Annotated in this window: 116 protein-coding genes (2 of these 116 running past the window's edge); 82 read left to right on the forward strand and 34 right to left on the reverse strand. The window is 73.4% G+C overall.

Translation table 11 applies throughout. The features are described from left to right. The 4 genes from ACQEVB_RS26535 to ACQEVB_RS26550 all read left to right on the forward strand — a co-directional run. Nucleotides 1–1027: the 3' portion of an MDR family MFS transporter gene (locus tag ACQEVB_RS26535; protein WP_432976525.1), read on the forward strand. 503 nt of this gene lie to the left of the window's left edge; the window shows 1027 of its 1530 coding nt (coding positions 504–1530); its start codon lies beyond the left edge, outside the window; it ends in the stop codon at nt 1025–1027. Between the two features lie 223 nt (nt 1028–1250). Beyond that, complete coding sequence (locus ACQEVB_RS26540; protein WP_432976528.1) at nt 1251–2414, forward strand: acyl-CoA dehydrogenase family protein; 1164 nt, start codon at nt 1251–1253, stop codon at nt 2412–2414. A 5-nt stretch (nt 2415–2419) separates the two neighbouring features. Beyond that, the gene (locus ACQEVB_RS26545) at nt 2420–3430 is read left to right on the forward strand and encodes an acyl-CoA dehydrogenase family protein (RefSeq protein ID WP_432976531.1); all 1011 of its coding nucleotides are present in this window, start codon (nt 2420–2422) and stop codon (nt 3428–3430) included. A gap of 10 nt (nt 3431–3440) precedes the next feature. After that, nucleotides 3441–4841: a serine/threonine protein kinase gene (locus ACQEVB_RS26550; protein ID WP_432976534.1), complete on the forward strand. Its 1401-nt coding sequence runs from the start codon at nt 3441–3443 to the stop codon at nt 4839–4841. Here the strand turns inward: ACQEVB_RS26550 and ACQEVB_RS26555 are convergent. After that, nucleotides 4828–5298, reverse strand: a complete 471-nt coding sequence (locus ACQEVB_RS26555) for a pyridoxamine 5'-phosphate oxidase family protein (protein ID WP_432976537.1) — start codon at nt 5296–5298, stop codon at nt 4828–4830. The two genes, ACQEVB_RS26550 and ACQEVB_RS26555, sit on opposite strands and share 14 nt — an antisense overlap. Nucleotides 5299–5353: 55 nt before the next feature. On the opposite strand from ACQEVB_RS26555, the gene ACQEVB_RS26560 reads away from it, so the two are divergent. After that, on the forward strand, nt 5354–6025 hold the full coding sequence (locus tag ACQEVB_RS26560; RefSeq protein ID WP_432976540.1) for a DUF899 family protein: 672 nt from the start codon (nt 5354–5356) through the stop codon (nt 6023–6025). Between the two features lies 1 nt (nt 6026). Here ACQEVB_RS26560 and ACQEVB_RS26565 read toward each other — a convergent pair whose 3' ends face one another. Beyond that, nucleotides 6027–6467, reverse strand: a complete 441-nt coding sequence (locus ACQEVB_RS26565) for an SRPBCC family protein (protein WP_432976543.1) — start codon at nt 6465–6467, stop codon at nt 6027–6029. Nucleotides 6468–6483: 16 nt separating this feature from the next. Further along, nucleotides 6484–7641, reverse strand: coding sequence for a cobalamin-independent methionine synthase II family protein (locus tag ACQEVB_RS26570; protein WP_432976546.1), 1158 nt, complete (start codon nt 7639–7641; stop codon nt 6484–6486). A 240-nt stretch (nt 7642–7881) separates the two neighbouring features. Between ACQEVB_RS26570 and ACQEVB_RS26575 the strand changes: the two genes are divergently transcribed. Next, on the forward strand, nt 7882–8769 hold the full coding sequence (locus ACQEVB_RS26575; protein ID WP_432976549.1) for an SGNH/GDSL hydrolase family protein: 888 nt from the start codon (nt 7882–7884) through the stop codon (nt 8767–8769). Here ACQEVB_RS26575 and ACQEVB_RS26580 read toward each other — a convergent pair whose 3' ends face one another. Further along, a complete protein-coding gene (locus ACQEVB_RS26580; RefSeq protein ID WP_432976552.1) occupies nt 8770–9900 on the reverse strand; it encodes an FAD-dependent monooxygenase in 1131 nt (376 codons plus the stop codon). 65 nt (nt 9901–9965) lie between these two features. On the opposite strand from ACQEVB_RS26580, the gene ACQEVB_RS26585 reads away from it, so the two are divergent. Then, nucleotides 9966–10526 carry a TetR/AcrR family transcriptional regulator gene (locus tag ACQEVB_RS26585; protein WP_432976555.1) on the forward strand — a complete coding sequence of 187 codons (561 nt, stop codon included), beginning with the start codon at nt 9966–9968 and terminating at the stop codon, nt 10524–10526. A gap of 95 nt (nt 10527–10621) precedes the next feature. Here the strand turns inward: ACQEVB_RS26585 and ACQEVB_RS26590 are convergent, their stop codons facing one another. The 3 genes from ACQEVB_RS26590 to ACQEVB_RS26600 all read right to left on the reverse strand — a co-directional run bounded on the left by ACQEVB_RS26590 (nt 10622) and on the right by ACQEVB_RS26600 (nt 14118). Beyond that, nucleotides 10622–10825, reverse strand: coding sequence for a hypothetical protein (locus ACQEVB_RS26590; RefSeq protein WP_432976558.1), 204 nt, complete (start codon nt 10823–10825; stop codon nt 10622–10624). Nucleotides 10826–11023: 198 nt separating this feature from the next. Continuing rightward, on the reverse strand, nt 11024–12607 hold the full coding sequence (locus ACQEVB_RS26595; RefSeq protein WP_432976561.1) for a bifunctional 3'-5' exonuclease/DNA polymerase: 1584 nt from the start codon (nt 12605–12607) through the stop codon (nt 11024–11026). Further along, nucleotides 12604–14118, reverse strand: a complete 1515-nt coding sequence (locus ACQEVB_RS26600; protein WP_432976564.1) for an FAD-dependent oxidoreductase — start codon at nt 14116–14118, stop codon at nt 12604–12606. Before ACQEVB_RS26600 ends, ACQEVB_RS26595 begins: the two co-directional genes overlap by 4 nt. 63 nt (nt 14119–14181) lie before the next feature. Between ACQEVB_RS26600 and ACQEVB_RS26605 the strand changes: the two genes are divergently transcribed. Continuing rightward, a complete protein-coding gene (locus tag ACQEVB_RS26605) occupies nt 14182–15024 on the forward strand; it encodes an LLM class F420-dependent oxidoreductase (protein ID WP_432976567.1) in 843 nt (280 codons plus the stop codon). Nucleotides 15025–15028: 4 nt separating this feature from the next. Here the strand turns inward: ACQEVB_RS26605 and ACQEVB_RS26610 are convergent, their stop codons facing one another. Further along, entirely contained in the window at nt 15029–15583 is a 555-nt protein-coding gene (locus ACQEVB_RS26610; RefSeq protein WP_432976570.1) for a CGNR zinc finger domain-containing protein, read from the reverse strand. A gap of 97 nt (nt 15584–15680) precedes the next feature. On the opposite strand from ACQEVB_RS26610, the gene ACQEVB_RS26615 reads away from it, so the two are divergent. Continuing rightward, nucleotides 15681–16421 (forward strand): class I SAM-dependent methyltransferase, encoded by a 741-nt coding sequence (locus tag ACQEVB_RS26615; protein ID WP_432976573.1) that lies wholly within the window; start codon nt 15681–15683, stop codon nt 16419–16421. Here the strand turns inward: ACQEVB_RS26615 and ACQEVB_RS26620 are convergent. Continuing rightward, nucleotides 16418–17887, reverse strand: coding sequence for a DHA2 family efflux MFS transporter permease subunit (locus tag ACQEVB_RS26620; protein ID WP_432980591.1), 1470 nt, complete (start codon nt 17885–17887; stop codon nt 16418–16420). The two genes, ACQEVB_RS26615 and ACQEVB_RS26620, sit on opposite strands and share 4 nt — an antisense overlap. A 102-nt stretch (nt 17888–17989) precedes the next feature. Between ACQEVB_RS26620 and ACQEVB_RS26625 the strand changes: the two genes are divergently transcribed. From ACQEVB_RS26625 to ACQEVB_RS26640, 4 genes are all read left to right on the forward strand, one after another. Next, complete coding sequence (locus tag ACQEVB_RS26625; protein WP_432976576.1) at nt 17990–18715, forward strand: enoyl-CoA hydratase; 726 nt, start codon at nt 17990–17992, stop codon at nt 18713–18715. Between the two features lie 90 nt (nt 18716–18805). Beyond that, a complete protein-coding gene (locus ACQEVB_RS26630) occupies nt 18806–19288 on the forward strand; it encodes a L,D-transpeptidase (RefSeq protein ID WP_432976579.1) in 483 nt (160 codons plus the stop codon). Nucleotides 19289–19346: 58 nt separating this feature from the next. Further along, nucleotides 19347–19688, forward strand: coding sequence for a BlaI/MecI/CopY family transcriptional regulator (locus ACQEVB_RS26635; RefSeq protein ID WP_432976582.1), 342 nt, complete (start codon nt 19347–19349; stop codon nt 19686–19688). A gap of 143 nt (nt 19689–19831) precedes the next feature. Further along, nucleotides 19832–20737, forward strand: coding sequence for a M56 family metallopeptidase (locus ACQEVB_RS26640; RefSeq protein WP_432976584.1), 906 nt, complete (start codon nt 19832–19834; stop codon nt 20735–20737). A gap of 3 nt (nt 20738–20740) precedes the next feature. On the opposite strand, the gene ACQEVB_RS26645 is transcribed toward ACQEVB_RS26640, so the two are convergent. After that, on the reverse strand, nt 20741–21625 hold the full coding sequence (locus tag ACQEVB_RS26645) for a hypothetical protein (RefSeq protein ID WP_432976587.1): 885 nt from the start codon (nt 21623–21625) through the stop codon (nt 20741–20743). A gap of 136 nt (nt 21626–21761) precedes the next feature. On the opposite strand from ACQEVB_RS26645, the gene ACQEVB_RS26650 reads away from it, so the two are divergent. Both ACQEVB_RS26650 and ACQEVB_RS26655 read left to right on the forward strand, forming a co-directional pair. Next, nucleotides 21762–22634, forward strand: a complete 873-nt coding sequence (locus ACQEVB_RS26650) for a hypothetical protein (protein WP_432976590.1) — start codon at nt 21762–21764, stop codon at nt 22632–22634. Between the two features lie 18 nt (nt 22635–22652). Continuing rightward, nucleotides 22653–23483, forward strand: coding sequence for a hypothetical protein (locus ACQEVB_RS26655; protein ID WP_432976593.1), 831 nt, complete (start codon nt 22653–22655; stop codon nt 23481–23483). Here the strand turns inward: ACQEVB_RS26655 and ACQEVB_RS26660 are convergent, their stop codons facing one another. The 3 genes from ACQEVB_RS26660 to ACQEVB_RS26670 all read right to left on the reverse strand — a co-directional run bounded on the left by ACQEVB_RS26660 (nt 23484) and on the right by ACQEVB_RS26670 (nt 26904). Further along, nucleotides 23484–24518, reverse strand: coding sequence for a fatty acid desaturase family protein (locus tag ACQEVB_RS26660; protein WP_432976596.1), 1035 nt, complete (start codon nt 24516–24518; stop codon nt 23484–23486). A gap of 74 nt (nt 24519–24592) precedes the next feature. Then, nucleotides 24593–25906 carry an MFS transporter gene (locus ACQEVB_RS26665; protein WP_432976599.1) on the reverse strand — a complete coding sequence of 438 codons (1314 nt, stop codon included), beginning with the start codon at nt 25904–25906 and terminating at the stop codon, nt 24593–24595. A gap of 41 nt (nt 25907–25947) precedes the next feature. Further along, nucleotides 25948–26904 (reverse strand): zinc-binding dehydrogenase, encoded by a 957-nt coding sequence (locus ACQEVB_RS26670; RefSeq protein WP_432976602.1) that lies wholly within the window; start codon nt 26902–26904, stop codon nt 25948–25950. An 85-nt stretch (nt 26905–26989) separates the two neighbouring features. Between ACQEVB_RS26670 and ACQEVB_RS26675 the strand changes: the two genes are divergently transcribed. The 4 genes from ACQEVB_RS26675 (at nt 26990) to ACQEVB_RS26690 (ending at nt 33144) form a co-directional block, all read left to right on the forward strand. Further along, nucleotides 26990–28393: an ATP-binding protein gene (locus ACQEVB_RS26675; protein WP_432976605.1), complete on the forward strand. Its 1404-nt coding sequence runs from the start codon at nt 26990–26992 to the stop codon at nt 28391–28393. A gap of 22 nt (nt 28394–28415) precedes the next feature. After that, nucleotides 28416–28838 (forward strand): Rieske (2Fe-2S) protein, encoded by a 423-nt coding sequence (locus ACQEVB_RS26680; protein WP_432976608.1) that lies wholly within the window; start codon nt 28416–28418, stop codon nt 28836–28838. A 91-nt stretch (nt 28839–28929) separates the two neighbouring features. Further along, nucleotides 28930–31146 (forward strand): serine/threonine-protein kinase, encoded by a 2217-nt coding sequence (locus ACQEVB_RS26685; protein WP_432976611.1) that lies wholly within the window; start codon nt 28930–28932, stop codon nt 31144–31146. 51 nt (nt 31147–31197) lie between these two features. Next, nucleotides 31198–33144 carry a VWA domain-containing protein gene (locus tag ACQEVB_RS26690; RefSeq protein ID WP_432976614.1) on the forward strand — a complete coding sequence of 649 codons (1947 nt, stop codon included), beginning with the start codon at nt 31198–31200 and terminating at the stop codon, nt 33142–33144. 25 nt (nt 33145–33169) lie between these two features. On the opposite strand, the gene ACQEVB_RS26695 is transcribed toward ACQEVB_RS26690, so the two are convergent. The 5 genes from ACQEVB_RS26695 to ACQEVB_RS26715 form a co-directional block, all read right to left on the reverse strand. Beyond that, entirely contained in the window at nt 33170–33721 is a 552-nt protein-coding gene (locus ACQEVB_RS26695; protein WP_432976617.1) for a hypothetical protein, read from the reverse strand. An 87-nt stretch (nt 33722–33808) separates the two neighbouring features. Continuing rightward, a complete protein-coding gene (locus ACQEVB_RS26700) occupies nt 33809–34864 on the reverse strand; it encodes an aldo/keto reductase (RefSeq protein WP_432976620.1) in 1056 nt (351 codons plus the stop codon). Nucleotides 34865–34906: 42 nt separating this feature from the next. After that, on the reverse strand, nt 34907–36076 hold the full coding sequence (locus tag ACQEVB_RS26705) for an N-acetylglucosamine-6-phosphate deacetylase (RefSeq protein ID WP_432976623.1): 1170 nt from the start codon (nt 36074–36076) through the stop codon (nt 34907–34909). Beyond that, the gene (locus tag ACQEVB_RS26710) at nt 36073–37095 is read right to left on the reverse strand and encodes an SIS domain-containing protein (protein ID WP_432980594.1); all 1023 of its coding nucleotides are present in this window, start codon (nt 37093–37095) and stop codon (nt 36073–36075) included. The genes ACQEVB_RS26705 and ACQEVB_RS26710 overlap by 4 nt, the downstream gene beginning before the upstream one ends. Nucleotides 37096–37142: 47 nt before the next feature. Then, the gene (locus ACQEVB_RS26715) at nt 37143–38027 is read right to left on the reverse strand and encodes an N-acetylglucosamine kinase (protein WP_432976626.1); all 885 of its coding nucleotides are present in this window, start codon (nt 38025–38027) and stop codon (nt 37143–37145) included. Between the two features lie 80 nt (nt 38028–38107). Between ACQEVB_RS26715 and ACQEVB_RS26720 the strand changes: the two genes are divergently transcribed. Next, nucleotides 38108–38320 carry a hypothetical protein gene (locus tag ACQEVB_RS26720; protein ID WP_432976629.1) on the forward strand — a complete coding sequence of 71 codons (213 nt, stop codon included), beginning with the start codon at nt 38108–38110 and terminating at the stop codon, nt 38318–38320. Between the two features lie 2 nt (nt 38321–38322). Beyond that, on the forward strand, nt 38323–39561 hold the full coding sequence (mshC, locus tag ACQEVB_RS26725) for a cysteine--1-D-myo-inosityl 2-amino-2-deoxy-alpha-D-glucopyranoside ligase (protein WP_432976632.1): 1239 nt from the start codon (nt 38323–38325) through the stop codon (nt 39559–39561). A gap of 1 nt (nt 39562) precedes the next feature. Here the strand turns inward: mshC and ACQEVB_RS26730 are convergent, their stop codons facing one another. Next, a complete protein-coding gene (locus ACQEVB_RS26730; RefSeq protein WP_432976635.1) occupies nt 39563–39742 on the reverse strand; it encodes a hypothetical protein in 180 nt (59 codons plus the stop codon). Between the two features lie 34 nt (nt 39743–39776). On the opposite strand from ACQEVB_RS26730, the gene ACQEVB_RS26735 reads away from it, so the two are divergent. Both ACQEVB_RS26735 and ACQEVB_RS26740 read left to right on the forward strand, forming a co-directional pair. Beyond that, entirely contained in the window at nt 39777–40136 is a 360-nt protein-coding gene (locus ACQEVB_RS26735; protein WP_432976642.1) for a DUF2237 family protein, read from the forward strand. Between the two features lie 4 nt (nt 40137–40140). Beyond that, nucleotides 40141–40539: a hypothetical protein gene (locus ACQEVB_RS26740; protein ID WP_432976645.1), complete on the forward strand. Its 399-nt coding sequence runs from the start codon at nt 40141–40143 to the stop codon at nt 40537–40539. Between the two features lie 41 nt (nt 40540–40580). Here the strand turns inward: ACQEVB_RS26740 and ACQEVB_RS26745 are convergent, their stop codons facing one another. Both ACQEVB_RS26745 and ACQEVB_RS26750 read right to left on the reverse strand, forming a co-directional pair. Next, nucleotides 40581–41663, reverse strand: a complete 1083-nt coding sequence (locus tag ACQEVB_RS26745) for an MFS transporter (RefSeq protein ID WP_432976648.1) — start codon at nt 41661–41663, stop codon at nt 40581–40583. Between the two features lie 89 nt (nt 41664–41752). Continuing rightward, entirely contained in the window at nt 41753–42640 is an 888-nt protein-coding gene (locus ACQEVB_RS26750; protein WP_432976651.1) for a PAC2 family protein, read from the reverse strand. Nucleotides 42641–42840: 200 nt separating this feature from the next. Here ACQEVB_RS26750 and metH point away from each other — a divergent pair, with 200 nt between their 5' ends. The 5 genes from metH to hisG all read left to right on the forward strand — a co-directional run bounded on the left by metH (nt 42841) and on the right by hisG (nt 49456). Then, complete coding sequence (gene metH / locus ACQEVB_RS26755) at nt 42841–46455, forward strand: methionine synthase (protein WP_432976654.1); 3615 nt, start codon at nt 42841–42843, stop codon at nt 46453–46455. After that, the gene (locus ACQEVB_RS26760) at nt 46455–47165 is read left to right on the forward strand and encodes an HAD family hydrolase (protein WP_432976657.1); all 711 of its coding nucleotides are present in this window, start codon (nt 46455–46457) and stop codon (nt 47163–47165) included. Before metH ends, ACQEVB_RS26760 begins: the two co-directional genes overlap by 1 nt. Before the next feature lie 26 nt (nt 47166–47191). Further along, a complete protein-coding gene (locus tag ACQEVB_RS26765; RefSeq protein ID WP_432976660.1) occupies nt 47192–48007 on the forward strand; it encodes an SAM-dependent methyltransferase in 816 nt (271 codons plus the stop codon). Between the two features lie 240 nt (nt 48008–48247). Then, the gene (locus tag ACQEVB_RS26770; protein ID WP_432976663.1) at nt 48248–48511 is read left to right on the forward strand and encodes a phosphoribosyl-ATP diphosphatase; all 264 of its coding nucleotides are present in this window, start codon (nt 48248–48250) and stop codon (nt 48509–48511) included. Between the two features lie 48 nt (nt 48512–48559). Next, complete coding sequence (gene hisG / locus ACQEVB_RS26775; protein WP_432976666.1) at nt 48560–49456, forward strand: ATP phosphoribosyltransferase; 897 nt, start codon at nt 48560–48562, stop codon at nt 49454–49456. Nucleotides 49457–49473: 17 nt separating this feature from the next. Here hisG and ACQEVB_RS26780 read toward each other — a convergent pair whose 3' ends face one another. Together ACQEVB_RS26780 and ACQEVB_RS26785 are read right to left on the reverse strand one after the other, a co-directional pair. After that, nucleotides 49474–50262: a thioesterase family protein gene (locus ACQEVB_RS26780; protein WP_432976669.1), complete on the reverse strand. Its 789-nt coding sequence runs from the start codon at nt 50260–50262 to the stop codon at nt 49474–49476. Beyond that, the gene (locus tag ACQEVB_RS26785; RefSeq protein ID WP_432976672.1) at nt 50259–51143 is read right to left on the reverse strand and encodes a RecB family exonuclease; all 885 of its coding nucleotides are present in this window, start codon (nt 51141–51143) and stop codon (nt 50259–50261) included. The genes ACQEVB_RS26780 and ACQEVB_RS26785 overlap by 4 nt, the downstream gene beginning before the upstream one ends. Before the next feature lie 155 nt (nt 51144–51298). Here ACQEVB_RS26785 and ACQEVB_RS26790 point away from each other — a divergent pair, with 155 nt between their 5' ends. The 3 genes from ACQEVB_RS26790 to ACQEVB_RS26800 all read left to right on the forward strand — a co-directional run bounded on the left by ACQEVB_RS26790 (nt 51299) and on the right by ACQEVB_RS26800 (nt 54695). Further along, nucleotides 51299–52174, forward strand: a complete 876-nt coding sequence (locus ACQEVB_RS26790) for a tRNA (adenine-N1)-methyltransferase (protein WP_432976675.1) — start codon at nt 51299–51301, stop codon at nt 52172–52174. A 171-nt stretch (nt 52175–52345) separates the two neighbouring features. After that, the gene (arc, locus tag ACQEVB_RS26795) at nt 52346–54148 is read left to right on the forward strand and encodes a proteasome ATPase (RefSeq protein WP_432976678.1); all 1803 of its coding nucleotides are present in this window, start codon (nt 52346–52348) and stop codon (nt 54146–54148) included. A gap of 70 nt (nt 54149–54218) precedes the next feature. Then, nucleotides 54219–54695, forward strand: a complete 477-nt coding sequence (locus ACQEVB_RS26800) for a GNAT family N-acetyltransferase (RefSeq protein ID WP_432976681.1) — start codon at nt 54219–54221, stop codon at nt 54693–54695. A gap of 85 nt (nt 54696–54780) precedes the next feature. Here ACQEVB_RS26800 and ACQEVB_RS26805 read toward each other — a convergent pair whose 3' ends face one another. After that, nucleotides 54781–55377 carry a GNAT family N-acetyltransferase gene (locus ACQEVB_RS26805; protein ID WP_432976684.1) on the reverse strand — a complete coding sequence of 199 codons (597 nt, stop codon included), beginning with the start codon at nt 55375–55377 and terminating at the stop codon, nt 54781–54783. A 73-nt stretch (nt 55378–55450) separates the two neighbouring features. On the opposite strand from ACQEVB_RS26805, the gene ACQEVB_RS26810 reads away from it, so the two are divergent. Then, nucleotides 55451–55843, forward strand: a complete 393-nt coding sequence (locus ACQEVB_RS26810) for a VOC family protein (protein ID WP_432976687.1) — start codon at nt 55451–55453, stop codon at nt 55841–55843. Here the strand turns inward: ACQEVB_RS26810 and ACQEVB_RS26815 are convergent. Continuing rightward, nucleotides 55783–56502 (reverse strand): DUF6597 domain-containing transcriptional factor, encoded by a 720-nt coding sequence (locus ACQEVB_RS26815; protein WP_432976690.1) that lies wholly within the window; start codon nt 56500–56502, stop codon nt 55783–55785. The genes ACQEVB_RS26810 and ACQEVB_RS26815 overlap by 61 nt on opposite strands. Nucleotides 56503–56529: 27 nt before the next feature. Next, a complete protein-coding gene (locus ACQEVB_RS26820) occupies nt 56530–57075 on the reverse strand; it encodes a YceI family protein (RefSeq protein WP_432976693.1) in 546 nt (181 codons plus the stop codon). Between the two features lie 180 nt (nt 57076–57255). Between ACQEVB_RS26820 and lpdA the strand changes: the two genes are divergently transcribed. After that, nucleotides 57256–58671: a dihydrolipoyl dehydrogenase gene (gene lpdA / locus ACQEVB_RS26825; protein ID WP_432976696.1), complete on the forward strand. Its 1416-nt coding sequence runs from the start codon at nt 57256–57258 to the stop codon at nt 58669–58671. A gap of 598 nt (nt 58672–59269) precedes the next feature. Beyond that, nucleotides 59270–59593, forward strand: a complete 324-nt coding sequence (locus ACQEVB_RS26830; RefSeq protein ID WP_432976699.1) for a hypothetical protein — start codon at nt 59270–59272, stop codon at nt 59591–59593. Between the two features lie 30 nt (nt 59594–59623). On the opposite strand, the gene ACQEVB_RS26835 is transcribed toward ACQEVB_RS26830, so the two are convergent. After that, nucleotides 59624–60118, reverse strand: a complete 495-nt coding sequence (locus tag ACQEVB_RS26835) for an NUDIX domain-containing protein (RefSeq protein WP_432976702.1) — start codon at nt 60116–60118, stop codon at nt 59624–59626. 123 nt (nt 60119–60241) lie between these two features. Between ACQEVB_RS26835 and dop the strand changes: the two genes are divergently transcribed. From dop to ACQEVB_RS26860, 5 genes are all read left to right on the forward strand, one after another. Next, a complete protein-coding gene (gene dop / locus ACQEVB_RS26840) occupies nt 60242–61741 on the forward strand; it encodes a depupylase/deamidase Dop (RefSeq protein ID WP_432980597.1) in 1500 nt (499 codons plus the stop codon). Between the two features lie 120 nt (nt 61742–61861). Further along, nucleotides 61862–62059 carry a ubiquitin-like protein Pup gene (locus ACQEVB_RS26845; RefSeq protein ID WP_432976705.1) on the forward strand — a complete coding sequence of 66 codons (198 nt, stop codon included), beginning with the start codon at nt 61862–61864 and terminating at the stop codon, nt 62057–62059. Nucleotides 62060–62144: 85 nt separating this feature from the next. Then, nucleotides 62145–63011, forward strand: coding sequence for a proteasome subunit beta (prcB, locus tag ACQEVB_RS26850; protein ID WP_432976708.1), 867 nt, complete (start codon nt 62145–62147; stop codon nt 63009–63011). A gap of 3 nt (nt 63012–63014) precedes the next feature. Then, nucleotides 63015–63800, forward strand: coding sequence for a proteasome subunit alpha (gene prcA / locus ACQEVB_RS26855; RefSeq protein WP_432976711.1), 786 nt, complete (start codon nt 63015–63017; stop codon nt 63798–63800). A 54-nt stretch (nt 63801–63854) separates the two neighbouring features. Next, a complete protein-coding gene (locus ACQEVB_RS26860; protein ID WP_432976714.1) occupies nt 63855–64727 on the forward strand; it encodes an ion transporter in 873 nt (290 codons plus the stop codon). Here the strand turns inward: ACQEVB_RS26860 and ACQEVB_RS26865 are convergent. Beyond that, on the reverse strand, nt 64712–66220 hold the full coding sequence (locus ACQEVB_RS26865) for a bifunctional phosphatase PAP2/diacylglycerol kinase family protein (protein ID WP_432976717.1): 1509 nt from the start codon (nt 66218–66220) through the stop codon (nt 64712–64714). The two genes, ACQEVB_RS26860 and ACQEVB_RS26865, sit on opposite strands and share 16 nt — an antisense overlap. A gap of 132 nt (nt 66221–66352) precedes the next feature. Between ACQEVB_RS26865 and ACQEVB_RS26870 the strand changes: the two genes are divergently transcribed. From ACQEVB_RS26870 to ACQEVB_RS26880, 3 genes are all read left to right on the forward strand, one after another. Continuing rightward, nucleotides 66353–67180: a siderophore-interacting protein gene (locus ACQEVB_RS26870; RefSeq protein WP_432976720.1), complete on the forward strand. Its 828-nt coding sequence runs from the start codon at nt 66353–66355 to the stop codon at nt 67178–67180. Nucleotides 67181–67263: 83 nt separating this feature from the next. After that, entirely contained in the window at nt 67264–68625 is a 1362-nt protein-coding gene (gene pafA / locus ACQEVB_RS26875; protein WP_432976723.1) for a Pup--protein ligase, read from the forward strand. A 19-nt stretch (nt 68626–68644) separates the two neighbouring features. After that, nucleotides 68645–69010, forward strand: a complete 366-nt coding sequence (locus ACQEVB_RS26880) for a DUF1304 domain-containing protein (RefSeq protein ID WP_432976726.1) — start codon at nt 68645–68647, stop codon at nt 69008–69010. A 1-nt stretch (nt 69011) separates the two neighbouring features. Here the strand turns inward: ACQEVB_RS26880 and ACQEVB_RS26885 are convergent, their stop codons facing one another. Next, nucleotides 69012–69248 (reverse strand): hypothetical protein, encoded by a 237-nt coding sequence (locus ACQEVB_RS26885; RefSeq protein ID WP_432976729.1) that lies wholly within the window; start codon nt 69246–69248, stop codon nt 69012–69014. An 84-nt stretch (nt 69249–69332) separates the two neighbouring features. Between ACQEVB_RS26885 and ACQEVB_RS26890 the strand changes: the two genes are divergently transcribed. The 5 genes from ACQEVB_RS26890 to tatC all read left to right on the forward strand — a co-directional run bounded on the left by ACQEVB_RS26890 (nt 69333) and on the right by tatC (nt 72813). Beyond that, nucleotides 69333–70334: a helix-turn-helix transcriptional regulator gene (locus ACQEVB_RS26890; RefSeq protein ID WP_432976732.1), complete on the forward strand. Its 1002-nt coding sequence runs from the start codon at nt 69333–69335 to the stop codon at nt 70332–70334. After that, a complete protein-coding gene (locus tag ACQEVB_RS26895) occupies nt 70331–71308 on the forward strand; it encodes a helix-turn-helix transcriptional regulator (RefSeq protein WP_432976735.1) in 978 nt (325 codons plus the stop codon). The genes ACQEVB_RS26890 and ACQEVB_RS26895 overlap by 4 nt, the downstream gene beginning before the upstream one ends. Then, nucleotides 71308–71496 (forward strand): hypothetical protein, encoded by a 189-nt coding sequence (locus ACQEVB_RS26900; RefSeq protein WP_432976738.1) that lies wholly within the window; start codon nt 71308–71310, stop codon nt 71494–71496. Before ACQEVB_RS26895 ends, ACQEVB_RS26900 begins: the two co-directional genes overlap by 1 nt. Nucleotides 71497–71577: 81 nt before the next feature. Beyond that, nucleotides 71578–71844, forward strand: coding sequence for a Sec-independent protein translocase subunit TatA (gene tatA / locus ACQEVB_RS26905; protein ID WP_432976741.1), 267 nt, complete (start codon nt 71578–71580; stop codon nt 71842–71844). Nucleotides 71845–71910: 66 nt separating this feature from the next. After that, nucleotides 71911–72813, forward strand: a complete 903-nt coding sequence (gene tatC / locus ACQEVB_RS26910; protein WP_432980600.1) for a twin-arginine translocase subunit TatC — start codon at nt 71911–71913, stop codon at nt 72811–72813. A gap of 7 nt (nt 72814–72820) precedes the next feature. On the opposite strand, the gene ACQEVB_RS26915 is transcribed toward tatC, so the two are convergent. Next, entirely contained in the window at nt 72821–72967 is a 147-nt protein-coding gene (locus tag ACQEVB_RS26915; RefSeq protein ID WP_432976744.1) for a hypothetical protein, read from the reverse strand. Between the two features lie 197 nt (nt 72968–73164). Here ACQEVB_RS26915 and ACQEVB_RS26920 point away from each other — a divergent pair, with 197 nt between their 5' ends. From ACQEVB_RS26920 to nusB, 7 genes are all read left to right on the forward strand, one after another. Further along, entirely contained in the window at nt 73165–73674 is a 510-nt protein-coding gene (locus ACQEVB_RS26920) for an N-acetyltransferase family protein (protein ID WP_432976747.1), read from the forward strand. A 14-nt stretch (nt 73675–73688) separates the two neighbouring features. Next, entirely contained in the window at nt 73689–74339 is a 651-nt protein-coding gene (locus ACQEVB_RS26925; protein ID WP_432976750.1) for a shikimate kinase, read from the forward strand. Further along, nucleotides 74323–75414, forward strand: coding sequence for a 3-dehydroquinate synthase (gene aroB, locus ACQEVB_RS26930; RefSeq protein WP_432976753.1), 1092 nt, complete (start codon nt 74323–74325; stop codon nt 75412–75414). The genes ACQEVB_RS26925 and aroB overlap by 17 nt, the downstream gene beginning before the upstream one ends. Continuing rightward, nucleotides 75411–75845: a type II 3-dehydroquinate dehydratase gene (gene aroQ, locus ACQEVB_RS26935; RefSeq protein ID WP_432976756.1), complete on the forward strand. Its 435-nt coding sequence runs from the start codon at nt 75411–75413 to the stop codon at nt 75843–75845. The genes aroB and aroQ overlap by 4 nt, the downstream gene beginning before the upstream one ends. Beyond that, nucleotides 75842–76915, forward strand: a complete 1074-nt coding sequence (locus ACQEVB_RS26940; RefSeq protein ID WP_432976759.1) for a M24 family metallopeptidase — start codon at nt 75842–75844, stop codon at nt 76913–76915. The genes aroQ and ACQEVB_RS26940 overlap by 4 nt, the downstream gene beginning before the upstream one ends. A gap of 440 nt (nt 76916–77355) precedes the next feature. Then, on the forward strand, nt 77356–77919 hold the full coding sequence (gene efp / locus ACQEVB_RS26945) for an elongation factor P (protein ID WP_432976762.1): 564 nt from the start codon (nt 77356–77358) through the stop codon (nt 77917–77919). Between the two features lie 26 nt (nt 77920–77945). Further along, nucleotides 77946–78365, forward strand: coding sequence for a transcription antitermination factor NusB (gene nusB / locus ACQEVB_RS26950; RefSeq protein WP_432980603.1), 420 nt, complete (start codon nt 77946–77948; stop codon nt 78363–78365). 93 nt (nt 78366–78458) lie between these two features. Here nusB and bldD read toward each other — a convergent pair whose 3' ends face one another. Further along, nucleotides 78459–78941 (reverse strand): transcriptional regulator BldD, encoded by a 483-nt coding sequence (gene bldD / locus ACQEVB_RS26955; protein ID WP_432976765.1) that lies wholly within the window; start codon nt 78939–78941, stop codon nt 78459–78461. A 450-nt stretch (nt 78942–79391) separates the two neighbouring features. Between bldD and pyrR the strand changes: the two genes are divergently transcribed. The 10 genes from pyrR (at nt 79392) to coaBC (ending at nt 90280) form a co-directional block, all read left to right on the forward strand. Further along, on the forward strand, nt 79392–79997 hold the full coding sequence (gene pyrR / locus ACQEVB_RS26960; RefSeq protein WP_432976768.1) for a bifunctional pyr operon transcriptional regulator/uracil phosphoribosyltransferase PyrR: 606 nt from the start codon (nt 79392–79394) through the stop codon (nt 79995–79997). Then, the gene (locus ACQEVB_RS26965) at nt 79994–80938 is read left to right on the forward strand and encodes an aspartate carbamoyltransferase catalytic subunit (RefSeq protein ID WP_432976771.1); all 945 of its coding nucleotides are present in this window, start codon (nt 79994–79996) and stop codon (nt 80936–80938) included. The genes pyrR and ACQEVB_RS26965 overlap by 4 nt, the downstream gene beginning before the upstream one ends. Continuing rightward, a complete protein-coding gene (locus tag ACQEVB_RS26970) occupies nt 80935–82221 on the forward strand; it encodes a dihydroorotase (protein WP_432976774.1) in 1287 nt (428 codons plus the stop codon). The genes ACQEVB_RS26965 and ACQEVB_RS26970 overlap by 4 nt, the downstream gene beginning before the upstream one ends. Beyond that, nucleotides 82218–83327, forward strand: a complete 1110-nt coding sequence (gene carA, locus ACQEVB_RS26975) for a glutamine-hydrolyzing carbamoyl-phosphate synthase small subunit (RefSeq protein ID WP_432976777.1) — start codon at nt 82218–82220, stop codon at nt 83325–83327. Before ACQEVB_RS26970 ends, carA begins: the two co-directional genes overlap by 4 nt. Beyond that, a complete protein-coding gene (gene carB, locus ACQEVB_RS26980) occupies nt 83327–86626 on the forward strand; it encodes a carbamoyl-phosphate synthase large subunit (RefSeq protein WP_432976780.1) in 3300 nt (1099 codons plus the stop codon). The genes carA and carB overlap by 1 nt, the downstream gene beginning before the upstream one ends. Further along, the gene (gene pyrF, locus ACQEVB_RS26985; RefSeq protein ID WP_432976783.1) at nt 86623–87453 is read left to right on the forward strand and encodes an orotidine-5'-phosphate decarboxylase; all 831 of its coding nucleotides are present in this window, start codon (nt 86623–86625) and stop codon (nt 87451–87453) included. The genes carB and pyrF overlap by 4 nt, the downstream gene beginning before the upstream one ends. Nucleotides 87454–87782: 329 nt before the next feature. Beyond that, a complete protein-coding gene (mihF, locus tag ACQEVB_RS26990) occupies nt 87783–88097 on the forward strand; it encodes an integration host factor, actinobacterial type (protein ID WP_432976786.1) in 315 nt (104 codons plus the stop codon). A gap of 23 nt (nt 88098–88120) precedes the next feature. Beyond that, nucleotides 88121–88738, forward strand: coding sequence for a guanylate kinase (gmk, locus tag ACQEVB_RS26995; protein WP_432976789.1), 618 nt, complete (start codon nt 88121–88123; stop codon nt 88736–88738). Nucleotides 88739–88771: 33 nt separating this feature from the next. Next, nucleotides 88772–89053 (forward strand): DNA-directed RNA polymerase subunit omega, encoded by a 282-nt coding sequence (gene rpoZ / locus ACQEVB_RS27000; RefSeq protein ID WP_432976792.1) that lies wholly within the window; start codon nt 88772–88774, stop codon nt 89051–89053. A gap of 3 nt (nt 89054–89056) precedes the next feature. Next, a complete protein-coding gene (coaBC, locus tag ACQEVB_RS27005) occupies nt 89057–90280 on the forward strand; it encodes a bifunctional phosphopantothenoylcysteine decarboxylase/phosphopantothenate--cysteine ligase CoaBC (RefSeq protein WP_432976795.1) in 1224 nt (407 codons plus the stop codon). Between the two features lie 10 nt (nt 90281–90290). Here the strand turns inward: coaBC and ACQEVB_RS27010 are convergent, their stop codons facing one another. Beyond that, the gene (locus ACQEVB_RS27010; protein ID WP_432976798.1) at nt 90291–90893 is read right to left on the reverse strand and encodes a hypothetical protein; all 603 of its coding nucleotides are present in this window, start codon (nt 90891–90893) and stop codon (nt 90291–90293) included. A 278-nt stretch (nt 90894–91171) separates the two neighbouring features. Here ACQEVB_RS27010 and metK point away from each other — a divergent pair, with 278 nt between their 5' ends. From metK to ACQEVB_RS27035, 5 genes are read left to right on the forward strand one after another with little or no spacing between them, the layout of a single operon-like run. Beyond that, on the forward strand, nt 91172–92374 hold the full coding sequence (gene metK, locus ACQEVB_RS27015; protein WP_432976801.1) for a methionine adenosyltransferase: 1203 nt from the start codon (nt 91172–91174) through the stop codon (nt 92372–92374). Between the two features lie 43 nt (nt 92375–92417). Continuing rightward, the gene (locus tag ACQEVB_RS27020) at nt 92418–94451 is read left to right on the forward strand and encodes a primosomal protein N' (RefSeq protein ID WP_432976804.1); all 2034 of its coding nucleotides are present in this window, start codon (nt 92418–92420) and stop codon (nt 94449–94451) included. A gap of 28 nt (nt 94452–94479) precedes the next feature. Further along, nucleotides 94480–95025, forward strand: coding sequence for a peptide deformylase (gene def, locus ACQEVB_RS27025; RefSeq protein WP_432976807.1), 546 nt, complete (start codon nt 94480–94482; stop codon nt 95023–95025). Next, nucleotides 95025–95948 carry a methionyl-tRNA formyltransferase gene (gene fmt / locus ACQEVB_RS27030; protein ID WP_432976810.1) on the forward strand — a complete coding sequence of 308 codons (924 nt, stop codon included), beginning with the start codon at nt 95025–95027 and terminating at the stop codon, nt 95946–95948. The genes def and fmt overlap by 1 nt, the downstream gene beginning before the upstream one ends. Then, the gene (locus ACQEVB_RS27035; RefSeq protein ID WP_432976813.1) at nt 95945–97390 is read left to right on the forward strand and encodes an RsmB/NOP family class I SAM-dependent RNA methyltransferase; all 1446 of its coding nucleotides are present in this window, start codon (nt 95945–95947) and stop codon (nt 97388–97390) included. Before fmt ends, ACQEVB_RS27035 begins: the two co-directional genes overlap by 4 nt. A 94-nt stretch (nt 97391–97484) precedes the next feature. Here ACQEVB_RS27035 and ACQEVB_RS27040 read toward each other — a convergent pair whose 3' ends face one another. After that, complete coding sequence (locus ACQEVB_RS27040; RefSeq protein ID WP_432976816.1) at nt 97485–97886, reverse strand: hypothetical protein; 402 nt, start codon at nt 97884–97886, stop codon at nt 97485–97487. A gap of 106 nt (nt 97887–97992) precedes the next feature. Here ACQEVB_RS27040 and rpe point away from each other — a divergent pair, with 106 nt between their 5' ends. The 9 genes from rpe to ACQEVB_RS27085 all read left to right on the forward strand — a co-directional run bounded on the left by rpe (nt 97993) and on the right by ACQEVB_RS27085 (nt 104865). Next, nucleotides 97993–98676: a ribulose-phosphate 3-epimerase gene (gene rpe, locus ACQEVB_RS27045; RefSeq protein WP_432980606.1), complete on the forward strand. Its 684-nt coding sequence runs from the start codon at nt 97993–97995 to the stop codon at nt 98674–98676. Next, nucleotides 98676–99290 (forward strand): riboflavin synthase, encoded by a 615-nt coding sequence (locus ACQEVB_RS27050; RefSeq protein WP_432976819.1) that lies wholly within the window; start codon nt 98676–98678, stop codon nt 99288–99290. Before rpe ends, ACQEVB_RS27050 begins: the two co-directional genes overlap by 1 nt. Beyond that, on the forward strand, nt 99287–100585 hold the full coding sequence (locus ACQEVB_RS27055) for a bifunctional 3,4-dihydroxy-2-butanone-4-phosphate synthase/GTP cyclohydrolase II (RefSeq protein ID WP_432976822.1): 1299 nt from the start codon (nt 99287–99289) through the stop codon (nt 100583–100585). The genes ACQEVB_RS27050 and ACQEVB_RS27055 overlap by 4 nt, the downstream gene beginning before the upstream one ends. Continuing rightward, on the forward strand, nt 100582–101061 hold the full coding sequence (gene ribH / locus ACQEVB_RS27060; RefSeq protein ID WP_432976825.1) for a 6,7-dimethyl-8-ribityllumazine synthase: 480 nt from the start codon (nt 100582–100584) through the stop codon (nt 101059–101061). Before ACQEVB_RS27055 ends, ribH begins: the two co-directional genes overlap by 4 nt. Then, complete coding sequence (locus tag ACQEVB_RS27065) at nt 101058–101522, forward strand: PH domain-containing protein (protein ID WP_432976828.1); 465 nt, start codon at nt 101058–101060, stop codon at nt 101520–101522. Before ribH ends, ACQEVB_RS27065 begins: the two co-directional genes overlap by 4 nt. Continuing rightward, nucleotides 101519–102400: a crotonase/enoyl-CoA hydratase family protein gene (locus ACQEVB_RS27070; RefSeq protein ID WP_432976831.1), complete on the forward strand. Its 882-nt coding sequence runs from the start codon at nt 101519–101521 to the stop codon at nt 102398–102400. Before ACQEVB_RS27065 ends, ACQEVB_RS27070 begins: the two co-directional genes overlap by 4 nt. Continuing rightward, nucleotides 102397–103407 (forward strand): dihydroorotate dehydrogenase, encoded by a 1011-nt coding sequence (locus ACQEVB_RS27075; protein WP_432976834.1) that lies wholly within the window; start codon nt 102397–102399, stop codon nt 103405–103407. Before ACQEVB_RS27070 ends, ACQEVB_RS27075 begins: the two co-directional genes overlap by 4 nt. A 94-nt stretch (nt 103408–103501) precedes the next feature. Beyond that, entirely contained in the window at nt 103502–103837 is a 336-nt protein-coding gene (locus tag ACQEVB_RS27080) for a hypothetical protein (RefSeq protein WP_432976837.1), read from the forward strand. Next, complete coding sequence (locus ACQEVB_RS27085; RefSeq protein WP_432976840.1) at nt 103834–104865, forward strand: DUF6183 family protein; 1032 nt, start codon at nt 103834–103836, stop codon at nt 104863–104865. The genes ACQEVB_RS27080 and ACQEVB_RS27085 overlap by 4 nt, the downstream gene beginning before the upstream one ends. 278 nt (nt 104866–105143) lie before the next feature. Here the strand turns inward: ACQEVB_RS27085 and ACQEVB_RS27090 are convergent, their stop codons facing one another. Then, complete coding sequence (locus ACQEVB_RS27090; RefSeq protein WP_432976843.1) at nt 105144–105854, reverse strand: DUF2786 domain-containing protein; 711 nt, start codon at nt 105852–105854, stop codon at nt 105144–105146. Nucleotides 105855–106063: 209 nt separating this feature from the next. Between ACQEVB_RS27090 and uvrC the strand changes: the two genes are divergently transcribed. The 4 genes in view from uvrC to whiA are tightly spaced (at most 48 nt apart) and all read left to right on the forward strand, a layout consistent with a single transcriptional unit that may run on beyond the window. Beyond that, nucleotides 106064–108103 (forward strand): excinuclease ABC subunit UvrC, encoded by a 2040-nt coding sequence (uvrC, locus tag ACQEVB_RS27095; RefSeq protein ID WP_432976846.1) that lies wholly within the window; start codon nt 106064–106066, stop codon nt 108101–108103. Next, on the forward strand, nt 108100–108996 hold the full coding sequence (gene rapZ / locus ACQEVB_RS27100; RefSeq protein WP_432976849.1) for an RNase adapter RapZ: 897 nt from the start codon (nt 108100–108102) through the stop codon (nt 108994–108996). The genes uvrC and rapZ overlap by 4 nt, the downstream gene beginning before the upstream one ends. After that, the gene (locus tag ACQEVB_RS27105) at nt 108993–110015 is read left to right on the forward strand and encodes a gluconeogenesis factor YvcK family protein (protein ID WP_432976852.1); all 1023 of its coding nucleotides are present in this window, start codon (nt 108993–108995) and stop codon (nt 110013–110015) included. The genes rapZ and ACQEVB_RS27105 overlap by 4 nt, the downstream gene beginning before the upstream one ends. Nucleotides 110016–110063: 48 nt before the next feature. Beyond that, a protein-coding gene (gene whiA, locus ACQEVB_RS27110; protein ID WP_432976855.1) for a DNA-binding protein WhiA crosses the window boundary here: on the forward strand, nt 110064–110255 show its beginning. The gene runs 792 nt beyond the window's last position; the window shows 192 of its 984 coding nt (coding positions 1–192); its start codon is at nt 110064–110066; its stop codon lies beyond the right edge, outside the window.

The raw sequence follows: 110255 nt of genomic DNA on the forward strand, positions 1-110255 counted from the left end.
CGCCGTGATGGGCAACATCGGCACCGTCATCTCGGTGGCGCCGGCGATCGGTCCGGCCCTCTCCGGGCTGGTGCTGAACTACTTCGGCTGGCGAGCCATCTTCCTGCTGGTGCTGCCGATCGCGCTCGCCGCGCTCGTCTTCGGCATCAAGCAGATGATCGACGTGGGGGAGCCCGAGTACGTGCGGGTCGACCCGATCTCGGTGGTGCTCTCCGCGCTCGGCTTCGGCAGCCTCGTCTACGGGCTGAGCTCCTTCGGCCACGTCGGCGACGCGGGTGGCGTGCCGGGCTGGGTTCCGATCGTCGGCGGCCTGGTCGTGCTCGTCGCCTTCGTGGGGCGGCAGTTCCAGCTGCAGCGCACCGACTCGGCGCTGCTCGACCTGCGCACGTTCCGCTCTGGCGGCTTCACCGTCACGTCGGTGCTGATGATGCTGATGATGACCACGCTGTTCGGCGCGATCATCCTGCTGCCGATCTACATGCAGACGGTGATGGGCCTCAGCACCCAGACGTCCGGCCTGTTGCTGCTGCCGGGCGGTCTGATCATGGGTCTGCTGGGCCCGTTCGTCGGCCGGCTCTACGACCGCTTCGGTGCCCGCCCGCTGCTGGTGCCCGGCATGATCGCCACGAGCCTGTCGCTGTGGTCCACCACGCTGTTCACGTCGCAGACGGGCGTCGCGCTCCTGTTGACGTTCCACATCCTGCTGTCGATCGGTCTGGCGTTCGTGTTCACGCCGCTCTTCACCTCCGGCCTGGGCTCGGTGGAGCCGCGCTTCTACTCGTACGGCAGCGCGATCTTCGGCACCACGCAGCAGCTCGCCGGCGCGGCGGGCGTGGCACTGCTGGTCAGCATCATGAGCGCGCGGTCGGCCACCGTCGCGGCGACCGGTGCTCCGGTCGTGGAGGCCACCGTGGCCGGCATCCACAGCGCGTTCCTGGTGGCGGCCATCCTGTCGCTGGTCGGGATCGTCGGCGCCTTCTTCGTCACGACGCCGGCGCAGCCGGAGGGTGCGCCCGCAGGTCACTGAGCCGGCGTCACGCGAGCTCGTCACTCTCCGCAGCCACCCTCGCTCCGGTGCCTCCGTCGAGAACGAACTTGCGGTGATCAACAGGCCCTGTTGATCACCGCAAGTTCGTTCTCGACGAGGTCCGGGGGCGGGGGCTGTCACCGGGTGTGGGCGACTCGACGGGGCCGGTGAGCTCGGCCTCGTCGATCACGGTGTGCTGCACGACGTGGTGCAGGATGAGCGGGTGAGCCTGCCAGCGCTGGTACCGCCGCCGACCGAGCTACCGCCCCGCGCAGCGGATCTGCGCGCGTCTGTCCGGGAGTTCCTCGCCCAGGAGCTCGCGAGCGGCGCCTGGACCCCGCGCGCGGACGTGTGGCTCTCCGGCTGGGACGAGCGGTTCTCCAAGGAGCTGGCCCGCCGCGGATGGCTGGGCATGACGATCCCGACCGAGTACGGCGGGCACGGCGCGTCCCCGCTGGACCGGTACGTCGTCACCGAGGAGCTGCTCGCCGCCGGTGCGCCGGTGGCCGCGCACTGGGTGGCCGACCGGCAGATCGGCCCGTCGCTGATGCGGTTCGGCACGGAGGAGCAGCGGCAGAAGTTCCTGCCCGGCATCGCCGCGGGCGAGATCTACTTCGGCATCGGGATGAGCGAGCCGGACTCCGGCTCCGACCTCGCGAGCGTGCGCTCGCGCGCGGAACGCGTCGACGGCGGCTGGGAGCTGACCGGCACCAAGGTGTGGACGTCGGGCGGGCACAAGGCCCACGCGTTCTTCGCGCTCGTGCGCACCTCGCCGCGCGACGAGCAGAACCGGCACGCCGGGCTGTCGCAGCTGATCGTCGACCTGCGCGCCCCGGGCGTGACGGTGCGCCCGATCCCGCTGCTCACCGGCGCGCACCACTTCAACGAGGTCGTGTTCGACAAGGCGTTCGTGCCCGACTCGATGGTGCTCGGGGAGATCGGCAACGGCTGGCAGCAGGTCACCAGCGAGCTGGCGTTCGAGCGCAGCGGCCCGGAGCGGTTCCTGTCCACCTACCCGCTGCTGGCCGCGCTGGTGGGGGAGCTGCAGGGGGCGAGCGTCGACGCCGGCACGCGGCGGGCGGTGGGCTCGCTGGTCGCGCGCCTGTGGACGCTGCGCGGGATGTCGCTCGCGATCGCGGGCGCGCTGGAGTCCGGGCACGCGCCGGAGCTCGCCGCCGCCGTCGTGAAGGACCTGGGTACGCGCTACGAGAACGAGGTGATCGACGCGGCACGGCTGCTGGTGTCGATCCCGCCGGATCCGGGAGCCGAGGGCGGGTTCGCCCGCCTGCTCGCCGACTCCGTGCTGCACGCGCCGGGCTTCACCCTGCGCGGAGGGACCAACGAGGTGCTGCGCGGCATCGTGGCGCGGGGACTGGGGCTTCGATGACGACGATGAACGACGACCTGCTCGACCTGGCGACCTCGGTCTTCGCCGCCGCGGACGCTGACGGCGTCGGGTTCGACGCCACGCTGTGGGACACCCTGACCGAGACCGGACTGGCGCGGCTGACGCTGCCCGAGGAGGTCGGCGGCAGCGGGGCCGGCTTCGCCGAGTCGGCGGTCGTGCTCGCCGCGGCGGGTGAGCACGCCGCGCGCGTCCCGCTTGTGGAGACCGACCTGCTCGCCGGCTGGCTGCTCGCGTCGGCGGAGATCCCACTGCCGGACGGCCCGCTCACCGTCGCCACCGGCGACCTCGACATCGCCCGCACCGAACGGAGGGCCGCGGGGGTCCTGCGCCGGGTGCCATGGGCCCGCGCGGCCGCCGGCATCGTCATGCTCGCCGGCGACTCGGTGGTGCTGTTCGACCCGGCCGGCCTGGAGATCGCCGACGGCGCCAACGTCGCCGAGGAGCCGCGCGACACGGTCACCGTCGACGCCGCGGTCACCGCGGCCGGCGTCGGCGACCGCGCGGGCGCCGAGCTGCGACTGCGGGCCGCGTTCGGCCGGGCGGCGCTGCTGTCCGGGGCGGCGAGCGGCGCGCTCGCCGCGGCCGTCCAGTACGCGGGGGAGCGGGTGCAGTTCGGCCGGCCCATCGGCCGGTTCCAGGCCGTGCAGCAGCAGCTCGCGCTGGCCGCCGCCGAGGTGGCTGCGGCCCGGTCGGCCGTCGCGGTGGCCGCCCGCACCGTCGACGCCGACGGCTTCGGCGCCGCTTCCGCCACGCTCGCGGTGGCCGCCGCGAAGTCGCGGGCGAGCGAGGCCGCGGGCGTGGTCGCGCGCATCGCGCACCAGGTGCACGGCGCCATCGGCTTCACCCGCGAGCACCGGCTGCGCCACACCACCACGCGGCTGTGGGCCTGGCGGGACGAGGACGGCTCCGAGGCCGAGTGGAACGAGCTGATCGGCGGTCTCGCCATCGGTTCGGGTTCTGCCGAACTCTGGTCGTTGGTCGCCGGAACGCCGTAGCCTCCCGCCGGTGGGGGCAGCCGGGGGCGAGCGGGTCGGGCGCTTCCGGGTGGTGTCCCGCCTCGGCCTCGACGTCCTGCTCGGTGAGGACGAGAACGGCCGGCAGGTCGTCGTGCGCCTGCTGCCCGGCGTCGGGCCGGAGCGGTTCCGCCAGGACGTGCGGCGCGCCGCGGCGGCGCCGCCGTGGTTCGCGGCGCCCGTCCTCGACGCGGACCCGGACGCCGACCCGCCGTGGATCGCGACCGCGCACGTGCCCGGTCCGACGCTCGCCCGGTACGTCACCGAGCACGGGCCGCTGGGCGACGAGGGCGTGTTCGCGCTCGCGACCCGCATGCTGGACGGGCTGGTCGCCCTGCATCGCGCCGGCGTGGTCCACCACCACCTCGACCCGGGGACGGTCGTGCTGGCCGACGACGGCCCGCGCGTCACCGACACCGGCCTGACCGGGCTGCCGGCGACCCCCGGCTACCGCGCGCCGGAGGCCGACGGGCCCGGCGCGGGCGCGCCCGTCGACATGTACGCGCTCGGCGCGCTGCTGGTGCATGCCGCGACCGGCCGCGCCCCGGTCGTCGACCCGACGGGCGAGCCGGACCTCACCGCGCTGACCGGACGGGTCCGCGACGGTGTGCTGGGCTGCCTGCAGGCGGACCCGACGCTCCGTCCCACGGCGGCGCAGCTGCGCGAGTACCTGCTGGCCGGGCTGGAGGAGGAGACGCCGCCACAGGAGCCGGAGATCGTGCCGGGGATCGGTCAGGACATCGCGACCGAGATCGCGGCCCACCGGGCCGCTGCGGGCCTACCCGGTCCGCCGTCGACCCCGGGCTGGGAGCGGACCCGTCCGGCGCGGCGGGTGCCGGTGGTGGCGGGGATCGCGCTGGTCGCAGCGCTGATCGCCGGCGCGTTCCTGGTGGTGCTGGGGCTCCGCGACAACGCGCGGCCCGCCGGCCCCGGGCCGGCGGTGGCGGCCGTGCCGACGTTCACGCCACCGCACTCGCGGACGACCGCCCCGGGGACGAGCGCGCCGCCCGCCGACCCGGCCGCTGACGCCGTGGTCGTCGACGCGGGCGCCGACCCGCGGTTCACCGCGACGCAGGCCCGGTTCGTCTCGCCGTCGCGCAACATCACCTGCACCCTGACCGACGGGCGGGCGCGCTGCGACGTCGTCCAGCGGGAGTGGACGGAACCGCCGCCGGCCGGCTGCGCCACGGACGCGACCGGGGCGCAGCTCACCGGCACCGGCGCCGTACTGGCCTGCGGTCCGGCGCCGGCGGCCACGGGTGCTGTTCTGGAGTACGGCACCGGCGTCCGGCTCGGCGACCTGGTCTGCGCGAGCCAGGAGACCGGGATGGCGTGCCGGTCGGCGTCCGGTCACGGGTTCCGCGTCTCCCGGGGGAGCGTCAGCCTCTATTGAGGGCGGCCAGCTTGCGGAAGTCCCAGCTCGTGATCTTCTCCGGGGTCAGGCGGAGCCACGCGTGCCGTCCGTCGCGGACGATGTGGCCGCCCGTGTAGCGGTCGGCGAACGCCTGCTCGGGCCCGTCCAGCTCGGGGCAGGGTTCGCCGGTCCGCGGCACCTCCCCGACCACCTCGACGCGCCCGCGCAGCTCCACGCCCCGCAGCTGCGAGTAGTCGGCGCCGCCGGCGTCGACGACGACGGCGATGCGCGGGTCGCGTTCGAGGTCGGTCCAGCGCTGGCTCCGGGACAGCGATGTGAGCCACAGCGCGCCGCCGTGCCACAGGTACCAGAGCGGGGTGGCGTGCGGGCCGTTCCCGCCGATGGTGGCGACGCGGCACACCTTCTCCTCGTCGAGGAAGGCGTCGACCTCCTCCGACGTCATGGCGATGGACCGGGACCTGCGCTGCTCCTTCATGATCGGACCGTAGCCCGACCGATGCGTTTCGGCGCGCGGCGTGGTCTACACCGGTATGAGGATCCCTGCGAACGCACTGCCCCCGGTCGTCGACGAGGAGAAGTGGGCGGCCGAGCTCGCCGCGCTGCGCGACGAGGAGAAGGCGCTGACGAAGGCGCGTGACGCGCTGGCCGCGAAGCGGCGCCGCCTGCCGATGGTCGAGTTCCCGCGGGCCGCGGAGTACCGCTTCACCAGCGACGGGCCGGACGCGAACCTGCTCGACCTGTTCGAGGGTCGCAGCCAGCTGGTGGTCTACCACATGATGTACGTGGCGGACGGCTGGTGCGTCGGATGCAGCATGTTCGCCGACTCGGTCGGCGCCGTCGAACCGCTGAACGCGCGCGACACCACGCTCGCGTTCGTGTCGGAGACGCCGTGGGAGCGCCTGGGGCCGCGGCGCACCGAGATGGGGTGGCGCGTCCCGTTCTACTCGTGCTGGGGCACCACGTTCCCGCAGGACACCGGCACGACCGTGGACGAAGGCTTCGGCCTCTCGGTGTTCCTGCGCGACGGGGACCGGGTCTACCGCACCTACTTCACGCGGGGTCGGGCCACGGACGCGCTCGGCAACCACTGGCAGTTCCTCGATCTCACCCCGCTGGGCCGGCAGGAGACCTGGGAGGACAGCCCGGAGGGTCGTCCCCAGACCGAGCCGTACCAGTGGTGGCGCTTCCGACAGGACTACTGAGCTACTGCTCGAGGATCCGCTTCAGCGCGGCGAGGTCCTGCGCGTTGGCGCGACGCATCGCGGCCGCCATCACCGGTGCGCCGATGCGCGCGAACCCGCTGGGCGTCCCGCGGTTGCGCAGGGTCATCCGGGTCGCGGCGGCGCCCTCGTCGTCCCAGGTGTAGGTCGTCTCCATGGGGAAGGGGCCTTCCGCCGTGCTCATGACGAGCCGCCGGCCGGGGTCGAGCTCCCGGATCTCGTACGTGTAGGCGAGTCGCCGTCCGAGGAAGTGGGCGACGAACGCGATCCGGGAACCCACTCGGGCGGGCGGCTCGGTCCGCCACTCGACGGCGACGATGTTGCGGTACCACCGCGTGACGTTGTCGGGGTCGCTCGCGAACGCGGCCACCTCGTCGCGCGGGCGGGCGATCACGATGCTGGTCAGCACGTCGACGCCGGTCATCCGAGCAGGATGGCACTCAGCGCCACAGCCGGGCACTCGCCGGCCGCGCTCCTTCGGCCAGCGCGCGGAACTTCTCCCACACGACGCTCGGGTGCACCTCGGGCTTGAACGAGGCGCGGGAGGAGAACCCGCAGTCGGCGCCGGCGATGACGTTCTCGCGCCCGACGAGCCCGGCGTACAGCTCGATCGTGTCGGCGATCAGGTCGGGGTGCTCGACGTAGTTGGTGGCGTGCCCGATCAGGCCGGGGATGAGCACCGTGCCGTCGGGCAGTGGCAGGTCGCGCCAGATCTTCCACTCGTGCTGGTGGCGCGGGTTCGCCACCTCGAACGAGTACGCGCCGGCGTTGATCCGCAGCATCAGCGGCGCGATCTCGGCGAGGTCGAGGTCGTGGATGCGCGGGCCGTGGTTGAGCCCGTAGCAGGTGTGCAGCCGGATCTTCTCGCGCGGGATGCCGCGCAGGGCGTGGTTGAGGATCTCGATGTGCTGCTCGGCGTCGGCGCGGCGCTGCTCGGGTGTCGTCGCCGGGTTCTCCGACAGGTACTCGATCAGCCACGGGTCGTCGATCTGCAGCAGGAACCCGGCGTCGACGATGCCGAGGTACTCCTCGCGCAGCGCCTCGGCGACGGCGGAGAGGTACTCGCCCTCGCTCGGGTAGAAGGCGTTGCGGCCGAACCCGGACGGGCTGGTGGAGGGCAGGAACGCCTCCGTCACGTCGTGGCCGGCCAGCGCGGACCGCAGGTTCGCGATGTCGGTGCGCAGCTGGTCGTGCCCGACGTAGGACACCGGGCCGGTGCACACCATGGTCGTCATCGGGCTGACCTGCTCGGTGTACTTGCCCAGGTAGTCGGCGTAGTAGCCGGGGAACGCGTCGATCTCCACCTGCCACGACGGCGGCATCAGCTTCTCGCCGGCGCTCGCGTCGAAGCCGGCCAGCCGGTCCTTCACGTAGGTCAGGAAGCTGACCTTGCTCATCTCGCCATCGGTGACGACGTCGAGGCCGGCGGCGACCTGCGCGTCGACGACCTCGGCCACCGCGTCGGTGACCAGCTTGGGGAACCCGTCGACGTCGTAGGGCCGGCCGTGCTCCTTCTCCCGCATCTGTTCGAGCAGGGGACGTGGCCGGGCGAGGCTGCCGACGTGCGTGGTGAGGATCCGGTCGGTGCTGCGCTGCATGTCCCGGGGACGGTAGGGAGCGTGCGGGCGGGTGCGCCAGTGCAGCGTTCCCGGGACGCGAACGGCTCGCGGTGGCCGTCGACGGTCCTGCGGTGGCGCCCTACGATGTCGCCACGGGCACGTTCGTGCTGGTCGAGCTGGACGTCGGCCGCGATGATCGAGAAGTACGGGGAGCGGTGGCAGCTGTGGACCATCTGTACCCTCGGGTAACCCCCGTTCGGGTGCGTCGTTGAGCCCGACGTGACCCGCCTGCGCCGTCCGGTTGCCGCTTCCTTCACCGTCGCCGTGGCCGCGCTCGCGGGCCTCGTGCTGTCCACCGCGCCCGCCGGTGCGGCCGAGACCGGGCGGTACGTCGCGCTCGGCGACTCGTACGCGTCCGCCCCGCTCGTCCCGGTGCAGACCGGGCAGCCGGCCGGGTGCCTGCGCTCGACGCACAACTACCCGTCGCTGGTCGCCAAGGGACTCGGCATCACCGACGTCCGCGACGTCACCTGCGGCGGCGCCACCACGAAGGACATGACGTCGGCGCAGCCGGTGACCGGCGGCTCGAACCCGCCGCAGCTCGATGCCGTGACCGTTGACGCCGCGCTGGTCAGCGTCACGATCGGCGGCAACGACATCGGGTTCGGTGAGATCATCCAGCAGTGCGCGACCCGTTCGCCGCTGAAGCCCACCGGTAGCGCCTGCAAGGACTTCTACACCTCGGGCGGCACCGACCAGCTGGCGCAGCGGATCGAGCAGACCGCCCCGAAGATCCGCGCCGTCCTCTCCGGCATCGCCGACCGCGCCCCCGATGCCAAGGTCGTCGTGGTCGGCTACCCGGCGATCCTGCCCGACAGCGGGCCCGGCTGCTTCCCCGTCGTGCCGTTCAGTCCGGGTGACGTGGCGTACCTGCGCAGCACGGAGAAGGCGCTGAACGCGATGATCGCCGACGAGGCGGGCTCGGCCGGCGCGGTCTTCGTCGACACCTACACGCCGTCGATCGGCCACGACGTGTGCCAGGTGCCCGGCACCAAGTGGATCGAGGGGCTCGTGCCGACCGCGCCCGCGGCGCCGGTGCACCCGAACTCGCTGGGCACCGCCGGCCAGGCGGCCGCCGTGCTCGACACCCTGGGCGTCCGGGCCTGATCAGGCGCCGGCGAGCACCGTCGCCGGCGGCTGGAACTTCAGCTGCCGGGCCATCGCGCTGGTCGCGGCCGCCTGCGGGACGAGCCGGAGCAGGAGATCGCGTGCCCGTGCCCGCGGGCCGTGCAGGCCCAGCACCCGGTGCGCCTGCTGCGCCGCGGCCAGGATCTCGGTGACCCGCGGTACGCGCAGGGCGCTGTAGTGCTCGAGCGCGGCCTCGGCGTCGGTCGCGCCGGTCAGCACCGTCTGCAGTACGGCGGCGTCCTCGAACGCCTGGCCGCCGCCCTGCCCGATGTCCGGGGTCATCGCGTGCGCGGCGTCGCCCAGGAGCGCGATCCGTCCCTGGTGGAACGCCGTCAGCGGCCGGGCCAGCTGCGCGGTCTCCGTCACGTGGACGACGTCCGCCGGTGTGCTGGTGATCAGTTCGGCGATCATGGGGTGCCAGTCGGCGCGCCGCTCCGCCAGCCAGCGCAGGCGCTCCGCCGGATCGGTGGGCGCAGGGCCGATGACGGGCTCGCGCCACGTCGCGTACCAGTAGACCCGGCCGTCGGCCATGTTCAGCGCGCCGGACCGCTCGCCGGTGCGGTGGTCGAGGAACTCCCCGAAGACCGCGCCCGCCGGCGTGTGCTCGGCGATCGCCCGCGCGGCGATCTCCCCTGATCCGACGAGCCCGGGGTGGTCCGGGAACAGCAGCTCGCGGGCGGCGCTCCTGGTGCCGTCCGCAGCGATGACGACGTCGCCGGCGATCGTCGTGACGTCGTCGACGGGCGCGTCGGTGAGGATCGTCCCGTCGGGCAGCGCGGTGGCGAGCAGCCGGTGCAGCCAAGGGCGCGGCACGACCGCGAACGGTGCGCCCGTGCGGGCCAGCAACGCGGCCTGGTCGGTGGCGACGAGCGGGCGGCCGTGCCGGTCGCGCAGGCCGGTGCGGCCGGCGGGGGCGGCGCGGTCCCGCACGGCGTCGCCGAGCCCGAGCCGGTCGAGCGCCAGTACCGCGTTGGGCAGCAGGCCGATGCCGGCGCCCTTCTCGCGCAGCTCGGGCGCGCGCTCGAACACGGTGACGGCGTGCCCGGCGCGGTGGGCGGCGACGGCGGCGGCGAGGCCACCGAGCCCGGCGCCGACGATCGTGACATCCATGGCGACTCCTCTACAGGCGTAGAGGAAGGTTAGCATGAATCTCTACGGATGTAGAGGAGGGCTCGGTGGTAGATCGCCGCACGGAGATCCTCGACGCGGCCCTGTCCGTGCTCGCCGCGGACGGGATGCGCGGGCTCACCCACCGCGCCGTCGACGCCGCCGCGGGGATCGCCCCGGGCAGCACGTCGTACTACTTCCGCACGCGCGCGGCGCTGGTCGCCGGGTGCGTGGACCGGCTGGTGCAGGTCGACCGGGAGCTGGCCGGCCCGCAGGTGGTGGCTGGCGACCTCACCGGGTTCCTCGACCTCCTCGTCGCCGTCGGGGAGGTGATGGCGAGCCGGGAGCGCATGCGCACGCTCGCGCGCTACGAGCTGAGCGTCGCGGCGATGCACGACGACGGCCTGCGCGCGCTGCTGGGGGAGGGGAGCACGGCGGTGGCACGGCTGGCCGCGAGCGTGCTGGCCGAGCTGGGCGCGACCGACGCGGAGCGCTCGGCGCGGGACGTGCTGGCTGCGTTCGACGGCGTGCTGTTCTCGTCGATGGTGCGGGGAGAGGCGCGGGTCGGGGCGCAGCTGCGTGCGGTGGTCGGCCCGGTGCTCGCGGCCCAGCCCGGCCTGGGCGGCTGAGCCCCGCACTTCGCAGAGGCGAGGTGGTCCTCGCAGGAGGTCGAACCTCTGCGAGGACGTCTCAACGTCTGCGAGGTCGGATCCTGGTTGGGGTGCTACGACGCGATCGCGGAGCCGGTGGTCGGTGCCGGGGCGTCGACCGGTTCGGCGATCAGCCGGAGCATGAGGCGGTCCTTGGCGCGGGCGGCCGAGTCGGCGTCGAGCCCGGCGGGGCGCAGTCGGGTGAGCGCGGTGACGATCGCGCGCTCGCGGTCGGTGTACGCGGCGGTCGAGCTGTCCGGCGGGTCGGTACCGGTCATGGTGCCACTCCTTCCGCGACCGATTTCCTCGTGCTCACAGTGGAGCGCTATTACGCACAGCATCGCATCAATAACCGAGAGTTGCCACTCGATCGTGTGACAACCACGGCGCGCCCCGGCGGTCCTGGGAAATGACACGCATGCAATTCGTGACCGTTCCGAGACCCGTGACCCGACCGGGTCACGCGGCCCGCCGGGTCACCGCTCGTCGTAGCCGTCGACCACGCGCGGGGTGAGGGGGAAGTGCACGGGTGTGTCGCCGAAGAGCCGCCGGCCCGCGACCGCGGCCGCCGCGCGCACCGCCGCGACGACCGCGTCGGCCTCCTCCTCGGGCACGTGCAGCAGCACCTCGTCGTGCTGGAAGAACACGAGCTGCGCCGGGCTCCCCGCCGCCCGCAGCGCCGCACGCAGCTCCGCCAGCAGCACCAATGCCCACTCCGCCGCCGTGCCCTGGACGACGAAGTTGCGGGTGAAGCGGCCGCGGGCCCTGGCAGCGGCCGGGGTGGCCAGCGCCCCCGCCGGCGGGCACGTGCGGCCCAGGTGCGAGCGGACCAGGCGCCCGGCCTCCCCGTCGCGGGCTGCCCCGTCGACGAAGGCCATCGCAGCCGGGAACCGCAGCCGCAGCCGGGCCACCAGCTCGCCCGCCTCCCCGGAGGTGCCGCCGTACATCGCGGAGAGCAGGGCGAGCTTCGCCTTGCCCCGGTCACCGCCGAACTCCCGGGCGGCCAGCGTCGTGTACAGGTCGTCGACGCCCGGGGCGAGCCCGTGCTCCCCGGAGAGCGCGGCCAGGATGCGCGGCTCGAGCTGGGCCGCGTCGGCGACGACGAGCTTCCACCCCGGATCGGCGCGCACCGCCGCCCGCACCGCCTTCGGGATCTGCAGGGCACCGCCGCCGCGGGTCGCCCAGCGGCCCGTCACCACGCCGCCGACCACGTACTCCGGGTGGAACCGGCCGTCGCGCACCCAGGTGCGCAGCCACGACCAGCCGTGCGCGGCGTGCAACCGCGCCAGCTCCTTGTACGCCAGCAGCGGGCCGACCGCCGGATGGTCGATCCGGCGCAGCTCCCACGACCGCGTGCTGCCCAGTTCGTGGCCGGCCCGCCCGAACGCACGCAGCAGCTCGGCCGGCGAGTCCGGGTTCACCGGCCGCCCGAACGCCGCGCTCACCTCGTCGGCCAGCGCGGCGAGCTTCGGCGGGCGCCCGCCGTGCGCCGGGCGCGGCCCGAGCAGGTCGGTCAGCAGTGCGTCGTGCACGTCGGCGCGCCACGGCAGACCCGCAGCATGCATCTCCCCGGCCACCAGCGCGCCGGCCGACTCCGCCGCGGCGAGGAGCCGCATGCCCGCCGGCGCGGCCGCGAGCGCGCGCTGCTGGGCGGCGTGCACCGCGACGATGTCGGCCAGCTCGTCGCTCGGCCCGGTGTCGAACAGGCCCTCTGCATCGTCCTCCGCGAGCGGCGGCGGATCGGGCTCGGGCTCGCGGCCGGCCAGTCGCGCGGACGCTGCGGCCAGCCCGTGCGGCGCCCCTGACTGCCCGTCCGCGGCCACGAGCAGGCCTTCCACGAGCTCGACGTCGTGGTTGCGGGCCACCGACACGCCCGCGGCGAGCAGCCGCCGGTAGCTGTGCTGGCGGGCGAGCACCCAGCGCGGGGCGTGGCGGCGCTCCAGCTCGGCGACCTCGTCGAACGTCGCGGTCTCCGCCGGGCCGGCGGGCGCACCGGCCTCGGTGAGGCGCCGCAGCCGCACCGGCCCGTCGCGGCTGCCCGGATCCAGGGCGATCCTCACGACCGCCACCGGTACGGCGGCAACCGCCACAGCAGGCCGCGCTGCGGTCCGCCCCGCAGCTCCTCGGGACCGGCGCCGACCTCGGCCAGCACGTCGTTCGCCGCCAGCACGCCGGTGGCGGCCGCCCGTTCCATCAGGCCCGTCAGGAACGGGGTGGCGACGTGGTCGCCAGCCAGCCGGACGCCGCGGGCTCCGCCCGTGACCTGCAGCCGTGCGCCGGCGGTGCCGGGCGGGAACGCCGGTGCGGTGGCGCCGAACTGCTCGTGGACGGCGAGGACGCGCCCGGCCGCCGTCTCCGGCCACAGCGCGGCCAGCTCGGCGCGCATGCGGGCGGTGGCGGTGGACGCGTCGGGCGCCGACGTGGCGTAGGAGTGCAGCTCCAGCACGCAGCCGCCGGTGCGTGCGGCCCACTCGACGCTCGGGCGCTCCAGCCGGGAGTAGACGGCGACGGAGTCGAGCGTGGCCTCCCGGCTGACCGCCGAGAACGCCGCCCGGTCCGGGGCGACGTCGCGGTCGAGCCACAGCCTGCTCACGGCGAACGGGGCAGCGACCTGCAGCGCGGCGGCCCGGCGGGCCAGCACCGAGCCGGCGAGACCGGGGGAGGCTGCGACGAGGGCGCGCAGCGCTCCCGGGTCGAGCGCGAGCACGAGGTGCCGGGTGCGCAGCGGCTCGCCGGCGACGTGCACGTTCCAGCGGTGCCCGTCGGCGGGGGAGACCTCGGTGACGGGCGCGCCGGTCATGACCCGCGCACCGTGCTGCTCCAGGTGGGCGGCCAGCGGGGTCCAGATCGCGGTGGCGTGGTCGGTGACGGGCACGTCGAAGCCGATGCCGTGCGGGTTCGCGACGAAGTAGTAGTGGAACATCGCGATCAGCTCGGCCGCCGACAGCGTGGCGGGATCGGCGAAGAACGACCGGGCGAACGCCTCGAACAGCATGCCGACGGCGCGGTCGGAGAGGCGCAGCGCGGCGAGGAACTCCGCCGCCGTGACGTGGTCGAACGTCGCGGTCGTGCGCTCCCGCTCGTACGCGAGCAGCTCCGTGGCCAGCCGCTGGCGGGAGCCCAGCAGGTCGCGGAGGCCGAGGCTGGGGGAGCGGGCGAACAGGGCGAGCAGGTTCCACGGTGCGCGGGCCGGCAGCCCGTCGAGGTCCTCCGCCGGCCACTGCCGGGAGATCACCGGGTAGCTGCCCGCCGGGGCCAGGAACCCCAGCTCCGGATCGGCGCGGCGCAGGATCGCCCGCCAGACGTGGTAGTGCCGGAAGAAGGCGTGGAAGCCGTGCTCGACGACCTGGGTGCTGCCGTCGGGCAGGCGGTGCGGCCAGGCGCCGAGCCGGCCGCCGAGCGTCGGGGCGGCCTCCAGCAGGGTGACGGCCACCCCGCGCTCCGCCAGCACCACGGCGGCGCTCACCCCGGCGATGCCGCCGCCGACGACGACCGCCTCCGTGCCCTGCGGCGCCTGCCGGGAAACCCTCGGATCAGCGGCGACGAGGACGGTGCCGGCCGCGGATCGCACGGGTGTGACCCTACGGGCGGGCACCGACGGGAATGGTTCGGGCTGCTCCGCGTTGGGACGATCATGGCATCCACACCCGTACTGGGCCGCTACGGAATCTGGCAGAGCGCCGCCGATCTCACGCCCGAGGTCGCGCAGGAGATCGAGCGCGCGGGCTTCGGCACCGTGTGGATCGGCTCGTCGCCGCCGGCCGACCTCGACCTCCCCGAGCGGCTGATCGCCGCCACCGACCGGCTGACCGTCGCGACCGGCATCGTGAACATGTGGGCGACCGATGCCGCCGAGGTCGCGAAGTCCTACCAGCGCATCGAGGAGCGCCACCCGGGCCGGTTCCTGCTCGGTGTCGGCATCGGGCACCCGGAGGCCACCGCGGCCTACCGCGACCCGTACCGCACGATCGTGGAGTACCTCGACGTGCTCGACGCCGCCGGCGTGCCCCAGGAGCACCTGGCGCTGGCCGCGCTCGGGCCGAAGGTGCTGAAGCTCGCGGCCGAGCGGACGGGCGTCGTGCACCCCTACCTCGTCACCCCGGAGTACACGCGCGAGGCCCGAGCCCTGCTCGGCCCCGACGCCGTGCTCGCCCCCGAGCAGAAGGTCGTGCTGGAGACCGACGTCGAGCAGGCCCGCGCGCTGGCCCGCGGCCGCGTCGCCAACCCGTACCTGCACCTGCGCAACTACATCGCCAACCTCAAGCGCCTCGGCTGGAGCGACGCCGACCTCGCCCCCGACGGCAGCGACGCGCTGATCGACGCCCTCGTCGCGCACGGCGACGCCGAGACCGCCGTCCGCGGCCTCACCGCGCACCTCGACGCCGGCGCGGACCACGTGTGCGCGCAGGTCGTGGTGCCGCAGGGTGCGGACCTGGTCCCGCCGATCCGCGCCCTGGGTGCGGCCCTGCCGAGATGAGTCGCTAGACGGCGGCCTTCCGGGCACGGAAGGCCGCCGTCTTCACACGGTTCTGGCAGGTGGTGGAGCAGAACCGGCGGGTGCCGTTGCGGGAGGTGTCGACGTAGGCCCGGTCGCAGTCGGGCGCCGTGCAGATGCCCAACCGCTCGATGGACGGGTTGCCGATCATCACGGCCAGCCCGGTCGCCATCGGCGCGACCCAGCTGATCGGCGGCGGGGCGTCGGCGGCGTGGAAGTGCAGGTGCCAGGGCTCGCCGTCGTGCCGGGCGAGGGTGGGTCGGGCCTCGGTCTCGATCAGCAGGTCGTTGACCCGGCGCGCGGCGTCGTCGACGCGGCCCGCGTCGACGTCCTCGATCACGGCGCGCAGCTTCGTCGCGAGGTCGGCGATGCGGGCGGCGTCGGCGTCGTCGACGAGCTCGCCGTCGCCGTCGAACCGCATGCCGACGGTGAGCGCCTCGGTGACCGCGGCGGTGAGCTCCTTGCCGGCCAGCGCCACGACCGGCCGGCCGCCGCGGCGGCCCGGGGTGACCCCGTTGATCAGGGCGATCGCCGAGTTCACGACACCGTCGATGTGACTGTCGAATTCCACTTGACCAGTTACCCGTCTGCTCGTATCGTAACTGCCGTTGCAGTGTACGACAGTTACGGAGGCGATCGTGACCACGAGCGTGACACAGCACTGGCTCGACCGGTGGGACGCCCAGCAGGAGCGCTACGTGCCCGATCGCGAGGAGCGGTTCCGCGTCGTCGCCGACGTCGTGGCGTGGGCGAACCAGGAGAATCCGCACCCCAAGGTCGTCGACCTCGGCTGCGGCCCCGGCTCGCTGTCCACCCGCCTGGCCGCGGCGCTCCCCGCCGCCCGGATCGTCGGCGTCGACGCCGACCCCGTCCTGCTCGCGCTCGCCGCGGAGGCCGGCGTGACGGCCGTGCGCACCGACCTCGCCGACCCGCGCTGGCCGGCCGACGTCCCCCTCGAAGGGCCGTGGGACGCGGCGGTCTCGTCCACCGCGCTGCACTGGCTGGAGGTCGGTGACCTCGCCGTGCTCTACCGCACGCTCGCCGAGCGGCTGCGCCCCGGTGGCGTGTTCGTCGACGCCGACCACCGCTCGATCACGCCGCCCGCGCTGCGCGGCCTCGGCACGTTCGTGCGGAACGCGCGCGCCACCCGCGCGGGCGTGGTCGACAACGAGGACTGGACGAGCTGGTGGGACGCCGTGCTCGCCGACCCCGACCTGTCCGCGCAGGTCGACGCCCGTTCCGAGGTGTCGATCTGCCACGACGGCAACACCGGGCTCACGGTCGACGACCATCTCGGGATGCTGCGGGACGCCGGCTTCTCGGCCGCCTCGACGGTGTGGCAGTTCGGCGACGACTTCGTGGTGGTCGCGGTCCGCTAAGCGGCGGACCGTCCGGCGTTGCGCGGAAGCGTCTGGGGCCCGTTGACCCCGCAGTGCAGGCACTCCTCGATGCGGATCCGCTCCGTCGGGGCAGGCTCGCGGCGCCGTCCCGGGACGGTCACGAGCGCGACGAGGGACGCGAGCCCGAGCAGCGCCGCGCAGATGACGACGGCCATGCGGAACCCCGCGTCGAACGCGGCGGCGTCGGCGTAGTCGGTGCCGGTGATCCCGGCGAGACCGGGGATCACCGCGACGGCCAGCAGGCCCGCCGCCCGTGCCACCGCGTTGTTGACGCCCGACGCCGAACCGGCGTAGCGGTCCGGGGCGGCGTCGAGGACGGTCGCGGTGAGCGGTGCGACGGTGGCGGCGAGGCCGAGCCCGAACACCACGACGGCGGGCAGCACGTCGCCCAGCCACGTGGTGTCCCGGTCGATGCGCAGGAAGAGCAGCAGCCCCGCCGCGCTGACCAGCGGCCCGACCACCAGCTGCAGGCGCGGGCCGATGCGGCCGGCGAGCGCCCCGGAACGAGCCGAGAGCAGCAGCATGATCACGGTGACCGGCAGCATCGTCGTGCCGGCGGCGAGCGGGCTGAACCCGGCGACGGTCTGCAGCTCCAGCACCAGCAGGAAGAACACCACGCCGAGCGCGCCGTAGATCAGCAACGTGGCCAGGTTGATCGCGGTGAACACGCGGTCGGTGAACAGCACCGGCGGCACCAGCGGATGCGGCGAGCGCCGCTCGACCAGCACGAACGCGACGAGCGCGAGCACGCCCAGCACCAGCGCGGCGACGAGGTCCGCGGCCGGGCCGCGCTCGCCGAGGCCGGTGAGGCCGTAGGTGGTGGCGCCGAGCCCGAGCGTGGCCAGGACGGTGCCGGAGACGTCGAGCCCGGACGCGGCCTCGGTGTCGCGGCTCTCCGGCACGTGCCGCAGCGCCACCACGACGATGAGTGCGGCGAGCGGCACGTTGATCAGGAACACGGCCCGCCACGACCACTCCACCAACCAGCCGCCGAGGAACGGGCCGATCGCGCCGGCGATCCCGCCGAGCCCGGACCAGGCCCCGATCGCGGCCGCCCGGTCGGTGCCGTGGAACGACGCGGAGATCAGCGCGAGGCTGCCGGGCGTGAGCAGCGCGCCGCCCACCCCCTGCAGCGCCCGCGCCGCGATGAGCGTGCCGACGTCGGGGGCGAGCCCGCAGAGCGCCGACGCGGCGGCGAACCAGATCACCCCGATGAGGAACACCCGGCGACGGCCGAGGTGGTCGCCCAGCGACCCCCCGAGCAGGATCAGCGCGGCCAGCGTGAGCGCGTACGCGTTCACCGTCCACTGCAGTCCGGTGAACCCGGCGCCCAGCTCGCTCCCGATGCGGTCGAGCGCCACGTTCACGACCGTGCTGTCGATCATCACGATGCCGGAGCCGAGCACGGTGGTGGCGAGCACCCACCGTCCGGCCGGGGTGCCCATCCGCAGTGCCGTCGCGTCCGTCACGTGCGGAGCGTAGCGACCGGCCGCGCAGGGATTTCCGTGCCAGACTGCGGCCCCCGTGCAGGAGAGGAGCGCAGTGACGTGATCACCGTGTCGGTGGCCGAGGGGGTCGGGCTGATCGAGCTCGACCGCCAGGAACGGCGCAACGCACTCGACGTCGAGCACTGCCTGGGCCTCGCGGACGCCGTGCCCGCGGTGATCGCCGACGGGGCGCGGGCGATCGTCGTGACGGGTGCCGGGACCAGCTTCTGCTCCGGCGCGGACTTCGCCGAGGTCTACACCGACGGGTTCCGCACCGCGCTCTACCGCGCACTGCGGACCGTCTCAGCGGCGCCGGTGCCGGTCGTCGCCGCCGTGAACGGGCCGGCGATCGGGGCCGGCACCCAGCTCGCGATCGCGGCCGACCTGCGGGTGGGGGCGCCGTCGGCGATCTTCGGGGTGCCCACGGCACGGATCGGGCTGGCCGTGGACCCGTGGACGATCCGCCGGCTCGACCAGCTGGCCGGCGGGGCCACGGCCCGGTCGTTGCTGCTGGCCTGCGACCAGGTGCCGGTGGAGCTGGCGCACGCGCGCGGGCTGGTGGACCGGCTCGGCGACCGGGCGGCCGCGCTGGCGCTCGCGGCCGACCTGACGACGATGGCCCCGCTGACGCTGCGCTACAACAAGCTGGTCCTCGAACGGGTGGATCTTGCCGTCGGCGACCCCGAGCTGGAATCGGCGTTCGAGGGTTGCTGGGCCAGCGCGGACCTGCGGGAAGGGCAGCAGGCGCGCGCGGAGAAGCGCGCGCCGGTCTTCACCGGCCGCTGACGGACGGTAGATCGTGGTGATCACCTGATCGATGAACACGCAGCGTGCGTAGCCTGTTGCAGGTCGTGATCTGCCCTCAGGAGGCGCAACGTGCGTGCGGGTGTCCGCGCCGGCTTGGCCGGCGCCTTGGCGGTGGTGGCCACCGTCGCTGTGGTCGGCATCGGTTCCGCCGAGGAACGGGCCCCGTACGTGCCGCCGTCGGCCGCGACGGGCGTGCAGGTCGAGGGCACCCCGTGCACGGCGTCCGCGCGGGCGTGCGTCGACATCTCCAACGGGCGGGCGTGGCTCCTCGACAAGGGGAAGATCGTGCGCGGCCCGGTCGGGATCATGAGCGGCGACGACGAGGACCCGACCCCGCTCGGCACGTTCGCGGTGCAGTGGAAGGCTGAGCACTACATGAGCCGCGAGTACAGCCGGGAGATGCCGTACTCGGTCTTCTTCGCCGAGGGCGGGATCGCCTTCCACGAGGGCAACAAGGAGAACCCGTCGGCCGGCTGCGTGAAGCTGGTGCGCGAGGACGCGAAGGCGTGGTTCGACTTCCTCAAGGTCGGCGACCAGGTCCAGGTGCGCTGATCCGAGATACATCGAACTGAGGGTGCCCTAACCCTTCTACGCAATGTAGAATGGGTGCGTGGCGAGCCTGGGTGAGTTGGAACGTGCGGTCATGGAGACCCTGTGGTCGGCATCGGAGCCACTCACCGCCCGCGACGTCCAGGACGCCCTCGACGGGCGGGACCTCGCCACGACCACCGTCCTCACCGTGCTCGGCCGGTTGGAGCGCAAGGGCCTCGTCTCGCGGGAGCGGGCCGGCCGCGCGCACCGCTACCGCGCCGTCTCCAGCCGTGAGGACCACGTCGCCGAGCTGATGCGCGACGCGCTCGACGCCGCACCCGACCGGGGTGCCGCGCTGGCCCGCTTCCTCGGCAACATGCCCGACGAGGAGCGTGCCGCCCTGCGCGACCTGCTCGGCTGAGCTGTCGGGTCGCGCCGGCGGCGTCGCGCGCTCGCGGTGCTCGTCCGGTGGCGCCTGGGACCGGCCCGGTCGCAGGCCCGGCCGCGGGCGGATGGCACCCTGATGGCGACGGTGAGGTCGCGAATTCGGGGAGGTGGGGGCGCGTGGAGGTGACCGCGCTCGTCCTGCTCGTGCTCGGGGTCCTGCTCGCCGAGCCGGTGAGCCGCGGCCTCGCGGCCGCCCATTGGCCGTCCCGCGACCCGGTCGGTGGCCTGCTGCTGTGGCAGGCCGTCGGGCTCGCCGGCGGCCTGTCGTTGCTGGGGTCGGGCATCGTCTTCGGCCTGGCGCCGTTCGGTTCGTCGCTGCCGGCCGCCGTCACCGGGGTCGCCGGCGCGATCCGCACGGGGACCTGGCCGCCGGGATTCGACCTCCTGCACGGTGCGGCGCTGGTCGTCGCGCTGCTGATCGGGCTGCGACTGGTCGGCGTGCTCGGCACGGTGACCGTCCGCACGCTGCGGGCCAGGGCCCGCCACCGCGACCTCCTCGACCTGCTCGGCACCCCGTGGCCCGCCGCGCCGCACGCGCGCGTCCTCGACCACCCCCTGCCCGTCGCGTACTGCCTGCCGGGGCTGCGCTCGCGGCTGGTGGTGTCGGCCGGGGTGCTCGACACCCTCGATCCCGCCCAGGTCCGGGCCGTCCTCGCGCACGAGAACGCGCACCTCAAGGAGCGGCACGACCTGGTGGTGCTGCCGTTCGTGGCGTGGGGGGCGACGGCGCCGTTCGTGCGCGGGATGGTGTGCGCCCAGGTCGCCGTGGCCGCGCTCGTCGAGATGCGGGCCGACGACGTCGCGGCGAACCGGGCGGCCCCGGCCGAGCTGACCGCGGCGCTCGGGTCGATGGGGCACGCCACCCCGGCCGCGGCGCTCAGCTCGTTCACCACCGCGCTGGACCGGCGGCTCGCCCGCATCGCCGATCCGCCCGCGCCGCTCCCGGCGGCGGTGCAGCTGGGTGTCCGGCTGGCGGCGGTCGCGCTCGTCGCCGTGCCGACGGCGCTGCTGCTGGTGCCGTAGTCGTCAGGCGTTCGCGCGCAGCACACGCAGCGCGGCGACGGTGAGGTAGCCGCGCCACTCCAGCTCGGCGGCCGGCGAGTAGGTCCGCCACTCCACGGGCCACCCGCCGTCGGGTTGCTGGAGTCCGGCGAGCCGGTCGAGATCGGCGGCGACGGCGTCGGCCGTGAACAGGTCACGCACCGGTCGGCCGGGGACGGGCGCGATGTCGAGCGTGCGCAACGACTCACCCTCGACGCCGCCGACGACGGGCAGGATCCCGTCGGCCGGGACGAGGTGCGCGAGCGCACCCATGAGTTCGGGCGCGCTCGCGTCCGTCTCGTGCACCGCGTCGAGGAAGCGCAGCGTGAAGGCGAGCTCGATGGCGTGCGTGTCGGGGCCGACCTCCGCCGCGGCGGCGAGGCAGAACCGGGTCGCGGCAGCCAGCCACGGGTGCGCGGCCACCGCGGGATCGTGCCGGGCCACCTGATGCGCGTTCGCCGCCGTGATCGCCGTGATCTGCAGCGACGGGCCCGGAACGGGATCGGCCCAGAACGGCGCGCAGCCCGCCGCGTCGGTCAGGGGGAGGGCGAACGGCAACCCGCCCTCCGGCCCGGAGACGGACGACAGCCAGTCGGACAGCGCCACGGCGTCGGAGACCGGCTCTCCGGCCGCCGCCAGCTCGGCGAAGACCTCGAACGCGTGCAGCGCCCGGCCCGGCTGGCTGGTGGCCGAGCGCAGGTCCGGCTCCATCCCCCACCCGTAGCCGCCGTCGGGATTGCGGTAGGCCGCCAGTGCCTCCGCGACACCCGCGGTTTCGCCGTGCAGGAGCAGCGTCAGCCGGCGTCGGTCGAGCAGGCGGCCGTGCGTGGCGAGGAAGTCGGTGGCAGCGGCGAGATCGATGACAGCCATGCCCGTACCTTCGCGGACCGGCCGCCCCGGCGTCGTGAACGGATCGGTCAGCGCCGCTGCGGAGACTTCGACGATCGTCGTTCCGTGATCACTTCTCGGACCGATGGGCCCTACCGTGCCGGACGGGGGGACGGGGATGGATGTCGAGGTTCGGCCGCAGCGGCCGATCGTGCCGATGGGGCCGCTGGATCTGAGCCAGACCATCGGCGGAGCGTTCCGGCTGTTCACGATCACGCCGTCGGTGACCGTCGGTCTCCCCGCGACCGCGGCAGTGGTCGGGTCCGCGGAGCTCGTCGCGCTGATGTTCCTGTCGGATGGGCTCGGCTGGCCGGGCCCGTTCTGGCCGTGGGGTCTGGTGGTGCTGCTCGCCGCCGGCCTGGTGTGGAGCGCACTGATGTCCGTTTCCGCGGCGACGTCGTTCGTGGTGCTCGACCACGCCGTGCGGGGGCAGCGGCTCAGCGGGCGTGCTGCGCTCGCCGCGGGGCTGCGGCGTGCGCTGGGTCTGCTCGGGGTGTACCTGGCCGTGCTGCTCGTGGTGGTGCTGATCGTGGCGATCGGCACCTCCCCGTTCCTGCTGCTCGTGGCCTTCGGTCCGAACGGGGGTGCGGGCGCCTTCTTCGGCTTCGCGCTGGCGCTGGTGTCGATGGCTGTCTACGGGTACGCCGTCCGCGTCCTGGTCTCGCTGATCACGGCCGGGCCGGCGTACGTCGTGGAGCGGCTCGGCATCGGTGCCGCGCTCGCCGCCGCACGAGAGCATTCGGACGGCAACTGGTGGCGCACCTACGCGACCCTCCTGGTCTCGTACCTCCTCGCGCAGGCCGCCGCCTTCGCCTTCTTCCTCGTCGTCGGCCTGGGGATCCTGCTGCTGCAGAAGATCTCGATCCCCGCAGCGTCCGTGGTCACGGGATCGTTGATCGTCGTGATGGCGACAGCCCAGGCAGCGTTGTTGACCGCGGTCACCGGCCTGCTCTACTACGACCAGCGGGCACGCAATCGGCTGCGCATCTGACACGGATCGGGGGACGGCATGGAGTCCGACCCCGACGCACGACCGCCGCTGGTGCCCGCAGGCCCGCTGACGGCGGGCCAGATCCTCGGCGGCGCCGTCCGGCTGCTCGGGATCGCGCCTCTGGCGACCGTCGGGCTGCCGGTACTGGCGGCCATGGTCGAGTTCGTGCTGCTCCAGGTGGTCGCGCTGCCGTACGGGCGGGTCACCGGCATCCCGGCCGCCGATCTCGCTGCGGTGGCAGCGCTGCTCTGGGTGGTGCTCGGCAGCGCCCCGGCGGCGGTCGCGTTCGTCGTGCTCGACCACGCCGTGCGCGGCCGGCGGATCGGCCCGGCCGCGGCGCTGGCCACGGGGCTGCGGCGAGCCCCCGGCCTGCTGGCGGTCTACGTCCTGAACCTGCTCGTGGTGGCACTGGTCGCCGCTGTCGGCCTGATCCCGGTCGCCGTGCTGCAGGCCATCGGGACGAACTCGTTCTACCGGCTGGTCGCGGGGCCGGTGCTGGTGCTGTCCATCTGCGCGATGGGCATCTACGCGTGGGTCGTCCACGTCTCGCTGATCGTCGCGGGTCCGGCGCACGTCGTGCAGGGATTCGGCGTCCTGGGAGCGCTCGCGGAGTCGCGCCGGCTCGCGCCGGGCAACTGGTGGCGGACCTTCGGCACGCTCCTGGCAGCCGGGGCCGTCGTCGCGGTCCTCGCGAGCCCGGCCGCTCTCCCGCTGGTCGTGGTCGGCGTCCCGCGCGTCGCGGCCGGGCTGTGGGCTGCCCTGGTGGCCGGGGTGGTCACCCCGTTCATCGCGGGCGTGATCGGCCTGATCCACGTCGACCAGCGCGTCCCGTGGCGGTCGTTCCGCTGATCACAGCTCGGCCCGCAGCGGCTCGCCCACCTCGTGGAGGTGATCGAGGATCTCCCGCCACGACCGCACCAGCCCGGTCTCGTGGTACGAGACGCCCAGCTCGGCGCAGTAGCCGCGCACGATGGGCCGGGCCGCGCGCAGGTTCGCGGTCGGCATGCTCGGGAACAGGTGGTGCTCGATCTGGTGGTTGAGCCCGCCCATGAGGACGTGCAACGGCCGGTCGGTGAGCGCGCTGCCGCGCACGTTGCGCGAGGTCAGCACCTGCTTGCGCAGGAAGTCGAGCCGGCGTTCCGGCATCTCCATGCCCTTGTGGTTCGGCGCGAAGATCGAACCCAGGTAGACGCCGAACAGGGCCTGGTGCACCACCAGGAACCCGACGGCGAGCAGCGGCGGCAGCAGCGTGAACAGCAGCGCGAGGTAACCGACGACGTGCACAGCCAGCAGCACGGCCTCGAGTCGCCGCGCCGGGATGCGCGGGTTGTTCAGCAGGCCCTTGACGCTCGTCACCCGCAGGTCGACGCCGGCGAGGGTGAGCAGCGGGAAGAACAGGGCGCGCTGGTGGCGCTGCACGAAGCGGAACGGGCCACGGCTCGCGCGGGCCTGCTCCGAGCTGAAGGCGAGCGCGCCCGGCGCGACGTCGGGGTCGAGGCCGTCGTGGTTGGGGTTGGCGTGGTGGCGGGTGTGCTTGTCCTGCCACGCGCCGTAGGACATGCCGATGCCGAGGTTGCCCATCGTCCGCCCGACGACGGCCGAGGCGCGGCGGCCGCGGAACACCTGCCGGTGCGCGACGTCGTGCGCGAGCAGCGCGACCTGCCCGCTGCCGGCCGCGGCGGCCACGGCGACCAGCAGCTGCCACGGCGAGTCGCCCAGCGTCAGGAACGTGAGCCAGGTGGCCAGGAGCCCGACGCCGACGGCGGCGAACCGGAACGCGTAGTAGCCGGGGCGGCGGCGCAGCAGGCCGGCGGCGCTGATCCGCCGGGACAGTTCGGCGTAGTCGCTGCCGGTGCGGGGCCGGTCGAGCGTCGAGATCGTCATGATCGGATCGTCGCCGCGACGGAAGCCCGCGGTGAGCCGGTCGACCCCCGGGCGGGGGTGGGGCGCGCCCTACGTCACGCGGCGGCGGGCTGCCGGCGCCCGGCCAGCAGCAGGACGGCCAGCCCCGCGACCGGCAGTGCCATCAGCACGAAGAACACCGTGAAGAGGCCGGCCACCTCGGCGAGGCCGCCCACCAGCGCGGCGCCGACGCTCGCGCCCACGAGGAACACCAGCGTCGCGACGCCGATGGCCACTCCGCGGTCGGCCGCGGCCACCGCCTCGTCGACGGCGGACATCATGGCGGGCTGTCCGAACCCGAACGCCACCGTCACCAGCGCAACGCCCAGCGCGAGGAGGGCGGGCGCGTCGGCGAGGTCGCCCGCGGCGGCCACGAGCAGGGCCAGCACCGCGATCGGGCACGCGACCGCCATGGCCCGCTGCGCGCCGAGCCGGGCCAGCGCCCGCCGGGAGAACAACGGGGTCACGAGCCCGACGGCCGCGGCCGGGAGCATCAGCAGCCCGGTGGCGAGCGGCGTCCAGCCCCAACCCGCGGCCACGATCGGCACCCCGACGAGCAGGGCGAACCAGCTCGCCGGGATGGCGGCGGTCGCGAACGAGCTGCGCAGCACCACCGGGTTCGTCACGACGGTGCGCGGCAGGAACCCGGTCGGTCGCCGCCGCACCCACGCGACGACGGCCGGTGCGCCCGCGGCGAGCAGCACCGCGCCGACGATCGCCGTGACCGGTCCCGACGACGGCGACTGGAGCAGCAGCACGAGCCCCGACGCCGCCACCGCGACGAGTACGGCGCCGGTGCGGTCGATGTGCTGCCGCGAACCGCCGGACGGGGCGACCCGGACCAGGTACGGCACGATCAGCAGCCCCAGCGCGGGCAGTGCGAGCGCGAGCCGCCACCCGCCGAGGTCCTCCAGTGCCCCGCCCATCAACGGGCCCAGCGCGCTGAACGTGGCCGACACCCCGGCGAGGCGGCCGAGCGCGGCACCGCGCTGCGGGCCCTCCCACATCGCCGAGACGAGCGCCGTGGCCAGCACCGGGATGCTCGCCCCGCCGAAGCCCTGCAGGACCCGTGCCACGATCAGCAGCGCGAACGTGGGCGCGAGCGCGGACGCGATCGCGCCGACCACCATGGCGAGCACGCCGGAGACGAGCGGCGCCCGCAGCCCGTACGCGTCGGCGAGGCGCCCGTGCAGCGGGGTGGCGACGGCGAGCACGACGGCGTACGCGCTGATCGTCCAGGCGGCGGTGCTCGCGCTGATGCCGAGCTCGCCCGCCAGCTGGGGCAGGGTCACCGTGGCCGCGGACGTGCCGGTCGCGGCGAGCCCGAAGAGGATTCCGAGGAGGGCGGCGGTCCGCCCGGGAGAGCGCACGTAGGTAGTCAACCGTTGGGGATGCTCATGATGTTCCCGGATCAGGGGATGAGCACGACCTTCCCGGTGGTCCGCCGCTCCTCCAGGGCGCGGTGCGCCGCGGCGGCCTCGATCAGCGGGAAGGCCGTGACGTGCGGGACGAGCCGACCGGCGGCAGCCTCGGCGAGGGCGCGGGACTCCAGGCCACGCAGCACGGCACCGGTCGGACGTTCCGCCAGGCCAGGCGGGAACGTGACGTCGGGACGGACCGCGCGAGCCGTCGCGAACCAGTCGCGGTCGCCGGAGGAGAAGCCGAACACGACGGCCCGGCCGCCGGGCCGCAGCTGCTCCAGGACGGCACGGCCGATCTCGCCGCCGACACCGTCGAGGACGACGGTGGCGTCCTTCCCGACCACCCGCAGGTGCTCCGGCCAGGCCGGATCGCGGTAGTCGACGGGCACGGCGCCCAGCGCGGTCACCCGAGCGGTCTTCTCCGGTCCGCCGGCCAGCCCGACGACGCGCGCGCCGGCGCGGCGGGCGGCCTGCACGAGGAGGGCGCCGAGCCCGCCGGCTGCCGAGGTCACGAGGACGGTGTCGGCCGCGGTGATCGTCGCCTGGTCGAGCAGCAGCAGCGCCGTCCGGCCCGTCCCGATCATCGCGACGGCCGCCGCCGGCTCCAGCCCGGCCGGTCGCTCATGGAGCGAGCCGGCCTCCACCAGCACCTGCTCGGCATAGCCGCCTCCGGCCATGCCGAGGTGGACGACGACATCACGGCCCAGCCAGACCTCGGCACCGGGGCCGGCCGCGTCCACCGTCCCGGCGACCTCGCGGCCGGGCACCGTGGGCAGCTCCGACGGCGGGAACGGCGGATCCCCGCGACGGAACGCGGTGTCGATGAGGTGCACGCCCGCTGCTGCCACGGAGACGCGGACCTGACCGGGACCCGGCTCGGGCGCGGGCCGCTCCCGCGGCGACAGGACCTCGGGCCCGCCGAACTCCTCCTGCACGATGGCCAGCATGCCGGCGACGGTAGGAGGTGAACCCGGGTCGAGATCAAGATCCGAGTCGCGCCGGGTGGAGGTCCGCGGGCGTAGCGTTGTCGTCGTGCCCCTCGAAGGACCCCGTACGAACCTCCCCACCACCCTCGGCGCGCTCCGCGCCACCGGTCACGAACTGCGCGGCGTCAAGGACGAGATCCGCGCGAACCTGCTCGCCGCCCTGCGCGCGGGACGCGATCCCTGGCCCGGCATCGTCGGCTTCGACGCCACCGTGCTGCCGCAGCTGGAACGCGCCCTCATCGCCGGCCACGACGTCGTCCTGCTCGGTGAGCGTGGCCAGGGCAAGACCCGCCTGCTCCGGAGCATCGTCGGCCTGCTCGACGAGTGGACGCCCGTCATCGACGGCTCCGAGCTCGGCGAGCACCCGTACGCCCCGATCACCCCGCAGTCGCGCCGGCGCGCCGCCGAGCTGGGCGACGACCTCCCCGTCGCGTGGCGCCACCGCGACGAGCGCTACGCCGAGAAGCTCGCCACCCCCGACACCGCCGTCGCCGACCTCATCGGCGACGTCGACCCCGTCAAGGTGGCCGAGGGACGCTCCCTGGGCGACCCCGAGACCATCCACTACGGCCTTGTGCCGCGCGCGCACCGCGGCATCGTCGCCATCAACGAACTGCCCGACCTGGCCGAACGCATCCAGGTCGCGCTGCTCAACGTGATGGAGGAGCGCGACATCCAAGTCCGCGGCTACACGCTGCGGCTGCCCCTCGACGTGCTGCTCGTCGCGTCGGCGAACCCGGAGGACTACACCAACCGCGGGCGGATCATCACCCCGCTGAAGGACCGCTTCGGCGCCGAGGTGCGCACCCACTACCCGCTGGCGCTGAGCGACGAGATCGCGCTGGTCGAGCAGGAGGCGGAGCTGGTCGCGGACGTGCCGCGGCACCTGCTGGAGGTGGTCGCCCGGTTCACCCGCTCGCTGCGCGAGTCCAGCGCCGTCGACCAGGGCTCCGGGGTGTCGGCGCGCTTCGCCGTCGCGGCCGCCGAGACCGTCGCGGCCGCTGCGCTGCGCCGCGCCGCGATCACCGGTGAGGACCGGCCGTACGCGCGGCCCGTCGACCTCGAGGCGGTGCCGGCGGTGCTGCGCGGCAAGCTGGAGTTCGCGTCCGGCGAGGAGGGGCGCGAGCACGAGCACCTCACCCACCTGCTGCGCAGCGCCACCGCGGCGACCGCGCGGCGACACCTGCGGGGCATCGACCTCACCCCGCTCGCCCAGGCCGTCGCCGCCTCGCCGGTGCGGACGGGGGAGCGGGTGCCCGCGATCGAGGTGGTCGCCGCCCTGCCCGTCACCGACGAGCTGACGGAGATCGCGACGAAGCTCGGCGCGGCGGGCACCGAGGACCCCGGTCCGATGGCGAGCGCCGCCGAGCTCGCGCTGGAGCTGCTGTACCTGACGCGGCGGCTGTCGAAGGACGCCGACGACGACGGGAGCTCGGTGAGCTACGGCTGACGTGAGCGGGCGAGGGAGAGCCATGCAGGCGGACGGCATCGGGGCGGTGAGCAGGCGCGCAGTCGTCGGGACGGGCGGGGTGCTGGCCGCCGCGACCCTCGCGGGCTGCGCGGCGCCGCCGGCCCCCCCGACCGTCGCCCCCACAGCGGTCGGCTCCGCCGGCACCCGCCTGGGCCCGGCCGCCGACGTGCCGGTCGGCGGCGGGCACGTGTTCACCGATCTCGAGGTCGTCGTGACCCAGCCCAGCGCGGGCGAGTTCCGCGGGTTCTCCGCGGAGTGCACCCACACCGGCTGCATCGTCGGCTCCGTCACCGACGGCCTGATCGTCTGCCCCTGCCACGGCAGCCGATACCGCCTCGACGGCACCGTCGCCGACGGGCCCGCGCCGCGGCCGCTGAGGCCGCGCGCGGTGCGCCAGGTGGACGGCAACCTGGAACTCGCATAGCACAATCTCCCGCCGAGTGTAACGGGGATCACGTTCCTCCCGAGTGGGTTCTGTGTCCGGGTGCGGACGGGCGGACCGGGGAGTGGGCGTCATGCGCGAATTCGGCCAGTACCGGATCGATTCGTTGATGGGTGCCGGTGGCATGGGCACCGTCTACCGCGCGTTCGACACCCGCCGCGACCGGGAGGTGGCCCTCAAGCTGCTGCCCGACGTCGTGAGCGACGACGAGGAGTACCAGCGCCGGTTCCGTCGCGAGTCGTACGCGGTCGCGCGGCTGCGCGATCCGCACGTCATCCCGATCCACGACTACGGCGAGATCGACGGCAAGCTGTTCATCGACATGCGCCTGGTCGACGGGTGCAACCTCGGCGAGCTGCTGGCCAAGACGGGCGCCCTGCCGCCCGCGCGCGCGGTCGACCTCATCTCCCAGGTGGCCCAGGCGCTCGACGCCGCCCACGCCGGCGGGCTGGTGCACCGCGACGTGAAGCCGTCGAACATCCTGGTCACGGCCAAGGACTTCGTCTACGTGGTCGACTTCGGGATCGCCTACGCCGTCGGGCACACCCGGTCGCGGCTCACCATGACCGGAGCCACGCTGGGCACCATCGCGTACATGGCGCCGGAGCGGTTCGAGAACCGTCCCGTCGAGATCAGCACGGACGTGTACTCGCTCGCCTGCGTCCTGTTCGAGTGCCTGACCGGTACCCGGCCGTTCGCCCGCGAGGACCTGCCGTCGCTGATGTTCGCGCACCTCAACCTGGAACCGCCGGCCGCCAGCTCGATCGCCCCCAACGTGCCCACCGCACTGGACGAGGTGATCCGGAAGGGCATGGCGAAGGCGCCCGCGGACCGCTACGCGAGTGCAGGCGAGCTCGCCGCTGCGGCTGCGGACGCGCTGGTCCCCGCTGCGCCCGTCCTCGCGACGATGCCGGCCGCGACCGAGCCCGCCATCGCCAACGGCGTCGGAACCCTCACGGTGCCGCCGGTGCTGGCCGAGGCGACCGAGCAGCACCCGGACGTCGAGGCCACCGAGCACCTCACCCATCCGACCGTCGCCGCGCGTCCGTGGGCGTCCGCGCCGCCCGTCCAGCACGGGCCGTCGAGAACGGAGCCACCGCCGACCGAGCCACCCACCGAGCCGCCCACCGAGGCACCGACCGTCGCGCACGGCGACGCGGCGGGCCGCCGGCCACGGTCGTGGCGCCGGCCGGTCGCGATCCTGCTCTCGGTGCTCCTCACGGCGGCGCTCGGTGCCACGGTCGCGATCGTCGCGATCCGGTTCCTGGCACCGACCGAGGAGTCCCCGCTCGCCGGCGCGCCGGGGGTCGTCCCGTTCGAGGGCAAGGCGGTGAACCCGGGCACGGCGAAGCTCCCGATCGGCAACGCGGTGGCCCAGCCGACGGTCAACACCACCGTCCCGGTCGGCTCCACCCCCGGGTACATGGAGATCGCGCCCAACGGGAAGTACGCCCTGATCGCGAGCCGCGCCGCCGGCGTCCTGACCGTCTTCGACACCACCCGCAACACCGTCACCGGGACGGTCCCGGTCCCGCAGGGCACCGGCGGCCCGCAGTTCGTCTCGTTCTCCCCGGACGGCTCCCGCGCCTACGCCAGCATCTTCACCCAGGACCGCTCGGTGAACGTCGTCGGCGTGCTGGACACGGCGGCGATGACGTGGGTGACGACCGTGCCGGTCGGCGTGCGACCGTTCGCCCTGGAGGTGACCCCGGACGGCAAGCGGGTCTACGTGCCCAACCACGACTCCGGTTCCATCACCGTGATCGACACCGCGTCGAACACCGTCGTGAACACGATCAAGGTGGAACCGAACCCGCACTGGGTGGCCATCAGCAGGGACGGCACCCGGCTCTACGCCGCGAACCACGAGGCGGGCCTGGTGACCACGATCGAGCTGCCCAGCGAGCGCGTGCTCTCCACGACGAAGGTCGGGACGAGCCCGCACAGCATCGTCGCCCACCCCAGCCAGTTCGCTGTGATCAACGTCAACTACGACAGCAACACGGTGACGGTGATCGACACGACGTCCGGCGCCGTCATCGCGACCGTCCCCACCGGCAACCACCCGCAGGACATCACGCTGTCGGCCGACGGCAAGTACGCCTACCTCGCCGACGTCGACGACAACGCGATCCAGGTCTTCGACACCAGGACGTACGAGATCAAGGGCTCCGTGCCGGTCGGGCAGAGCCCGACCAGCATCGCGGTGTCGCGGGACGGCCGGAAGGGCTACGTCACCAACCTCGCGGACGGCACGGTGACCGTGCTCAACCTGGCGAGCACCGCGTAGCACGCGCACCCCCTGCTCCCGGAGGTACCGTGGATCAGGAGGTACCAACGCATGACACGACCGACCCCGGGCCACCGCTACGGCCCGTACGTCGACGGCCCTGATCCCCTCGCTCCTCCGGTCGACCTGCGCGCTGCGCTCGACGAGATCGGCCGCGACGTCATGGAGGGCTCGTCGCCGCGCACGGCCCTGCAGGAGCTGATGCGCCGCGGCATGGAAGGCCGCCAGGGCCTCGACGAGCTCACCCGCCGCGTGTGGGAGCAGCGCCGCAGGCTGCAGCGCGAGAACCGCCTCGACGGCACGTTGGAGGAGGTCCGCGAACTGCTGCGGCAGGCCCTCGAAGCAGAGCGCGACACCCTCGCCCGCGACGACGGCGACGACGCCCGGTTCCGGGAGATGCAGCTCGACGCGCTGCCGTCCGACACCGGTGGCGCGGTGCGCGAGCTGAACGAGTACGACTTCCGCTCCCCGCAGGCACAGGACGCCTACGACAGGATCCGCGACCTGCTCGGCCGGGAGCTGCTCGACCAGCGGTTCCAGGGCATGAAGCAGGCGATGGAGGGCGCGACGCCCGAGGACATCGAGCGCATCCGCGAGATGCTCGACGACCTCAACCAGCTGCTGGCGAACCACGCGGCCGGACAGGACACCGCCGAGCAGTTCGCGGAGTTCATGCAGCAGCACGGCGAGTTCTTCCCGGAGAACCCGCAGAACACCGAGGAGCTCATCGACCTGCTGGCCGCCCGCGCGGCGGCGGCGCAGCGCATGCTGAACTCGCTGTCCGCGGAGCAGCGGGCCGAGCTGATGGAGCTGGCGCAGCAGGCGTTCGGTGATCCCCGGCTCGCGCAGTCACTGGCCCAGCTCGACGCCCAGCTGCAGGGGCTGCGCCCCGGCGAGGACTGGGACGGGGAGGGCCGCTTCCGCGGCGAGAACCCGATGGGCATGGGCGAGGCCGCCCGCGCCATGGAGCAGCTCGGACAGCTCGACGCGCTGGCCGAGCAGCTGTCGCAGAGCTACCCCGGCGCGACGCTGGAGGACATCGACCTCGACGCCGTCGCCCGCCACCTGGGCGACGAGGGCCGGGTGGAGGTGCAGGCCCTCACCGAGCTGCAGCGCGAGCTGGAGCGGCAGGGCCTGTTCGAGCGGGCGCCCGACGGGTCGCTGCAGCTGTCGCCGAAGGCGCTGCGCCGGCTCGGCGAGTCGGTGCTGCGCGACGTCGTCGACCGCATCGGCGGGCGCCGCGGCGAGCGCGAGAACCGCCGCTCCGGGGCAGCCGGGGAGGCGACCGGGGCGACCCGGCCGTGGGCGTTCGGCGACACCGAGGCGTGGAACGTGCCGCGCACCCTGCTCAACGCGCAGCTACGACGGGCCGGCGGCGACTCCCGCAACCTCGACGTCACCGACGTCGAGATCGTCGAGACCGAGACCCGGCACCGGGCCGCGGTGGCGCTGTGCGTCGACACGTCGTGGTCGATGGTGCAGGACGGCCGCTGGGTGCCGATGAAGCGGACGGCGCTCGCGCTGCACCAGCTCATCTCGACCCGGTTCCGCGGCGACGACCTCAAGCTCGTCACGTTCGGGCGGCACGCGAAGTCCGTCGAGCTGGGGGAGCTGGTCGGGCTGGAAGGGGTGTGGGAGCAGGGCACGAACCTGCACCACGCGCTGCTGCTGGCGGGGCAGCACCTGCGGCGCAACCCGGACGCGCAGCCCGTCGTGCTCGTCGTGACGGACGGGGAGCCCACCGCCCACCTCGAACGCGACGGGCACGCCGTGTTCGACTGGCCGATGAGCCAGGAGACCCTGCACGCCACCGTGGCCGAGCTGGACCGGCTCACCGGGCTGAAGGCGTCGTTCACGTTCTTCGTGCTCGGCGACGACCCCCGCCTGGCCGAGTTCATGGACGGCATCGCCCGCCGCTGCGGCGGCCGGGTGGTCGCCCCGACGCTGGACGGGCTGGGCGCGGAGGTGGTGGCGGACTACCTCCGCACCCGCCGCTGACGACGTCACACAGCGCGTGGCCGCCTCACACAGGTTCGGCGATGTGTGAGGCGGCCGTGCGCTGTGTGAGGTCGCCGGACGGCGGGGCACTCCGGCGGATGCGGCCCCACGGCTTCACCACCGACAGGATCGTCGCGGCCAGCAGCGCGGTGGGTGCCACGACGGCCGGGTACACCAGGTCGGCGACGGTCTCCGGCACCGGCACGGTTCCCGCGGCCAGCGCCGTCCCGTACGCCGCGACGTCGGGCAGCATCGGGGCCAGGACGAAGCACACCATCAGAACGAGCACGAGAGTGATCCCGAGCTTCGCCGCGACCCACCAGTGCGTGACCAGCCCCCAGCGCGTCCCCACGCCCAGCACCAGGCCGGTGACGAGCGCGGCGAGGCTCGCGACGACCAGCGGCCAGCCGAGGAACGTGCCGAGCGCCTGGTAGGCGAGCGCGACGGTGCCGCGGTCGCCGGCGTAGATGCCGGTGAACACGAGGATCGTCTTGGCCGCGTCGAGCCCGATCCACGCGGCACTCGACACCACGTGCGCGACGACGGCGGCCTTGCGGGCCCTGGGCTGCAGCTTCATGGGAAGGATCCTGCGGCCGCCGCCGTAGTCGCACATCCGCCCGGGGTCGACACCGCGCATACGCCCTCGGCGGTAGCCCCGAGGTCGTCAGGCCGCCGCGCGCGAGCCCGCCGGCCGTCGCCGCAGCGCCGGGTCGACCAGCGGCTGCGGCTGCCATGCCCCGTCGGCGCGGTAGGCGTCGGTGCCGGGCGGGACGATCGCGTCGATGCGGTCCAGGACGTCGTCGTCGAGCTCCAGCTCGGCGCCGGACAGCAGGCCGTCGAGCTGCTCCATCGTGCGCGGCCCGATGATCACCGACGTCACGGCCGGGTGCGCGGCCGCGAAGGCGACGGCGAGCTGCGGCAGCGTGACGCCGAGCTCGTCGGCGATCTTCGCGAGCTGCTCGACGAGCTCCAGCTTCGCCGCGTTCTCGGGAAGCGCCGGATCGAACCGGAACGGGGTGATGGCGGCTCGCCCGCTGGTCATGTCGATCTCGCGGCCCTTGCGGATCTTGCCGGACAGGTAGCCGGAGGCGAGCGGGCTCCATGTCAGCACGCCCATGCCCAGCTGCTGGCACACCGGCAGCAGCTCGCGCTCGATGCCGCGCGCGAGCAGCGAGTACGGCGGCTGCTCGGAGCGGAACCGCATGAGCCCGCGGTCGAGGGCCACGTGGTGGGCCGCCACCACCTGCGACGGCGGGAACGACGAGCAGCCGAACGCGCGGATCTTGCCCTGCTGCACGAGGTCGGTGAGCGCCGACAGGGTCTCCTCGACGTCGGTGCGGTGGTCGGGCCGGTGCACCTGGTAGAGGTCGATCCAGTCGGTGCCGAGCCGGCGCAGGCTCGCCTCCACGGCCTGGACGATCCAACGGCGTGAGTTGCCGCCGCGGTTCGGGCCCTCCTGGCCGTGCGGCGCGAAGTGGAACTTGGTGGCCAGCACGACGTCGTCACGACGACCGGCGAGCGCCTTCCCGGTGATCACCTCGGACTCGCCGATCGAGTACATGTCGGCCGTGTCGACGAAGCTGACGCCGCGGTCGAGCGCGGCGTGCACGATCTTCACGCAGTCGTCGTGGTCGGCGTTGCCGACGAAACCGAACATCATCGTGCCGAGGCAGTGGACGCTGACCTCGAACCCGGTACCCCCCAGGACGCGGTATCTCATGGGCGCGGACGCTAGGGTTTCGAGCGCGCTCGAACGCAAGCCTCAGCCCGCGAGCGGGACCGCGTCCACGACCCGACCCGCCCGATGCACCTCGCGCACCCGCAGCTCGGCGTCAAGCACGACGAGGTCGGCCCGCGCACCCGGTTCCAGCGCGCCGACCTCGCCGGCGAGGCCCAGCGCGCGTGCGGGTGTGGTGGCCGTCATCGCGACCGCCCGCAGCAACGCGTCGGCCCGCGGCACCTCGGCGTGCGCCACGATCAGGGCGAACAGGTCGGCGGTGGTGGCCGTGCTGCCGGCGATGGGGCCGGGGCCGTCCGCGCCGGCGACACGTGCCACCCGGTCCGCGACGGTCACCCGCAGCGCGCCGAGGTGGTAGTCGCCGTCCGGCATGCCGGCGGCCGCCATCGCGTCGGTGACGGCGGCGACGCGATCCGCGCCGGCGGCGGCCAGCACGTGCGTCCACAGCGCCGGGTGGACGTGCAGCCCGTCCGTGACGAGCTCCACCACGACACGCGGGTCCTCCATCAGCGCGATCGCCGGCCCGGGCTCGCGGTGGTGCACCGGCGCCATCGCGTTGAACAGGTGGGTGCCCACCCGCGCGCCGGCGGCGATCGCCTTGCGGGTCAGCGCGTAGCTGGCGTCCGTGTGCCCGACGGCGGCGACGACGCCCGCTTCGGCGATCTGCCGGATCGCGGCCAGCCCGCCGGCCCGTTCGGGGGCGAGGGTGACCATCCGCACGACGCCCGAGGCGAGCAGTGGGGCCAGCTCGGCCGGGTCCGGGTCCCGCAGCTGCGCCGGGTCGTGCGCGCCGCACCGGGCCGCAGCCAGCCACGGACCCTCCAGGTGCACCCCGGCCAGCTCACCGTCGGCGACGAGCTCGGCGAGCGCCGCGACGTCGCGCCGCAGCTCCGCCGGACCCGCTGCCACCAGGCTCGCGACCGTCGTCGTGGTGCCGTGCGCGCGGTGGAACCGGACGGCGCGCAGCGCCTCGGCCGTATCCCCGCCGGTGAACGCGGCCCCCGCCCCGCCGTGGACGTGCTGGTCGACGAACCCCGGTACGAGCACGGCGTCGGCGCCGAGGTCGCGACGTTCGTCGGCAGCCGGCGGCGCGTCGTGGCCGACGGCCGTGATGCGGTCGCCGTCGACGGCGACCCAGCCGGGTGCCGCGGTCCCGGCCGCCACCACGGTGCCGGCGGTGAGGAGCGTGGTCACAGGGTTTCCGTGATCTTCCGCAGGCCGCGCGGCGCGTCCGGGTCGCCTCCTCGGTCGACGGCGACGTGCCGCGCGAGCTGCTGCAACGGCAGGATCTCCAGGATCGGCGACAGCCGCTCCGGCACCCCGGGCGGCAGCGCGATGCCGGTCGCCGCGGCGGCCACCGCGTCGGCTCGCCCGAACGCGCAGACGTCGGCGTCCAGCTCACGCAGGCGCGCCAGCGTCGCCCCCATCGCGTCCCCGCCGATCCCTTCCGCCACCACTGCCAGCACCGGCACCTGCGGCTCGACCAGCGCCAGCGGGCCGTGCAGCAGGTCGGCGCCGGAGAACGCCTGCGCGGAGACGTAGGCCGTCTCCATCAGCTTCAGTGCGGCTTCCCGCGCGGTCGCGTAGGAGTAGCCGCGGCCGGTCGTGAGCAGCCGCTGCGCGAACCGGTAGCGGACGGCGAGCGCGGCGATCTCCGCGTCCCGGGCGACGAGGGCCGCGCCGAGATCGGGCAGCGACGCGACGGAGCCGTCGGGATTGCCCCGCACCGCCATCAGCAGCTCGTGCAGCGCCAGCAGCTGCGCCGTGTACGACTTGGTGGCGGCCACCGCCCGTTCGGCGCCGGCCAGGACGTCGACGTGGTGGTGCGCGGCGGCGGCCAGCGCCGACGCGGCGTTGTTGGTGACGGCGACGGTGAGCGCGCCACCCGCGCGCCCGACCTCGAGGCAGCGGACGAGGTCCGGGGACCCGCCGGACTGGCTGACCCCGATCATGAGCACGTCGCGCAGGTCGGGCTGCGCGCCGTACGCCGTCATCGTCGACGGGGAGACGAGGCCGGCGGGCAGCCGCAGCTCGATCTCGACCAGGTACTTCGCGTAGAGCGCCGCGTGGTCGCTCGTCCCGCGGGCCACCAGCAGCACCATGCGCGGCTGCTGCGCGCGGATCGCCGCGACGGCGGCGGCGAGACCCGCGTCGGCGCCGTCGGCCAGGAACCGCCGCCAGACGTCGGGCTGCTCGGCGATCTCGGCGGCCATGAGCACGCCGGCCCGCCGCTCCCCGGTCGGTGTGTCGATCTGGGCCGTCACGATGCCACCCCCGCGGCGAGTTGTTCGGCCAGCCGCACCGCGCCGTGCACGGGTGCCGCTGTGAGGACGTCGACGGCGACGCCGGGCAGGCGGCGACGCACGGCGGCGACCAGCGCCGGTCGGTGCGTCGCGAACCCGCCGGCCACGACGACCGGGCCGGTGATGCCGAGCCGGTCGAGCACCTGCCCGGCGAGCGTGGCCAGCGCGGCGGCGGCGTCATCCATGATCCGGGCGGCCGCGGCGTCACCGCGGTCCGCGAGCTCCGCCACCACCCCGGCGCGGCGCGCCCAGTACCGCTTGTCCGCAGTGCGGTAGACGTGGTCGACGAGCAGCTCGCGCCCGGCGATGCCGCAGTCGGTGACCAGCGCCGCGGTCAGCGTGTCGACCGGCTCGCCGCGGTCCATGGCGTGCAGCGCGTGCCGGACGGCGTCCAGCGCGACCTGGTAGCCGCTGCCCTCGTCGCCGAGCAGGTGGCCCCAGCCGCCCGCCCGGGCGTGCCGCCCGTCCGGGCCGGCACCCCACGCGACCGATCCCGTCCCGCTGATCAGGGCCACGCCGGTGACCCGGTCGGCGGCGGCGAGGATGAGGCGGGCGTCGTGGACGACCTCGACCCGCGCCCCGGGCACGTGCGCGGCGATGAGGTCGCGCACGATCCCCTCGGTGACGGGGGAGTCGGCGCCGGCCGCGCCGGCGCACACCGCCTCGACCTCGTCGACACCGACGGCCGCGAGCACCTCGCCCAGCCGGAGCCCGGCCGTCTCCGGGCCGACGGCCGCGATGTTGGCGCTGGCTCCGTCGGCCTCGGCCACGACGACGCCGTCGACGCTGCGCACGGCGCGGGTGGTGGACCCGCCCACGTCGAGCCCGATCACCGCGGCCATCGCACCTCCGGGCTAGATGTTTGGTCTAATTCGAGTTGCAGTGTACGCATCCGTCAAGCCGCTCGGGGCACACTGTGCCCATGGTCGCCGACCACCCCGTCACCTGCGCGCAGTGCCCCGCCGAGCGCCGTCCGGACGACCCGGCCGCGCTCGCCTGGGCCTGCACGCGCGACGGGGCCGGGCCGGCGCAGACGACCACCTGGCTCTGCCCGGACTGCGCCCGCCACCACGTCCGCGACATCGAGGCGCGACTGGACCGGGAATGGTGGGAGCAGCCACGACGTAAGTTGTGAGCATGCAGACCTGGGCAGCCGCCGATCTCCCCGCACTGGCCGGCGAAGGGCCGCCGTTGCGGCTCTACGACCGCGCGACCGACCGCATCCGGCCCACGGCGCCCGGCGCCACGGCCACGATGTACGTCTGCGGCATCACGCCCTACGACGCCACCCACCTCGGCCACGCCGCGACCTACCTGGCGTTCGACCTGGTCAACCGGGTGTGGCGGGATCTCGGCCACGACGTCCACTACGTGCAGAACGTCACCGACATCGACGACCCGCTGCTCGAGCGCGCGGCCCGCGACCAGGACGACTGGGTCGTGCTCGGCATGCGCGAGACCGCGCTGTTCCGGGAGGACATGGTCGCGCTGCGGGTGCTGCCTCCGCGGCACTACATCGGCGCCGTCGAGGCCATGGGGGAGATCGCCGAGCTCGTCGGCAAGCTGCTGGCCGGCGGTTCGGCCTACCGCGTCGACGACCCCGATTACCCCGACGTCTACTTCGACATCACCGCCACCGGGCAGTTCGGCTACGAGTCCAACTACGACGAGGCGACGATGCTGCGGCTCGCCGCCGAGCGCGGGGGAGACCCGGAGCGCCCGGGCAAGCGTCACCCGCTCGACCCGCTGCTGTGGCGCATGGCCCGCGAGGGCGAGCCGTCGTGGGAGTCGGAGCTGGGCACCGGCCGCCCCGGCTGGCACGTGGAGTGCGCGGCGATCGCCCTGAACCGCCTCGGCCAGCAGATCGACCTCAACGGGGGCGGCTCCGACCTGATCTTCCCCCACCACGAGTGCGGCGCCGCGCACGCCGAGGCGTTCACCGGCGTCGCGCCGTTCGCGCGGCACTACACGCACGCCGGCATGATCGGCCTCGACGGCGAGAAGATGTCGAAGTCGCGCGGCAACCTGGTGTTCGTCTCGCGGCTGCGCGCCGACGGCGTGGACCCCAACGCGATCCGCGCAGCGCTGCTGGCCGGGCACTACCGCAGCGACCGGGAGTGGACCCCGGCCCTGCTCGCCGAGGCCGAGCAGCGGCTCGCCCGCTGGCGGGAGGCCGTGGCGCTGGCCACCGGCCCCGCCGCCGACGACGTCGTGCAGCGGCTGCGCACGCACCTCGCCGACGATCTCGACACCCCGTCCGCGCTGGCGGCCGTCGACGCGTGGGCGGCGACGGCGCTGGAGCGGCGCGGCACCGACGCGACGGCGCCGGCGACGGTGCGCGCCGCGGTGGACGCTCTGCTCGGGATCGCGCTGTAGGTCAGTCGGGCGGCTCGGGGGCCGACGTGTCCTCGGTGACGTCCTCGTTCTCCGGCTCCAGGTCCACCTCCCGTTCGGGGTCCGGGGGCGGGATGTCGAGATCGAGGTCGGGAGAGCCGGGCGGGCGCGGCGGGTCCGGGTCGAGCGGGTGCCGCTGGTCGAGGTGATCCGGTTCGCTCATGCAGGCCCTGTACCCGTTCTGGTTGGCTTCTCCCATGGCGCGCAACGTGCTCGGCGGCGAGCTGCAGAGCTACTCGACCGATCCGCTGACCGGCTTCTACCGCACCGGCTGCTGCGACACCGGCGCCGAGGACGTCGGCGTGCACACGGTGTGCGCGCAGATGACCGCCGAGTTCCTCGCGTTCTCGGCCGAGCACGGCAACGACCTCTCCACGCCGCGCCCCGAGTTCGGGTTCGCCGGTCTGGAGCCGGGGGACCGGTGGTGCGTGTGCGCGGACCGCTGGGTGGAGGCGTTCGAGGCCGGGGCCGCGCCGCCCGTGGTGCTGGAGGCGACGCACGCGAGCATGCTCGACTGGGTGGACCTCGCCGACCTGCGCCGGCACGCGCAGCAGTGACCGCATGATCAGCGTCGAGCTGGCCGCCCGGTTGAAGGCGGCCGGCCTGGAGTGGGCGCCTGCGGCGGGCGACCGGTTCGTCGTCGCCGACCGCGACATGGACGCCGACGTCTTCGTGGTGTCGGAGCTGACCATCGAGGTGCACGAGTCGCCCACCGGCCCGTTGATCCGCTTCAACGGCACCACCGAGTGGGCGCTGGACTCCCTGGAGCTCGACGACGCGCTGTGGCTGCCGCACGAGGCGCAGCTGCGGGAGGCGCTCGGTCCGGCGTTCCGCGCCCTGGAGCCGGTGGGCGACGGGATGGCGGTGACGATCGACCGCGGCGTGGGGACGGAACGACACGTGGACACCGACGCGGAACGCGCCTACGCCCGCGCCCTGCTGGCGGTCCTGTCCGGCTGAGGAACGCGTCGAGAACGACGTTGCGGTGAATTCGAATCGATTCAGTTCGCCGTAACGTCGTTCTCGACGCGGGGGCCGGGCCGGGGGCCGCCGCGGGGCAGCGCCAGCGGGACGACCGCGGCGATGGCGGCGGCCGGGACGACGAACGCCAGCAGCGGCTCGGCGTGGTAGATCGGCGTGACGGCGACGGGGGCCAGCGAGCTGCCGCCGAACCGCACGGCCTGCACCACGGACATGGCGCCGCTCGCGTTCTCCCGGCCGGGGGCGAGCGCGAGCGCGTTCACGCCGACGAGCACGAGCTGGCTCGCCAGCCCGCCGAACGCCCAGATCGCCGCGACCGCCCACACCGCGGGGGCGAGCCCGGCTCCGAGCACGACGAGCGCTCCCAGGCCGGCCCCGATGAGCACGGTGCGGCGGGCGCCGATCCGGTCGACGGCGCCGCCGACCAGCCGCGCGGAGAGCAGCCCGGCGATGCCGAGCCCGGTCAGGACCAGCCCGCGCTGCCCGGCCGGCACGGCGAACACCTCCTCCAGGCGCAGCGCGACCAGGAACGCCAGTCCCGCCAGCAACCCCCAGCCGACTGCGGCGACCAGCCCGATGCGCAGCACGTCCGGTCGCAGCGCGGAGCCCAGCGCCGACCGCAAGGCGGTGCGCGGTGCCGGCGTGCCGGACGGGATGGCGATCGCGGCGAGCAGCGCCGCCACCACGGCCACCCCGACGAACGCCTGCCGCCAGTCGACCTCCGCGGCGAGCCCGCCCAGCAGCGGCGCGGAGGTCTGTCCGGCGGCCTGCAGCGACCCGAACCAGCCCAGCGCGCGCCCGAGCCGGCCGGGCGCGGCGAGGCCGGCCAGCGTGGTCAGCAGGAGCGGGGTGGTGAACGCGTTCGCCACGCCCTGCAGCGCGCGGGTCGCCAGGAACAGCTCGAACGTCGGCGCGACGACCGCCGCCACGGACGCCACGACGTAGAGCAGGTAGGCACCCACCACCGTGCGCCGCCGGCCCCACCGCTCGCCCAGCGTGCCCGAGACCAGCATCAACGCCGCGAACGGCAGCAGGTAGGCCGTGACCGACGCCGCCGCAGTGGCAGCGCTGACGCGAAAGGTCGCACCCAGCTCCGGCAGCATCGCGACGGTGACCCCGCCGCCGAACGGCCCGAGGAACGCGCCGGCGTAGATGCCCGCCCCGGCCAGCCGGGAGCGGAGCGGACCGGTGCTCAGCTGCCCGCGCCGCCCGTGCCGCGCCGGCGCAGGTAGCGCTCGAAGTCGGCGGCGATGGCGTCGCCGTCGGCCTCGGGCAGGACGTCGGCCTCGGCCTCGGCCTGCTCCTCGAGCTGGCGGACGTACTCGCGCACCTCGTCGTCGGCCTCGGCCATCTCCGAGACGGTGCGCTCCCACTCCTCGGCCTGCTCCGGCAGCGTGCCCAGCGGGACCTCGACGTCGAGCTGCTCCTCGAGCACCTGCAGCAGCGCGACCGCGGCCTTGGGCACCCGGGCCTGTGACACGTAGTGCGGCACCGACGCCCAGAACGACACCGCCGGCACACCCGCCTCGACGCACGCGTTCTGCAGCACCCCGACGATGCCGGTGGGGCCCTCGTAGCTCGACGGCTCCACGCGCAGCCGGCCGGCCGACGAACGGTCGAACGAGACCCCCGTGATGGCGGTGGGCCGGGTGTGCGGGATGTCGGTGAGCAGCGCCCCCAGCGTGATGACCTTCGTCACACCCAGCCGCTCGACCCAGCCGAGCAGCTCGCGGCAGAACGCCTTCCAGCGCAGGTTCGGCTCGATGCCGTTGACGAGGACGACGTGGCGACCGGTGCCCGGGATCTCGGCGACCGACAGCCGCGTGGTCTGCCACTCGATGCGCCGGGTGACCCCGCCGGAGAGCCGCACGTGCGGGCGGGTGACCTGGAAGTCGTAGTACTCCTCGGGGTCGATGCTGCCCAGCGCAGTGGCGTCCCAGGTCAGCTCCAGGTGCTCGACGGCGGTGCTCGCGGCCTCGCCGGCGTCGTTCCAGCCCTCGAAGGCGGCAACCAGCACCGGATCGACGAGACGGGGCAGCTCGCCCCCGGCTCCCGGGGTCTCCGGATCGCGGTCGGTCATCCGTCAAGCCTACGGCCGACGGGCCCGCATGCGCCGTCCGGTCGGTGCGTGTCCGGTGGCGGCGGCCCCGCGCGAAGGTCGCTACCATCGACGGCGCGGTCGAGAGGCGCTGCAACGGGTGCTCCGGTCACCCGCCACGCTCGATCGTGGTTCCACCCAGAACAAGGGCGCCTCCCACGACGACCGCGGGAGGCTCTGGCATGGGGGATGCAGGCAAGGATCTTCGCGAGCTGCTCGGACGGCGGATCGCGGTGCTTGACGGTGCCTGGGGCACCATGCTCCAGGGCGCCGGCCTCTCGCCGGCCGACTACCGCAACGCGGCTCTCGCGGACCACCCGCACGACGTCGCCGGCGACCCGGACCTGCTCAACATCACCCGCCCGGACCTGATCCTGGACGTGCACCGGCAGTACCTGAACGCCGGCGCCGACATCACCACGACCAACACGTTCACCGCGACGGGCATCGCGCAGGCCGACTACGGCCTGCAGCACCTCGTGGGCGACATGAACGTCCGCGCCGCCCAGCTGGCCCGCCAGGCCGCCGACGAGGTCGCCGCGCAGACCGGCGTCCAGCGGTTCGTCGCCGGTTCGGTCGGGCCGCTCAACGTCACGCTGTCGCTGTCGCCGAAGGTCGACGACCCGGCGTTCCGGCGGGTCACCTTCGACCAGGTCCGCGACACCTACGCCGAGCAGATCGCCGCGCTCGCGGAGGGCGGGGTCGACCTGCTGCTGTGCGAGACGATCTTCGACACGCTCAACGTCAAGGCGGCGGTGTCGGCGGCCCGCGAGGTGGCGCCGCACCTGCCGCTGTGGATCTCGGTGACGATCGTCGACCTGTCGGGGCGCACCCTGTCCGGGCAGACGGTCGAGGCGTTCTGGAACGCGGTCGAGCACGCCGACCCGCTGGTCGTGGGCGTCAACTGCTCGCTGGGCGCTGTTGAGATGCGTCCGCACGTCGCCGACCTCGCGCGGTTTGCCAGCACGTTCACCGCGAGCCACCCCAACGCCGGGCTGCCCAACGCCTTCGGCGGCTACGACGAGACCCCCGAGCAGACGGCGGCCCTGCTGCAGGAGTTCGCGGGTGACGGGCTGGTCAACATCGTCGGCGGCTGCTGCGGCACCACCCCCGCGCACATCGCGAAGATCGCCGAGGCCGTGCAGGGCATGGCGCCGCGCGCGGTGCCCCAGGAGCCCCGCGTTACCCGCTTCTCCGGGCTGGAGCCCTTCGCGATCGGCCCCGACACCGGCTTCGTCATGATCGGCGAGCGGACCAACGTCACCGGCTCGAAGCGGTTCCGCACGCTGATCGAGTCCGGCGACTTCCAGGCGGCGGCCGACGTCGCGCTAGAGCAGGTGCGCGGCGGCGCCAACATGCTCGACGTCAACATGGACGCCGACCTGCTCGACAGCGAGCGGGCGATGACCACGTTCCTCAACCTGATCGCGACCGAGCCCGAGATCGCCCGGATCCCGATCATGGTCGACAGCTCCAAGTGGAGCGTGCTCGAGGCCGGCCTGAAGTGCGTCCAGGGCAAGGGCGTGGTCAACTCCATCAGCCTCAAGGAGGGCGAGGAGGTCTTCCTGGAGCACGCCAGGAGGATCCGCGACTTCGGCGCGGGTGCGGTCGTCATGGCGTTCGACGAGACCGGGCAGGCCGACACCACCGACCGCAAGGTGGAGATCTGCGGCCGCGCCTACGACCTGCTCACCGGCATCGGGTTCCCCGCAGAGGACATCATCTTCGACCCGAACGTGCTCGCGATCGCCACCGGCATCGAGGAGCACAACGGCTACGGCAAGGCGTTCCTCGACGCGCTGCCGCGGATCAAGGAACGCTGCCCCGGCGTCCGGATCAGCGGCGGCATCTCGAACCTGTCGTTCTCCTTCCGCGGCAACGACGTCGTCCGCGAGGCCATCCACTCGGCGTTCCTGTTCCACGCCATCCCGCTCGGGCTCGACATGGGCATCGTCAACGCCGGCCAGCTCGCGGTGTACGAGGACATCCCGAAGGACCTGCTGGAGCTGGTCGAGGACGTCCTGTTCGACCGCCGCCCCGACGCCACCGACCGGCTCGTCACGCACGCCGGCACCGTCGCGGGCAAGGCGACCGAGCGCGTCGTCGACCTGACGTGGCGCGAGGGCAGCGTGGGGGAGCGGCTCTCGCACGCACTCGTGCACGGCATCGTCGACTTCATCGAGGACGACACCGAGGAGGCCCGCCAGCAGGCCGAGCGGCCCCTGGAGGTCATCGAGGGTCCGCTGATGGACGGCATGAAGGTCGTCGGCGACCTGTTCGGCTCCGGCCGGATGTTCCTGCCGCAGGTGGTGAAGAGCGCGCGCGTGATGAAGCGCGCGGTGGCCTACCTGGAGCCGTTCATGGAGGCGGAGAAGCAGGCCGGCATCGCGGCCGGTGACACCCCGCGCGGCAACGGCAAGGTCGTGCTGGCCACCGTCAAGGGCGACGTGCACGACATCGGCAAGAACATCGTCGGCGTGGTGCTGGGCTGCAACAACTACGAGGTCATCGACCTGGGCGTGATGGTGCCGGCCGGCAAGATCCTCGACACCGCCATCGCCGAGGGCGCCGACGTCGTCGGGCTGTCCGGGCTGATCACCCCGTCGCTGGACGAGATGGTGTCCGTCGCGGCGGAGATGCAGCGCCGCGGCATGGAGCTGCCCCTGCTCATCGGCGGTGCCACCACCTCCCGCCAGCACACGGCGGTGCGGATCGCGCCGGCCTACGACAGGACCACCGTCCACGTCCTCGACGCCTCCCGCGTCACCGGCGTGGTGTCGGCGCTGCTCGACCGCGACCGCGCCGGCACGCTGGACGAGGACAACCGCAAGGAGCAGCAGCGGCTGCGCGAGGAGCACGAGAAGCGCCACGCCGCCCCGATGCTGACGATCGAGCAGGCCCGCGCCAACGCCGAGCGGGTCCCGTTCGACGAGCTGCCGGTCCCGCCGTTCACGGGCGTGCAGGACGTCGAGCCGTCGATCAGCGAGCTGCGCGAGATGATCGACTGGACGTTCTTCTTCCTGGCCTGGGAGCTGAAGGGCAAGTACCCGAAGATCCTCGACAACCCCGTCGCCCAGGAGCTGTTCGACGACGCGCAGCAGATGCTGGACGAGATCGTCGCCGCCGGTTCGCTGCGGGCCCGCGGGGTCTACGGGTTCTGGCCTGCGCACAGCGAGGGCGACGACATCGTCGTCGAGGACCTGCGGTTCCCGATGCTGCGCCAGCAGACCGCGAAGCCCGACGGGCGGCCCAACCGCTGCCTCGCCGACTACGTCGCCCCGGACGGCGACCACCTCGGCGGGTTCGCCGTGTCGATCCAGGGCGCCGAGGAGCTGGCCGCCCGGTACGAGGCCGAGCACGACGACTACCGGTCGATCATGGTGAAGGCGCTCGCCGACCGGCTCGCCGAGGCGTTCGCCGAGTGGGTGCACCTGCGGGCCCGTCGCGAGTGGTTCGAGCCCGACGCCCGGCCGGAGCTCGCCGACCTGCACGCGGAGCGCTTCCGCGGCATCCGGCCCGCGTTCGGCTACCCGGCGAGCCCGGAGCACACCGAGAAGCGCGAGCTGTTCGAGCTGCTCGGCGCGGAGAAGGTGGGCGTAGGGCTGACGGAGTCGTTCGCCATGACCCCGGCCGCCGCGGTGAGCGGGCTGATCTTCGCCCACCCCGACTCCCGCTACTTCACCGTCGGGCGGATCGGTCGCGACCAGGTCGAGGACTACGCCCGCCGTCGCGGCACGTCGCTCGCCGAGATGGAGCGCTGGCTGCGACCCAACCTCGCCTACGAACCGGAGGCCTGATGCACGCGGCGCTCGACTCAGGGCCCGATCCAGGGCTCCCTGCGGCCGTCCTGTGGGACATGGACGGCACGCTCGTCGACTCGGAGAAGGTCTGGACGATCTCGTTGCACGACACAGCGCACCGGCTCGGCGGCGAGCTGTCGGCCGCAGCGCGCGAGGCGATGATCGGCTCCAACATGGCCCGCACGATGGACCTGCTCTACGCCGACCTGGGGCTCGACCCGGATCCCGCGCGGCAGGCGGAGACCGCCGGCTACCTGAGCGCGCGCACCGGTGAGCTGTTCGCGCAGGGCCTGGTCTGGCGACCCGGCGCGCGCGAGGCGCTCGAGGCCGTGCGGGCAGCCGGGTGGCCGATGGCGCTGGTGACCAACACCGAGCGCGTGCTCACCGAGTCGGCCCTCGACGTGATCGGGCGCGAGTTCTTCGACGCGACGGTCTGCGGCGACGAGGTGGCCCACGGCAAGCCGGAGCCGGACCCGTACGTCCGCGGCGCGGAACTGCTCGGGGTGTCGCCCGCGGACTGCCTGGCCGTCGAGGACTCGCCGACGGGCACGCTCGCCGCCGAGCGGGCCGGCGCGGCGGTGCTGGTGGTCCCCTGCGACACGACGGTCGACCCCGGGCCCGGCCGGGTGCTGCGGGAGACGCTCGCGGGTCTCACACCCGCGGACGTCCGGGCCGCGTTCGACATGGTCACCGCGGCTGTGCGCTGAGCCACTGCACCCCTACGATCACCCGCGTGGAGTACGACGAGCCCGACCTGGCGACGGAGCGGGCGCACAGTGCACGCGTCTACGACTACATGTTGGGTGGCAAGGACAACTACGCGGCCGATCGGGCGGCGGCCGAGGCGATCCTGCGGTTGTGGCCGGCGGTGCGGATCGCCGCCGTCGCCAACCGGTCGTTCATGCACCGGGCCGTCCGCTTCGTGGCCGAGCAGGGCGTCACGCAGTTCCTCGACATCGGCACCGGCATCCCGACCGAGCCGAACCTCCACCAGGTCGTGCAGTCGGTGAACCCGACCTGCCGCGTCGTGTACGTCGACAAGGACCCGCTCGTCCTCGCGCACGCGGCCGCGTTCATGCGGAGCGACCCCCGCGGCCGCACCGCCTACGTCCAGGCCGACCTGCGCGAACCGGCGGCGATCCTGAGCTCGCCCGATCTGCGCGACGTGCTGGACACGGATCGGCCGATCGGCCTGTCGATGATCGCGCTGCTGCACTTCGTCACCGACGACGACGAAGCCAGGGCGATCATCGCGAGCCTGACGGGTGCGCTGGCCCCCGGCAGTTTCCTGGTGCTCACCCACGGCACCGACGAGTTCGATCGGGAGCGCATGCAGGCACTCGCCGAGGTGTTCTCGGGCACGGGCTTCGACTACCGCTTCCGCGGCCTCGCGGACCTCACCGCCATGGTGGACGGCCTGGACGTCGTCGAGCCGGGCATCGTGCCGCTCCACACCTGGCGCCCCGACGGCCCGCGGGGCGAGGCCGCGGCCCGCGCCCTCGACCGGCGCGACGTCGCCGGCTACGGAGTGGTGGCCCGGAAGTCGTGAGTGGCCTGGTCGCACGGCGTGTCGTTGCCCACACCGATCCGTGCGGAGCCCGTCGGGACGTGCGACCGTTGGTCGGACGGCACGACCACTCCACGCGCGGGGTGAACGGCAGAAAGTCCTGGTCGCGCGAGCTCTGGTGCCACCCGGCGCACACCGGTGACCGGGTGCAGCACGAGCGGTGTGCCGTTTGGCCGTCCGGCACACCGCAGATGACACTGAGCCGGTGAGGAGGAACGCACAGTGAAGACGTTCGACGAGCTGTTCGCGGAGCTCACCGAGAAGGCGGCGCAGCGCCCGGCCGGCTCGGCCACCGTCGCAGCGCTCGACGCCGGCCTGCACGCACAGGGCAAGAAGGTGCTCGAGGAGGCCGGAGAGGTCTGGATCGCCGCCGAGCACGAGGACGACGCCGCGCTGGCCGAGGAGATCTCGCAGTTGCTGTACCGACTGCAGGTGCTCATGCTCGGCAGGGGCATCCGGCTCGAAGACGTGTACAAGTTCCTATAGGCCCGCTGACCGCACGTAATGCCAGGCACGACCGAGGAGAGAGCTCCGATGCTCCGCATCGCACTACCGAACAAGGGCACACTGGCCGAGCCGGCCGCGACAATGATGCGTGAGGCGGGCTACCGGCAGCGTTCGGACTCCCGCGATCTGAGCATGCTCGACGAGGAGAACGAGATCGAGTTCTTCTACCTGCGGCCGAAGGACATCGCCACCTACGTCGGATCCGGCGACCTGAACCTGGGCATCACGGGCGCCGACCTCATGGAGGAGTCCGGCAGCCAGGTGCGGCGGGTCATCGAGCTCGGCTTCGGGCAGTCGAAGTTCCGCTTCGCGGCCCCGCCGGACGCCAACAGCGGCCGGCCGTGGACGCTGCCCGAGCTCGAAGGGCGCAAGATCGCCACGTCCTACCCGCGGCTGGTGCGCGCGCACCTCGCGCGCAACCGGGTCCGGGCCGACATCATCAAGCTCGACGGCGCCGTCGAGATCTCGGTGCAGCTCGGGCTGGCCGACGCGGTCGCCGACGTCGTCTCCTCCGGGCGCACGCTCCGCCAGCACAACCTCGTCCCGTTCGGCGACCCGATCGCGGAGTCCGAGGCCACCCTGATCGAGCGCGAGCCGCGACCCGACCGGGAGGAGCTCCCCGCGGTCACGGCGGCGAAGCGGGTGTTCACCGCGCGCCTGCAGGGGGTCGTCTACGCCCGCCAGTACCTGATGGTCGACTACGACTGCCCGAAGGACGTGCTCGAGGACGCCAAGCGCATCACCCCCGGCATGCAGGCGCCCACGGTGGCGCCGCTGTCGGACGACGGCTGGTTCGGCGTGCGGTCCATGGTGCCCAAGCGCGTGGCCAACAAGGTGATGGACGACCTGGCCCGGCTCGGTGCACGCGCGATCCTGACCACGGAGATCCGCTCCTGCCGCGCGGTCGACGGCAGCGTCTTCTGAGCTGAGGCCCAGAGCGGTCAGCGCGGGCGCACCACCAGCGCCTGCGCGCCGTGGCCGACGGCCCCGGTCGTGTCGAACAGGGTGCTGACGGCGGTGCCCGCGCCGCTCGGCCCGATGTGGCTGCGGGCCTCGAGCCCCACCCACTCGCCGGTGTGCTCGCGGTGCAGGTGGATGCTCAGGTCGACGTTGGAGTAGAGCCACTCGCGCAGGTCGACCCGGCCGGAGATGCCGTTGCCGCAGTCGGCGACCGCGGCGACGCGCTGGGCGGCCGACGGCTCCTCGCCGTCCAGCAGCGGCAGCCGCTGCCGCGCCCACACCGCGCCGTCGCCCTGCTCGGCCCAGCCGCCCTTGACCCATCGCCACTCGACCGACTCCAGGAAGCCGGAGCGCCAGTGCGGCTCGAACTCGGCCTGCGCGGCGATCCCCTCGGGACCGGGCAGGAGCTGGACAGGCGGACCGGCGATCGGCGCCGACTCGGCGCGCACGGTGCGCCAGGCCCGCGCGCGCAGCACCGGCCGCCCGCCGGCGACCAGCTCGGCCGCGATCAGCTCCACGCCGCGTCCGCCGCGCTCGACCATGGCCCGCGCGGTGACCTCGCCGAGCGGCACCGGCCCCAGCACGTCGACGGCGAACCTGCTCAGCTGCAGCTCCGGGCGCGGCGCGCACCGCTCCACGGCGCGCATCACCAGCGCCGAGGGCGGCCCGGCGTGCTGGGCATCGGGCGACCACGGGCCGGTGGTGGCCGCGGTCGCGACGAACCGCTCGCCCTCCAGGCCGTCCAGGGGCAGGTAGTACGCGCCGGTCATGACGCCAGGATGACGGGCTCGTCGGCATCGGATGCGACCGGCCACCCCGGGTACGGCGGCGGGGTGCCGCCCCAGGCCGGGCACAGGGCTCGATGGTCGCAGAAGTCGCACATCCGGCTGCGGTTGGGCCGGAAGTCGCCGGTGCGGCCGGCCTCCCGGATCGCGGTCCACAGTGCGTCGAGGATGCGGGAGAAGCGGCGCAGCTCCGGTTCGTCGGGCCGGTAGGTGAGCGTCTCGCCGTCGGTCAGGTAGTACAGGCGCAGCTCGTCGGGCACGACACCGCGCTCCTGCAGCAGCGCCAGCGCGTAGAACTTCAGCTGGAACAGGGCCTTCAGCTCGCTGATCTGGCGAGGCGCGGTGCCGGTCTTGTAGTCGATCACGCGCAACCCGGCCGGTGCCTCGTCCAGCCGGTCGACGTAGCCGCGCAGCACCACGCCGGACTCCAGCTCCGTCTCCAGCAGCAGCTCCCTGGCCACCGGCTCGACCGACCGCGGATCCTCCAGCCGGAAGTACGTGTCGAGCAGCGGCGCGATCGAGGCGAGCCACTCGGCCAGCTCCGGGTCGTCGGAGCCGGTGAACAGCTCCCCGACCAGCTCGGGCAGCGTCTCGGTGAGCTCCCGCCACACCGGCTCCACCAGCGCGGCCGCGGCCGTGGGGGAGCGCTGCGGCGCCGGCAGGTCGAACAGGCGCTCCAGCACGGTGTGCACGAGGGTGCCGCGCACCTGCGCGCGGCCGGGACGCTCGGGCAGCTTGTCGATCGCGCGGAACCGGTAGAGCAGCGGGCACAGCTTGAAGTCGCCCGCGCGCGACGGCGAGAGGGCCGGCCGACGCGGCGGCTCCGCGTCGGGCGCGCTCGGCAGCAGGGGATCGCCGTCGGTCATGCGTCCAGGTTATGCCGCTGCCCCGACAAGATCGCGGCGCAGGATCTCGGCGCCGGATCTCCGCGCCCGATCTCCGCGCCCGATCTCGGCGCCCGATCTCCGCACCCGCACGGACCGGCCGCGAGCGCCGGCGGCACCGGCACTAGCGTGACCGCGTGCCCGACGCCGTTTCCGCAGTACCCCGATCCGTGTCCGCGCGCGCCCGCGGCGGCCCGTTCCGAGCCGGCGACCGGGTGCAGCTGACCGACCCCAAGGGCCGCCACTACACGGTCACGCTGGAGGCCGGCGCCGAGTACCACACGCACCGCGGCGGGCTGCGTCACGACGACCTCATCGGGCAGCCGGAAGGGAGCCTCGTGCACTCCCCGAGCGGCACCCCGTACCTCGCGCTGCGTCCGCGGCTGGCCGACTACGTGCTGTCGATGCCGCGCGGCGCCCAGGTGATCTACCCGAAGGACGCCGCCCAGATCCTGATGTGGGGCGACGTGTTCCCCGGCGCGCGGGTGCTGGAGGCCGGAGCCGGCTCGGGCGCGCTCACGTGCTCGCTGCTGCAGGCGGTCGGGCCGGAGGGGAGCGTGCTGTCCTACGAGATCCGTGACGACCACGCGCAACACGCCCGGCGCAACGTCGAGATTTTCTACGGCGAGGCACCACCCAACTGGACCTTGCGGGTCGCTGATCTTCATACTCACGACGGAGCGAGTGAACCGGTCGATCGGGTCGTTCTGGACATGCTTGCGCCGTGGGAGCACCTGTCGACCGTGGCCGGCGCGCTCATCCCGGGGGGCGTGCTGGTGGGCTACGTCGCGACCACCACGCAGCTCTCCCGGCTCGTCGAGGACCTGCGCGAGCAGCAGTGCTGGACCGAGCCGCAGGCATGGGAGTGCCTGGTCAGGCCGTGGCACGTGGTCGGGCTCGCCGTGCGTCCCGACCACCGGATGCAGGGTCACACGGCGTTCCTCGTGACGGCGCGGAGGCTCGCCGACGGTGTCGTCCCGCCCCGTCAGCAGCGCCGTCCGACGAGCCGCTGAGCCGTCCGCGCGAGGGAGCTGGTCCGGCCGCCGCGCGGCCCGTCACGCACCAAACACATCGGCTCCGAGTCAAGCTGCCGAGCGGTTGAGTGGTGGATCACCGGTTCGCCGCACGGAGGAACTCCCCGTTCGCAGGTACCGTATGGAAACGGAACACGGAGGGAGGATGCCGTGAACCCCTACGACGGTCCCGGCAGCGGCAACCCAGGTGAGCTCTCGCCCGCGGAGGCCGCGGCTCAGATCCGCTTCCTCGAGGAAGAAGTCGCGCTGCTGCGGCGCAAGCTCGCCGAGTCGCCGCGACACGTGCGCGTGCTGGAGCAGCGCCTCGCGGAGTCCGCGAGCCGGCTCGCGCAGCTGTCGGCCCGCAACGAGAAGCTCACCGAGACGCTGAAGGAGGCCCGCGGGCAGCTCGTCGCCCTCCGCGAGGAGGTCGATCGGCTGGCCCAGCCGCCGAGCGGCTACGGGGTCTTCCTGACCCGGTTCGAGGACGAGACGGTCGACGTCTTCACCTCGGGCCGGCGCATGCGCGTCGCCGTCTCGCCCGCGGTCGACGCCAGCACGCTGCAGAGCGGCCAGACCGTGCGGCTCAACGAGGCGCTCACCGTCGTCGAGGCGGGCGACTTCGAACGCGTCGGCGAGGTGTGCGCGCTGCGGGAGGTGCTCTCCGAGCCGACGGCGGACGGGCTGGCCGGTCGCGCGCTGGTCGTGGGCCACGCCGACGAGGAGCGCGTGGTGTGGCTCGCCGCGCCGCTGTTCGACACGGACGTCCCCGACTTCGTGCCGCTCAAGCCGGGCGACTCCCTGCTGATCGACTCCAAGGCCGGCTACGCCTACGAGCGGGTGCCGAAGGCGGAGGTCGAGGACCTCGTGCTGGAGGAGGTGCCCGACGTCGACTACTCCGACATCGGCGGCCTGTTCCGGCAGATCGAGCAGATCCGCGACGCCGTCGAGCTGCCGTTCCTGCACGCCGAGCTGTTCAAGGAGTACGAGCTGCGCCCGCCGAAGGGCGTGCTGCTCTACGGCCCGCCCGGCTGCGGCAAGACGCTCATCGCGAAGGCGGTGGCGAACTCGCTGGCCAAGAAGGTGGCCGCCGTTCGCGGCGACGACCCGAACGAGGGCCGCGCGTTCTTCCTCAACATCAAGGGCCCGGAGCTGCTCAACAAGTTCGTCGGCGAGACCGAGCGGCACATCCGGCTGATCTTCCAGCGGGCCCGGGAGAAGGCGTCCGCCGGCACCCCGGTGATCGTGTTCTTCGACGAGATGGACTCGATCTTCCGCACCCGCGGATCGGGCGTCTCCTCCGACGTCGAGACGACGATCGTGCCCCAGCTCCTCGCCGAGATCGACGGCGTCGAGGGCCTGGAGAACGTCATCGTGATCGGCGCGTCCAACCGCGAGGACATGATCGACCCCGCGATCCTGCGGCCGGGCCGGCTCGACGTGAAGATCAAGATCGAGCGGCCGGACGCCGAGGCGGCGCAGGACATCTTCTCGAAGTACATCACCGACACCCTGCCGATCCACGACGACGACCTGGCCGAGTTCGGCGGCAACCGCAAGGCCTGCATCGACGCCATGATCCAGCGCATCGTCGAGCGGATGTACGACGAGACGGAGGAGAACCGCTTCCTCGAGGTCACCTACGCCAACGGCGACAAGGAGACGCTCTACTTCAAGGACTTCAACTCGGGCGCGATGATCCAGAACATCGTCGACCGCTCGAAGAAGTCCGCGATCAAGTCGGTGCTGGAGACGGGCCAGCCGGGCCTGCGGGTGCAGCACCTGCTCTCCGCGATCGTCGACGAGTTCGCCGAGAACGAGGACCTGCCCAACACCACCAACCCCGACGACTGGGCGCGCATCTCCGGCAAGAAGGGCGAGCGGATCGTCTACATCCGCACGCTCGTCACCGGCAAGAACGCCGAGACCGGCCGGGCGATCGACACCGCGTCCAACACCGGCCAGTACCTGTAAGCAGCACGGTCCTCGACGGCGCGTCCGGTGCAGACCGCACCGGGCGCGCCGTCGTGTGCAAGGGGGACAGATGGAGATCGTGGTCGACGACCTGCGCGGACCGGACGTCGCGGCGTTCCTGCAGGCGCACCTCGACCAGATGCACGAGCTGAGCCCGCCGGAGAGCGTGCACGCCCTGGACCTGGCCGCCCTGCGCGCGCCGGAGGTCACGTTCTGGTCCGTCCGGGACGCGGGTGTGCTCGTCGGCTGCGGGGCGCTGAAGGACCTCGGCGAAGGGCACGGCGAGGTGAAGTCGATGCGCACCGACCCCACCCGCCGCGGCCAGGGCATCGCCGGCCGCCTGCTCGCCCACATCCTGGCCGAGGCCCGGGCTCGCAGGTACGTCCGGCTCTCGCTGGAGACGGGATCGGACGAGTTCTTCGCCCCGGCCCGCCGCCTTTACGAGCGGCACGGCTTCGTCCCCTGCGCCCCGTTCGCCGACTACGTCGACGACCCGCTGAGCGCCTACTTCACCCTGGACCTGACCCGGGAACCGGCGCCCGCCTGACCGCACGTCACACACCGTCGGGCCCGTTCACACACGGTCGAACGTGTGTGAACGGGCCCGACGGGGGGTGCGGTCGTGGGTGGGCTCAGGCGACCGCCGCGCCTGCGGTGCGTGCGCGCAGGCGCTCCCGCACCGCGGGCCACTCGTCGCGCAGGATCGAGAACACCACCGTGTCGCGGAAGGTGCCGTCCTCGCGGCGCATGTGCCGGCGCAGCACCCCCTCGCGGGTCGCGCCGAGCTTCGCGATCGCGGCGCAGGAGCGCGTGTTGAGCGCGTCGGTCTGGATCTTGACGCGGCCGAACCCGCAGTCGTCGAACGCATGCCCCAGCAGCAGGAGCTTGGTCTCCGGGTTGACCTCGGTGCCCCAGTGGTCGGGGTGGTAGAGCGTGGAGCCGATGTGGGTGCGCTCGTTGACCAGGTCGACGTCCATCAGTGACGAGGTGCCGACGACGACGCCGTCGACGCGCACGGCGTAGGGGATCTTGCCCGGCCGGAGACGAGCTGAGATCAGCTCACGCATCCCGGCGATGTCGGCGGGCGGGGCGTGCATCACGAACCCGTGCGCGTAGACGCGCGGATCGGCGAAGCAGGGCAGCAGCTCCGCGGCGTCGTCGAGGGTCAGCGGGTCGAGGCGGACGGTCGAGCCGACCAGAGGCCGGCCGTCGGGCGGCAGTACGGGCATGTGGCCGACGCTAGAGGCGCGGCTGTCCGATCTGTTCATGACCCGGAATGCACCGAGCTCCTAGCCTCGCCGCATGACGAACGGACGCTTCGACCACATCGGCATCATCGTCTCCGACATGGCCAAGTCCCTGGCCTTCTACCGGTTGCTCGGCCTGGACGTGCCGCCGGAGGCGGACCAGGAGGGGCACGTCGAGGTGCGCCTGCCCGGCGGCCTGCGCCTCGGGTTCGACACCGAGGCGGTGATCCGGTCGTTCCACGACGGGCCGATCCCGGCGGGTCCGGGCCGGGTGAACCTCGGCTTCGTCTGCCCGGACGCGGCGGCGGTCGACGATCTGCACGCACGGGTCGTGGCAGCGGGCTACCGCAGCGAGATCGCGCCGTTTGACGCCCCGTGGGGCCAGCGCTACGCGACGGTGGTGGACCCGGACGGGACGGGCGTGGACCTGTTCACCCCGCTGAGCTGAGCGGGCGTCGCGCCGGCCAGCTCCCGCACCTCGCGGGAGAGGTGCGGCTGGTCGGCGTAGCCCGCCACGGCGGCGACGTCGGCCGGGGCGCGACCGGCCTGCAGCAGGGCCAGCGCGCGGCGGAATCTCAGCACGCGCCGGAGCGTCGCCGGCCCGTAGCCGAAGGCCGTGAGGCAGTGTCGGTGCAGGGTGCGGGTGGTCCAGCCCAGTGCGTCGGCCAGGTCGCTCGCCGGACGTCCGGCGGCGGCCCCGCGCAGCACGCTCCGTCGCCACGGCTCGGCCGGGGTGCCCGGGAGCTGCGCGGCGAGCTCGACGAGCGCGGCGAGCGGGTCGGCGCCGGATTCGATGCGCGCGAGGGCGGCACGTGCCGGAGCGGGCTGCAGCTCGGCGAGCGGCACCCGGCGGTCGCGCAGCGCGGACCCTGGCACGCCCAACAACGCCGGAAGGGCGCCCGGCCGGAACCGCACTCCGGCCGCAGCGCCCGTCCGCCGGCGATCGTCCGGGGCGGTGTCGGGGCCCGCCACCAGGAGCCGATCGTTGCTCCACACGAGGTCCATGCAGCCGTCGGGGAGCACGGCGCCGGCCGGCGAGTCGAGCGTCCAGACGGCCTCGACGGCCTCGCTCAACGCCGCCGGTGGGCGCCGTTCCCGATAGGGCACGGACCCACGATAGGCCCGTCGGGGAGCTCAGTCCTTGCGGAGCACGGCCTCGATCTCGAGGGTGATCGCGACCTTCTCGCCGACGACCACGCCGCCGCCCTCGAGCGGCATCTTGATGTCGACGCCGAAGTCGTCGCGGTTGATGGTGGTGCTGGCCTCGAAGCCGGCGCGGGTGCCGCCCCAGGCGTCCGGCCCGAAGCCGGTGAACTCGAGGTCGAAGGTGACCGGACGGGTCACGCCCTTGATGGTCAGCTCGCCCTCGAGCGCGTCCTCGCGGACGGCGGTGGAGCGGAACGTCCAGGTCGGGTACTTCTCGACCTCGAAGAAGTCGGCCGAGCGGATGTGGTTGTCGCGCTGCTCGGTGCCCGTGGTGATCGACGCGGCGTCGACCGTGGCCGTGACCTTCGAGTCCTCGAGGTTCTCGCCGGTGACGATCTCGCCGGAGAACGAGGTGAAGTTCCCGCGCACCTTGCTGACCATCAGGTGACGGACGCTGAAGGCGACCGCGGAGTGGCTGGTGTCGATGTCCCACGTGCCGGCGACGTAGCCGGGGATGCGAGTCGCGGTGGTCATGCCGAACCCCTTAGAAGTATTTGAGCGCTCACTTGTTGAGCACGCTACTAGCGACAAAGTGAGAGCTCACATGATTCCCGTGCGTGACGAGCGTCACGTCCAGGGCCGTCGCCGGACCCGGTGATCGTCGGTGGCTGCCACCTCGTCGCGCCCCGCGCATCGCCCACTAGGGTGGCAGGCATGGCATCGCACTTCGACGTGGTCGTTCTCGGCGCGGGTCCCGGTGGGTACGTCGCGGCCATCCGTGCTGCCCAGCTCGGCGCGAGCGTCGCGGTGGTGGAGTCCCAGTACTGGGGCGGCGTCTGCCTGAACGTCGGCTGCATCCCGTCGAAGGCCCTGCTCCGCAACGCCGAGCTCGCGCACATCGTGCGCGACGAGGCCAAGACGTTCGGGATCAGCGGCGACGTCTCCTTCGACTTCGGTGCCGCCTTCGACCGCAGCCGCGTCGTCGCCGACGGGCGCGTCAAGGGCGTGCACTTCCTCATGAAGAAGAACAAGATCACCGAGTTCGACGGCCGCGGCTCGTTCACCGAGCCGGGCACGATCGAGGTCGCGCTCACCGCCGGCGGCACCGAGACGATCACCTACGACGACGTGATCATCGCGACGGGCACCACCACGAAGATGCTGCCCGGCGTCGAGCGCTCGGAGAAGGTCGTCACCTACGAGGAGCAGATCCTCACCCGCGACCTGCCCGGCAGCATCGTCATCGCCGGTGCGGGCGCGATCGGCGTCGAGTTCGCGTTCGTGCTCCACAACTTCGGCGTGCAGGTCACGATCGTCGAGTTCCTCGACCGCATGCTCCCGCTGGAGGACGTCGAGGTCTCCAAGGAGCTCGCCAAGCGCTACAAGAAGTACGGCATCGACGTGCTGACCTCGACGAAGGTCGAGTCCGTCGACGAGTCGGGCGACGGGGTCACCGTCACGGTCTCCCAGAACGGCCAGCAGAAGACGATCCACGCCGACAAGCTGCTCTCCGCCATCGGGTTCGCCCCGCGCGTCGAGGGATACGGGCTGGAGAAGCTGGGCGTCGAGCTCACCGAGCGCGGCGCCATCGCGATCGACGACCACATGCGCACCAACGTCGAGCACGTCTACGCGATCGGCGACGTCACGGCGAAGCTGATGCTCGCGCACGTGGCGGAGGCGCAGGGCGTCGTCGCGGCGGAGACGATCGCCGGCGCCGAGACGATGCCGCTCGGCGCCGAGGAGTACGTGATGATGCCGCGCGCCACGTTCTGCACCCCGCAGGTGGCGAGCTTCGGCTACACCGAGGCGCAGGCGCGCGAGCTGGCCGACGAGCGCGGCTGGAAGGTCAAGGTCGCCAAGTTCCCGTTCACCGCCAACGGCAAGGCCCAGGGCATCGGCGAGCCCGGCGGGTTCGTGAAGCTGATCAGCGACGAGACCTACGGCGAGCTGCTCGGCGGCCACCTCATCGGCCCCGAGGTCACCGAGCTCCTGCCCGAGCTCACCCTGGCGCAGAAGTGGGACCTGACGGCGCACGAGATGGCCCGCAACGTCCACGCCCACCCGACGCTGTCGGAGGGCCTGCAGGAAGCGATCCACGGCCTGGCCGGCCACATGATCAACCTGTAGCGGAACGTCTCCGTCAGTTTCTCGAATCGGCCCCGGATGATCTTTCTCCACCCTAGTGTCAATCGGGTTGAGCGGACACAAGGGCGAGCTGATGCGGTGGTGGCGGAGAGTTGCTCTCGTGACCATTGGAGTCTTCGCTGCACTGCCGGCGACGACCGGGGTTGGGCAAGCGTATGTCCCGGCCAGATACTGTGACGGCAAGGCCGAGTCGGCCATCACGGCCCTGTACAAGCGAGGCGCGGAGACCATCCCCCTCAGATGCGGCACGGCAACATACGGCTTGAAGCACCTCGTCGTGCGTGGGCGATGAACGTCTGGATTCGACGCGCAGATCGCCTACACCATCGCTCGCGGCCAGCCGAATCCTGATGATGGCGGAATGCGGTACTCGACGTTCACTGACACGTGCGAGGAGGTGTTCCGCGTCGTGGTGAATCAGGGCCAGATCGGGTCTGGCGGATTCAGTCCCCAGGGCGTGATCACTGCATACTGGATCGACAGGCCATCTACGGCTGGCTACAGACCACCAGGCGAGAGTTGGCAAGGAAAGTGCTTGAGCTTCACACCAGTTGCCGACAAGAGGGAGGTCTGAGACCACATGTCATGGACGCTGCTGGAGTTGCGTTCCGCGGCACGCCGTCGACGGGTGGCGGAGCCGCAGTCGTCCAGGCCTGAGATGATCGTCTCGGGATTGGAAGAGGATCAGGGTGGCGCCGGTCTGATCATCGACGTCGACGCTGTGTTCCCGGACCGAACGGTGCATCGTTGGAGGCTGGGCTTCCCGTCGATGCTCGCCGACCTCAGACCTCTCCCGTTGGTTGACGCTGCGCACATCTTGCGGGCGAACGTCGAGGAGTGGCGCGACACCCGCAACCAGTACCCGGACGGCATCCCCGGTATGACCGAGGAACGCCTGAGCTGAGGATCGCGTCGCGATCGCGACGTCGGTGCGTCACTGCTGCCGGGCCAGCCAGCGATCCGCGCCCAGCCGCCCGTCCGGTGCGAACGGGCGGGCGGGGTCGGACAGCAGCGCGCGCAGCTCGGCGACCGTGATCCAGGCGCCCCACGCCACCTCCTCCGGCTGCCACGTGACGGGCCCGTCCCAGAACGCCTCGTAGGCGAAGATGTGGTAACGCAGCCGCCCGTCGTCGTAGACGTAGCGCCCCAGCGGTGTGAGGGGCGCGCCGCGGACGCCGAGCTCCTCGGCCAGTTCACGGGCGGCGGCCGCGTCGGGTGTCTCGCCAGGGTCGACCACCCCGCCGGCCCAGCAGTCGAACGCGCCCGGGTGGACGAGCTTCGTGTCCGTCCGTCGGTGCAGGTAGAGGCGCTGCCGGTCGCTGCTGCGCAGCAGGACGCCGGTGGCGGCGTGCCACAGCCCGTCCCGGTAGACCAGCCGCCGGGGTGCGACGGCGCCCGTCGGGGCACCGTCCGCGTCGTAGAGTGCCACGGGTTCGTCACCGGCGTCGTGCACGGACCCATCTTGCGCCGGTTAGGCTCGCTGCATGTGTTCGTGTGAGGTCGGCCCGTGACGCAGCCGTCGACGCAGCCCCTGTCCGGTGCTCGGCGGATCATGGGCACGGAGATCGAGTACGGGATCTCGGTGCCCGGTGACCCGGCCGCCAACCCGGTCATCACCTCGACGCAGATCGTGCTGGCCTACGCCGCGGCCGCCGACATCCCGCGGTCGCGGCGCGCCCGCTGGGACTACGAGGTGGAGTCGCCGCTGCGCGACGCCCGCGGGTTCGACCTCTCGGCGCCCACCATGCACTCGCCCGGCGACTCGGAGCTCGACGACCTCGGCGCGGCCAACGTCATCCTCACCAACGGCGCCCGGCTCTACGTCGACCACGCGCACCCCGAGTTCTCCACGCCGGAGGTCACGACGCCGCGCGACGTGGTGATCTGGGACAAGGCGGGGGAGCGGACGATGGAGGAGGCCGCGATGCGCGCGGCCACCGTGCCGGGCACCCCGCGCATCCAGCTGTACAAGAACAACGTCGACGGCAAGGGCGCGAGCTACGGCGCCCACGAGAACTACCTGATGTCGCGGTTCACGCCGTTCCCCGCGATCGTGAGCGGGCTGACGCCGTTCTTCGTGACGCGGCAGGTCGTCTGCGGTGCCGGTCGGGTCGGCCGCGGCGCCACCGGCGACGAGGCGGGCTACCAGCTCTCGCAGCGCGCCGACTACATCGAGGTCGAGGTCGGCCTGGAGACCACGCTCAAGCGCGGCATCATCAACACCCGCGACGAGCCGCACGCCGACGCCGACAAGTACCGCCGCCTGCACGTCATCATCGGCGACGCCAACATGAGCGAGTACTCCACGCTGCTCAAGGTCGGCACCACCGCGCTGGTGCTCGACATGATCGAGAAGGGTGTGCGGTTCGACGAGCTGCGCCTGGCCGAGCCGGTCCGCTCGGTGCACCGGATCAGCCACGACCCGTCGCTGAAGCTCACCGTCGACCTCGTGGACGGGCGCAAGTTCACCGCCCTCGACGTGCAGCGGGCGTACTTCGAGAAGGCGCAGAAGCACGTCGAGAACACCCTGGGCGCCGACGTCGACGACGCCACCGCCGAGGTGCTGCAGATCTGGGGCGAGATCCTCGACGCGCTGGAGCGCGACCCGATGGAGACCGCGGACCGGCTCGACTGGACCGCCAAGCTGCGCCTGCTCGAGGGCTACCGCGAGCGCGACGGGCTGAGCTGGGACGCAGGCCGCCTCGCGCTGGTCGACCTCCAGTACACCGATGTGCGGATGGCGAAGGGCCTGTACAACCGGCTGGCCACCCGCGGCTCGATCAAGCGGCTGGTCAGCGAGGACGCGGTGATCGCGGCGATGCACACGCCGCCGGACGACACCCGCGCGTACTTCCGGGGTCGCTGCCTCGAGCGCTACCCGTCGGAGGTCGCCGCGGCGTCCTGGGACTCGGTCATCTTCGACCTCGGCCGCGAGTCGCTGGTGCGGATCCCCACGCTGGAGCCGCTGCGCGGCACCCGCCGCCACGTCGGCGAGTTGATCGACAACTCGCGCACCGCCGAGGAGCTCGTGACGGCCCTGACCAAGGGCTGAGCGGGAATCGGCGGCGCCGCGACGCGCCCTCGATCACGGGCGTGTTGTCGGTCTGCTGGGTTACTGTTTCCTTGGACGGTCACGGCGGTGACAGCCGGGGCCGCACGGAGGAGGTAGTACATGTCACAGGAGCAGACCAAGCGTCAGGGCGGCGGAGGCGGCGACGACGACAGCGGCTCCGAGAGCGGTGCCGCCGGCCAGGAGCGCCGCGAGAAGCTCGGGGAGGACGTCGACACCATCCTCGACGAGATCGACGACGTGCTGGAGGAGAACGCGGAGGACTTCGTCCGCGCCTACGTCCAGAAGGGCGGGGAGTAGGTTCTCCCCGCACGTACGGAACTGAACTGGGACGCGCACGCCGTGGGGCGTGCGCGCCTGCACGAAGGAGAGGCACGCCCTGACCATGGAGTCCCGGCCCCCGGTCACTGCCCCAGGTCTCGGCGCGTTCCTCGCGCCCGGGCCGCTGTCGTTCACCGAGTTCGTCGGCACGCATGCGCCGCACCTGCTGCCGACTCCCGCCGCCCAGGCCGCGGGCAGCGGCGCGGGGCTCGACGTCCCGCACGGCACCACGATCGTCGCGCTCACCTTCGCCGACGGGGTCGTGATCGCCGGTGACCGGCGCGCCACCTCGGGCAACGTGATCGCCCAGCGCGACATCGAGAAGGTGTTCATCACCGACTCGTACTCCGCGGTCGGCATCGCGGGCTCGGCCGGTCTCGCCCTGCAGATGGTGCGCCTCTACTCGGCCGACCTGGAGCACTACGAGAAGCTCGAGGGCGTGCCGCTGTCGTTCGACGGCAAGGCCAACAAGCTGGCGCAGTCCGTCGCGGCCAACCTCAGCGCGGCCCTGCAGGGGTTCGTGGTCGTGCCGCTGTTCGTCGGCTACGACCCGGAGGAGGGCGGCGGGCGGATCGTCAACTACGACGCCACCGGCGGCCGCTACGACGAGCACCTCGGCTACAACGCGGTCGGTTCCGGCTCGATCTTCGCGAAGTCGGCGCTGAAGAAGACCTACGACCCGGCGGCCGACCTGGCCGGTGCCGTGCGCACCGCCGTCGGTGCGCTCTACGACGCCGCCGACGACGACACGGCCACCGGCCTGCCCGACCTCACGCGCGGACTCTTCCCGATCGTCGTGAGCATCACGGGCGCGGAGGGCGCGGTGAAGCGCCCGAACGACGAGATCGAGGCAGTGGTGCGCGAGATCGTGGCGCAGCGCACGCAGAGCCCGAGCACCGGAAATGCTGCGACCCGGGATGGGGGTGCCTGAGCCATGACCATGCCGTTCTACTCCTCGGTCGACCAGCTGCTGCGCGACCGCTCGGAGCTGGCCCGCAAGGGCATCTCGCGGGGCCGCAGCGTCACGATCCTCACGTTCACCGGCGGCGTCCTCTTCGTTGCGGAGAACCGGTCCAAGGCGCTCAACAAGGTCTCCGAGATCTACGACCGCATCGGGTTCGCCGCGGTCGGGCGCTACAACGAGTTCGACTCGCTCCGCACCGCCGGCATCCGGGCGGCCGACTACCGCGGCTACGCCTACGACCGCCGCGACGTCACCGTGCGGATGCTCGCCAACATGTACGCCCAGTTCCTCGGCACGTCGTTCGTCGAGCAGCAGAAGCCGTACGAGGTGGAGCTGTGCGTGGCGGGCGTGGGGGAGACCGCCGACGGCGACCAGCTCTACCGCATCACCTACGACGGCTCGATCACCGACGAGCCGCAGTTCGTGGTGATGGGCGGCACCACCGAGCCGATCAGCGCGAAGCTGAAGGACACGTACTCCGCCGGTCTCGACCTGGAAGCCGCGCTGGGCACGGCCGTCACGGCGCTGGAGGCCGGCTCGGCACCGGGCAACGGCACGTCGTCCCCGCTGAGCGTGACGTCCCTGGAGGTCGCGGTGCTCGACCGGGCCCGGCCCGGCCGCACGTTCCGGCGGATCCAGGGCGCGGCGCTGCGGGACCTGTTGCCCGCGGCCAACCGGGCCGTCGACGCCGCGCCGAGCTCCGACGACGTCGGGGGCGACGAGAGCCCGGCGGGGGCGGGCGCCACCGAGAGCTGAGCCGGTACCGGTCCCTCGGCCCTGGCGGGCCAGCGGTGCTGCCATGATCCGCCGGTGACCAACGCAGCGTCGTCGCGTCCCGAGGGGCCCGAGCTGAACAGCGGGATCCTGCCGGGCAACGTCCGGGCGGACGACTGGATCTTCCTGACCCTCGCCGTCGCCTCGGCGGTGCTGCTGGGGGCGATGGTCCTGGACCCGCCGGCGCGCGAGATCGGCCTGCTGCTGTTCCGGGCCGACGTCGCGCTCGGCGTGGTGTTCGCGCTGGAGTTCCTGTGGCGGTGGCGCAAGCGCGGCTGGACGGCGAACTACCTGGGGCGCAACGTCTACGAGGTCCTCGCCGTGGCGCCGGTCGCGCACCCCGACTTCCAGTCGTGGCGGTTCGTGACCACCGTCGTGCTGATCGCGCGCCTGTCCCGCGTCGTGGACCGTGCACTCGGCGAACAGTTCTTCCTGCGCATGGTCGACCGGATGTCGGGCCCGATCGTCGCCGCGATCAAGAAGCCGGTGACGGTCGCCGTGCTCGACGAGGTCGTGAAGGTGCTCGAGACCGGCAACTACCCGGAGAACCTGGCCAAGTCGCTGACGGAGAACAAGCTCGAGCTGCAGACGATCATCACCGAGAAGATCCGGGAGAACCGGCGTCTGACCGGCCTGCGGCACGTCCCGTTCGCCACCGAGATCGTCGAAGCGGCGGTCGACACCTCGTTCGAGGTGGTGCTGGAGGTGCTGCAGGACCCGCGCGTCGACGCGTTCTTCGCCGCGGTCGTGCGGGACAACCGCGAGCAGATCCGGGCCGCCGTCGTGCTCGGGTTGGCCGACCGGGCGGAGGAGCAGCGATCAGCCGTCCGGTCGGAGCGCGCGGCCGCCCGCGAGTTCGACGAGCGGCACCCCGGGCACCGGCCGGGCGGCCCTCAGGCGCGCAGGTAGGGCCGGTCCCGTCCGGTCCAGCGGTCCTCGTCGCGCCGGTACACCGAGATCGGGTCGGGCGCGACGCGGAAGGTGTACCGCCCGGCCTCCTCGACGACCTCGCCGTCGGTGGCCAGCATGCCAGGGACCTCGAGCTCCACGTCGAACGTCGGGGCCTCGCGCTGCACGTAGACGCGGCTGTGGCCGAGCGCGCCCAGCGCGAGCCCGACGACCGCGCGGACGCGGGAGAACCGGATGTCGGCGCGGAGCCAGCGCGCGTCGAGCAGGCCGGTGTCCAGCGAGGGACGCCAGGCCGGGACGAACCCGCGCGGGAAGTACGGGTTGTTGCCGATGAACAGGAACCACACGGTGTGCCACACCCCGTCGATGCACACCCGGACGGGCTCGGAGCGGCGCAGCACGACGGCCAAGGCAGCGGCGAACGCCGGCCACTTGCCCATCCGCGGCTGCCACTTCTCCCGCAGCCGCACGAGGTCGGGGTAGGAGCCGAGGCTCGCCGTGTTGAGGAAGACCCGCGTGCGGACGACCTCGGTGGAGTCGCCCTTCGGCGGGTGCACGTCGACCAGGCCGAGGTCGACCGCGACGGCCTGGCCGGCGCCGCCAGCGTCGACGGCCTCCTGCAGGTCGTAGACGCCCACGTCGCGGGCGAAGTGGTTGAGCGTGCCGGCGGGGACCACCACCAGCGGCAGCCCGCGCCGGCCGGCCACGGCGGCCGCTGCGGCGACGGTGCCGTCGCCGCCGGCCACCCCGATCGCGGCGACGGTGTCGGAGTGCTCGTCGACGGCCTCGTCGAGCTGCTCGTCGAGGTCGCGGTGCGGCTCGGCGCGGACCACCACGGCGTCCGGGAGCGCTTCCTCGATCTCGGCGGCCGGATCGACGTTCTCGTCGCCGGAGCGCTGGTTGGAGATCAGGACCAGGCCCTTGCCCTTGGGCAGTTCCGGCACCGAGTCCAGCGGGCGGGCGCGCGCCTCGTCCGACGGCCGGACCGGCCACCAGCGCTGGGTGGCCAGCGCGATCCCGGTGCCGACGGCGGCACCGGCGGCGACGTCCGACGCCCAGTGGACGCCGACGTGGACGCGCGAGTAGGCGACGGCGGCCGCGACCGGCGCCAGCACGAGCCCGGTGCGCGGGCTCTCCAGCGCCACGGCGGTGGCGAAGGCCGCCGCCGATGCCGAGTGCCCGGACGGGAACGACGACGACGTCGGCGGGTTCGGGATCGTCTGGTAGGCCGGGAGCTCCGCAGCGGCCGGGCGGCGACGGGGGAGCAGCGGCTTCAGCACCGCGTTGGCGGTGAGGCTCGATCCAGCGATGGCGAGGACGCCGCGCATGGCCCCCTTGCGCAGGGCACCCCGGCGGCTGCCGAGCACGGCGGCGACGGCGAACCAGAGCAGACCGTGGTTGGCGGCCGTGGACAGGGCCTTCATCGCCCCGTCGAACGGGCTCGGCGGGATCGACGAGACGGCGCGGGAGATCGCCCGGTCGACCTCGTTCACGTGGGTCCTGACGTTGCCGGCAGCGCGCCGCGGCCTGGAGAACACAGCGCGACCCTACGGGAGGAGCGGGTCCGCTGCCGCTCCAGATCGCGGCGAGTTAGGGTTGCCTCGCCTATCAAGGAGGTGGCAGTGGTGGACGACCCGCTGGAGCTCGTGGTTGCCGAGGTGGCCACGGTGTCGCCGAGCCTGGTCCGCGTGGAGCTGACCGGGCCGGACATCGCCCGGTACACCCCGCTGGGGCTCTCCGACGAGGCCGCCGTGCTGCACCTGCCACTGCCCGACGGCGAGCCGGATCCGAGCGGGCGCTGGTACACGATCCGCGACGTCGTGGAGGGCCCAGCCGGGCGGCTCGCGGTGGAGCTCGTCACCCACGACGGCGGCGTCGGGGCCTCGTGGGCCCGCCGCGCGCGACCCGGGGACCGGGTGGTCGTCTCCACCCGCCGCGGCTGGTTCCGCCGCCCGGCCGACGCGACGTGGCAGATCCTCCTGGGCGACGTCGCCGCGTTGCCGGCGATCAGCCGGATCGTGGCCGAGACCCCGGCCGGGATGCGGACGGCGGCGGTCGTCGAGGTGCCGGACCCGGCGGACGCCCGGGAGCTGCCCGGAGCGGACACCACCTGGGTGCATCGCCCGGACCAGGCCTCGGGCAGCGGGCTGCCCGAGCTCGCCCGCGACCTGCTCGCCGACCTCCCCGACGGGCGGGGGTACGTCTACGTGGCCGGGGAGGCCGCCGCGACCCGCGCCGTGCGCCGGATGCTCCGCCACGAACTGGGGCTGCCCCCGTCGGCGTACGGGGTGATCGGCTACTGGCGGATCGACGCCGAGCGCTGGAACCGCCGCTACGAGCAGTCGGTGGACACGTACCAGCGGATCTGGGCCGCCGCGGAGTCCTCGGGCCGCGACGACGAGGAGGTCCTCGACATCTACGAGGCCCGCCTGGCGGAGGCCGGTCTGCTGTGACCGCGCCCGACTGTGACCCGACGCGCCGGAATCGCTGCGCCGAGACACGACCATCTGCGGCCTCGGCCGCATAGTCTGGGTGGATGCAGCGGCGGATCTACGGTGTGGAGACCGAGTTCGGGGTCACCTGCACCTTCCACGGCCAGCGCAGGCTCTCCCCCGACGAGGTGGCGCGGTACCTGTTCCGCCGGGTCGTCTCGTGGGGCCGGTCGTCCAACGTGTTCCTGCGCAACGGCGCGCGGCTCTACCTCGACGTCGGCAGCCACCCCGAGTACGCCACCGCCGAGTGCGACTCCCTCGCACAGCTCGTCGCGCACGACAAGGCGGGGGAGCGGATCCTCGAGGACCTGCTCGTCGACGCCGAGCGCCGGCTCGTCGACGAGGGCATCGGCGGCGACATCTACCTGTTCAAGAACAACACGGACTCGGCCGGCAACTCCTACGGCTGCCACGAGAACTACTGCGTGGCCCGGGCCGGTGAGTTCAGCCGCATCGCCGAGGTGCTGCTGCCGTTCCTCGTCACCCGGCAGCTGATCTGCGGCGCGGGCAAGGTGCTGCAGACCCCGCGCGGCGCGGTGTACTGCCTCTCGCAGCGCGCAGAGCACATCTGGGAAGGCGTCTCCAGCGCCACCACCCGCTCGCGTCCGATCATCAACACCCGCGACGAGCCGCACGCCGACGCCGAGCGCTACCGCCGCCTGCACGTCATCGTCGGCGACTCCAACATGTCCGAGGTCACCACCCTGCTCAAGGTGGGCTCGGCGACGCTGGTCCTGGAGATGATCGAGGCGGGCGTGCAGTTCCGCGACTTCACCCTCGACAACCCGATCCGGGCCATCCGCGAGATCAGCCACGACCTCACCGGCCGGCGCACCGTGCGGCTGGCCGGCGGGCGCGAGGCCAGCGCGCTGGACATCCAGCGCGAGTACCACGCCCGCGCCGTCGAGCACGTCGCGGCGCGGGGCAGCGCCGACCCGACCATCCAGCGCGTGGTCGACCTGTGGGGCCGCACCCTCGACGCCATCGAGCAGCAGAACCTGTCGCTGATCGACCGGGAGATCGACTGGGCCATCAAGCACCGCCTGCTCGAGCGCTACCAGCTGCGCAACGACCTCGACCTGGCCAGCCCGCGCATCGCCCAGCTGGACCTGGCCTACCACGACATCCGCCGCGGCCGCGGCCTGTTCGACCTGCTGCAGCGCAAGGGCATGGTCGACCGGGTCACCGACGACGGCGAGATCGAGGCCGCGAAGGACACCCCGCCGCAGACGACGCGGGCCAAGCTGCGCGGCGACTTCATCGCCGCGGCGCAGGCAGCCGGCCGCGACTTCACCGTCGACTGGGTGCACCTGAAGCTGAACGACCAGGCGCAGCGCACCGTGCTGTGCAAGGACCCGTTCCGCTCCGTCGACGAGCGGGTCGACCGCTTGATCGCCTCGCTCTGACCGCCTCTAAGCTGCGACGATGCTGATCGTCGCGTACCTGTTCATCGCCATCGTCGCGGTGATCCACGCCTACATCGTCGTGCTCGAGATGGTGCTCTGGCGGACCCCGCGGGCCCGGGCGGCGTTCGGCACGACCGTGGAGCAGGCCGAGCAGACCGCGACGATGGCGGGCAACCAGGGCCTCTACAACGGCTTCCTGGTGGCGGGGCTGGTCGTGGCGCTCGTCGCCGGGCCGACGAGCAGCGTCGGGTTCGCGTTCGCCGTGTACTCACTGGCGTGCGTCGTCGTCGCGGGGCTCTACGGCGCGGCCACCGTCAGCCCGCGGATCCTGCTCGTGCAGAGCGTCCCCGCTGCGCTGGGACTGGCTGCGGTGCTGCTCGCCTGACTCAGCTCTGCCCGAACATCCGCTCGCGGATCCTGGCCAGATCGTCCTGCACTCGCGCTGACGTCACGGTCTCGTCGTTGCGGCCGGGCTCGATGCCGAGGGCCTGCAGCAGTGCCGCGGCGGGCACTGCCGGGTCCCCGGCGTCACCGAGGACCGGGTGCAGGCCGTGTTCTGCGAGGTGGTGGAACACCAGGTTGACCACGGTCCACGGGTTGAACGTCTCCACCTGCTCGGCCATGGACCGACCATGGATCGCTCGCCGGACCGGGTCAACCCTGCGGGTGTCGCACTGTGAGACACCTGGCGGCTCTACGATGCTGCGGTGTCCTCCGCACGCGCAGAGCGGCTGGTGAACCTGGTGCTGTGCCTGTTGTCGACCCGCCAGTTCCTCACTGCCGAGCGGATTCGCGGGATCGTCCCGGGCTATGCCGACGCGCCAAACGACGAAGCCTTCTTCCGCATGTTCGAGCGGGACAAGAACGAGCTGCGCGAGCTGGGCGTGCCGCTGGAGACCGGCCGGCGAGGCGCGTTCGACACCGCGGACGGCTACCGCATCGCCCGGTCCGACTACGAGCTCGGCGAGATCGACCTGGCGCCCGACGAGGCCACCGCGGTGGCGCTCGCCGCGCGGCTGTGGGACTCGCCGGAGCTGGCGGGCCCGGCGCACGGTGCGCTGCGCAAGCTGCGCGCCGCCGGCGTGGAGGTGGAGGAGGACCAGGGCCGCATCCAGCCGCGCGCCGGCGGCGGCGATCCCGCGTTCGCGCCGCTGCTGGCCGCCGTCCAGACCGGGCGGGCCGTGACGTTCGAGCACCGTCGGGGCGGCCCGGGCGGTGAGGTGGTGCGGCGGACCGTCGAGCCGTGGGGTGTCGTGTCGATGCGCGGCCGCTGGTACCTCGTCGGGTTCGACCGGATTCGGCAGGCGCCGCGGTCGTTCCGCGTGTCGCGGATCGTCGGGCCCGTGACGGCGACCGGGCCGGAGGGTGCGGTGAAGGTCCCGGCGGACGTGGATCTCGTCGGCATGGTGCGCCGCAGCGTGGAACCTGCGCCCGCCGAGCCGCGCACGTCCCGGCTGTGGGTGGCCGCCGGACGGGCGCACGGCCTGCGCCGCCTGGGCACCGTGCGGGGTCCCCTGGAGCACGCCGGTCTGCCTGGCGACGAGGTGGAGCTGGAGCTGCGCAGCGTCGACGTCCTGGCGCGGTGGATCGCCGGCCACGGGCCGGACGCGGTCGTGCTCGACCCGCCGGAGCTGGCCAAAGCGGTGCGGGAGCGGCTGCTGGCCGCGGTCTCCGCGCATGCTGCGGTGAGCAGCGGAGCAGGGTCATGAGTGGCACCTCGACGGCGGATCGCCTGCCGCGGTTGCTCACCCTCGTGCCGTACCTGCTGGCGCGACCGGGCATCCCGATCGCGGAGGCGGCCGCCGACTTCGACATCACGCCCCGGCAGCTGCGCCGCGACCTGGAACTGCTGTGGATGTGCGGGTTGCCCGGCTACGGGCCCGGCGACCTGGTGGACCTCTCGTTCGCCGGCGACACCGTCACCGTCATCGAGGACGCGGGCATGCGCCGTCCGCTGCGGTTGACCACCGCGGAGGCGGCGGCGCTGCTGGTCGCGCTGCGGACGCTGGCCGACGCCCCCGGTGTGGTCGACACCGGCGCGGTGCGGCGGGCCACCGCCAAGATCGAGCGGGCCGTCGGCGACGCCGGCGTCGCCGTCGACTTCGACGGGCCGGGCCGCGGCGAGGAGGAGGAGCGCGCCACCGCGACGGTGCGGGAGGCGCTGGCGAGCGGGCGGGCGCTGCGCATCCTGTACTACACGGCGGGCCGTGACGCGGTGTCGCGACGCACGATCGACCCGATGCGGCTGCTGCTCGCCGAGGGCCGCGGGTACCTCGAGGCGTGGTGCCGGCGGGCCGAAGGGGTGCGGCTGTTCCGGCTCGACCGCGTCGAGGAGGTCGAGGTGCTCGACGAGCCCAGCTCGCCGCCGTCGAGCGCGGAGCCCACCGACATCGCGGGCGGGGTGTTCACCGCGCGCGACGACCACCGCTCCGCGGTGCTCGAACTGGGCCCGGACGCGCTGTGGGTGGCCGAGTACTACCCGGTGGAGGAGGTCGTCGCGCAGCAGGGCCCGGACGGTGCGCGGGCCCGCGTCGTGCTCCGGTACGCCGACCCGGCATGGCTGGTGCGGCTCGTGCTGGGCCTCGGCGGGAGCGCGCACGTGGTGGAACCGCCCGAGCTCGCCGCGGCCGTCGCCGAGCGGGCGGCCGCCGCGCTGGAGCTGGTCGACCAGGACGGGGCCTGATGGCGGACCTGCTCGTGCTGCTGATCGGGCTCGTGGCCGGGGCAGTGCTGCTCACCGTGCTCGTGGCGCTGCTGGTGGTGCCGCCGCTGCGCCGGTTCGGCCGGGCGCGGGCCCGCTTCGCGGCGGACTGGTCCGCGCGCGTCTCGATCCTGCGGGCGCTGGGGTTGGAGCGGCGGCTGCGCCGCTGAGACCCGGACCTGGGCGCGGCGCGGGTGTGGCGAAATCAACGAGTAGACTTTCCTCGTCGACTGGAGGGAAGGAACCGGCGCATGAACCTCGGTGGCTGGGAGATCGTGATCATCCTGGGCGTCCTCGTCCTCCTGTTCGGGGCGAAGCGGCTGCCTGACATGGCCCGCTCGATCGGACAGTCGGCACGGGTGCTCAAGGGCGAGATGAAGGGCCTCAAGAGCGACGACGCGGAGAAGACCGAGGCCGCATCGCCTGCCGTGAAGGCCGAGCCGACGCCGTTGCCGCCCACCACGCCGGCCAAGGCGGCCGAGCCCGCGCCGGAGCAGCAGACCCGTTCCGGGCAGTAACGTCCGGCGGTGAGCAGGTTCTCCCTGAGTCGGGGCGGCTCCCGCCGCGAGAATCCCGACGGCACGATGCCGCTCGTCGAGCACCTGTACGAGCTGCGCAACCGGCTCGCGGTCGCGATGCTCGCGATCTTCGTCACCACGGTCGTCGGCTACATCTGGTTCGACGTGGGGTTCTTCGGCGGGCCGAGTCTCGGCGCGATCCTGAAGGAGCCGTACTGCGCGGTGCCCACGCGGGTGCAGCTCACGACGGACGGATCCTGCACGCTGCTCGGCGTCGGTCCGTTCGACCAGTTCGCGCTGCGTCTGAAGGTCGGGGCCACGGCCGGCGTCGTGCTGGCCTGTCCGGTGTGGCTGTACCAGATCTGGGCCTTCATCACGCCCGGCCTGTACGCGAAGGAGCGCAAGTACGCGTTGACCTTCGTGTCGTGCGCGGCGGTGCTGTTCGTGTGCGGCGCGGTGCTCGCCTACTTCGTGGTGTCGCAGGGCCTCGCGTTCCTGCTCTCCATCGGTTCCGAGGTGCAGACGACCGCGCTCTCGGGTGACCTGTACTTCTCCTTCGTCATCGCGCTGCTGCTCATCTTCGGGGTGAGCTTCGAGCTGCCGCTGCTCGTGGTGATGCTCAACCAGGTCGGCGTCCTGACCTACGAGAAGCTGAAGGCGTGGCGGCGCGGCCTGATCTTCGGACTGTTCGTTTTCGCCGCGATCGCGACGCCGGGCCAGGACCCGATCTCGATGGTCGCGCTCGCACTGGCGCTCACGCTGCTGTTCGAGCTCGCCATCCAGATCGCCCGGGTCTCCGACGCACGGAAGGCGCGCAAGCGCGCCGACGAGGGCTGGGACAGCTGGGACCCGGACGCCCCGTCGCCGATCGACACGAGCCCGAGCATGCTCGACACCACGCCCAGCGTTATCGAGCCGCCGAAGCCCGTCGAGCAGGGCGTGGACCGACGGATCGACGACGTCACCTGACGAGTGGTCAGCGGCCGCGCCGCGGCCGCGGGATGTCGGGCACCGCCGGCGCGCGGTCGGGCACGTGCACCTCGACGGCCTCGGGCGCGTCGAGCTCGTCCGGGTCGACGGCGCGGCGGGCGGTGCGCTGCCGGGGGAGGTCGGTGGGCCGCATGACACGCCGGCGCGCCGCGGGGGGTTCGCTCGCGTCCACCAGAAACTCCGATCGTGGGAACTTGCCGTAACCGGTAGGTCACGTTCCGACGTCATTGCCGCGCGGCAACCATAACCGATCGCCGGAACGGCTGGTCAGCGGCCTGGAACTACACGCTGGGTATTCACCCGTCCGGGGCGGTGCCGTACGGTCCGGCCGTGCCCGGATCCGACGGCCTGCGCATCCGCCCCTTCGTCGACGCCGACTGGTCGCAGGTGTGGCCGATCGTCGACGCGGTGGTGCGGGCAGGCGACACGTTCACCTACGACCCGACCATGACCGAGGAGCAGGCCCGCGCCACCTGGATCGAGCCGCCGCCCGGGATCACCGTCGTCGCCGAGGACGCGGACGGCCGCATCCTCGGCACGGCGAAGACCGGGCCGAACAAGCCCGGCCCGGGCGCCCACGTCGCCACGGCCAGCTTCATGGTCGCGGCCGACGCGCGGGGCCGTGGCGTCGGCGCGGCGCTCGTCCGGGACGCGCTCGACCGGGCGCGCGCGGGCGGGTTCGCCGGGATGCAGTTCAACGCCGTCGCCGCCAGCAACACCGGTGCCGTGGCGCTGTACGAGCGGCTCGGCTTCAGGATCATCGGCACGGTGCCCGGCGGGTTCGAACACCCCGAGCTCGGCCGCGTCGGGCTGCACGTGATGTACCGGGATCTGCCCTGACTATCCTTCCCTCGGTGAGCTCAGCAGATCGCCGACCGACGCTGGTGGTCGTCGGCCCGCCCGGCGCCGGCAAGACGACGGTGGGCCGCGTGCTGGCTCGCCGGCTCGGTGTTCCCTTCACCGACACCGACGACCTGCTGGTGGCGCGGGCAGGGAAGGCCATCGCGGACATGTTCGTCGAGGACGGCGAGCCCGCGTTCCGCGCGCTAGAGCGAGCGGTCGTCGCGGAGGCGCTGACCAGCACCGGCGGTGTGCTCGCGCTCGGCGGGGGTGCCGTGCTGGCCGCGGAGACGCGCGAGCTGCTGCGCGGGCACCGGGTGGTGTCGCTGACCGTCGGGCTGTCCGACGGTGTGCGCCGCACCGGCATGTCCTCGGCGCGGCCGCTGCTGTCCGGGGTCAACCCGCGCGCGACGTTCAAGGCCCTGCTCGACGCGCGGGCGCCGCTGTACCGCGAGGTCGCGACCGTCGAGGTCGACACCGTCAGGCGCAGCCCGAACCAGGTGGCGCGGGCCGTGCTGGAGGCGATCGGCGCGGTCTCGCCGGACGACCCGCCCGATCCCGTCGACCCGGACGACCCGTTCGACGTGGTCACGCCCGACGACCTGCCGCTGCTGCCGGAGCCGACGCTCGGTCTTCTAGGCTCGAACCGTGAACGCCCCAGGTGATCCGGCCCGGATCGACGTCGCGACCGCCCAGCCGTACCCGGTCCTGATCGGGCGCGGCGTGCGCGACCGGCTCGCCGCCACCGTCGCCGAGCTCGGTGCGCGAGCTGCGCTGGTGGTGCACCAGGCGGCGGTGGCGGGCATCGCCGAGGAGGCGCGGGCGGCGCTGGAGGCCGTCGGCATCGACGCCCGCCGCGTCGAGATCCCCGACGCCGAGGCCGGCAAGGAGATCGGGGTTGCAGCGTTCTGCTGGGAGGTGTGCGGCCAGATCCCACTGAGCCGCAGCGACGTGATCGTGTCCGTCGGTGGCGGCGCGGCCACCGACCTGGCGGGCTTCGTGGCCGCGACCTGGATGCGGGGCATCCGGGTGGTGCACGTGCCGACCACCCTGCTGGGGATGGTCGACGCGGCCGTCGGCGGCAAGACCGGCATCAACACCGCGTCCGGGAAGAACCTGGTGGGGGCGTTCCACGAGCCGTCGGCCGTGCTGGTGGACCTGGCGACGCTCGACGACCTGCCGCCGGCCGAGCTGGTGGCTGGGAGCGCGGAGATCCTCAAGACGGGGTTCATCGCCGACCCGCAGATCCTCACCCTGACCGAGGCCGACCCGGCGGCGGCGCTCGATCCGCGCGGGCCGGTCCTGCCGGAGCTGGTGCGGCGCTCGATCCAGGTGAAGGCCGACGTCGTGGCCGCCGATCTGCGCGAGTCGGACCTGCGGGAGATCCTCAACTACGGCCACACGCTGGGGCACGCCATCGAGCGGCGCGAGAAGTACACGTGGCGCCACGGCGCCGCCGTCAGCGTCGGGCTCGTGTTCGCCGCGGAGCTGGCCCGGAAGGCCGGCCGGCTCGACGACGCCACCGCCGACCGGCACCGCACCGTGCTGGAGGCGGTGGGGCTGCCCATCACCTACGCGGCCGACGCGCTGCCCGAGCTGGTGGAGACCATGCGCGGCGACAAGAAGAGCCGGGCCGGCACGCTGCGCTTCGTCGTGCTCGACGGGCTGGCGAAGCCCGGCCGGCTGGAGGGCCCGGACCCGGCGCTGTTGGAGCGCGCGTACGCGGCGGTGGCATCGTGAGTCGCGTGCTGGTCCTCAACGGGCCCAACCTGGGGCGCCTCGGCACCCGCGAGCCCGCCGTGTACGGCGCCACCACCTACGCCGGCCTGGTCGAGCTCTGCGAGCGGACGGGCAAGGAGCTCGGCCTCGCCGTCGAGGTGCGGCAGACCGACCACGAGGGCGAGATGCTCGGCTGGGTGCACGAGGCGGCCGACGCAGCGGTGCCGGTGGTGCTGAACGGCGCCGGTTGGACGCACACGTCGGTGGCGCTGCGCGACGCGTGCGCCCAGCTGCGGGCGCCGCTGGTCGAGGTGCACATCTCGAACGTGCACGCGCGCGAGGAGTTCCGGCACCACTCGTACCTGTCGGCGGTGGCCAGCGGCGTGATCGTCGGCCTGGGCGTGGACGGGTACGCGCTGGCGCTGCGGTGGATCGCCGGGCAGCAGGCGTGACGGCCCGGATCGCGGCCCTGCAGGCGCTGCTGCCGGCAGCGGACGTCGATGCGCTGCTCGTGACCGACCTGGTCAACGTGGCGTACCTGAGCGGGTTCACCGGCTCGAACGCCGCGCTCGCCGTGCCGGTGGAGGGCGATCCGGTCCTCGTGACGGACGCCCGCTACACCGAACGGGCCGCCGCCGAGGCGCCCGGTTTCGAGATCGTGGTGGACCGGGCGGCCGGTGCGGCGGCGGCTCGCACCGCGGCGGCGCGGGGTGCGCGGCGGCTCGGCTACGAGTCCGCACACGTCTCCGTCGACGAGCACGGGGTGCTCGTGGCGGCGGCCGGGTCGGCCGGGCTGCGGCGCGCGTCCGGCCTGGTCGAGCAGCTGCGCGCGGTGAAGGACGACGCCGAGATCGCGGCGCTGCGCACGGCCTGCGCGGTGGCCGACGCCGCGCTGACCGACCTGCTGGCCGCCGGTGGGCTGGCTGCCGGCCGCACCGAGCGGGAGATCGCCCGCGACCTGGAGGACCGGATGCGCGACCACGGCGCGCCCGGCCCGTCGTTCGACTCGATCATCGCCGCCGGCCCGCACGCCGCGATCCCGCACCACTCGCCGACCGACACCCCGCTGCAGCGCGGCGACCTGGTGATCGTCGACTTCGGGGCGCTGGCCGGCGGCTACCACTCGGACGCGACGCGCACGTTCGTCGTCGGCCCGGCGGCGGAGTGGCAGCGCGAGATCCACGCGGTCGTCGCCGAGGGGCAGCGGCTCGGCCGGGCAGCGCTGCGGCCCGGTGCCACCTCGGCCGAGGTCGACGGGGCGGCACGCGACTCGATCGCCGGCGCCGGCTACGGCGAGGCGTTTTCGCACGGCCTCGGGCACGGCATCGGCCTGCAGATCCACGAGGCGCCATGGATCATGCCGAAGGGCAGCGCCGAGCTTGCGGCCGGCATGGCCGTCACCGTCGAGCCGGGGGTCTACCTGCCCGGCCGCGGCGGGGTGCGGATCGAGGACAGCCTCGTCGTGCGGGACGGGGAGCCGGAGCTGCTGACCCTGCTGCCGCGGGAGCTCGTGGAGGTCTGATCAGCGCGGCATGAACGCCGCGAGTTCGCTCATCAGCTGGTCCGGGGTGAGCGGCAGGAGCGTGGTCGCGATGGCGACCGGTCCCGTCGCGCGCACGGCCCCCGATCGCGACCGGTCGGATGGTGCCGAGTGTGACCGTCCATGTCGACCCGGCGAGGAAGGCCGCGAGGCCGACGGCCAGCAGCACGTGGCGGCCGCCGCTCGGGTGGACGGCGACCGACGGGTCGGGATCGCCTGTGCGCACGACGAGATCCGCTGCGCGATCGAACCGTACGGCGCCGCCGCGTGGCCGGTCGTCGCAGGCCGGGCAGCCGATCCGGCCCGAAGCGCGCCAGGTAGGCTGGAGGACCGACGACGGCCCTGTCGCCGTCCACTCGCCCCTGGCGCCCGGCCCGTTCGGGCCGCGCCGCGCCGCCCATCGATGCAGGAGACATCCACACGTGGCCTCCACGAACGACCTGAAGAACGGCTTGGTCCTCAACATCGACGGCCAGCTGTGGTCGGTCACCGCCTTCCAGCACGTCAAGCCCGGCAAGGGCGGCGCGTTCGTCCGCACGACGCTCAAGAACGTGCTCACCGGGAAGGTCGTCGACAAGACCTTCAACGCCGGCACCAAGGTCGACACCGCGACCGTCGACCGGCGCGACATGACCTACCTGTACCGCGACGGCGACGACTTCGTCTTCATGGACGGCGACACGTACGACCAGATCCCGATCCCCGTCGAGACGGTGGGCGACGCCGCCGGGTACCTCCTGGAGAACCAGGTCGCGATGGTGGCCCTGCACGACGGCACCCCGCTGTACGTGGAGCTGCCGGCGTCGGTGGAGCTCGTCATCGCGCACACCGACCCCGGCCTGCAGGGCGACCGCTCCACCGGCGGCACCAAGCCCGCCACGCTGGAGACGGGCGCGGAGATCCAGGTGCCGCTGTTCCTGTCCACCGGCGAGAAGGTCAAGGTCGACACCCGCGACGGGCGCTACCTGGGCCGCGTCTCCAGCTGATGACCGCTCCCCGTCCACCGCGTCCGCTGCGGGCCCGCACGAAGGCCCGCAAGCGGGCGCTGGACATCCTGTTCGAGTCGGAGGCCCGCGGGGACGACCCGCTGGAGGTGCTCGCGCACCGCAAGGCCACCGACGACGCGCCGCCCGTCTCCGACTACGCCGCCGTGCTCGTCGAGGGCGTGGTCGCGCACAAGGAACGGATCGACCAGCTGCTCGCCGAGCACGCCGAGGGCTGGACGGTCGCACGGATGCCCGCCGTCGACCGCACGTTGCTGCGGATCGGCGTGTGGGAGCTGCTGTGGGCCGACGACATCGACGACCCCGTCGCGATCACGGAGGCCGTCGAGCTGGCGCGCACGCTGTCCACCGACGACAGTCCACGCTTCCTCAACGGGGTGCTCGGCCGCATCGCCGACATCGCCGACCACCTGCGCGCCACCCGCTGACGCGCACACCCTCGACGTACACCGAAAGGGCCCTCCCGGCGGGAGGGCCCTTTCGACGTGCTGGACCGGCAGCCTTCCCCAGCTGCCGGGCCGTCACTGCGCCGGACGTGCCTCCGGCGGCAGCACACCCCAGCTGATGAGCTGGTCGGTGAGCTCGCCGGGCGTCATGTCGTAGATGATCGACAGCGAGCGGAGGTCCTCGGAGCGGATGGAGAGGACCTTGCCGTTGTAGTCGCCGCGCTGGCTCTGGATCGCGGCGGCGTAGCGGGCGAGCGGGCCCACCTTGTCGGCCGGGAGCTGCTGCAGCCGCTCCAGGTTGATGACGATCTTCGTGGCCGGCTCGGAGCCGGAGGGGATGCGCCCCTCGGGCAGGAGCTCGGCCACCGGGACGCCGTAGAAGTCGGCCAGCTCGGCCAGCTTCTGCACGGTGACGGCGCGGTCGCCCCGCTCGTAGGAGCCCACGACGACCGCCTTCCAGCGGCCACCGGACTTCTGCTCGACGCCGTGCAGCGACAGTCCCTGCTGCTGCCGGATGGCGCGGAGCTTGCCGCCGAGCGCCTTGGCGTAGTCGCCCATGGTGGCGACCTCCTCACTTGCAATCTGTCGTCGGCCGCGGGACCGACGGGTCGTGACGGTGGGTACGGGGCGGGCTCTGTGGACTGGGATGTGCGTCGGGGGAGCGCCGCACCGGTCTGCAGTCCGTGGTGGTGCCCCCCGCAGTCCGCGGCCACCCAGGATGCAGTCGATCAATACGGAGAGTAATCATGCGCTTGCGGGGGCGATCGGTCAAGTTCGTCAGCCCCCGATCGGGGTAGACACGCCCGAGATCACTCGAACGGCTGATCGACACCGGCCCCCCTGGCGTCATCGCGATCTCGCCCCATGGCTGCATCGTGTCAGCCCGCTGTTCGGACGCGCGCGGGTGGGTGTCCTCACGTGCTGCGTTGCTCGTACGAAACCGCTGATACGGTCGGCGCGACCGGTTCCTTTAAGACCCGTCCGGTGAGGCGGGGAAGGAGACAACTCGTGGCGGACGACCGTCGCGGGGACCCGGCAGGCGCAGCGACAGGGCCGGACTCGTCCGTCCGTGAGCTGCTCAGCGCTGCCGACGTCACCCGCACCATCGCGCGGATCGCGCACCAGATCATCGAGAAGATCGCCGCTCCCGACGGCGGGCTCGGTCACACCGTGTTGATCGGCATCCCGACCCGCGGCGCCACGTTGGCCCAGCGGCTCGGCGCCGCCATCGCCGAGTTCTCCGGCACCGCGCTGCCCGTCGGCTCGGTCGACGCCACCCTCTACCGCGACGACCTGCGCCGCGGCCCGGCCCGCCCGCTGGGCGCCACCGACGTGCCGGAGGGCGGGCTCGACGACGCGCTGGTCGTCCTGGTCGACGACGTGCTGATGTCCGGCCGCACCGTGCGCGCGGCCCTCGACGCGCTGGCCGAGCACGGCCGGCCGCGCGCGGTGCAGCTGGCGGTGCTGGTCGACCGCGGGCACCGGGAGCTGCCGATCCGCGCCGACTACGTCGGCAAGAACGTGCCGACGGCCCGGGACGAGCAGATCCTCGTCCGGTTCGCCGAGATCGACGGCACCGACGGGGTGGCGCTCGCGAAGGCGGGTGCGGAGTGAAGCACCTGCTGTCGGTCACCGACCTCGACGCCGCCGCCGCGACGGGCCTGCTCGACACCGCCGACCGGCTCAAGCAGGCGCTGCTGGGCCGCGAGGTGCGCAAGCTGCCGACGCTGCGCGGCCGCACCGTCATCACGATGTTCTACGAGGACTCCACCCGCACGCGCGTGTCGTTCGAGATCGCGGGCAAGTGGATGAGCGCCGACACCGTCAACGTCAGCGCGAAGGGGTCGTCGGTGTCGAAAGGCGAGTCCCTGCGCGACACGTCGTTGACGCTGTCGGCGATGGGCGCCGACTGCGTGATCGTCCGGCACCCCGCCTCGGGCGCCGCGCACCGGATCGCCGGCTGGGCCGACCGCGACCGCGAGACCACCGGCACCCACACCTCGGTCGTCAACGCCGGCGACGGCACCCACGAGCACCCCACCCAGGCCCTGCTCGACGCCGCGACCCTGCGCGAGCGGCTGGGCGGCATCGCCGGACGGCGCATCGGCATCGTCGGCGACGTGCTGCACAGCCGAGTCGCCCGCTCCAACGTGTTCCTGCTGGCCACGTTGGGCGCCGAGGTGGTGCTGATCGCTCCGCCGACGCTGCTGCCGGTCGGCGTCGCGGAGTGGCCCTGCCGGGTCTCTTCGGTCCTCGACGCCGAGCTGCCCACCCTGGACGCGGTGATGATGCTGCGTGTGCAGGCCGAGCGCATGCACGGCTCGTTCTTCCCCTCCGCGCGGGAGTACGCGATCGGGTTCGGCCTCTCGGCTGATCGGGCCGCGCTGCTGCCCGAACACGCGATCGTCATGCACCCCGGGCCGATGGTGCGCGGCATGGAGATCGCGCCCAGCGTGGCCGACGCGCCGTCGGCGGCGATCCTCGGCCAGGTCCGCAACGGCGTGCACGTGCGGATGGCCGTCCTGTACCACCTGCTTGCCGGAGCCACCGCATGAGCCTGTTGATCCGCAACGCCCACCCGTACGGGGAGGACGCCGTCGACCTGCTGGTCGAGGACGGCGTCATCACCGCGATCGGCGCCGACCTCTCGGGCCCCGACGGCACCGACGTCCTCGACGCCGAGGGCCAGGTCCTGCTGCCCGGCTTCGTCGACCTGCACACGCACCTGCGCGAACCCGGCGGCGAGGAGTCCGAGACCATCGCGACCGGCTCGGCGGCGGCCGCGCTGGGCGGCTACACCGCGGTGTTCGCCATGCCCAACACCGATCCGGTCGCCGACAGCGAGGTCGTGGTCGAGCACGTGCGCCGGCGCGGCGCCGAGGTCGGGCTGGTCGACGTGCACCCGGTCGGTGCGGTGACCGTCGGGCTCGAGGGCGTGAAGATGGCCGAGCTGGGCACCATGGCCCGCAGCCGCGCCCAGGTGCGCATGTTCTCCGACGACGGCCGCTGCGTGCACGACCCCGTGATCATGCGGCGGGCACTGGAGTACGCGTCCGCCCTGGACGTCGTGATCGCGCAGCACGCGGAGGACCACCGGCTCACCGTCGGCGCGCAGGCGCACGAGGGCGTGGTCGCGTCCCGGCTAGGGCTGGCCGGCTGGCCGGCCACCGCCGAGGAGACGATCGTCGCCCGCGACTGCGCGCTGGCCCGCGAGGCGGGGGCGGCCCTGCACATCTGCCACGTGTCGTCGGCCCGCACGATCGACGTGCTGCGCGCGGCCAAGGCGCAGGGCGTGCGGGTATCGGCCGAGGTCACCCCGCACCACCTCCTGCTCACCGACGCGCGGCTGACCGGCTACGACCCCGTCAACAAGGTCAACCCGCCGCTGCGCACCGGTAGCGACACCGAGGCGATGCGGGCGGCGCTCGCCGAGGGCGTCATCGACGTGGTGGGTACCGACCACGCCCCGCACGCGGCGCAGTACAAGGACACCGAGTGGTCGGCCGCGAAGCCCGGGATGCTCGGGCTGCAGACCGCGCTCTCGGTCGTGGTGCACACGATGGTGGAGCCGGGGCTGCTCGACTGGCGCGGGGTGGCCAGGGTGATGTCCGAGCGGCCCGCCGAGATCGGGAACCTGCCTGACCACGGGCGGCCGATCGAGGAGGGCGAGCCCGCGAACCTCACGCTCGTCGATCCCGACGGGGTGTGGACGGTCCGCGGGGAGAAGCTCGCGAGCAGGGCGTCGAATACGCCCTTCGAAGGCATGCGGCTGCCGGCGACGGTGACCGCCACGATCCTGCGGGGTCGGATCACGGCACGGAACGGAGAGGTGACATGACCGCCGTCTTGGTACTGGAGGACGGGCGGATCTTCCGCGGTGAGGCCTACGGTGCCACCGGCACCGCGTTGGGCGAGGCCGTCTTCACGACCGGCATGACCGGCTACCAGGAGACGCTCACCGACCCCAGCTACCACGGCCAGATCGTGGTGCAGACCGCCCCGATGATCGGCAACACCGGCTGGAACGGCGAGGACGACGAGTCGCGCGGCATCCAGGTCGCCGGGTACGCGGTGCGCGACCCCGCGCGCCGACCGTCGAACTGGCGAGCCACCGGCAGCCTCGAGGACGCGCTGCGTGCGCAGGGCATCGTCGGGATCGCGGGCATCGACACCCGCGCGCTGGTGCGGCACCTGCGCGAGCAGGGCGCGATGCGCTCGGGCGTCTTCTCCGGCGCCGACCTGGCCGGCGACGCCGAGCTGGTCGCTCGGGTGCAGGCGAGCCCGCGGATGGAGGGCGCCGACCTGTACGGCGCCGTCACCACGAAGGAGCCCTACGTCGTCGCGGCGGCGGGGGAGAAGCGGTTCACCGTGGCCGCCCTCGACGTCGGCATCAAGTTCAACACCCCGCGGATGATGGCCGAGCGCGGCATCGAGACCCACGTGCTGCCGGCCGACTCGCCGTTCTCCGCGATCACCGACCTGCGCCCCGACGGCCTGTTCGTCGCCAACGGTCCGGGCGACCCGGCCACCGCCGACAAGCCGGTGGCGCTGGTGCGGCAGGCCCTCGAAGCCGACATCCCGGTGTTCGGCATCTGCTTCGGCAACCAGATCCTGGCCCGCGCGCTGGGCCGCGGCACGTACAAGATGCGGTACGGGCACCGCGGCATCAACATCCCGGTCGTCGAGCACGACACCGGCCGCGTGGCGATCACCTCGCAGAACCACGGCTTCGCCGTCGAGGGCGAGGCGGGGGAGGAGTGGGAGAGCCCGTACGGGCGCGCCCGCGTCACCCACACCTGCCCGAACGACGGCTGCGTCGAGGGCGTTGCCCTCGCGAGCGGGCGGGCGTTCAGCGTGCAGTACCACCCGGAGGCCGCGGCCGGCCCGCACGACGCGGCCCGCTTGTTCGACCAGTTCGCGCAGTTGATGGGGAGTGGTCGCTGATGCCGCGCCGCGAGGACATCCGGCACGTGATGGTGATCGGCTCCGGCCCGATCGTCATCGGTCAGGCGTGCGAGTTCGACTACTCCGGCACCCAGGCCTGCCGCGTGCTGCAGGCCGAGGGCATCCGGGTTTCCCTGGTGAACTCCAACCCGGCGACGATCATGACCGACCCGGAGTTCGCCGACGCCACCTACGTCGAGCCGATCACCCCGGAGTTCGTGGAGCAGGTGATCGCGGCGGAGCGCCCGGACGCCATCCTGGCCACGCTGGGCGGGCAGACCGCGCTCAACACCGCCGTCGCCCTGCACGAGCGCGGGGTGCTGGAGAAGTACGGCGTGGAGCTGATCGGCGCCGACGTCGACGCGATCCAGCGCGGCGAGGACCGGCTGAAGTTCAAGGAGATCGTGCTGTCGGTGGGCGGCGAGGTGCCGCGCAGCGCCGTCTGCCACTCGATGGACGAGGTCCGCGCCGCGGTCGCCGAGCTGGGGCTGCCGGTCGTGATCCGCCCGTCGTTCACGATGGGCGGGCTCGGCTCGGGCATGGCGCACACCGAGGCCGACCTGGAGCGGCTGGCCGGTGGCGGCCTCGCCGCGTCCCCGGTCACCGAGGTGCTGATCGAGGAGTCGGTGCTCGGCTGGAAGGAGTACGAGCTCGAGCTGATGCGGGACCACCACGACAACGTCGTGGTGGTCTGCTCCATCGAGAACCTCGACCCGATGGGCGTGCACACCGGTGACTCGATCACCGTCGCGCCGGCCATGACGCTCACCGACCGCGAGTACCAGCACATGCGCGACGTCGGCATCGCGGTGCTGCGGGCCGTGGGCGTCGACACCGGTGGCTGCAACATCCAGTTCGCGGTGAACCCGCGGACCGGCCGGCTGGTCGTCATCGAGATGAACCCGCGGGTGTCGCGCTCGTCAGCGCTGGCGTCGAAGGCCACCGGGTTCCCGATCGCGAAGATCGCCGCGAAACTGGCCGTCGGCTACACGCTCGACGAGATCCGCAACGACATCACCGGCGAGACGCCGGCCGCGTTCGAGCCGACGCTCGACTACGTGGTGGTGAAGATCCCGCGGTTCGCCTTCGAGAAGTTCCCCGGCGCCGACCCCGAGCTGACCACCACGATGAAGTCGGTCGGCGAGGCGATGGCACTGGGCCGCTCGTTCGGCGAGGCGTTCGGGAAGGCGCTGCGCTCGATGGAGACGACGGCGGGCGGGTTCTGGACCGCCCCCGATCCCGACGGCGACCCGGACGTGGCGTTCCCGACCGACGGGCGCATCTACGCCGTCGAGCGGGCGCTGCGCGGCGGCGCCTCCGTGGCGGACGTGGCGGCGCGCTCGGGGATCGACCCCTGGTTCGTCGACCAGATCGCCGCCTTCGTGGAGCTGCGCGCGAAGATCCTCGACGCGCCGGTGCTGGACGCCGCCCTGCTGCGCCGGGCCAAGCGCGCCGGGCTCTCCGACCGGCAGCTCGCCGCCCTGCGGCCGGAGTTCGCCGGCGAGGACGGCGTGCGCTCGCTCCGGCACCGGCTCGGCATCCGGCCCGTCTACAAGACGGTGGACACCTGCGCCGCGGAGTTCGCCGCGAAGACGCCGTACCACTACAGCGCCTACGAGACCGATCCCGCCGCCGAGTCGGAGATCGCCCCGCAGACCGACAAGCCGAAGGTGCTCATCCTCGGCTCCGGGCCGAACCGGATCGGGCAGGGCATCGAGTTCGACTACTCGTGCGTGCACGCGGTGATGGCGCTGCGCGAAGCCGGGTTCGAGACCGTCATGGTCAACTGCAACCCGGAGACCGTCTCCACCGACTACGACACCGCCGACCGCCTCTACTTCGAGCCGCTCACGTTCGAGGACGTGCTGGAGGTCGTGCACGCCGAGCAGGCCAGCGGCACCGTCGCGGGCGTGATCGTGCAGCTGGGCGGGCAGACCCCGCTCGGGCTGGCGCAGCGGCTCACGGAGGCCGGGGTGCCCGTCGTCGGCACGTCGGCGGCCGCGATCGACCTGGCCGAGGACCGCGGCGCGTTCGGCGAGGTGCTGCGCAAGGCCGGGCTGCCCGCACCCGACTACGGCATGGCCACCTCGTTCGACGAGGCGAAGGCGATCGCGGCGCGCATCGGCTACCCCGTCCTCGTCCGGCCCTCGTACGTGCTGGGCGGGCGCGGCATGGAGATCGTCTACGACGACGAGACGCTGGCCGGCTACATCTCCCGCGCCACCACGATCAGCGAGGACCGGCCGGTGCTCGTCGACCGGTTCCTCGACGACGCCGTCGAGATCGACGTGGACGCCCTGTGCGACGGCACCGAGGTGTACATCGGCGGCGTGATGGAGCACATCGAGGAGGCCGGGGTGCACTCCGGCGACTCGTCGTGCGCGCTGCCGCCGATCTCGCTGGGCCGCTCGGTGCTGGAGAACGTGCGCCGCTCCACGGAGGCGCTCGCGCACGGCATCGGGGTGCGCGGCCTGCTCAACGTGCAGTACGCGCTGCACGGCGACACCCTGTACGTGCTGGAGGCGAACCCGCGCGCGTCGCGCACCGTGCCGTTCGTGTCGAAGGCGACCGCGGTGCCGCTGGCCAAGGCGGCGGCCCGGATCGCGCTCGGCGCCACGATCGCCGAGCTGCGGGCCGAGGGCATGCTGCCGGCGGCCGGCGACGGCGGCGAGCTGCCCCCGGACGCGCCGGTGGCGGTGAAGGAGGCGGTGCTGCCGTTCCACCGCTTCCGCACCCGCGACGGCCAGGGCCTGGACTCGCTGCTCGGTCCGGAGATGAAGTCGACCGGCGAGGTGATGGGCTTCGACGCGTCGTTCGGGGCGGCGTTCGCGAAGTCGCAAGCCGCGGCCTACGGCTCGCTGCCGACGTCGGGACGGGTGTTCGTGTCGATCGCCGACCGCGACAAGCGGGCGATGATGTTCCCGGTGCTGCGGCTCGCCGACCTCGGGTTCGAGGTGCTCGCCACCGAGGGCACGGCCGAGGTGCTGCGCCGGCACGGCCTCGCGGTCACCGTGGTGCGCAAGCACTTCGAAGCAACGGCCGAGCAGCCGGACACGGTCCTCGACCGGATCCTGGCCGGCGACGTGGACCTCATCATCAACACCCCGTACGGCAACTCGGGGCCGCGCGTCGACGGCTACGAGATCCGGGCCGCCGCCGTGAACCGCGGGGTCCCGTGCATCACCACGGTGGCGGGTGCCGCCGCGGCCGTGCAGGGCATCGAGGCGATGAAGGCCGGACGGATCGGCGTGCGGTCGCTGCAGGACGCGCACGCCGCCCTGCGCAAGGCGCGCTCGTGAGTGCGTTCGGGGCGCGGCTGGCCGAGGTGGTGGCCGCGCACGGCACCCTGTGCGCGGGCATCGACCCGCACCCGGGGCTGCTGGCGGCGTGGGACCTCACCGACGACGCCGACGGCCTGGAGTCGTTCGCCGCGGCCTGCGTGGAGGCGTTCGCCGGACACGTGGGCGTGGTGAAGCCGCAGTCGGCGTTCTTCGAGCGGCACGGCTCGGCCGGCATCGCCGTGCTCGAACAGCTCCTCGCCGCGTTCGCCGGGACGTCCACCCAGGTGATCCTCGACGTCAAGCGCGGCGACATCGGGACCACCATGGACGGCTACGCGGACGCCTACCTCGCGGAGAAGGCGCCGCTCGGCGCGGACGCGGTCACGCTCAGCCCGTACCTGGGGTTCGGGTCGCTCGCACCGGGTCTGACCGCGGCCGCGAAGGCCGGTCGCGGGGTGTTCGTGCTGGCCCGCACCTCCAACCCGGAGGGCGGGGAGGTCCAGCTCGCCACCGCCGACGGCCGCAGCGTCGCGCAGGCGGTCGTCGACGCCGCCGCCGAGCTCAACGCCGGACGCCCACCGCTCGGTGACGTCGGGGTCGTCGTGGGTGCCACGCACGACCACGGACTGGACCTGACCAGCCTGAACGGTCCGGTGCTCGCCCCTGGGCTGGGTGCGCAGGGCGCCGGCGCGGCCGACCTGGTGCGCCGGTTCGCGGGCCTGGACGGGCTCGTGCTGGGCGCCGCGTCGCGGTCGGTGCTGGCGGCCGGCCCCGAGCCGGCGGCCCTGCGCGCGGCCGCACTGCGCCTCCGCGACGAGCTGGCAGCCGCTCACCAGGGCGGATGATGCGCGCCGGGCGCCGCTCGTCGCCCCGACGAACGGTTGGCGACGAGCGGGCCGGCCGCCGTCCGAACCGTTGCACGGTCCAAGACATGCGGTGAACGGAGCGCGTCGCGGTCGATCGAACGGCGCTGTCGTGCTATCACCGTTATGGGTGAGCGGAAAGACAAACACACAGGTGGCACCCCGGTTCCGGGATCGGGTACGCGATGAGTACGTTCGGATCCCGTACCGCTCGGGCCCTGGTCGACGCAGTCGCGCCAGAGCACGGCGGCCGGTGTGAAGCGCACCCCGGTGAGGGCCGGGGAGCGCACGAACGAACGACGGAGGAGACAGTGGCCCTTCCCCAGCTGACCGAGGAACAGCGTGCCGAGGCCTTGCAGAAGGCCGCTGCGGCGCGCCGTGCCAGGGCCGAGCTGAAGAACAAGCTCAAGACCGGTGGCACCACGCTGCCGGAGGTGCTGAAGCAGTCCGACACCGACGCCGTTCTGGGCAAGATGAAGGTGTCGGCGCTGCTCGAGGCGATGCCCGGGGTCGGCAAGGTCCGTGCTGCTCAGATCATGGAGCGGCTGGAGATCGCGCCTTCGCGGCGTCTGCGCGGCCTGGGCGACCGGCAGCGGAAGGCGCTGCTCGCCGACTTCGAGGGGTGAGCGGCTCACCGCGGTCGGAATCGATGCCGGGGTCGACGTCCGGATCGGTGTCGGCGTCGGACCCGCAGCCGCGGTCGCACGAACCCCGGAGGGGCCGGCTGATCGTTCTTGCCGGCCCCTCCGGCGTCGGCAAGTCCAGCGTCGTCACGGCGCTGCGGGCGGCCCTGCCCGAGATGTACTTCTCGGTCTCGGCCACCACCCGCGACCCGCGGCCCGGCGAGGTCGACGGGGTGCACTACCGCTTCGTCGGCCCGGCCGGGTTCGACGGGCTGATCGAACGCGGCGAGCTCCTGGAGTGGGCGGAGATCCACGGGGGGCTGCAGCGGTCGGGCACGCTGCGCGCGCCGGTCGAGGAGGCGCTCTGCGCCGGTCGCCCGGTGCTCGTGGAGGTCGACCTGCAGGGCGCGCGGGCCGTCAAGGCCGCGATGCCGGAGTCGGTCGCCGTGTTCCTGCTCCCGCCGTCGTGGGACGAGCTGGCGCGACGGCTGCGGGGCCGCGGCACCGAGTCGCCCGCGCAGTACGAGCGGCGTCTGGTCACCGCCAAGGAGGAGCTGGCGTCGGCCGACGAGTTCGACGTCCGCATCGTCAACGACGACGTGCAGGTCGTCGTGGGCCGGTTGGTAGACTTGATGGTCGGCTGATCCAGCCGACAAGAATTCCGTAGGAGTTGTGCGTTGAGCCTGCCGTTGACCGCCCCCGCCGCGAACGCCGTTCCCGAGGGCATCACCAACCCGCCCATCGACGACCTGCTGGGCCAGGTGAGCTCCAAGTACGCCCTGGTGATCTACGCGGCCAAGCGCGCCCGCCAGATCAACGACTACTACTCGCAGCTGGGCGAGGGCCTGCTCGAGTACGTCGGCCCGCTGGTCGAGCCGGGCCCGCGCGAGAAGCCGCTGTCGATCGCGATGCGCGAGATCCAGTCGGGGCTGCTCGAGCACACCGAGGGCGAGCAGTAGGAGATGCAGGACCGTCCCCGGGTCGTTCTGGGGGTGGCAGGCGGCATCGCCGCCTACAAGAGCGCCGAGGTGCTGCGCCGGTTCACCGAGAGCGGGCACCAGGTGCGGGTCATGCCCACCCCGTCGGCGCTCCAGTTCGTGGGTGCGGCGACCTTCGAGGCCCTGTCCGGTCAGCCCGTGCACACCGGCGTGTTCGCCGACGTGCCCGAGGTGCCGCACGTGCGGCTGGGCAAGGAGGCCGACCTCGTCGTCGTGGCCCCGGCGACCGCGGACCTGCTGGCCCGTGCGGCGCAGGGCCGGGCTGACGACCTGTTGACGGCCACGCTGCTGACCGCGCGCTGCCCGGTGCTGTTCGTGCCGGCCATGCACACCGAGATGTGGGAGCACCCGGCCACGCAGGCCAACGTGGCGCTGCTGCGCTCGCGCGGGGCCACCGTCATGGAGCCCGCGGCCGGCCGGCTGACCGGCGCCGACACCGGGGCCGGGCGGCTCCCCGACCCCGTGCAGATCGTGGAGCTGGGGCGGCTGCTGCTGGAACGGGCCGACGCGCTGCCGCACGACCTCGAAGGCCGACGCGTGGTGGTGTCGGCCGGTGGCACGCGTGAGGCGCTCGACCCGGTGCGGTTCCTCGGCAACCGCTCGTCGGGCCGGCAGGGCTACGCGCTCGCCGCGGTCGCCGCGCAGCGCGGTGCCGCGGTCACGCTGGTGGCCGCGCACACCGCCGACCTGCCCGACCCGGCCGCCGTCGAGGTGGTGCGGGTCGGTTCGGCGCTGGAGCTGCGCGACGCCATGCACGCGGCCGTCAAGGGCGCCGACGCCGTCGTGATGGCGGCGGCGGTGGCCGACTTCCGGCCGGTGTCCCTCGCCGGGCACAAGATCAAGAAGACCGGTGCCGACCCGGACCCGCTCGTGCTCACCACCAACCCGGACATCCTCGTCGAGCTGGTCGGGGCGCGGGAACCGGGTCAGATCGTCGTCGGGTTCGCCGCGGAGACCGGTGACGACGCCGGCGACGCGCTGCACCACGGCCGGCAGAAGCTGCGCCGCAAGGGCTGCGACCTGCTGGTCGTCAACGCGGTCGGTGACGGCATGGCGTTCGAGGTGGCCGACAACGCCGGCTGGCTGCTCGCCGCCGACGGCGCCGAGACCGTCCTGCCGACCGGCTCGAAGGCGCTGCTGGCGTCCCGCGTGTGGGACGCCGTCGCTCCGCGGCTCAGCACCCCGTAGGGGGCTGGTGTCAGCCGAGCAGGCCGATGCGGCGCGGCGCGGCCTCGCGCTGGGCGCTGCCCTGCCGGGGGCGGTAGTCGACGTCCTCGTCGTCGTCCCGGTCGGCGTGGCTGCCCGCCCGCGGCGCGTCGTCGCCGTCCGCCTCGTCGTGGTCGGAGCTCGACCGGGCCGCGTGCGGCGTGGCCGTGGGTTCGGCGGAGGACCGCGACGAACGGCGACCCGACGCGGAACCGCTGTCGTCCCCGGCGCTACCGCTGGACTTCGGCGCGGCCGGCTCGCCGCTGCGCTCCACGGGCGCGCGCGGCGTGTGGCCGCCGACCTCGACGTACTCCTGGGCCGCCCACCCGTGCAGAGCTGGGAGCTCGACGAACCCGTTCTTCGTGGCGCCCACCTTCACGGCGGTGCCGCGCTTGCACAAGGTCACGATGCGGGCGTCGGACTTCGGCTCGGCGCGGACGTTCACGTTGTCGGTGCACGTGCCGGCCTCGGCGGCCTCGGCGATGGTGACGGTCATGACGGTCGCGGCCCCGACGGCCACGACGGCACCGGCGACCGCCACCGCACGGGCATGGCGCCGGATCGCCGTGACGGGTCCTCGCAGACGGTCGTCCATGGCTCGGTCCTCCGGTTCTGAGATCGATCGTTCACGGGGACCAACGAGCCAGTGCGTTACCGATTCGCTACCGGCGGTGACTTCAACCGAAGGGGGACACGTTGCACGGCGTGTCGCTGCCGATCTGACCGTCCGTGGTCGCGAGGTGAGCTTGGCGGCACCGACGGAGGTACCCCGTTACGTTCCACTAGGCTTCTGCGACGAACTAGCACTAGGTACGCCCGCCGTGCAGCAGCCGGCCGGGCAGGGCTGCAGACGCAGGATGGACGGGATCTCTGGTGACGAGCGCAGGACGACGGCTGTTCACGAGCGAGTCGGTGACCGAGGGTCACCCCGACAAGATGTGCGACGCCATCAGTGACGGCATCCTCGACGCGCTGCTGACGGAGGACCCGCGCAGCCGCGTCGCCGTCGAGACGCTGATCACCACGGGCCAGGTGCACGTGGCAGGCGAGGTCACCACCACCGCCTACGCCGACATCCCGCAGATCGTGCGCGACACGGTGCTGCGGATCGGCTACGACTCGTCGGCCAAGGGCTTCGACGGCGCGTCCTGCGGGGTCAACGTCGCGATCGGCTCGCAGTCGCCCGACATCGCGCAGGGCGTCGACACGGCCTACGAGAGCCGTGTGGAGCTGTCCGAGGACGAGATCGCCCGGCAGGGCGCCGGTGACCAGGGCCTGATGTTCGGCTACGCCAACACCGACACCCCGGAGCTGCTGCCGCTGCCGATCGCACTGGCCCACCGGCTGGCCCGTCGGCTCACCGCCGTCCGCAAGAACGGCGAGCTGCCCTACCTGCGCCCTGACGGCAAGACCCAGGTCACCATCGAGTACGCGGGCGACAAGGCCGTCCGCCTCGACACCGTCGTCGTGTCCAGCCAGCACGCCGCCGACATCGACCTCGACGGGCTGCTCGCGCCCGACGTCCTGCAGCACGTGGTGCAGCCCGAGATCGAGGGGCTCGGCATCGACACCACCGACGTGCGGCTGCTGGTGAACCCGACCGGCCGCTTCGTCACCGGCGGTCCGATGGGCGACGCCGGCCTGACCGGCCGCAAGATCATCGTCGACACGTACGGCGGGTTCGCCCGGCACGGCGGCGGCGCGTTCTCCGGCAAGGACCCGTCGAAGGTGGACCGGTCGGCCGCGTACGCGATGCGCTGGGTCGCGAAGAACGCCGTTGCGGCCGGCCTGGCCGAGCGGCTGGAGGTCCAGATCGCCTACGCCATCGGCAAGGCGGCGCCCGTCGGCCTGTTCGTCGAGACGTTCGGCACCGAGCAGGTCGACCCGGCGAAGATCCAGGCCGCCATCACCGAGGTGTTCGACCTGCGCCCGGCCGCGATCATCCGCGACCTGGACCTGCTGCGCCCGATCTACGCCCCGACCGCGGCGTACGGGCACTTCGGTCGCACCGACGTCGACCTGCCGTGGGAGCGCACCGACCGCGCCGACGCACTGCGGTCGCTGGCCGGCGCCTGACCGGCCTCCGTTCCCGTCGGCGCCCGGCTCTAGTGTCGCCGGCGTGCCCGTAGCGACCCGTCCCGCCAACCGGGGGGAGTGGCAGGCGGCCGCGGCCGCCCCGGTCGCGCGGGTCGCCGTCGACGTCCCGCTGACCCACCTGGACCGCACGTTCGACTACCAGGTGCCGGCGCACCTCGACGCCGACGCGCAGCCCGGCGTGCGGATCAAGGTGCGCTTCTCCGGCCGCCTGGTCGACGGGTTCCTGCTGGAACGGGCGGAGACCACCGACCACGTCGGCACGCTGGCGTGGGTGGAGCGGGTGGTGTCGCCGGAGCCGGCGCTGGCCCCCGAGGTGGCGGCGCTGGCCCGCGCGGTCGCCGACCGCGGCGCCGGAATGCTCTACGACGTGCTGCGGCTGGCCGTGCCGCCGCGGCACGCCAAGGTCGAGGCCGAGGAACCGCGGGCGCGCGCCCCGCTCGCCGTCACCGCACCGGACCCCGCCGGGTGGGCCCGCTACCGCCACGGGGCCGCCCTGCTGGACGCCCTGGGTGCCGGCCGGGCCGCGCACGCCGTGTGGCAGGCGCTGCCCGGTGAGGACTGGGCCACGCGGCTCGCCGAGGCCGCCGCGGCGACGGTGGCGGCCGGTCGCGGTGTCCTGATCGTGGTGCCCGACCAGCGCGACGTCGCCGTGCTGTGCGCCGCGTGCACCGCGGTGCTAGGCGCCGATGCCGTCGTCGCCCTGACCGCCGACCTCGGCCCGGCCGAGCGCTACCGGCGCTGGCTGGCCGTGCGCCGCGGCGCCGTGCCCGTCGCGATCGGGACACGGGCCACCGCGTTCGCCCCGGTGGCCCGGCTCGGGCTCGTGGCCGTCTGGGACGACGGCGACGACTCGCACGCCGAGCCGCGCGCCCCGTACCCGCACGTGCGGGACGTGCTGGTGCTGCGCGCGCACACCAGCGGGGCCGCACTGCTGGTCGGCGGGCACGCCCGCACCGCAGAAGGGCAGCTGCTCGTCGAGTCGGGGTGGGCGCGCGAGGTGGTGGCCGAGCGGGCCGTCGTGCGGGACGCGATGCCGCGGATCGTCGCGATCGGCGAGACCACCGCGCAGGAGGAGCGCGATCCCGCGCTCCGGGCCGCGCGCCTGCCGCACGTGGCGTTCGAGGCGGCGCGGGCGGCGCTGGATGCCGGCAAGCCGGTGCTGGTGCAGGTCCCGCGGGCGGGCTACGTGCCGTGGCTGGCGTGCGGCTCGTGCCGCGAGACCGCGCGGTGCCGGCACTGCGCGGGCCCGCTCGGGCTCCCGTCCGGCACGCCGGACGGGGATGCGGCGCTCCCGCACTGCCGCTGGTGCGGGCGGGCCGAGCCGGCGTTCCGGTGCGCGCACTGCGGGTCGCGGCGGCTGCGTGCCGGCGTCGTCGGCTCCGGGCGCACGGCCGAGGAACTGGGGCGCGCGTTCCCGGGCGTGCAGGTCCGCGCGTCCGGTGGGGGCGCGGCGGTGCTCGACGCGGCCGATGCCCGTCCGGAGCTGGTCGTCGCCACCCCCGGCGCGGAACCGCAGGTCGACGGCGGGTACGGAGCCGCGCTGTTGCTCGACGGGTGGGCGCTGCTCGGCCGCGCCGACCTGCGCGTGGTCGAGGAGACGTTGCGGCGCTGGATGGCCGCGGCCGCGCTGGTGGTGCCGCACGGCGCGGGCGGTCGGGTCGTGGTGATGGCGCCGTCGGACCTGCCCGTCGTGCAGGCGCTGGTCCGGTGGGACCCGGTCGGGCACGCCGCGGCCGAGCTGGCGTCCCGCACCGAGGTCGGCTTCCCGCCGGCCGTGCGCATGGCCGCCGTCGAAGGCCCCGCCGCGGCCGTGGCCGCGGTGCTGGACGACGTGGAAGAGCGCCTGGGCGCCACCGTCGAGGTGCTCGGCCCGGTGGAGATCGAGCCCGACCCCCGCGCCGAGACCGACACGCCGGAGGAACGGGCGCTGCTGCGCGTGCGCCGGACCGAGGGGAAGGCGCTGGCCGCGGCCCTGCACGCCGCGCAGGCCGCGCGCACCGCTCGCAAGGCCACCGACGTGGTCCGGGTGCGGATGGATCCGCCCCAGATCGGCTGACCCGAACCGGATGGCAGAATGGAACGCCGTGACCGTCACGCCGATCCGGCTCTTCGGCGACCCCGTCCTGCGCACCCCCGCGGTGCCGGTGACCACGTTCGACGCCGAGCTGCGCAAGCTCGTCACCGACCTCACCGACACCATGCACGAGCAGGGCGGGGCCGGGCTGGCCGCACCCCAGCTGGGGGTCTCGCTGCGGGTGTTCACCTTCAACTGCGACGGGTTCGAGGGGCACCTGGTCAACCCGACGTTCGACGTCGTCGGCGACGAGGAGCAGGTCGGCCCCGAGGGCTGCCTGTCGATCCCGGGTCTGTCGTGGGACTGCCGGCGGCACCTGCACGTCGTCGCGAAGGGCTGGGACCAGCACGGCGAACCGCTCACCGTCGAAGGCAGCGAGCTGCTGGCCCGCTGCATCCAGCACGAGACCGACCACCTCGACGGGGTGCTGTTCGTCGACCGGCTCGACGCCGAGACCCGCAAGCTCGCCATGGCCGAGATCCGGGCCGCCGAATGGTTCGGCGCGCCGCCTCCCGTCGTCAAGCAGAGCCCGCACCCGCTGTTCGGGACCCGCTGATGCGGCTCGTGTTCGCCGGCACCCCGGTGCCGGCCGTCCCGGCGCTGCGGGCGCTGCTCGACTCGCCGCGCCACGAGGTCGTCGGCGTCGTCACGCGCCCCGACGCGCCGTCCGGTCGGGGGCGCGCGCTCGTCCGCTCGCCGATCGGGGTGCTCGCCGACGAGGCCGGCATCCCCGTGCTCACCCCGCAGCGCCCGCGCGAACCCGAGTTCATCGAGGCGCTGCGCGCACTGGCCCCGGACTGCTGCCCCGTCGTCGCGTACGGCGCGCTGATCCCGCGACCGGTGCTCGACGTGCCGCCGCACGGGTGGGTCAACCTGCACTTCTCGGTGCTGCCGGCGTGGCGCGGCGCCGCGCCCGTCCAGGCAGCGATCCGGGCGGGGGACGACATCACCGGCGCCACCACCTTCCTCCTGGAGGAGGGCATGGACACCGGGCCGACGTTCGGCGTCGTCACCGAGCCCATCGGGCCGACCGACACCGCGGGCGACCTGCTCGGTCGCCTCGCCGAGTCCGGTGCGCGGCTGCTCGTCGCCACGCTCGACGGCATCGCCGACGGCACGGTGGTGGCGCAGCCGCAGCCCGCCGAGGGGGTCAGCCGCGCGCCGAAGGTCACCGTCGACGACGCGCGCGTCGACTGGGAGCAGCCGGCCGTGGCACTGGACCGGCTGGTCCGCTCGGTCACCCCGGAGCCCGGGGCGTGGACCACGTTTCGCGGCGCCCGCCTGGGCCTGGGCCCGGTCACCGTGACCGACGAGGAGCTGAAGCCGGGGGTGCTCGTCGCGGAGAAGCGCCGGGTGCTGGTGGGCACCGCGACGACCGCCGTCGCACTGGGCCAGGTGCAGCCGGTGGGGAAGCGGGCGATGGCGGCCCCGGACTGGGCCCGCGGCGTGCGCATCGAGGCCGGGGAGTCGCTGACGTGAGCTCGCCAGGACGTCGTTCCCGCAAGCGCGGCCCGGCGCCGCAGCAGCGCTCCGGTCCGCCGCGGGGGCGCAGCGGCCCGGCCCGACCACCCGAGGTCGACCCGGCCCGGCACGCGGCGCTGGAGCTGCTGACGTCGGTGCGGGTGCGGGAGGCCTACGCCAACCTGGCACTGCCCGGCATCCTGCGGCGGCACCGGCTCAGCGGGCGCGACGCCGCGCTCGCCACCGAGCTCGGCTACGGCACGCTGCGCGCGCAGGGCCTCCTCGACGCCGTGCTCGCCGCGTGCATCGAGCGCGACTACGACCGCGTCGAGGCCCCGCTGAAGGACGCGCTGCGGCTCGGCGCCTACCAGCTGCTGCGCACGCGCGTGCCGGCCCACGCGGCCGTGCACGGTGTCGTCGAGCTGGTCCGGGTGCAGGCCGGGAGCCGCTCGGCCGGGTTCGTCAACGCCGTCCTGCGCAAGGTCGCCGAGCGCGACGAAGCGGCATGGGTGGACCGGCTCGCCCCGCCGGCCGCCGACGACCCGATCGGGCACGCCGGCTTCGCCCACGCGCACCCGCGGTGGATCGCGCAGGCCTTCGCCGACGCGCTGGGCGCCGTCGACGAGCTCGACGCGGCGCTCGCGGCCGACGACGCCCGCCCGGTGGTCCACCTGCTGGCCCGCCCCGGCGAGATCACCGCGGAGGAGCTGGCCCTGGTCACCGGCGGCACCGCGGCGCCGTACTCGCCGTACGGCGTCCACCTGGAACCGGGCAGCGGCGAGATCGGCGAGCTCGACGCCGTCGCCGAAGGACTGGCCGTCGTGCAGGACGAGGGCAGCCAGCTCGTCGCGCTGGCGTTGGCGCGTGCCGAGCTGCACGGCCCGGACGGCGGCCGCTGGCTCGACCTGTGCGCCGGTCCCGGCGGCAAGGCCGCCCTGCTGGGCGGGCTGGTCGCCCTGGACGGCGGCACCCTCGACGCCGTCGAACCGGAGGAGCAGCGCGCCGAGCTCGTGCGCGGGGCCACCAAGGACCTGCCCGTCACCGTGCACGCCGTGGACGGCCGCGACTCCGGCCTGCCCGAGGGCGCCTACGACCGGGTGCTCGTCGACGCGCCGTGCACGGGGCTCGGTGCCCTCCGCCGGCGTCCGGAGGCGCGGTGGCGGCGCCGCCCCGAGGACGTCTCCGGGTTGGGGAAGCTGCAGCGGGAGCTGCTGCTCGCGGCGCTGCGGCACGTCCGGCCCGGCGGCGTCGTCGCGTACGTGACGTGCTCGCCGCACCTCGCCGAGACCACCGGCACCCTCGCCGGCGTGCTGCGCCGGCACAAGGAGCTCGAGCACCTGGACGCGCGCCCGTACCTGCCCGGCGTGCCGGACCTCGGCGACGGCCCGTCGGTCCAGCTGTGGCCGCACCGCCACGGCACGGACGCCATGTTCCTGGCGCTGCTGCGCCGCCCCGCCTGACCCGGGCGGCGTACCCGTCGAGAACGACGTTGTGGCGCAATGAAACGATTCAAAACAGCCACAAGTTCGTTCTCGACGCATACCCCGGGGCCGTTCAGCGACGGCGGCGCTTGTCCTCCGCGCGGTCGATCGCCAGATCGACGGCCAGGTCCAGGTAGTCGACGACCACGTCGTCCTCCTCCGGCCCGGCACCGACCTCGACGCGCACGTCGCGGGTGCGGCCCTTGCCGACGAGGCGGCCGAGCGGGTCGGGATGGTCGGCGCCGTGCTCGAACCCGACGTTGACGCCGTTGCCGCGCGGGAACAGCCCGCACACGTAACCCGCCTTCCGGTGGCGGTAGGCGATGCCGTGCCACATCGGGTTGACCTTCTCATCGAGGTCGGGATGCGCGTCGCGGATGACGGCGCGCAGCCGCAGCACGAGCTCGACCACCTCCGGCGGCTCACCGGCGAGCATCTTCGTCAGCTGGGCGCCTGGCACGTCGGAATCGGACACGCCAGGAAGTGAATCGCATCGCACCGACAGGCGGCAGCGCCCTCCGGATGGGGTGCCGCGGTCCCCGCGGGACTAACCTGCAGTGGTGTCGGGAAAGATCGCGCCGATGATCGCGCCGAGCATCCTCGCGGCGGACTTCGCGCGGCTCGCGGACGAGGCCGCCGCCGTGAGCGGGCCCGCGGGGGCCGACTGGCTGCACGTCGACGTCATGGACGCGCACTTCGTGCCGAACCTGACGCTGGGCCTGCCCGTGGTCGAAGCGCTGCGCAAGGCGACGGACGTCCCGCTGGACTGCCACCTGATGATCGAGGACCCGGACCGCTGGGCGATCGGGTACGCCGAGGTGGGCGCGTTCAACGTCACCGTGCACGTGGAGGCGGCCCGCGACCCGGTCGCGCTGGCGAAGAACCTGCGTGCAGCGGGCGCTCGCGCCGGCCTGTCGGTGAAGCCGGGCACGCCGCTGGAGCCGCACCTGGAGACGCTGCGGCACTACGACACCCTGCTGGTGATGAGCGTGGAGCCCGGGTTCGGCGGGCAGTCGTTCATCCCCGAGGTGCTGGAGAAGGTGCGCACCGCGCGCCGGCTGGTCGACACCGGCCACCTCACCGTGCTCGTCGAGATCGACGGCGGGATCAACACCGACACCGTCGAGGCCGCGGCCGAGGCCGGCGTCGACTGCTTCGTGGCGGGTTCGGCGGTCTACGGCGCCGACGACCCCGGCCGGGCCGTGCGCGCGCTGCGCGACCAGGTCCGCCGGACCACGCCCGACCGCGACTGGAAGGACGCCTGATGTTCACCGGGATCGTCGAGGAGATCGGCGAGGTGCTCGCCGTCCGCGAGAACGCCGACGTGGTGGTGCTCACCGTGCGCGGCGCGACCGTGACGAGCGACGCGCACCACGGTGACTCGATCGCGGTCAACGGCGTCTGCCTGACCGTGGTTGACCCGGACGGCGCCACCGACGGCACGTTCACGGTGGAACTGGTGCCCGAGACGCTGAAGCGGTCGAGCCTGTCGGCGGTCACCACCGGCACCCGGGTCAACCTGGAGCGCGCATTGCCGGTCACGGGTCGGCTGGGCGGGCACATCGTGCAGGGGCACGTCGACGGCATCTCGACGCTGATCTCGCGGTCGCCGGGGGAGCGCAGCGACGAGCTGGTGTTCTCGCTCGCCCCCGAGATCGCCAGGTACGTGGCGGAGAAGGGCTCGATCGCGGTCGACGGCGTGTCGCTCACGGTGGCCGCCGTGACGAGTGACACGTTCACGGTGGCGCTGATCCCGACGACCCTGGAGCACACCACTCTCGGCACGCGCAAGCCCGGCGACACCGTCAACATCGAGGTCGACGTGCTGGCGAAGTACCTGGAGCGACTGAACGGCGTGAGCGGAAGGGCCGTGCAATGAGCAGGGACGACACCAGCCCGACGACGGGGGCGACCGTGAGCCAGCTCGATCCGCGCTTCGCCGCCATCGAGCAGGCACTGCAGGACCTGCGCGACGGCAAGGCCGTCATCGTGATGGACGACGAGGACCGCGAGAACGAGGGCGACCTCATCTTCGCCGGCGAGAAGGCGACGCCCGAGCTGCTGTCGTTCCTGGTGCGCTACACGTCGGGCTACGTCTGCGTGGCGCTGCCGGAGGCGGAGTGCGACCGGCTCGACCTGCCACCCATGCACCACACCAACGGTGACGCCTTCCGCACGGCGTTCACCGTGACCGTCGACGCCAAGGAAGGCGTGACCACCGGCATCTCGGCCGCCGACCGCGCGCACACGATCCGGCTGCTCGCCGATCCCGCTGCGACCGCCGCCGACTTCGTCCGCCCGGGGCACGTGCTGCCGCTGCGCGCCAAGGACGGCGGGGTGCTGCGCCGCGCCGGTCACACGGAGGCCGCCGTCGACCTGTCCCGGATGGCCGGGCTCTCCCCGGTGGGGGTGCTCTGCGAGATCGTGTCGCAGAAGGACGAGGTCGACATGGCCCGCGGCGACGAGCTCGCGGTGTTCGCGTCCGACCACGACCTCACCCTGATCACGATCGCCGACCTGATCGCCTACCGGCGACGGTTCGAGAAGCACGTCGTCTGCGTCGCGCAGGCGCACATCCCCACCTCGCACGGCGAGTTCCTCGCCTACGGCTACGACTCGACGCTCGACGGGATCGAGCACATCGCGCTCGTCATCGGCGAGATCGGTGACGGGGAGGACGTGCTGGTGCGCGTCCACTCGGAGTGCCTGACCGGGGACGTGCTGGGCTCGCTGCGCTGCGACTGCGGCCCCCAGCTGGACGCCGCGCTCGCCGCCGTCGCCGCCGAGGGCCGCGGGGTGGTGCTGTACATGCGCGGGCACGAGGGCCGCGGCATCGGCCTGCTGCACAAGCTGCAGGCCTACCAGCTGCAGGAGGCGGGCGCCGACACCGTCGACGCCAACCTGGCGCTCGGCCTGCCCGCCGACGCCCGCGACTACGGCATGGGCGCGCAGATCCTGTACGACCTCGGGATCCGCTCGATGCGGCTGCTCACCAACAACCCGGACAAGCGGGCCGGCCTCGAGGGCTACGGCCTGCGGATCATCGGCCGGGTGCCGCTGCCGATCCGGCCCAGCCCGGAGAACCTGCGCTACCTGAAGACCAAGCGCGACCGGATGGGCCACGACCTGCCCGACCTCGGCGCACCACCGGTCGCCGGCGGCACGGTCTCATGAGCGGAGAAGGACGCCCCGCCGCGGAGCTGCCCGACGCGGCGGGCCTGCACCTGGGCATCGCCGCCACCACGTGGCACGCCGACATCGTCGACGTGCTGCTGGAGCGGGCGGTGGCGGTCGCGAAGGACGCCGGCGTCGCGCTGCCGACCGTCGTGCGGGTGCCGGGCACGGTGGAGCTGCCGGTCGTCTGCCAGCAGCTGGCCACCGACCACGATGCCGTCGTCGCGCTCGGCGTGGTGATCCGCGGCGGTACCCCGCACTTCGAGTACGTGTGCGACGCCGTCACCGCCGGGCTCACCCGCGTGGCGCTGGACGCGGCCACCCCCGTCGGCAACGGGGTGCTCACCTGCGACACGCACGAGCAGGCCGTGGACCGGTCCGGCGCGCCAGGGTCGGAGGAGGACAAGGGCGCCGAGGCGGTCCTCGCCGCCCTGCACACCGCGGTGGTGCTGCGGGACCTGCGGAAGCCGGCATGAGCCGCACGGCGGATGATGCGGGCGTGACGCAGACGCTCGTGGCGCGGCCGCGGAAGGTGCTGATCGCGGCGTGGATCGGCGCGGTCGCGATCATCGTGCTGTTCGCGGCGATCGCCGTCATGCTCACCACCGTCTACACCGGGGTGTACTTCCGCCTCGCCGACCAGGTCGCGCTGATGCTGATCGGGCTGTTCATCGCCGGCGGGCTGCTGCTCGTGGCGCGGCCGCGGGTGCGCGCCGACGCCGAGGGCATCGAGGTGCGCAACATCGTCAGCACCCGGCGGCTGGCCTGGTCCGAGGTGGAGCGCGTCGCGTTCCCCGACGGCGCGTCCTGGGCCCGACTCGACCTGGCCGACGACGAGTACCTGCACGTCATGGCCATTCAGGCGGTCGACGGTGAGCGATCGGTGGCCGTCATGCGCGAGCTGCGGGCACTGCACGCGGCGGCGCGGCGGTCATGACCGTCCGCACGGAGCTGGCCGACCGCGTCCTCACCGTCACCCTGGACCGGCCGGACAAGCTCAACGCCTTCAACGTGCCGATGCTGCAGGAGATGATCGCGGCGTTCGACCGGGCCGACGCCGACGACGAGGTGCGCGCCGTGGTCGTCACGGGTGCCGGACGGGCGTTCTGCGCGGGCGCCGACCTCTCGGCCGGGAGCGGCACGTTCGACTACGACAGCCGATCCGACAAGGCCCCGCCCGAGCTGGACCCGCGCCGCGACGGCGGCGGCATGGTCGCCCTGCGGATCTTCGAGTCCACCAAGCCGGTGATCGGCGCCATCAACGGCGCCGCGGTCGGCGTCGGCGCCACCATGACCCTGCCCATGGACGTGCGCCTCGCCGCCACCACGGCCCGGTACGGGTTCGTGTTCGCCCGCCGCGGCATCGTGCCGGAGGCGGCGTCGAGCTGGTTCCTGCCCCGTCTGGTGGGCATCAGCCGGGCGATGGAGTGGGCGGCCACCGGCCGCATCTTCGACGCGCAGGAGGCGCTCGCCGGCGGACTCGTCCGCTCCGTGCACGAGCCCGACGACCTGCTGCCCGCCGCGTACGCGCTGGCCCGCGAGATCGCCGACAACACCGCGCCGGTTTCGGTGGCGCTGGCCCGGCAGATGATGTGGCGGATGCTCGGTGCCGACCACCCGATGGAGGCCCATCGCGTCGACTCCCGCGCGATGCTCGAACGCGGCCGCTCCGCGGACGCCCGCGAAGGCGTCGGCGCGTTCCTGGAGAAGCGGGACGCGGTCTTTCCCGACAAGGTGTCCGACGGGCTCGGCCCGTTCCACCCGTGGTGGCCGGAGCGCCCGTTCACCCCGCTGCCGGACCGGGAGGCACCATGACGCGCACCCTGAAGCAGCCTGCTTCCGGCGACGGCGTGCGCCTCGGTGACATCGTGCTGCGCAACCGGCTGGTCACGTCGTCGAGCCTGCTGGGGTACGGCCGCTCCAGCTCCGGCTTCTACGGGATGAGCCCGGTCGCGCTGTTCGTCCCGCTGGAGCGGTTCGGCGCCGTCACCACGCGCACGGTGACCGTCGAGCCGCGGGAGGGGCACTTCACCACCCGCGAGGACTGGTCGCCCCGTGAGCTGCCTGGCCTCCTGCGCCGCTACGCCACGGTGCTGCGCGGGGTGGACGGCGGCTGGATCAACGCGTTCGGCTGGTGCAACGTCGGCATCGACGCGTACCTGCGCGACTACTACCCGGTCACGCGCGCGCAGCGCACGATCATCTCGCTCGGCGGGTTCTCGGCCGAGGAGTTCGTCACGCTGGTCGACAAGGTCAACGCGGCCGTCCCCGCGGGCGACATCGCGGCCGTCGAGTTCAACGTGAGCTGCCACAACGTCAACTTCGACTTCTCGACGATCCTGCAGGACGTCCTGGACGAGGCGGTGCCGCGCAGCAACCACCCGGTGATCCTGAAGCTGTCGCCGGACTACGACTACCTCCGCAACGCCCGGCAGGCCGCGAAGGCCGGCGTCTCCGCGCTCACCGCCATCAACACGGTGAAGGCGCTGCGCCTGGACCCGCGCACCGGCACCCCGTTCCTCGCCAACCGCTACGGCGGCCTGTCCGGGCGGGCGATCAAGCCGATCGGGCTGCGGGTCGTGTCGGAGCTGCGTGAGGCGGGAGTGACGCTGCCGATCATCGCCACCGGCGGCGTGCGCACGATCGACGACTGCCGCGAGTACTTCTGGGCCGGTGCCGACGCCGTCAGCCTGGGCAGCGCGGTGTGGCTGCGGTCGTACCCCGGCTATGCGCTGTCCCCGCTGCGTGCGCTGCAGGTGCGCCGGCTGCTGCGGGCGATCGAGCCGTACTCGGATCACCCGATCCGGCGCCCTGCGGGCTGAGCGAGGCCCCGTACGATCGGGCACCGGTTTCGGTTCCCCGGGAGGCACGATCCAGCACTATCTGGGCTCCAGCGGCCTCGGCGAGGCGCTGGGCGTGACGCGGCACGCCGTGCACAAGTGGCGTGCCCGGTACCCGCCCGGCTCGAGCCACCCCTTCCCCGAGCCGGACGTGGAGATCGACGGCGCACCCGGCTGGGCGGCGCACCGGGTCGCGGAGATCGAGCAGTGGCGCGCCGGGCTGCCCGGACGGGGTGCCGGCGGCGGCCGCCCGTCGGCGTCGTGGCAGCGCTACCTGGACCGCGCGGCCGAGCTCGGGCTCGACCGGGACGAGGCGACGCGCCTGGTCGGGGCGATGACCGAGGAGCGCCCCGAGATGACCGAGACGCAGATCCACGAGTGGCTGCTGGACCGCTGGCAGGACCACGGATGACGCCCGCGGAGATCGACGAGCTGGTGACGGGCGTGCCGCGACTCGCGCGCCTCGACGGGTTCTGGGACGCCATGGACGCCCGGCTCGCCGGCGGGGGCGCACACGTGCTCGCCGACGTCGGCATCGCGCTGCGCCGGACCTACGGCAGCCGGCCGGTGCCGCACGTGCGCGCCGCCGTGGACGGGCTGCTGCGCCGGTTGGCGCTGCTGCCCTGGCCGGGGCACGTGCCCCAGGTGTTGCGCCTGGCCACGGGTGCCGGGATCGCGTCGCGCTACGTCGCGTCGGTGCTGGCGGCCGGGCAGGACCTGCCCGATCTGGCGCCGGCGCTGGCCGCGGACGTACCCGCCGCGCTGCGGGCCTGCCTGGTGCAGGAGCTGGTGCTGCGCGGGGTGCCGGACCCGGCGCCGATGCCGATCGGCCACCCGCTGTCGGTGCTGCCCGGCGTGCGCACCGAGCTGGAGGAGGACCCGCCGCTGCCGCGCTACGGCCTGGACTGGACGCGGCGCCCCGACACCCTGCAGCCCATCGCTGTGATCCCTGCCGACGACGTCGCGCACGTGCCGCCGTTCATGACCGGGCCGGCACCGCACGGCACCGACGCGGCCGTCGCGACCTGGACGGACGGCACCGTCGAGACCCGGCTCGTCGAGATCGTGGAACCGCTGCCCGTCGCAGCAGTGCCGAACGTGGTGGGCGCGTTGGGCCTGGACCAGCCGGGCGTGGTCGAGGGCGCCCCGCTGCCCGTCCGGGCGGTGTGGCGGCTGCTGTTCGCGGCGGCGTCGCTGGGCGGTGCGCGCAACCTGGGGGAGTACGGCGCCTACGGCCGCTTGGCGGCGTGGCGGTCGCTGGGCGCGCTCTGCGGGGCCGGCGAGCACGCCCGGATCGGCGACATCGAGCGGCGGGCGTCGGAGTGCGACTGGTACCGGTTCCGGGTGGCGAAGGACGACACCTTCCACGATCTCGGGATCGCCGCACTCGGTCCGGGTGGCCGGCGGCTGGCCGTGCTGGCGGCCGTCGATCCCGCGTGACCGCGGGCGGCGGTGGTGATCAGACTTCCTCGGCCGAATCCGCGGCGCCGACTGAATCGCGTTGATCATGGGCAAAACGTCGCTCTGCAAGATCGAACTACGACGTTTTGCCCATGATCAACACGCGCCCGCGGATCGGCACCGCGGCTACCGCGCGCGGCAGAACGGGCGCCGAGCGGGTGAACCTGCAGCAGGCGGCCTCCCTCGACCGGCGGGAGAACCGTCGGATCCGTCGACGGAGGGTGACGGCGACGGCTGCGCAGATTCCACCGAAGAGATCAGACCCGGGCGGTGACCGCCCGGCGGCCCAGGTCGGCGCGCCGGCCGGCCGACATCCCGGCGCGCAGCCCGCTGCCGGAGAGCGAGGCGGCGCGCGCCACCGGGATCTGCGGGTAGGCGGCGGCGAACGCCCGGTCGACCTGATCGTCGCGGTCGGCGAGCACGAGCGCGGTGCTGGGCGTGCCCAGCGGCACGTCACGCCGCTCCTCGGCGCCGCGCTGCTCGGCGGCCAGCAGCCGGCGGTGCACCTCCGCCGCGAAGCCGTGGAGCCAGGAGCGGCGGTAGGCGGCCACCGACTCGTCCGACCAGGCCGGCCGCTGCCGCGCGACCTGCGTGGTCGCCTGCAGCAGCAGCGAGGTGAACAGCAGCTCCACGCGTTCCCGGTCGGCGGCGAACCCGAACACCGTGACGGCGGCGACGCGGCCCCCGGGCCGCGCGTGCAGCACCGACCGGCACCGCAGCGCCGACGCCGTCCAGGCCAGGAGGCGTGCCTTGCCGGCGCTGTACGGGTCGGCCATCGCGATGGTGGTGCCACCGGGGACGTCCCGGCCGGGCTCGGCAGCGGCGAGCAGCGCCTCGTCGATGCCGTGGCGGGCCATCAGCTCGACGGCCTTCGCCGTGTAGGTCTCGCTCTCCTCCGCGGTGGCGGCCCGTTCGGCCTTCGCGAGCAGCTTGCGGATGATCTCGAGCTTCTCCGGCTTGCCGTGCACCGACACCCCTTCCTCGGGACCACGTTCGAACGCGTTCGAACGCCTGTTCGCACCCAAGGTCTATCACGCGGAGCCGACCGAACCGGGTCCGCGACGCGCCGAACCGACCGACCCGACACCTTCGGGACGCGCCTTACACCAGAACGGCCCAACGCCGACACGCCGGGGCGCCACGCCGTGTCGGAGGTCGGTCCTACCCTTGGGGAGCCATGGCCGACCCCGTCTCATCACGAACCTCACCGGGCGATCCGGCGCGGTACCGCCCGGCACCGGGATCCATCCCGGACGAGCCCGGTGTGTACCGCTTCTCCGACGCGCACGGGCGCGTCATCTACGTCGGCAAGGCCAAGAGCCTGCGGCAACGGCTGAACTCCTACTTCGCCGATCTGGCCGGCCTGCACCCGCGCACCCAGCAGATGGTCACCACGGCCAGCTCGGTGCAGTGGACGGTGGTGTCCACCGAGGTCGAGGCGCTGCAGCTCGAGTACAACTGGATCAAGGAGTTCGATCCGCGGTTCAACGTCCGCTACCGCGACGACAAGACCTACCCGGTCCTGCAGGTCACGATGGGCGAGGAGTTCCCGCGGCTGTCGGTGTACCGGGGGCCGCGCAAGAAGGGCGCCCGCTACTTCGGCCCGTACGCGCACGCGTGGGCGATCCGGGAGACGCTCGACACCCTGCTCCGGGTGTTCCCCGCGCGCACCTGCTCGGGCGGGGTGTTCCGCCGCCACGGGCAGATGGGTCGGCCGTGCCTGCTCGGCTACATCGACAAGTGCTCCGCCCCCTGCGTCGGCCGCGTCGACGCGGAGGAGCACCGCGAGATCGTCGAGGACTTCTGCGACTTCCTCGCCGGGCGCACCGACCACCTCGTCCGCCAGCTGGAGAAGCGGATGGCAGCGGCGGCGCAGGAGCTGGAGTTCGAGAAGGCCGCCCGCCTGCGCGACGACATCGGCGCGCTGCGCCGCGCCATGGAGAAGCAGGCCGTCGTGCTCGGCGACGGCACCGACGCCGACGTCGTGGCGTTCGCCGAGGACGAGCTGGAGGCCGCCGTCCAGGTCTTCCACGTGCGCGGCGGGCGCGTGCGCGGGCAGCGCGGCTGGGTGGTGGAGAAGGTCGAGCCGACCTCCACCGAGCAGCTGGTGGAGCGGTTCCTCACCCAGTTCTACGGCGAGCAGGCGGCACTGGCCGGCGCCGCCGACGACGCCACCCAGCCGGTGCCGCGCGAGATCCTGGTGCCGACGCTGCCCGCGGAGATCGCCTCGATCACCGAGTGGCTGTCCGGCCTGCGCGGCTCCCGGGTGCAGGTGCGGGTGGCGCAGCGCGGTGACAAGCGGGCGCTCGCCGAGACCGTCGCGCGCAACGCGGGGGAGGCGTTCACCCAGCACAAGCTGCGCAGGGCCGGCGACCTGACGGCGCGCTCGGCCGCGCTGCAGGAGCTGCAGGACGGCCTCGGGCTCGACTCGGCGCCCCTACGCATCGAGTGCATCGACGTGTCGCATGTGCAGGGCACCAACGTCGTCGCGTCGCTCGTCGTCTTCGAGGACGGCATCGCGCGCAAGTCGGAGTACCGCCGGTTCGAGATCCGCGACGGCGCCCAGGGCGGCGACGTCGCGTCGATCGCGGAGGTGGTGCGGCGCCGGTTCCGCCGCTACCTGTCCGAGACGGCAGGTGACGCCGGTAACGGGGCCGGAGATCAGGGCGACGCCTCCACTACCGCTGCCCACCCCGATGCCGCCGAGCCGATCGGCCGCCCCGGCATCGATCCCGAGACCGGCCGTCCGCGCAAGTTCGCCTACCCGCCGAACCTGCTGGTCGTCGACGGCGGCCAGCCGCAGGTCGAGGCGGCCGCCGATGTGCTCGCCGAGCTGGGCATCACCGACGTGGCGCTCTGCGGACTGGCGAAGCGGCTGGAGGAGGTGTGGCTGCCCGGTGACCCCGACCCGGTCATCCTGTCCCGCACCAGCGAGGGCCTCTACCTGCTGCAGCGGGTGCGCGACGAGGCCCACCGGTTCGCCATCACCTATCACCGGCAGCGGCGGTCGAAGAACATGACGGTCTCCGCACTGGACGGGGTGCCGGGCCTGGGGCCGGCGCGCAAGGCGGCCCTGCTCAAGCACTTCGGGTCGGTCCGCAAGCTCCGCAACGCGGACGCGGCGGAGATCGCCGCGCTCCCCGGCTTCGGGAAGCGCACCGCGGAGGCGGTGCTCGCGGCACTCGCGCCGCAGGAGCCCGACGGGGGTGGGTCATGACGGAGGAGCTGTCGCCGGAGGCGCCGGTGGGCATCGAGGTCGCGCTGGTCAGCGGCCTGTCCGGGGCCGGACGCAGCACCGCGGCGAAGGTGCTGGAGGACCTCGGCTGGTTCGTGGTCGACAACCTGCCGCCCGAGCTGATCGCCACGATGATGGAGCTGGGCGCAAAGGCCCGTGGCGAGATCACCCGCATCGCCGTCGTGATGGACGTGCGCAGCCGCGCGTTCACCGCCGATCTCGGTACCGTGATCAAGGACCTGGACGCCCGCGGCTACCGTCCGCGGCTGCTGTTCCTCGAGGCCACCGACGCCGTGCTGGTGCGCCGGTTCGAGCAGGTGCGGCGCAGCCATCCGCTGCAGGGCGACGGCCGACTGGCCGACGGGATCGCCGCCGAGCGGGAGCTGCTGCGCCCGCTGCGCGAGGACGCCGACCTCGTCATCGACACCTCCACCACCACGGTGCCGGCGCTGCGCGCCACCCTGGAGCGGGCGTTCGGCGGCGAGACCGTGCACCACACGAAGGTCACGCTGGTGTCGTTCGGCTACAAGTACGGCCTGCCGATGGACTCCGACCTGGTCGTCGACGTGCGGTTCCTGCCGAACCCGTTCTGGATCCCGGAGCTGCGCGAGTTCACCGGCCGCGACGACACCGTCCGTGACTACGTGCTCAGCCAGGACGGCGCCGAGGAGTTCATCACCCGCTACCTGGAACTGCTCGGCATCGTCGCGGCCGGGTACCGGCGCGAGGGCAAGCGCTACCTCACCGTCTCCGTCGGGTGCACCGGCGGCAAGCACCGCAGCGTCGCCATCAGCGAGGAGATCGCGCGCCGGCTGAAGGCCTCCGACCAGGGGCTCACCGTGAGCGTCGCGCACCGCGACCTGGGGCGCGAATGACCGATCTCCCACGGGCGGTGGCGCTGGGGGGCGGCCACGGACTCCACGCCACCCTCCTAGCCCTCCGCCGGCTGGCCGCGCAGGGCGCGGTGTCCGACGCCGTCACGGCGGTGGTCACCGTCGCCGACGACGGCGGCTCGTCGGGCCGGCTGCGCCGCGAGCTGGGCCTGCTGCCCCCCGGTGACCTGCGGATGGCGCTGGCCGCGCTGGCCGCCGACGACGCGTCCGGGCAGCGCTGGGCCGACGTCGTGCAGCACCGGTTCGGCGGCATCGGCGCGCTCGCCGGGCACGCGGTCGGCAACCTGCTGCTCGCCGGGTTGATGGAGACGCTCGGCGACCCGGTGGCGGCGCTGGACGAGGTCGCCGGGCTGCTGCGGCTGTCCGGCCGGGTGCTGCCGATGAGCTGCGACCCGCTCGACATCGAGGCCGACGTCGTCGGCCTGGGTGCCGACCCGGCGCAGGTGCACCGCATCCGCGGGCAGGTCGCGGTGGCGTCCACCCCGGGGCGCCCGCAGCGGGTGCGGCTGCGTCCCGACCGGCCCACGGCCTGTCCGGAGGCCGTCGCCGCGGTCCGCGCGGCCGACGTCGTCCTGCTCGGCCCCGGCTCGTGGTTCACCAGCGTGCTGCCGCACCTGCTGGTCCCCGGCCTGCGCGACGCCCTGCTGGAGACGTCCGCGCGCCGCGTCCTCGTGCTCAACCTGGCCCCCGAACCCGGTGAGACCGCCGGGTTCTCCCCTGAACGACACCTGGCGGTGCTCGCCGAGCACGAGCCCGCCCTGCGCGTCGAGGCCGTCATCGCCGACGTCGACGCCGTGCCCGTCCCCGACCGGTTGCACGAGGCGGCCGCGTCGATGCTCACCCCGGGCGGCCGGGTGCACCTCGCCCCGGTCGCCGCCCCCGGACACATCCCGCGTCACGAGCCGGCCGCGTTGGCGGCGGCTCTGGCCGAGGTGCTGTCCGGCCCGGCACCTGCATCAGCGGCCACGTCCAGCTCCCGGCATTCCCACGGGAGGGCGTAGCGTGCTGGCCCCGCTCCCTTGTCCCACCCCTGTCCGGAGGTTCCACCCATGGCGATGACCGCAGCGGTCAAGGACGAGCTCTCGCGGCTCGTCGTCACGAAACCGTGCTGCCGGCGCGCCGAGGTCGCCGCACTGCTGCGCTTCGCGGGCGGCCTGCACATCGTCGGAGGCCGGGTCGTCATCGAGGCCGAGGTCGACACCGGTTCGGTCGCGCGCCGGCTGCGGCGCGACATCCACGAG

This window comes from Pseudonocardia sp. CA-107938, assembly GCF_050936315.1.
Lineage (GTDB): Bacteria > Actinomycetota > Actinomycetes > Mycobacteriales > Pseudonocardiaceae > Pseudonocardia.

Bases quoted from the DNA above. Each gene is read 5' to 3' on its own strand.
- ACQEVB_RS26545 (WP_432976531.1), top strand. From the start codon at position 2,420: ATGAACGACGACCTGCTCGACCTGGCGACCTCGGTCTTCGCCGCCGCG.
- ACQEVB_RS26555 (WP_432976537.1), bottom strand. From the start codon at position 5,298: ATGAAGGAGCAGCGCAGGTCCCGGTCCATCGCCATGACGTCGGAGGAG.
- ACQEVB_RS26560 (WP_432976540.1), top strand. From the start codon at position 5,354: ATGAGGATCCCTGCGAACGCACTGCCCCCGGTCGTCGACGAGGAGAAG.
- ACQEVB_RS26565 (WP_432976543.1), bottom strand. From the start codon at position 6,467: ATGACCGGCGTCGACGTGCTGACCAGCATCGTGATCGCCCGCCCGCGC.
- ACQEVB_RS26570 (WP_432976546.1), bottom strand. From the start codon at position 7,641: ATGCAGCGCAGCACCGACCGGATCCTCACCACGCACGTCGGCAGCCTC.
- ACQEVB_RS26580 (WP_432976552.1), bottom strand. From the start codon at position 9,900: ATGGATGTCACGATCGTCGGCGCCGGGCTCGGTGGCCTCGCCGCCGCC.
- ACQEVB_RS26590 (WP_432976558.1), bottom strand. From the start codon at position 10,825: ATGACCGGTACCGACCCGCCGGACAGCTCGACCGCCGCGTACACCGAC.
- ACQEVB_RS26605 (WP_432976567.1), top strand. From the start codon at position 14,182: ATGGCATCCACACCCGTACTGGGCCGCTACGGAATCTGGCAGAGCGCC.
- ACQEVB_RS26620 (WP_432980591.1), bottom strand. From the start codon at position 17,887: ATGGGCACCCCGGCCGGACGGTGGGTGCTCGCCACCACCGTGCTCGGC.
- ACQEVB_RS26645 (WP_432976587.1), bottom strand. From the start codon at position 21,625: ATGGCTGTCATCGATCTCGCCGCTGCCACCGACTTCCTCGCCACGCAC.
- ACQEVB_RS26650 (WP_432976590.1), top strand. From the start codon at position 21,762: ATGGATGTCGAGGTTCGGCCGCAGCGGCCGATCGTGCCGATGGGGCCG.
- ACQEVB_RS26655 (WP_432976593.1), top strand. From the start codon at position 22,653: ATGGAGTCCGACCCCGACGCACGACCGCCGCTGGTGCCCGCAGGCCCG.
- ACQEVB_RS26660 (WP_432976596.1), bottom strand. From the start codon at position 24,518: ATGACGATCTCGACGCTCGACCGGCCCCGCACCGGCAGCGACTACGCC.
- ACQEVB_RS26670 (WP_432976602.1), bottom strand. From the start codon at position 26,904: ATGCTGGCCATCGTGCAGGAGGAGTTCGGCGGGCCCGAGGTCCTGTCG.
- ACQEVB_RS26680 (WP_432976608.1), top strand. From the start codon at position 28,416: ATGCAGGCGGACGGCATCGGGGCGGTGAGCAGGCGCGCAGTCGTCGGG.
- ACQEVB_RS26685 (WP_432976611.1), top strand. From the start codon at position 28,930: ATGCGCGAATTCGGCCAGTACCGGATCGATTCGTTGATGGGTGCCGGT.
- ACQEVB_RS26690 (WP_432976614.1), top strand. From the start codon at position 31,198: ATGACACGACCGACCCCGGGCCACCGCTACGGCCCGTACGTCGACGGC.
- ACQEVB_RS26695 (WP_432976617.1), bottom strand. From the start codon at position 33,721: ATGAAGCTGCAGCCCAGGGCCCGCAAGGCCGCCGTCGTCGCGCACGTG.
- ACQEVB_RS26700 (WP_432976620.1), bottom strand. From the start codon at position 34,864: ATGAGATACCGCGTCCTGGGGGGTACCGGGTTCGAGGTCAGCGTCCAC.
- ACQEVB_RS26710 (WP_432980594.1), bottom strand. From the start codon at position 37,095: ATGGCCGCCGAGATCGCCGAGCAGCCCGACGTCTGGCGGCGGTTCCTG.
- ACQEVB_RS26715 (WP_432976626.1), bottom strand. From the start codon at position 38,027: ATGGCCGCGGTGATCGGGCTCGACGTGGGCGGGTCCACCACCCGCGCC.
- ACQEVB_RS26720 (WP_432976629.1), top strand. From the start codon at position 38,108: ATGGTCGCCGACCACCCCGTCACCTGCGCGCAGTGCCCCGCCGAGCGC.
- mshC (WP_432976632.1), top strand. From the start codon at position 38,323: ATGCAGACCTGGGCAGCCGCCGATCTCCCCGCACTGGCCGGCGAAGGG.
- ACQEVB_RS26730 (WP_432976635.1), bottom strand. From the start codon at position 39,742: ATGAGCGAACCGGATCACCTCGACCAGCGGCACCCGCTCGACCCGGAC.
- ACQEVB_RS26735 (WP_432976642.1), top strand. From the start codon at position 39,777: ATGGCGCGCAACGTGCTCGGCGGCGAGCTGCAGAGCTACTCGACCGAT.
- ACQEVB_RS26740 (WP_432976645.1), top strand. From the start codon at position 40,141: ATGATCAGCGTCGAGCTGGCCGCCCGGTTGAAGGCGGCCGGCCTGGAG.
- ACQEVB_RS26745 (WP_432976648.1), bottom strand. From the start codon at position 41,663: ATGCTGCCGGAGCTGGGTGCGACCTTTCGCGTCAGCGCTGCCACTGCG.
- ACQEVB_RS26750 (WP_432976651.1), bottom strand. From the start codon at position 42,640: ATGACCGACCGCGATCCGGAGACCCCGGGAGCCGGGGGCGAGCTGCCC.
- metH (WP_432976654.1), top strand. From the start codon at position 42,841: ATGGGGGATGCAGGCAAGGATCTTCGCGAGCTGCTCGGACGGCGGATC.
- ACQEVB_RS26760 (WP_432976657.1), top strand. From the start codon at position 46,455: ATGCACGCGGCGCTCGACTCAGGGCCCGATCCAGGGCTCCCTGCGGCC.
- hisG (WP_432976666.1), top strand. From the start codon at position 48,560: ATGCTCCGCATCGCACTACCGAACAAGGGCACACTGGCCGAGCCGGCC.
- ACQEVB_RS26780 (WP_432976669.1), bottom strand. From the start codon at position 50,262: ATGACCGGCGCGTACTACCTGCCCCTGGACGGCCTGGAGGGCGAGCGG.
- ACQEVB_RS26785 (WP_432976672.1), bottom strand. From the start codon at position 51,143: ATGACCGACGGCGATCCCCTGCTGCCGAGCGCGCCCGACGCGGAGCCG.
- ACQEVB_RS26800 (WP_432976681.1), top strand. From the start codon at position 54,219: ATGGAGATCGTGGTCGACGACCTGCGCGGACCGGACGTCGCGGCGTTC.
- ACQEVB_RS26805 (WP_432976684.1), bottom strand. From the start codon at position 55,377: ATGCCCGTACTGCCGCCCGACGGCCGGCCTCTGGTCGGCTCGACCGTC.
- ACQEVB_RS26810 (WP_432976687.1), top strand. From the start codon at position 55,451: ATGACGAACGGACGCTTCGACCACATCGGCATCATCGTCTCCGACATG.
- ACQEVB_RS26820 (WP_432976693.1), bottom strand. From the start codon at position 57,075: ATGACCACCGCGACTCGCATCCCCGGCTACGTCGCCGGCACGTGGGAC.
- lpdA (WP_432976696.1), top strand. From the start codon at position 57,256: ATGGCATCGCACTTCGACGTGGTCGTTCTCGGCGCGGGTCCCGGTGGG.
- ACQEVB_RS26830 (WP_432976699.1), top strand. From the start codon at position 59,270: ATGTCATGGACGCTGCTGGAGTTGCGTTCCGCGGCACGCCGTCGACGG.
- dop (WP_432980597.1), top strand. From the start codon at position 60,242: ATGGGCACGGAGATCGAGTACGGGATCTCGGTGCCCGGTGACCCGGCC.
- ACQEVB_RS26845 (WP_432976705.1), top strand. From the start codon at position 61,862: ATGTCACAGGAGCAGACCAAGCGTCAGGGCGGCGGAGGCGGCGACGAC.
- prcB (WP_432976708.1), top strand. From the start codon at position 62,145: ATGGAGTCCCGGCCCCCGGTCACTGCCCCAGGTCTCGGCGCGTTCCTC.
- prcA (WP_432976711.1), top strand. From the start codon at position 63,015: ATGACCATGCCGTTCTACTCCTCGGTCGACCAGCTGCTGCGCGACCGC.
- pafA (WP_432976723.1), top strand. From the start codon at position 67,264: ATGCAGCGGCGGATCTACGGTGTGGAGACCGAGTTCGGGGTCACCTGC.
- ACQEVB_RS26880 (WP_432976726.1), top strand. From the start codon at position 68,645: ATGCTGATCGTCGCGTACCTGTTCATCGCCATCGTCGCGGTGATCCAC.
- ACQEVB_RS26885 (WP_432976729.1), bottom strand. From the start codon at position 69,248: ATGGCCGAGCAGGTGGAGACGTTCAACCCGTGGACCGTGGTCAACCTG.
- ACQEVB_RS26895 (WP_432976735.1), top strand. From the start codon at position 70,331: ATGAGTGGCACCTCGACGGCGGATCGCCTGCCGCGGTTGCTCACCCTC.
- ACQEVB_RS26900 (WP_432976738.1), top strand. From the start codon at position 71,308: ATGGCGGACCTGCTCGTGCTGCTGATCGGGCTCGTGGCCGGGGCAGTG.
- tatA (WP_432976741.1), top strand. From the start codon at position 71,578: ATGAACCTCGGTGGCTGGGAGATCGTGATCATCCTGGGCGTCCTCGTC.
- tatC (WP_432980600.1), top strand. From the start codon at position 71,911: ATGCCGCTCGTCGAGCACCTGTACGAGCTGCGCAACCGGCTCGCGGTC.
- ACQEVB_RS26915 (WP_432976744.1), bottom strand. From the start codon at position 72,967: ATGCGGCCCACCGACCTCCCCCGGCAGCGCACCGCCCGCCGCGCCGTC.
- bldD (WP_432976765.1), bottom strand. From the start codon at position 78,941: ATGGGCGACTACGCCAAGGCGCTCGGCGGCAAGCTCCGCGCCATCCGG.
- ACQEVB_RS26970 (WP_432976774.1), top strand. From the start codon at position 80,935: ATGAGCCTGTTGATCCGCAACGCCCACCCGTACGGGGAGGACGCCGTC.
- carA (WP_432976777.1), top strand. From the start codon at position 82,218: ATGACCGCCGTCTTGGTACTGGAGGACGGGCGGATCTTCCGCGGTGAG.
- carB (WP_432976780.1), top strand. From the start codon at position 83,327: ATGCCGCGCCGCGAGGACATCCGGCACGTGATGGTGATCGGCTCCGGC.
- gmk (WP_432976789.1), top strand. From the start codon at position 88,121: ATGCCGGGGTCGACGTCCGGATCGGTGTCGGCGTCGGACCCGCAGCCG.
- coaBC (WP_432976795.1), top strand. From the start codon at position 89,057: ATGCAGGACCGTCCCCGGGTCGTTCTGGGGGTGGCAGGCGGCATCGCC.
- ACQEVB_RS27010 (WP_432976798.1), bottom strand. From the start codon at position 90,893: ATGGACGACCGTCTGCGAGGACCCGTCACGGCGATCCGGCGCCATGCC.
- fmt (WP_432976810.1), top strand. From the start codon at position 95,025: ATGCGGCTCGTGTTCGCCGGCACCCCGGTGCCGGCCGTCCCGGCGCTG.
- rpe (WP_432980606.1), top strand. From the start codon at position 97,993: ATGATCGCGCCGAGCATCCTCGCGGCGGACTTCGCGCGGCTCGCGGAC.
- ACQEVB_RS27050 (WP_432976819.1), top strand. From the start codon at position 98,676: ATGTTCACCGGGATCGTCGAGGAGATCGGCGAGGTGCTCGCCGTCCGC.
- ACQEVB_RS27055 (WP_432976822.1), top strand. From the start codon at position 99,287: ATGAGCAGGGACGACACCAGCCCGACGACGGGGGCGACCGTGAGCCAG.
- ribH (WP_432976825.1), top strand. From the start codon at position 100,582: ATGAGCGGAGAAGGACGCCCCGCCGCGGAGCTGCCCGACGCGGCGGGC.
- ACQEVB_RS27065 (WP_432976828.1), top strand. From the start codon at position 101,058: ATGAGCCGCACGGCGGATGATGCGGGCGTGACGCAGACGCTCGTGGCG.
- ACQEVB_RS27070 (WP_432976831.1), top strand. From the start codon at position 101,519: ATGACCGTCCGCACGGAGCTGGCCGACCGCGTCCTCACCGTCACCCTG.
- ACQEVB_RS27075 (WP_432976834.1), top strand. From the start codon at position 102,397: ATGACGCGCACCCTGAAGCAGCCTGCTTCCGGCGACGGCGTGCGCCTC.
- ACQEVB_RS27085 (WP_432976840.1), top strand. From the start codon at position 103,834: ATGACGCCCGCGGAGATCGACGAGCTGGTGACGGGCGTGCCGCGACTC.
- uvrC (WP_432976846.1), top strand. From the start codon at position 106,064: ATGGCCGACCCCGTCTCATCACGAACCTCACCGGGCGATCCGGCGCGG.
- rapZ (WP_432976849.1), top strand. From the start codon at position 108,100: ATGACGGAGGAGCTGTCGCCGGAGGCGCCGGTGGGCATCGAGGTCGCG.
- ACQEVB_RS27105 (WP_432976852.1), top strand. From the start codon at position 108,993: ATGACCGATCTCCCACGGGCGGTGGCGCTGGGGGGCGGCCACGGACTC.